General features: G+C 66.8%; 108 protein-coding genes and 2 tRNA genes (1 of these 110 running past the window's edge). 62 read left to right on the top strand and 48 right to left on the bottom strand.

Annotated elements, in window-relative coordinates:
- The 4 genes from AC3WMR_RS27650 to AC3WMR_RS27635 all read left to right on the top strand — a co-directional run.
- A protein-coding gene (locus tag AC3WMR_RS27650) for a TonB-dependent siderophore receptor (protein WP_492266280.1) crosses the window boundary here: on the top strand, positions 1–974 show its 3' portion. It extends 1498 nt beyond the left edge of the window; the window shows 974 of its 2472 coding nt (coding positions 1499–2472); its start codon lies beyond the left edge, outside the window; the stop codon is at positions 972–974.
- Positions 975–1228: 254 nt separating this feature from the next.
- On the top strand, positions 1229–2164 hold the full coding sequence (locus AC3WMR_RS27645) for a 3-hydroxyacyl-CoA dehydrogenase family protein (protein WP_492266279.1): 936 nt from the start codon (positions 1229–1231) through the stop codon (positions 2162–2164).
- A gap of 186 nt (positions 2165–2350) precedes the next feature.
- Positions 2351–3691: a short-chain fatty acid transporter gene (locus tag AC3WMR_RS27640; RefSeq protein ID WP_492266278.1), complete on the top strand. Its 1341-nt coding sequence runs from the start codon at positions 2351–2353 to the stop codon at positions 3689–3691.
- Positions 3692–3746: 55 nt separating this feature from the next.
- A complete protein-coding gene (locus AC3WMR_RS27635; protein ID WP_025138286.1) occupies positions 3747–4475 on the top strand; it encodes an SDR family NAD(P)-dependent oxidoreductase in 729 nt (242 codons plus the stop codon).
- A gap of 50 nt (positions 4476–4525) precedes the next feature.
- On the opposite strand, the gene AC3WMR_RS27630 is transcribed toward AC3WMR_RS27635, so the two are convergent.
- The gene (locus tag AC3WMR_RS27630; RefSeq protein WP_492266277.1) at positions 4526–5308 is read right to left on the bottom strand and encodes an IclR family transcriptional regulator; all 783 of its coding nucleotides are present in this window, start codon (positions 5306–5308) and stop codon (positions 4526–4528) included.
- A 169-nt stretch (positions 5309–5477) separates the two neighbouring features.
- Between AC3WMR_RS27630 and AC3WMR_RS27625 the strand changes: the two genes are divergently transcribed.
- The 6 genes from AC3WMR_RS27625 to AC3WMR_RS27600 are packed head-to-tail and all read left to right on the top strand — an operon-like array spanning position 5478 to position 9282.
- Positions 5478–6167 carry a 3-oxoacid CoA-transferase subunit A gene (locus AC3WMR_RS27625; protein ID WP_025138288.1) on the top strand — a complete coding sequence of 230 codons (690 nt, stop codon included), beginning with the start codon at positions 5478–5480 and terminating at the stop codon, positions 6165–6167.
- Positions 6164–6808, top strand: a complete 645-nt coding sequence (locus AC3WMR_RS27620; RefSeq protein WP_183002311.1) for a 3-oxoacid CoA-transferase subunit B — start codon at positions 6164–6166, stop codon at positions 6806–6808. The genes AC3WMR_RS27625 and AC3WMR_RS27620 overlap by 4 nt, the downstream gene beginning before the upstream one ends.
- An 11-nt stretch (positions 6809–6819) precedes the next feature.
- Positions 6820–7095 carry a muconolactone Delta-isomerase gene (gene catC / locus AC3WMR_RS27615; RefSeq protein WP_175191666.1) on the top strand — a complete coding sequence of 92 codons (276 nt, stop codon included), beginning with the start codon at positions 6820–6822 and terminating at the stop codon, positions 7093–7095.
- A 12-nt stretch (positions 7096–7107) separates the two neighbouring features.
- A complete protein-coding gene (locus AC3WMR_RS27610) occupies positions 7108–7404 on the top strand; it encodes a YciI family protein (protein ID WP_492266276.1) in 297 nt (98 codons plus the stop codon).
- Between the two features lie 52 nt (positions 7405–7456).
- Complete coding sequence (gene pcaD / locus AC3WMR_RS27605; RefSeq protein ID WP_492266275.1) at positions 7457–8236, top strand: 3-oxoadipate enol-lactonase; 780 nt, start codon at positions 7457–7459, stop codon at positions 8234–8236.
- A gap of 5 nt (positions 8237–8241) precedes the next feature.
- Positions 8242–9282, top strand: a complete 1041-nt coding sequence (locus tag AC3WMR_RS27600; RefSeq protein ID WP_492266274.1) for a cyclase family protein — start codon at positions 8242–8244, stop codon at positions 9280–9282.
- Between the two features lie 70 nt (positions 9283–9352).
- Here the strand turns inward: AC3WMR_RS27600 and AC3WMR_RS27595 are convergent, their stop codons facing one another.
- Positions 9353–9694, bottom strand: coding sequence for a PsiF family protein (locus AC3WMR_RS27595; RefSeq protein ID WP_492266273.1), 342 nt, complete (start codon positions 9692–9694; stop codon positions 9353–9355).
- A gap of 492 nt (positions 9695–10186) precedes the next feature.
- On the opposite strand from AC3WMR_RS27595, the gene AC3WMR_RS27590 reads away from it, so the two are divergent.
- Together AC3WMR_RS27590 and AC3WMR_RS27585 are read left to right on the top strand one after the other, a co-directional pair.
- On the top strand, positions 10187–10525 hold the full coding sequence (locus tag AC3WMR_RS27590; RefSeq protein WP_492266272.1) for an FxLYD domain-containing protein: 339 nt from the start codon (positions 10187–10189) through the stop codon (positions 10523–10525).
- 248 nt (positions 10526–10773) lie between these two features.
- Positions 10774–11424, top strand: a complete 651-nt coding sequence (locus AC3WMR_RS27585) for a carbonic anhydrase (RefSeq protein ID WP_199165706.1) — start codon at positions 10774–10776, stop codon at positions 11422–11424.
- 535 nt (positions 11425–11959) lie between these two features.
- On the opposite strand, the gene AC3WMR_RS27580 is transcribed toward AC3WMR_RS27585, so the two are convergent.
- Positions 11960–12637, bottom strand: coding sequence for a GntR family transcriptional regulator (locus AC3WMR_RS27580; RefSeq protein ID WP_025138481.1), 678 nt, complete (start codon positions 12635–12637; stop codon positions 11960–11962).
- A 204-nt stretch (positions 12638–12841) separates the two neighbouring features.
- On the opposite strand from AC3WMR_RS27580, the gene AC3WMR_RS27575 reads away from it, so the two are divergent.
- The 11 genes from AC3WMR_RS27575 (at position 12842) to AC3WMR_RS27525 (ending at position 23031) form a co-directional block, all read left to right on the top strand.
- Positions 12842–13633: an SDR family NAD(P)-dependent oxidoreductase gene (locus AC3WMR_RS27575; protein ID WP_492266271.1), complete on the top strand. Its 792-nt coding sequence runs from the start codon at positions 12842–12844 to the stop codon at positions 13631–13633.
- A gap of 79 nt (positions 13634–13712) precedes the next feature.
- Positions 13713–14924, top strand: coding sequence for an ABC transporter substrate-binding protein (locus tag AC3WMR_RS27570; RefSeq protein ID WP_025138479.1), 1212 nt, complete (start codon positions 13713–13715; stop codon positions 14922–14924).
- Between the two features lie 72 nt (positions 14925–14996).
- Positions 14997–15899, top strand: a complete 903-nt coding sequence (locus AC3WMR_RS27565; protein ID WP_025138478.1) for a branched-chain amino acid ABC transporter permease — start codon at positions 14997–14999, stop codon at positions 15897–15899.
- The gene (locus AC3WMR_RS27560) at positions 15896–16900 is read left to right on the top strand and encodes a branched-chain amino acid ABC transporter permease (RefSeq protein ID WP_492266270.1); all 1005 of its coding nucleotides are present in this window, start codon (positions 15896–15898) and stop codon (positions 16898–16900) included. Before AC3WMR_RS27565 ends, AC3WMR_RS27560 begins: the two co-directional genes overlap by 4 nt.
- Entirely contained in the window at positions 16897–17661 is a 765-nt protein-coding gene (locus tag AC3WMR_RS27555; RefSeq protein ID WP_492266269.1) for an ABC transporter ATP-binding protein, read from the top strand. The genes AC3WMR_RS27560 and AC3WMR_RS27555 overlap by 4 nt, the downstream gene beginning before the upstream one ends.
- Entirely contained in the window at positions 17654–18373 is a 720-nt protein-coding gene (locus AC3WMR_RS27550) for an ABC transporter ATP-binding protein (protein WP_025138475.1), read from the top strand. The genes AC3WMR_RS27555 and AC3WMR_RS27550 overlap by 8 nt, the downstream gene beginning before the upstream one ends.
- 9 nt (positions 18374–18382) lie before the next feature.
- Positions 18383–19135, top strand: coding sequence for an SDR family NAD(P)-dependent oxidoreductase (locus AC3WMR_RS27545; RefSeq protein WP_492266268.1), 753 nt, complete (start codon positions 18383–18385; stop codon positions 19133–19135).
- 8 nt (positions 19136–19143) lie between these two features.
- Positions 19144–19884 (top strand): SDR family NAD(P)-dependent oxidoreductase, encoded by a 741-nt coding sequence (locus tag AC3WMR_RS27540; protein ID WP_492266267.1) that lies wholly within the window; start codon positions 19144–19146, stop codon positions 19882–19884.
- A 5-nt stretch (positions 19885–19889) separates the two neighbouring features.
- Positions 19890–21596 (top strand): FAD-dependent oxidoreductase, encoded by a 1707-nt coding sequence (locus AC3WMR_RS27535; protein ID WP_492266266.1) that lies wholly within the window; start codon positions 19890–19892, stop codon positions 21594–21596.
- Between the two features lie 27 nt (positions 21597–21623).
- The gene (locus tag AC3WMR_RS27530) at positions 21624–22229 is read left to right on the top strand and encodes a glutathione S-transferase (RefSeq protein WP_492266265.1); all 606 of its coding nucleotides are present in this window, start codon (positions 21624–21626) and stop codon (positions 22227–22229) included.
- 220 nt (positions 22230–22449) lie between these two features.
- Positions 22450–23031: a hypothetical protein gene (locus AC3WMR_RS27525; RefSeq protein WP_492266264.1), complete on the top strand. Its 582-nt coding sequence runs from the start codon at positions 22450–22452 to the stop codon at positions 23029–23031.
- 100 nt (positions 23032–23131) lie between these two features.
- Here AC3WMR_RS27525 and AC3WMR_RS27520 read toward each other — a convergent pair whose 3' ends face one another.
- Positions 23132–24475, bottom strand: coding sequence for a DUF3100 domain-containing protein (locus AC3WMR_RS27520; protein WP_492266263.1), 1344 nt, complete (start codon positions 24473–24475; stop codon positions 23132–23134).
- Positions 24476–24714: 239 nt separating this feature from the next.
- On the opposite strand from AC3WMR_RS27520, the gene AC3WMR_RS27515 reads away from it, so the two are divergent.
- The 4 genes from AC3WMR_RS27515 (at position 24715) to AC3WMR_RS27500 (ending at position 28390) form a co-directional block, all read left to right on the top strand.
- The gene (locus AC3WMR_RS27515; protein ID WP_263915193.1) at positions 24715–25638 is read left to right on the top strand and encodes a LysR family transcriptional regulator; all 924 of its coding nucleotides are present in this window, start codon (positions 24715–24717) and stop codon (positions 25636–25638) included.
- A gap of 115 nt (positions 25639–25753) precedes the next feature.
- On the top strand, positions 25754–25945 hold the full coding sequence (locus AC3WMR_RS27510; RefSeq protein ID WP_492266262.1) for a DUF2970 domain-containing protein: 192 nt from the start codon (positions 25754–25756) through the stop codon (positions 25943–25945).
- A 170-nt stretch (positions 25946–26115) separates the two neighbouring features.
- On the top strand, positions 26116–27852 hold the full coding sequence (locus tag AC3WMR_RS27505) for a nitrite/sulfite reductase (protein WP_025138465.1): 1737 nt from the start codon (positions 26116–26118) through the stop codon (positions 27850–27852).
- Positions 27845–28390: a DUF934 domain-containing protein gene (locus tag AC3WMR_RS27500; protein WP_025138464.1), complete on the top strand. Its 546-nt coding sequence runs from the start codon at positions 27845–27847 to the stop codon at positions 28388–28390. The genes AC3WMR_RS27505 and AC3WMR_RS27500 overlap by 8 nt, the downstream gene beginning before the upstream one ends.
- Before the next feature lie 63 nt (positions 28391–28453).
- Here the strand turns inward: AC3WMR_RS27500 and AC3WMR_RS27495 are convergent, their stop codons facing one another.
- Entirely contained in the window at positions 28454–29248 is a 795-nt protein-coding gene (locus AC3WMR_RS27495) for an IclR family transcriptional regulator (RefSeq protein WP_492266261.1), read from the bottom strand.
- A 102-nt stretch (positions 29249–29350) separates the two neighbouring features.
- On the opposite strand from AC3WMR_RS27495, the gene AC3WMR_RS27490 reads away from it, so the two are divergent.
- From AC3WMR_RS27490 to AC3WMR_RS27475, 4 genes are read left to right on the top strand one after another with little or no spacing between them, the layout of a single operon-like run.
- On the top strand, positions 29351–30340 hold the full coding sequence (locus AC3WMR_RS27490) for a tripartite tricarboxylate transporter substrate binding protein (RefSeq protein WP_492266260.1): 990 nt from the start codon (positions 29351–29353) through the stop codon (positions 30338–30340).
- 10 nt (positions 30341–30350) lie between these two features.
- Positions 30351–31856, top strand: coding sequence for a class I adenylate-forming enzyme family protein (locus AC3WMR_RS27485; RefSeq protein ID WP_492266259.1), 1506 nt, complete (start codon positions 30351–30353; stop codon positions 31854–31856).
- Complete coding sequence (locus AC3WMR_RS27480; protein WP_492266258.1) at positions 31853–32641, top strand: citryl-CoA lyase; 789 nt, start codon at positions 31853–31855, stop codon at positions 32639–32641. Before AC3WMR_RS27485 ends, AC3WMR_RS27480 begins: the two co-directional genes overlap by 4 nt.
- Positions 32641–33459 carry an SDR family NAD(P)-dependent oxidoreductase gene (locus AC3WMR_RS27475; RefSeq protein ID WP_492266309.1) on the top strand — a complete coding sequence of 273 codons (819 nt, stop codon included), beginning with the start codon at positions 32641–32643 and terminating at the stop codon, positions 33457–33459. Before AC3WMR_RS27480 ends, AC3WMR_RS27475 begins: the two co-directional genes overlap by 1 nt.
- 15 nt (positions 33460–33474) lie before the next feature.
- Here the strand turns inward: AC3WMR_RS27475 and AC3WMR_RS27470 are convergent, their stop codons facing one another.
- Together AC3WMR_RS27470 and AC3WMR_RS27465 are read right to left on the bottom strand one after the other, a co-directional pair.
- A complete protein-coding gene (locus tag AC3WMR_RS27470; protein ID WP_492266257.1) occupies positions 33475–34014 on the bottom strand; it encodes a 1,2-dihydroxy-3-keto-5-methylthiopentene dioxygenase in 540 nt (179 codons plus the stop codon).
- Between the two features lie 11 nt (positions 34015–34025).
- Positions 34026–34823: a MetQ/NlpA family ABC transporter substrate-binding protein gene (locus AC3WMR_RS27465; protein ID WP_492266256.1), complete on the bottom strand. Its 798-nt coding sequence runs from the start codon at positions 34821–34823 to the stop codon at positions 34026–34028.
- 182 nt (positions 34824–35005) lie between these two features.
- Between AC3WMR_RS27465 and AC3WMR_RS27460 the strand changes: the two genes are divergently transcribed.
- Positions 35006–36079 (top strand): DUF6817 domain-containing protein, encoded by a 1074-nt coding sequence (locus tag AC3WMR_RS27460; protein WP_492266255.1) that lies wholly within the window; start codon positions 35006–35008, stop codon positions 36077–36079.
- Positions 36080–36177: 98 nt separating this feature from the next.
- Here AC3WMR_RS27460 and AC3WMR_RS27455 read toward each other — a convergent pair whose 3' ends face one another.
- From AC3WMR_RS27455 to hemA, 5 genes are all read right to left on the bottom strand, one after another.
- Complete coding sequence (locus AC3WMR_RS27455) at positions 36178–36741, bottom strand: UbiX family flavin prenyltransferase (RefSeq protein ID WP_025138455.1); 564 nt, start codon at positions 36739–36741, stop codon at positions 36178–36180.
- 4 nt (positions 36742–36745) lie between these two features.
- Positions 36746–37072 carry a Grx4 family monothiol glutaredoxin gene (grxD, locus tag AC3WMR_RS27450; protein WP_006391696.1) on the bottom strand — a complete coding sequence of 109 codons (327 nt, stop codon included), beginning with the start codon at positions 37070–37072 and terminating at the stop codon, positions 36746–36748.
- A gap of 190 nt (positions 37073–37262) precedes the next feature.
- Complete coding sequence (prmC, locus tag AC3WMR_RS27445) at positions 37263–38090, bottom strand: peptide chain release factor N(5)-glutamine methyltransferase (RefSeq protein WP_492266254.1); 828 nt, start codon at positions 38088–38090, stop codon at positions 37263–37265.
- 14 nt (positions 38091–38104) lie between these two features.
- Complete coding sequence (gene prfA / locus AC3WMR_RS27440; RefSeq protein WP_025138453.1) at positions 38105–39187, bottom strand: peptide chain release factor 1; 1083 nt, start codon at positions 39185–39187, stop codon at positions 38105–38107.
- Between the two features lie 87 nt (positions 39188–39274).
- Positions 39275–40549 (bottom strand): glutamyl-tRNA reductase, encoded by a 1275-nt coding sequence (gene hemA / locus AC3WMR_RS27435; protein ID WP_025138452.1) that lies wholly within the window; start codon positions 40547–40549, stop codon positions 39275–39277.
- Between the two features lie 326 nt (positions 40550–40875).
- On the opposite strand from hemA, the gene AC3WMR_RS27430 reads away from it, so the two are divergent.
- Positions 40876–40951 (top strand) — tRNA-Phe (locus tag AC3WMR_RS27430).
- Positions 40952–41059: 108 nt separating this feature from the next.
- Here AC3WMR_RS27430 and AC3WMR_RS27425 read toward each other — a convergent pair.
- From AC3WMR_RS27425 to gbd, 4 genes are all read right to left on the bottom strand, one after another.
- Complete coding sequence (locus tag AC3WMR_RS27425) at positions 41060–41668, bottom strand: LysE family translocator (protein WP_492266253.1); 609 nt, start codon at positions 41666–41668, stop codon at positions 41060–41062.
- Positions 41669–41827: 159 nt separating this feature from the next.
- Positions 41828–43273, bottom strand: a complete 1446-nt coding sequence (locus AC3WMR_RS27420; protein ID WP_492266308.1) for an aldehyde dehydrogenase family protein — start codon at positions 43271–43273, stop codon at positions 41828–41830.
- A 68-nt stretch (positions 43274–43341) separates the two neighbouring features.
- The gene (locus AC3WMR_RS27415; protein ID WP_492266252.1) at positions 43342–44667 is read right to left on the bottom strand and encodes an MFS transporter; all 1326 of its coding nucleotides are present in this window, start codon (positions 44665–44667) and stop codon (positions 43342–43344) included.
- Positions 44668–44718: 51 nt separating this feature from the next.
- Positions 44719–45855: a 4-hydroxybutyrate dehydrogenase gene (gene gbd / locus AC3WMR_RS27410; RefSeq protein ID WP_492266251.1), complete on the bottom strand. Its 1137-nt coding sequence runs from the start codon at positions 45853–45855 to the stop codon at positions 44719–44721.
- 146 nt (positions 45856–46001) lie between these two features.
- On the opposite strand from gbd, the gene AC3WMR_RS27405 reads away from it, so the two are divergent.
- A complete protein-coding gene (locus tag AC3WMR_RS27405; protein WP_492266250.1) occupies positions 46002–46907 on the top strand; it encodes a LysR family transcriptional regulator in 906 nt (301 codons plus the stop codon).
- Between the two features lie 65 nt (positions 46908–46972).
- Here AC3WMR_RS27405 and AC3WMR_RS27400 read toward each other — a convergent pair whose 3' ends face one another.
- Positions 46973–47446, bottom strand: coding sequence for an Lrp/AsnC family transcriptional regulator (locus tag AC3WMR_RS27400; RefSeq protein ID WP_492266249.1), 474 nt, complete (start codon positions 47444–47446; stop codon positions 46973–46975).
- 193 nt (positions 47447–47639) lie between these two features.
- On the opposite strand from AC3WMR_RS27400, the gene AC3WMR_RS27395 reads away from it, so the two are divergent.
- Positions 47640–48284: a LysE family translocator gene (locus AC3WMR_RS27395; protein WP_492266248.1), complete on the top strand. Its 645-nt coding sequence runs from the start codon at positions 47640–47642 to the stop codon at positions 48282–48284.
- A 42-nt stretch (positions 48285–48326) separates the two neighbouring features.
- Positions 48327–49226, top strand: coding sequence for an EamA family transporter (locus AC3WMR_RS27390; RefSeq protein WP_492266247.1), 900 nt, complete (start codon positions 48327–48329; stop codon positions 49224–49226).
- Between the two features lie 64 nt (positions 49227–49290).
- On the opposite strand, the gene AC3WMR_RS27385 is transcribed toward AC3WMR_RS27390, so the two are convergent.
- The 5 genes from AC3WMR_RS27385 to AC3WMR_RS27365 all read right to left on the bottom strand — a co-directional run bounded on the left by AC3WMR_RS27385 (position 49291) and on the right by AC3WMR_RS27365 (position 55955).
- On the bottom strand, positions 49291–50271 hold the full coding sequence (locus tag AC3WMR_RS27385; RefSeq protein WP_492266246.1) for a Bug family tripartite tricarboxylate transporter substrate binding protein: 981 nt from the start codon (positions 50269–50271) through the stop codon (positions 49291–49293).
- A 106-nt stretch (positions 50272–50377) separates the two neighbouring features.
- Positions 50378–51163 carry a 2-oxo-tetronate isomerase gene (gene otnI / locus AC3WMR_RS27380; RefSeq protein ID WP_492266245.1) on the bottom strand — a complete coding sequence of 262 codons (786 nt, stop codon included), beginning with the start codon at positions 51161–51163 and terminating at the stop codon, positions 50378–50380.
- Positions 51164–51280: 117 nt separating this feature from the next.
- Positions 51281–53311 (bottom strand): TonB-dependent receptor domain-containing protein, encoded by a 2031-nt coding sequence (locus AC3WMR_RS27375; RefSeq protein ID WP_492266244.1) that lies wholly within the window; start codon positions 53309–53311, stop codon positions 51281–51283.
- Between the two features lie 218 nt (positions 53312–53529).
- Positions 53530–54627: a M14 family metallopeptidase gene (locus AC3WMR_RS27370; protein ID WP_492266243.1), complete on the bottom strand. Its 1098-nt coding sequence runs from the start codon at positions 54625–54627 to the stop codon at positions 53530–53532.
- Complete coding sequence (locus AC3WMR_RS27365) at positions 54627–55955, bottom strand: MFS transporter (protein WP_025138432.1); 1329 nt, start codon at positions 55953–55955, stop codon at positions 54627–54629. Before AC3WMR_RS27365 ends, AC3WMR_RS27370 begins: the two co-directional genes overlap by 1 nt.
- A 142-nt stretch (positions 55956–56097) precedes the next feature.
- On the opposite strand from AC3WMR_RS27365, the gene AC3WMR_RS27360 reads away from it, so the two are divergent.
- Both AC3WMR_RS27360 and AC3WMR_RS27355 read left to right on the top strand, forming a co-directional pair.
- The gene (locus AC3WMR_RS27360; protein WP_492266242.1) at positions 56098–57000 is read left to right on the top strand and encodes a LysR substrate-binding domain-containing protein; all 903 of its coding nucleotides are present in this window, start codon (positions 56098–56100) and stop codon (positions 56998–57000) included.
- A 44-nt stretch (positions 57001–57044) separates the two neighbouring features.
- Positions 57045–57752, top strand: a complete 708-nt coding sequence (locus AC3WMR_RS27355) for a FadR/GntR family transcriptional regulator (RefSeq protein WP_492266307.1) — start codon at positions 57045–57047, stop codon at positions 57750–57752.
- 61 nt (positions 57753–57813) lie between these two features.
- On the opposite strand, the gene otnK is transcribed toward AC3WMR_RS27355, so the two are convergent.
- From otnK to AC3WMR_RS27330, 5 genes are all read right to left on the bottom strand, one after another.
- Complete coding sequence (gene otnK, locus AC3WMR_RS27350; protein WP_492266241.1) at positions 57814–59076, bottom strand: 3-oxo-tetronate kinase; 1263 nt, start codon at positions 59074–59076, stop codon at positions 57814–57816.
- Complete coding sequence (gene ltnD, locus AC3WMR_RS27345; protein WP_492266240.1) at positions 59073–59981, bottom strand: L-threonate dehydrogenase; 909 nt, start codon at positions 59979–59981, stop codon at positions 59073–59075. Before ltnD ends, otnK begins: the two co-directional genes overlap by 4 nt.
- Positions 59978–60955, bottom strand: coding sequence for a D-erythronate dehydrogenase (gene denD, locus AC3WMR_RS27340; protein WP_492266239.1), 978 nt, complete (start codon positions 60953–60955; stop codon positions 59978–59980). Before denD ends, ltnD begins: the two co-directional genes overlap by 4 nt.
- 77 nt (positions 60956–61032) lie before the next feature.
- The gene (gene otnC / locus AC3WMR_RS27335; RefSeq protein WP_492266238.1) at positions 61033–61671 is read right to left on the bottom strand and encodes a 3-oxo-tetronate 4-phosphate decarboxylase; all 639 of its coding nucleotides are present in this window, start codon (positions 61669–61671) and stop codon (positions 61033–61035) included.
- An 86-nt stretch (positions 61672–61757) separates the two neighbouring features.
- Positions 61758–62204, bottom strand: coding sequence for a hypothetical protein (locus AC3WMR_RS27330; RefSeq protein ID WP_492266237.1), 447 nt, complete (start codon positions 62202–62204; stop codon positions 61758–61760).
- A 177-nt stretch (positions 62205–62381) separates the two neighbouring features.
- Here AC3WMR_RS27330 and AC3WMR_RS27325 point away from each other — a divergent pair, with 177 nt between their 5' ends.
- Complete coding sequence (locus tag AC3WMR_RS27325; RefSeq protein WP_492266236.1) at positions 62382–62816, top strand: SecDF P1 head subdomain-containing protein; 435 nt, start codon at positions 62382–62384, stop codon at positions 62814–62816.
- Positions 62817–62848: 32 nt separating this feature from the next.
- On the opposite strand, the gene AC3WMR_RS27320 is transcribed toward AC3WMR_RS27325, so the two are convergent.
- Complete coding sequence (locus AC3WMR_RS27320) at positions 62849–63733, bottom strand: SDR family oxidoreductase (protein WP_492266235.1); 885 nt, start codon at positions 63731–63733, stop codon at positions 62849–62851.
- A gap of 97 nt (positions 63734–63830) precedes the next feature.
- Here AC3WMR_RS27320 and AC3WMR_RS27315 point away from each other — a divergent pair, with 97 nt between their 5' ends.
- Positions 63831–64682 (top strand): helix-turn-helix transcriptional regulator, encoded by an 852-nt coding sequence (locus tag AC3WMR_RS27315; RefSeq protein WP_492266234.1) that lies wholly within the window; start codon positions 63831–63833, stop codon positions 64680–64682.
- A gap of 111 nt (positions 64683–64793) precedes the next feature.
- Positions 64794–65291: a MarR family winged helix-turn-helix transcriptional regulator gene (locus AC3WMR_RS27310; protein ID WP_492266233.1), complete on the top strand. Its 498-nt coding sequence runs from the start codon at positions 64794–64796 to the stop codon at positions 65289–65291.
- 4 nt (positions 65292–65295) lie between these two features.
- Here AC3WMR_RS27310 and AC3WMR_RS27305 read toward each other — a convergent pair whose 3' ends face one another.
- From AC3WMR_RS27305 to AC3WMR_RS27290, 4 genes are all read right to left on the bottom strand, one after another.
- Complete coding sequence (locus AC3WMR_RS27305) at positions 65296–66612, bottom strand: MFS transporter (protein WP_492266232.1); 1317 nt, start codon at positions 66610–66612, stop codon at positions 65296–65298.
- A 157-nt stretch (positions 66613–66769) separates the two neighbouring features.
- Complete coding sequence (locus tag AC3WMR_RS27300; protein ID WP_492266231.1) at positions 66770–69832, bottom strand: c-type cytochrome; 3063 nt, start codon at positions 69830–69832, stop codon at positions 66770–66772.
- Positions 69829–70368 carry a (2Fe-2S)-binding protein gene (locus AC3WMR_RS27295; protein WP_492266230.1) on the bottom strand — a complete coding sequence of 180 codons (540 nt, stop codon included), beginning with the start codon at positions 70366–70368 and terminating at the stop codon, positions 69829–69831. The genes AC3WMR_RS27300 and AC3WMR_RS27295 overlap by 4 nt, the downstream gene beginning before the upstream one ends.
- 81 nt (positions 70369–70449) lie before the next feature.
- Positions 70450–71607: an FAD-dependent monooxygenase gene (locus AC3WMR_RS27290; protein ID WP_492266229.1), complete on the bottom strand. Its 1158-nt coding sequence runs from the start codon at positions 71605–71607 to the stop codon at positions 70450–70452.
- 245 nt (positions 71608–71852) lie between these two features.
- On the opposite strand from AC3WMR_RS27290, the gene AC3WMR_RS27285 reads away from it, so the two are divergent.
- The 6 genes from AC3WMR_RS27285 (at position 71853) to AC3WMR_RS27260 (ending at position 78515) form a co-directional block, all read left to right on the top strand.
- On the top strand, positions 71853–72680 hold the full coding sequence (locus tag AC3WMR_RS27285) for an alpha/beta fold hydrolase (protein ID WP_492266228.1): 828 nt from the start codon (positions 71853–71855) through the stop codon (positions 72678–72680).
- Between the two features lie 41 nt (positions 72681–72721).
- The gene (locus AC3WMR_RS27280) at positions 72722–73795 is read left to right on the top strand and encodes a 2,5-dihydroxypyridine 5,6-dioxygenase NicX family protein (protein ID WP_492266227.1); all 1074 of its coding nucleotides are present in this window, start codon (positions 72722–72724) and stop codon (positions 73793–73795) included.
- Positions 73792–74463 carry an isochorismatase family protein gene (locus tag AC3WMR_RS27275; RefSeq protein WP_492266226.1) on the top strand — a complete coding sequence of 224 codons (672 nt, stop codon included), beginning with the start codon at positions 73792–73794 and terminating at the stop codon, positions 74461–74463. Before AC3WMR_RS27280 ends, AC3WMR_RS27275 begins: the two co-directional genes overlap by 4 nt.
- 63 nt (positions 74464–74526) lie before the next feature.
- Positions 74527–76800 carry a xanthine dehydrogenase family protein molybdopterin-binding subunit gene (locus AC3WMR_RS27270; RefSeq protein ID WP_492266225.1) on the top strand — a complete coding sequence of 758 codons (2274 nt, stop codon included), beginning with the start codon at positions 74527–74529 and terminating at the stop codon, positions 76798–76800.
- Between the two features lie 7 nt (positions 76801–76807).
- The gene (locus tag AC3WMR_RS27265) at positions 76808–77860 is read left to right on the top strand and encodes an XdhC family protein (RefSeq protein WP_492266224.1); all 1053 of its coding nucleotides are present in this window, start codon (positions 76808–76810) and stop codon (positions 77858–77860) included.
- Between the two features lie 7 nt (positions 77861–77867).
- Positions 77868–78515 carry a nucleotidyltransferase family protein gene (locus tag AC3WMR_RS27260; RefSeq protein WP_492266223.1) on the top strand — a complete coding sequence of 216 codons (648 nt, stop codon included), beginning with the start codon at positions 77868–77870 and terminating at the stop codon, positions 78513–78515.
- A gap of 48 nt (positions 78516–78563) precedes the next feature.
- Here AC3WMR_RS27260 and AC3WMR_RS27255 read toward each other — a convergent pair whose 3' ends face one another.
- Positions 78564–79415 carry an alpha/beta fold hydrolase gene (locus AC3WMR_RS27255; RefSeq protein WP_492266222.1) on the bottom strand — a complete coding sequence of 284 codons (852 nt, stop codon included), beginning with the start codon at positions 79413–79415 and terminating at the stop codon, positions 78564–78566.
- Positions 79416–79705: 290 nt separating this feature from the next.
- On the opposite strand from AC3WMR_RS27255, the gene AC3WMR_RS27250 reads away from it, so the two are divergent.
- Positions 79706–80065: a MerR family transcriptional regulator gene (locus tag AC3WMR_RS27250; RefSeq protein ID WP_492266221.1), complete on the top strand. Its 360-nt coding sequence runs from the start codon at positions 79706–79708 to the stop codon at positions 80063–80065.
- A 57-nt stretch (positions 80066–80122) separates the two neighbouring features.
- Here the strand turns inward: AC3WMR_RS27250 and AC3WMR_RS27245 are convergent, their stop codons facing one another.
- Positions 80123–80986 carry a LysR family transcriptional regulator gene (locus tag AC3WMR_RS27245; RefSeq protein WP_492266220.1) on the bottom strand — a complete coding sequence of 288 codons (864 nt, stop codon included), beginning with the start codon at positions 80984–80986 and terminating at the stop codon, positions 80123–80125.
- Between the two features lie 154 nt (positions 80987–81140).
- On the opposite strand from AC3WMR_RS27245, the gene AC3WMR_RS27240 reads away from it, so the two are divergent.
- Both AC3WMR_RS27240 and AC3WMR_RS27235 read left to right on the top strand, forming a co-directional pair.
- Positions 81141–82139: a quinone oxidoreductase family protein gene (locus AC3WMR_RS27240; protein ID WP_492266219.1), complete on the top strand. Its 999-nt coding sequence runs from the start codon at positions 81141–81143 to the stop codon at positions 82137–82139.
- A 123-nt stretch (positions 82140–82262) separates the two neighbouring features.
- A complete protein-coding gene (locus AC3WMR_RS27235) occupies positions 82263–82625 on the top strand; it encodes a hypothetical protein (RefSeq protein WP_492266218.1) in 363 nt (120 codons plus the stop codon).
- 58 nt (positions 82626–82683) lie between these two features.
- On the opposite strand, the gene lhpI is transcribed toward AC3WMR_RS27235, so the two are convergent.
- Genes lhpI through AC3WMR_RS27220 form a run of 3 tightly spaced genes read right to left on the bottom strand, consistent with a single transcriptional unit; the run spans position 82684 to position 88634 of the window.
- Positions 82684–83634 carry a bifunctional Delta(1)-pyrroline-2-carboxylate/Delta(1)-piperideine-2-carboxylate reductase gene (gene lhpI, locus AC3WMR_RS27230; protein WP_492266217.1) on the bottom strand — a complete coding sequence of 317 codons (951 nt, stop codon included), beginning with the start codon at positions 83632–83634 and terminating at the stop codon, positions 82684–82686.
- A gap of 40 nt (positions 83635–83674) precedes the next feature.
- Positions 83675–87118, bottom strand: a complete 3444-nt coding sequence (locus AC3WMR_RS27225; protein WP_492266306.1) for a molybdopterin-dependent oxidoreductase — start codon at positions 87116–87118, stop codon at positions 83675–83677.
- Between the two features lie 25 nt (positions 87119–87143).
- Complete coding sequence (locus AC3WMR_RS27220) at positions 87144–88634, bottom strand: short-chain fatty acid transporter (RefSeq protein WP_492266216.1); 1491 nt, start codon at positions 88632–88634, stop codon at positions 87144–87146.
- 129 nt (positions 88635–88763) lie between these two features.
- Here AC3WMR_RS27220 and AC3WMR_RS27215 point away from each other — a divergent pair, with 129 nt between their 5' ends.
- On the top strand, positions 88764–89717 hold the full coding sequence (locus AC3WMR_RS27215; RefSeq protein WP_492266215.1) for a LysR family transcriptional regulator: 954 nt from the start codon (positions 88764–88766) through the stop codon (positions 89715–89717).
- 177 nt (positions 89718–89894) lie between these two features.
- On the opposite strand, the gene AC3WMR_RS27210 is transcribed toward AC3WMR_RS27215, so the two are convergent.
- Both AC3WMR_RS27210 and ispB read right to left on the bottom strand, forming a co-directional pair.
- A tRNA-Pro gene (locus AC3WMR_RS27210) sits at positions 89895–89971 on the bottom strand.
- A gap of 130 nt (positions 89972–90101) precedes the next feature.
- A complete protein-coding gene (ispB, locus tag AC3WMR_RS27205) occupies positions 90102–91067 on the bottom strand; it encodes an octaprenyl diphosphate synthase (protein ID WP_492266214.1) in 966 nt (321 codons plus the stop codon).
- Positions 91068–91580: 513 nt separating this feature from the next.
- On the opposite strand from ispB, the gene rplU reads away from it, so the two are divergent.
- From rplU to proB, 4 genes are all read left to right on the top strand, one after another.
- The gene (gene rplU / locus AC3WMR_RS27200; protein WP_025138401.1) at positions 91581–91892 is read left to right on the top strand and encodes a 50S ribosomal protein L21; all 312 of its coding nucleotides are present in this window, start codon (positions 91581–91583) and stop codon (positions 91890–91892) included.
- Between the two features lie 35 nt (positions 91893–91927).
- Complete coding sequence (gene rpmA / locus AC3WMR_RS27195; protein ID WP_006216229.1) at positions 91928–92188, top strand: 50S ribosomal protein L27; 261 nt, start codon at positions 91928–91930, stop codon at positions 92186–92188.
- A 182-nt stretch (positions 92189–92370) separates the two neighbouring features.
- Entirely contained in the window at positions 92371–93507 is a 1137-nt protein-coding gene (gene obgE, locus AC3WMR_RS27190; RefSeq protein WP_492266213.1) for a GTPase ObgE, read from the top strand.
- A 55-nt stretch (positions 93508–93562) separates the two neighbouring features.
- Positions 93563–94699 carry a glutamate 5-kinase gene (gene proB / locus AC3WMR_RS27185; protein WP_025138399.1) on the top strand — a complete coding sequence of 379 codons (1137 nt, stop codon included), beginning with the start codon at positions 93563–93565 and terminating at the stop codon, positions 94697–94699.
- A 120-nt stretch (positions 94700–94819) separates the two neighbouring features.
- Here the strand turns inward: proB and AC3WMR_RS27180 are convergent, their stop codons facing one another.
- Positions 94820–95446 (bottom strand): winged helix-turn-helix domain-containing protein, encoded by a 627-nt coding sequence (locus AC3WMR_RS27180; RefSeq protein ID WP_492266212.1) that lies wholly within the window; start codon positions 95444–95446, stop codon positions 94820–94822.
- A gap of 139 nt (positions 95447–95585) precedes the next feature.
- Between AC3WMR_RS27180 and AC3WMR_RS27175 the strand changes: the two genes are divergently transcribed.
- Complete coding sequence (locus AC3WMR_RS27175; protein WP_492266211.1) at positions 95586–96041, top strand: helix-turn-helix domain-containing protein; 456 nt, start codon at positions 95586–95588, stop codon at positions 96039–96041.
- Positions 96042–96113: 72 nt separating this feature from the next.
- On the opposite strand, the gene AC3WMR_RS27170 is transcribed toward AC3WMR_RS27175, so the two are convergent.
- Entirely contained in the window at positions 96114–96680 is a 567-nt protein-coding gene (locus tag AC3WMR_RS27170) for a SecDF P1 head subdomain-containing protein (RefSeq protein WP_492266210.1), read from the bottom strand.
- A gap of 409 nt (positions 96681–97089) precedes the next feature.
- Between AC3WMR_RS27170 and thiC the strand changes: the two genes are divergently transcribed.
- Positions 97090–99003: a phosphomethylpyrimidine synthase ThiC gene (gene thiC / locus AC3WMR_RS27165; protein WP_025138395.1), complete on the top strand. Its 1914-nt coding sequence runs from the start codon at positions 97090–97092 to the stop codon at positions 99001–99003.
- Between the two features lie 1064 nt (positions 99004–100067).
- Here thiC and AC3WMR_RS27160 read toward each other — a convergent pair.
- The 7 genes from AC3WMR_RS27160 to gpmA all read right to left on the bottom strand — a co-directional run bounded on the left by AC3WMR_RS27160 (position 100068) and on the right by gpmA (position 108318).
- Entirely contained in the window at positions 100068–101480 is a 1413-nt protein-coding gene (locus AC3WMR_RS27160) for an FAD-binding oxidoreductase (RefSeq protein ID WP_492266209.1), read from the bottom strand.
- 5 nt (positions 101481–101485) lie between these two features.
- The gene (locus AC3WMR_RS27155) at positions 101486–102196 is read right to left on the bottom strand and encodes a FadR/GntR family transcriptional regulator (RefSeq protein ID WP_492266208.1); all 711 of its coding nucleotides are present in this window, start codon (positions 102194–102196) and stop codon (positions 101486–101488) included.
- A 160-nt stretch (positions 102197–102356) separates the two neighbouring features.
- The gene (locus AC3WMR_RS27150) at positions 102357–103532 is read right to left on the bottom strand and encodes a diguanylate cyclase (RefSeq protein ID WP_492266207.1); all 1176 of its coding nucleotides are present in this window, start codon (positions 103530–103532) and stop codon (positions 102357–102359) included.
- A 153-nt stretch (positions 103533–103685) separates the two neighbouring features.
- A complete protein-coding gene (locus tag AC3WMR_RS27145; protein ID WP_492266206.1) occupies positions 103686–104441 on the bottom strand; it encodes a HesA/MoeB/ThiF family protein in 756 nt (251 codons plus the stop codon).
- Entirely contained in the window at positions 104438–105883 is a 1446-nt protein-coding gene (locus AC3WMR_RS27140; RefSeq protein ID WP_492266205.1) for a S41 family peptidase, read from the bottom strand. The genes AC3WMR_RS27145 and AC3WMR_RS27140 overlap by 4 nt, the downstream gene beginning before the upstream one ends.
- 72 nt (positions 105884–105955) lie before the next feature.
- Positions 105956–107560 (bottom strand): murein hydrolase activator EnvC family protein, encoded by a 1605-nt coding sequence (locus AC3WMR_RS27135; RefSeq protein WP_492266204.1) that lies wholly within the window; start codon positions 107558–107560, stop codon positions 105956–105958.
- 5 nt (positions 107561–107565) lie between these two features.
- A complete protein-coding gene (gpmA, locus tag AC3WMR_RS27130) occupies positions 107566–108318 on the bottom strand; it encodes a 2,3-diphosphoglycerate-dependent phosphoglycerate mutase (RefSeq protein WP_025138388.1) in 753 nt (250 codons plus the stop codon).
- A 161-nt stretch (positions 108319–108479) separates the two neighbouring features.
- Between gpmA and AC3WMR_RS27125 the strand changes: the two genes are divergently transcribed.
- The 5 genes from AC3WMR_RS27125 (at position 108480) to AC3WMR_RS27105 (ending at position 111934) form a co-directional block, all read left to right on the top strand.
- On the top strand, positions 108480–108902 hold the full coding sequence (locus AC3WMR_RS27125) for a rhodanese-like domain-containing protein (protein WP_175191588.1): 423 nt from the start codon (positions 108480–108482) through the stop codon (positions 108900–108902).
- 50 nt (positions 108903–108952) lie between these two features.
- Positions 108953–109210: a glutaredoxin 3 gene (grxC, locus tag AC3WMR_RS27120; RefSeq protein WP_025138386.1), complete on the top strand. Its 258-nt coding sequence runs from the start codon at positions 108953–108955 to the stop codon at positions 109208–109210.
- A gap of 51 nt (positions 109211–109261) precedes the next feature.
- Positions 109262–109795, top strand: coding sequence for a protein-export chaperone SecB (secB, locus tag AC3WMR_RS27115; RefSeq protein WP_049076759.1), 534 nt, complete (start codon positions 109262–109264; stop codon positions 109793–109795).
- Between the two features lie 18 nt (positions 109796–109813).
- A complete protein-coding gene (locus AC3WMR_RS27110) occupies positions 109814–110866 on the top strand; it encodes an NAD(P)H-dependent glycerol-3-phosphate dehydrogenase (RefSeq protein ID WP_492266203.1) in 1053 nt (350 codons plus the stop codon).
- 72 nt (positions 110867–110938) lie between these two features.
- Positions 110939–111934 carry a Bug family tripartite tricarboxylate transporter substrate binding protein gene (locus AC3WMR_RS27105; RefSeq protein ID WP_492266202.1) on the top strand — a complete coding sequence of 332 codons (996 nt, stop codon included), beginning with the start codon at positions 110939–110941 and terminating at the stop codon, positions 111932–111934.
- Positions 111935–112391: the final 457 nt, after the last annotated feature.

Here is a 112391-nt window from a genome sequence, read left to right as displayed (position 1 = left end):
AGACCGAGCGCTATGTGCGCGCCAACAACAACATCGATCTCTACGACCCGGTCTACGGCGTGCCCCTGGGGCCCGCGCAACCGTTCCCGGGATCGTCCTCGAAAAGCGACATGAAACGTCTGGGGGTCTATCTCCAGGATCAGATCAAGATCGCCGACAAATGGGTCGTGCTGCTGGGGGGGCGGCACGACTGGGTCACGGTCAACGAGCGCAATTTCTTCACGGGTGAAAAGCTCGCGGACAATGAAAAGAGCCAGGCCTTCACCGGCCGCGCCGGCGTGGTCTACCTGGCCGACAATGGCCTCGCGCCGTTCCTGAGCTACAGCGAATCGTTCGAGCCGACCAGCGGCCAGGATCGCCAGGGCAACCGCTTCAAGCCCACCACCGGGCAACAATACGAGGCCGGCCTGCGCTACCAGCCGGCGGGGTCGGATACCATGCTGTCCGCGGCGATCTATCAGCTGACGCGCAAGAACGTGACCGTGGCCGACCCGCTCGACACGAACTATCAAATCCAGGCCGGACAGGCCCGTGCACGCGGCCTGGAACTGGAAGCCCGCACCCGCGTCGGCCGCCACGCCAACCTGATCGCCGCCTACGCCTATACCGATGCGCGCACGCTCAAGGCCAGCCCGCTGCAGCCCGACGAGGTCGGCAAGCGCCTGAACTCGGTGCCCTTCAATCAATTCTCGGTGTGGGGCGACTATGGCTTCGGCGCCTTCGGCCTGCCGGGGCTGCGGGTCGGCGCGGGCGTGCGCTATGTCGGCAGCACGCGTGGCATGGCGCACGGCACGGCGGTCGAGGTGCCGTCGTTCACGTTGCTCGATGCCATGGTCAGCTACACCACCGGACCATGGCGGTTCGCGCTCAACGCCACCAACCTGGCCGACAAGACCTACATCGGCAGCTGCACCTACGGCTGCTTCTATGGCGAGCCGCGCCGGGTGATCGGCACGGCAAGCTATCGCTGGTAACGCCGCGACCGGCGGGGGCGAATCGCCCCCGCCGTCCACCTGGCGTACACCCCAAAAACCCCATTTGTCCACCCCCGGCAACTTTTAGTACTATCTTCCTCAGAAATTCTATATACGCACAAATGTTCGTATATAGAACACAACGATTTTTCTGGCCCGCGCACAGGAAGACACCGACGGAAGAGACAGATCGCATTTCCCTGGTTCCGCCTGTGCTGCCTGCCGCGCGCCATGTAAGGCCCAAGCGAACCCTCATGGATACTCCCCTCAAGCATCTCGCCGTCATCGGCGCCGGCGCCATGGGCAGCGGCATCGCCGCCCTCTTCGCCTCGAAGGGACTGAACATCGTCCTGATTGATCCGATGGCCGGCGCCCTCGAACGCGCCCGCGGCACCATCGAACGCCAGCTCAACGTCTACGCCCCCGGCCAGGTGCAAGAGACCCTGCAGCGCATCCGCATGGAATCCGACCTGTCCGCCGCCGTCGGCAGCGACCTCATCATCGAGGCCGTCCCGGAAAACCTGGAACTCAAGCGCAGCCTGTTCGCCAAGCTCGACGCCCTGTGTCCGCCCCAGGCCATCTTCGCCACCAACACCTCGGGCCTGTCCATCAACGCCATCGCCAGCGCCGTGGCGCGCCGCGACCGCTTCGTGGGCACCCACTTCTTCACGCCTGCCGACGTCATCCCGCTGGTCGAGGTCGTGCGCAACGACGACACGTCCGAAGACACCGTCGCCCGCGTCATGGCCACCCTGCGCTTTGGCGGCAAGCGGCCCGTGCTGGTGCGCCAGGACATCCCCGGCTTCATCGCCAACCGCATCCAGCACGCCCTGGCCCGCGAAGCCATCTCGCTGCTGGAAAAGGGCGTGGCCAGCGCCGAAGACATCGACGAAGTCGTGAAATGGAGCCTCGGCATCCGCCTGGCCCTGTCCGGCCCGCTCGAACAGCGCGACATGAACGGCATCGACGTGCATCACGCCATTGCCAGCTATCTCTACCAAGACCTCGAAAACCGCACCACGCCGTCCCACCTGCTCACGAGCAAGGTCGAACAGGGCCAGTTGGGCGCCAAGAGCGGCCAGGGCTTCTACACCTGGAGCCCCGAGCGCCGCGAACAGGTGCTGCGCGAGAAAAGCGCTGCCCTGGGCGAACTGGCCGCGTGGCTGAACCAGAAAGCCGGCGATTCCTGACGCCGGCCCGCAGGCACCCCGAATACCCATTACATAAGGCGCGCGGCAACCCGCCAGACGCGCCAGCGGGCCACGAGCCCACCACACAAAGAAACCGATCGTCCCACCCGCTGCGCGCCCCTACCCGGCGCGTCGCGGCGCAAGACACCAGAGCAATACGCCTTACCGGAGTTCGTTGGAGGCATCATGAATAAATTGGCATCTTTTTTTACTGAGCTGATGCGCAAGTATCTGCCCGATCCTTTCGTTTTCGCGATCGCGCTGACCTTGCTCACCGTGCTGCTGGCCATGGGCATCGAAGGCCAGGGCATCGGCGACGTCACCCGCGCCTGGGGCAAGGGCTTCTGGAGCCTCCTGGCATTCACCACCCAGATGGCCGTGATCCTGGCCATGGGCTACGTGCTGGCCACCGCGCCGCTGACCGACCGCCTGCTCAACCGCATCGTCAGCCACGTGCACAAGCCGCACACCGCCATCATCGTCGCCACCCTGGTAGGCGGCGTGGGCAGCTACCTGAACTGGGGCTTCGGCCTGGTCATCGGCGGCATCGTCGCCAAGAAGCTGGCACTGAAGGTCAAGGGCGTGCACTACCCCCTGATCATCGCCTCGGCCTACAGCGGCTTCACCATGTACGGCCTGGGCCTGTCCGCCAGTATCCCCGTGCTGGTCGCCACCCCCGGCCACCCCACGGCCAAGCAGATGGGCATCATCCCGCTGACCGAAACCATCTTCTCGGTGCCCATGCTGATCACCAGCCTGGTCATCATCGTGACGCTGCCGCTGCTCAACGCCTGGCTGCACCCGAAGAAGGGCGAGAAGATCGTCGAAGTGGACCCGGCCATCGACCGTGACGCCAACGCGTCCAACGCGGCCGAAGACATGCTGGAAAAAGGCACCATTGCCTCCAAGCTCAACAACAGCCGCATCCTCAGCCTGCTGATCGGCGCGCTGGGCGTGGCCTACGTGGCGTTCCACTTCGTCGACGGCGGTTCGCTCGACCTGAACCTGATCAACTTCATCATCCTGTTCCTGGGCATCATCCTGCTGGGCACGCCGGCCGCTTACGTGGCCAAGCTGACCGAAGGCATCAAGACGATCTCGGGCATCATCCTGCAGTACCCGTTCTACGCCGGCATCATGGCCATCATGGCCGCCTCGGGCCTGGTCACCACCATCTCCAAGGTCTTCGTCGACGTCGCCACGCCGGCCACGCTGCCGTTCTGGGGCCTGATCAGTTCGTTCGTCATCAACTTCTTCGCGCCATCGGCCGGCGGCCACTGGGTCATCCAGGGTCCGTTCATGATCGATGCCGCCCGCGAAATCGGCAGCGCGCTGAACCAGACCACCATGGCCGTGATGCTGGGCAACGCCTGGAACGACCTGGTGCAGCCCTTCTGGATCCTGCCGGCCCTGGCGCTGTCCAAGCTGAAGCTGCGCGACGTGATGGGCTACACGGTCATCATGATGCTGTGGGTGGGCGTGATCCACATCACCGCCGTGCTGGCCTGGGGATATCTCACCCACTGATAGCCGCGGCGCCCCGCGGGGCGCCGCGCAACAAAGACTGGAACGGGAAACCGATATGAGCAAACCTACCGCATATCTCGTGACCGGCGGCAGCGCCGGGATCGGCGCCGCCATCATCCGCATGCTGCTGGACGCGGGGCACAAGGTGGTCAATATCGACTACAAGCTGCCCGAGAATCCGCCGGCCGGGCTGGTGTCGTACCAGGCCGACCTGACCGATGAAGCGCGTACCAAGGCGGTCGCCGCCGAAGTCACCGCCGCCTACAACATCGTCGGGCTGGTGAACAATGCCGGCGCCACGCGCCCGGGCACCGCCGACACGGCCACGCTGGCCGATCTGGACTATGTGGTGAACCTGCATCTGCGCACCGCGCTGATCCTGGTGCAGGCCGCGCTGCCCGCCATGCGCGAAGCCGGCTTCGGCCGCATCGTCAACATGTCGTCGCGCGCCGCACTGGGCAAGCCGGACCGCGTGGTCTATTCGGCCACCAAGGCGGGTCTGGTCGGGCTGACGCGCACGCTGGCCATGGAACTGGGCGGCGACGGCATCACCGTCAACGCCATCGGCCCCGGGCCGATTGCCACCGACTTGTTCACCAAGAGCAATCCGGCCGGCGCGCCCCAGACCGAACGCATCATCAACAGCATCGTGGTCAAGCGCCTGGGCACGCCCGAAGACGTGGCGCGCGCCGCGATGTTCTTCCTGTCGCCCGACAACGGCTTCGTCACCGGCCAGATGCTGTATGTCTGCGGCGGCACGACGCTGGGCGTCGCCCCGATCTGAGGCCCGCCGCCATGCGCGCCCGCCACCTATTCACCGCGCGTTCGCGCCGCCTAGCGGCGCAGCAGCGCGTGGTTGATCTGATCGGCGGCGCGGCGCAGCGGCGGCAGGAAGGCGGCCAGCATTTCCTCGCGCGAAAAGCGATTGGCATGGCCGCTGACGTTCATGGCCGCGATCACGCGGCCGCTGCGGTCCACGATGGGCACGGCCACCGATTGCAGGCCGGGTTCCAGTTCCTGCGCGACGCAGGCGTAGCCGTCGGCGCGCACGCCGGCCAGCAGCCGCTTCAGTTCGGCGACGTCGGTCACGGTGTGCGGCGTATAGGCCTGGATCTGGCTGATGGCCAGCACCCGGTCCAGCTCGGTGGCGGACAAGCCCGCCAGCAGCACCCGGCCCATCGACGTGGCCCATGCCGGCAGCCGGCTGCCCACCGCCAGGTTGATGGTCATGACCTTGTGCGTCGACAGCCGCAGGATGTAGACGATGTCCGCGCCTTCCAGCACCGACACGGAACACGACTCGCGCGTCAGTTCGGCCACTTCTTCCATGTAGGGCAGCGCCAGGTTCCACAGCGGCGTGCCCGACAGATAGGCGTAGCCCAGTTCCAGGATGCGCGGGGTCAGGGCGAATTTGCGGTCTTCGACCGTGACGTAGCCCAGATGTTCGAGCGTCAACAGGATGCGGCGCGCGCCCGCGCGGGTCAGGCCGGTGACGGCGGCGACCTCGGACAAGGTCATCTGCGAACGCTCGGGGCCGAAGGCCCGGATCACGGACAGGCCGCGCGCAAAGGATTGAACGTAGCTGTCGCTGGGTTGCTGGGTTTCTTGCTCGGCCATCCGTCTACCGCGAAAAAAAGCGTTGCCGTTGCCGGCAACCCTGAACGGGGGGGATCGCACCGCGCCGGCTTGCCTTGACGGTCGACACTCCCCATGAAACGATGTTCTTCAGAAGAACGAAAGTTCTAATTAAGAACAAATTATGACACGCCACCTATGAGCGAACACCATGATTTCTAAGCTTGTTGCAAGCGCGGCGGCCGCCCTCGCCGACGTCCCCGACGGCGCCACCGTCATGATCGGCGGCTTCGGCACCGCCGGCCAGCCCATGGAACTGATCGACGCCCTGCTCGAACAAGGCGCGAAAGACCTGGTCATCATCAACAACAACGCCGGCAACGGCACCACCGGCCTGGCCGCCCTGCTCGGCGCCAACCGCGTGCGCAAGATCATCTGCTCGTTCCCGCGCCAGGTGGATTCGCAGATCTTCGACGGCCTGTACCGCAGCGGCAAGATCGAACTTGAACTGGTGCCCCAAGGCAACCTGGCCGAGCGCATCCGCGCCGCCGGCGCCGGCATCGGCGCGTTCTTCTCGCCCACCGGCTACGGCACCCCGCTGGCCGACGGCAAGGAAACCCGCGAAATCAACGGCCGCCAGTACGTGCTGGAATATCCGCTGCATGCCGACTATGCGCTCATCAAGGCCGAGCGCGGCGACCGCTGGGGCAACCTGGTGTACCGCAAGACGGCCCGCAACTTCGGCCCCATCATGGCCAGCGCCGCGCGCGTGGCCGTGGCCCAAGTGCGTGAAGTCGTCGAACTGGGCACGCTGGACCCGGAAACCGTCGTCACCCCCGGCATCTTCGTGCAGCGCGTCGTGCAGATCGACGCCACCCCGGCCGCCAAGGAGCAGCAATGAGCACCAAACTGACCCGCGACCAGATCGCCGCCCGCGTCGCCCAGGACATCCCTGAAGGCGCCTACGTCAACCTCGGTATCGGCCTGCCCACCTTGGTGGCCAATCATCTGCCGGCCGACCGCGAAGTCATCCTGCATACCGAAAATGGCATGCTGGGCATGGGCCCGGCTCCGGCCAAGGGCGAAGAAGACTACGACCTGATCAATGCCGGCAAGCAGCCCGTCACCGAGCTGCCTGGCTGCTCGTTCTTCCACCATGCCGACTCGTTCGCCATGATGCGCGGCGGCCACCTGGACATCTGCGTGCTGGGCGCCTTCCAAGTGTCGCAGCACGGCGACCTGGCCAACTGGCACACCGGCGCGCCCGACGCCATCCCCGCCGTGGGCGGCGCGATGGACCTGGCCATCGGCGCCAAGGACGTATTCGTCATGATGGAACTGACCACCCGCGAAGGCCAGAGCAAGCTGGTCGAGGCCTGCACCTATCCGCTGACCGGCGTGCGCTGCGTGTCGCGCGTGTACACCGACGTGGCCGTGTTCGACATCCGCGCCGACGGCGTGACCGTCATCGACATGTTCGGCGACATCACCGCCGATGAGCTGCTGCGCCTGACCGGCCTGCCGCTGAAGTTTTCCCAATAAGGAGATAAGCAATGCTGTTCATGGTTCAAATGCAAGTCAACCTGCCCGTCGACATGCCGGCTGAACGCGCCGACAAACTCAAGGCCGACGAAAAGGCCCTGGCGCAGCAACTGCAACGCGATGGCAAATGGAAGAGCCTGTGGCGCGTGGTCGGCCGCTACGCCAACGTCAGCATCTTCGACGTCGAAAGCAACGACGAACTGCACACGCTGCTGTCGTCGCTGCCGCTGTTCCCGTACATGGACATCAACGTCACGGCGCTGGCGCGCCACCCGTCCGCGATCTGACCGGAGCCGCCCATGCCCTACATCATCGAAACCTTCGACAAGCCCGGCCACCAGGCCGTGCGCCAGCAGCACCGCGCCGCGCACCTGGAATACCTGGATGCCAACAAGCACCTGCTGCTGGCCTGCGGCGCCAAGCTGCAGGACGACGGCACGGATGCGGGCGGCGGCCTGTACATCGTCGACCTGGACACGCGCGAAGCCGCGCAGCAGTTCATCGATGCCGACCCGTTCGCCCATGCCCAGCTGTTTGACCACGTGACCATCACCCGCTGGCGCAAAGCCTACGTCAACGGCACCTGCCATCTGTAATCAAGACACGGCCGCCCCCGGGCGGCCGTTGCCCATTCCCGAGGATTTCCCCATGTCTTACGCCGATCTCAGCCAGGCAAGGCTGTTCTACGTCATCGACGGCCCCGCCGACGCGCCGGTGCTGGTGCTGTCCAATTCGCTCGGCACCTGCGCCGACATGTGGGCGCGCCAGGTGCCCGAATTGAGCAAGCACTTTCGCGTGCTGCGCTACGACACCCGCGGGCATGGCAAATCCTCGGTGCCGGATGGCGAATACACCTTCGCGCAGCTGGGCAACGACGTCGCCGAACTGCTGGCCCACCTGAACATCAAGCAGGCGCACTTCTGCGGCCTGTCGATGGGCGGCCCCACCGGCCTGTGGCTGGCGCTGAACCGCCCCGAACTGATCAGCAAGCTGATCCTGTGCAACACCGCCGCGCGCATTGGCTCGGCCGAAGGCTGGAGCACCCGCATCGCCGCCGTGGCCGAGCAGACGCTGGAAAAGATGGCGCCCACGCTGGTCCAGCGCTGGCTGACCGACGACTACCGCGCCGCCGAACCGGGCCTGACCCAAGTGCTGATCGACATGCTGCGCCGCACGCCCGACGCCGGCTATTCGGGCAACTGCGCCGCGCTGCGCGACGCCGATTTCCGCGAACAGGTGTCGGCCATCAAGGCCCCCACGCTGGTCATCGCCAGCACCCACGACCTGGCCGCCACACCCGCCCAGGGCCGCGAACTGACCGATGCCATCGCCGGCGCGCAGTACCTGGAATTGAATACCTCCCATATTTCCAACTGGGAGCAACCGGAAGCCTTCACCCGCGCGGTCGTCGACTTCCTGACGGAGTAAACCGCATGCAGCGCTGGACCCACCGGCCCGAAGGCTCCAACTGGGGCGACTTCGGACCCGACGACCAACTCGGCCGCCTGAATCTCATCACCGAAGAACAAGTCTTGAAGGGCGCACGCGAAATCCGCGCCGGCCAGACGTTCTGCCTGTCCCTGCCCCTGGACCTGCCTGGCGGCAACGTGCTCAACCCGCGCCGACATCCGCCGCAGCTGAGCCCGACGAAGCTGCAGGACACGCCCTACCTGAACTTCCCCCTGCGCAACGTCAACCCCGATGCGGTGGACGTGCTGAGCGACGATCAGGTGCTGCTGTCCATGCAGTATTCCACCCAGTGGGACGCCCTGGCGCACGTGGGCGCGCTGTTCGACGCCGACGGCGACGGCAAGCCTGAACTGCGCTACTACAACGGCTTTCAGGCCGGCGTGGACGTGCTGGGCCCGGCCGATGGCGACCACACCGGCTGCGGCTGCAACAGCGGCGGCCCGTCGGCCGCACTGAAGCTGGGCGTGGAAAACCTGGCCCAGAAAGGCATGCAGGGCCGCGGCGTACTGGTCGACCTGTTGCGCCACTATGGCCCCGGCCGCACGCTGATCGGCCACGCCGAACTCATGCACGTGCTGACCACCGACCACATCGAGGTCGAACCCGGCGACATGCTGGTGCTGCGCACCGGCTACGCCGAGGCGGTCGTCGCCATGAACGGCACACCGGACGCCCAGGTGCTGCACACCTACGGCGCCGCGCTGGACGGCACCGATGCCGCGCTGCTGCAATGGATCACCGACAGCGGCATCGCCGCCATCTGCGCCGACAACTACGCGGTCGAGGCCTACCCCGCCCGCGAAAAGACCGGCCCGCGCGCCATGCTGCCGCTGCACCACCACTGCCTGTTCAAGCTGGGCCTGCCCCTGGCCGAACTCTGGTATCTCAAAGACCTGGCCGACTGGCTGCACGCCAACGGCCGCCACCGCTTCATGCTGACCGCCCCGCCGCTGCGCCTGCCGCACGCGATCGGGTCCCCGGTCACGCCGATCGCGACGGTGTAAACCACGGTATCCCCCAAAAAAAAGCGCCGACCCTTTCAACGGTCGGCGCTTTTTTTGCATCAAGCGGCGTTCAGCCCTTCAGGCAGGTGCTCATGAACGTCTTGCGCTTGTCGCCGGTCAGCTTCTGTTCGCCGGCCTTGGCGTTGCAGTCCTTCATCTTCTGCTGCTGCGGCGTCAGCTGCTTGGCGGGCGCCGGGGCCTCGCCCTTCAGGCACGCGCTCATGTAGGTCTTGCGATCGTCGCCCTTCTTGCCTTCCGCCGACTTGTTGCAATCGGCCATGCGCTGCTGCTGCGCGGTAGGCGTCTTGGCGGGAGCGGGCGTGGTGGCGGCGGGCGTCTGGGCATAGGCGGCGCCCAGGCAGCAGGCGGACAACACAATGGCCGAAGCCAACTGGCTAGTACGGGAAAGCATGGGTTCCTCCCTTGAGCGCCCGCCGACGCCATCCACGCGCACAACCGGGCCGCACGTTCCGCCGGCCAAGGTGCCGGCCCGGTCATCATCGGACAAACCAGACCGCTTCGCAAGCGCCCAAAAGACAACAAATGCTAACGCCCGCGCCGCCGTTCAGCTTGCGGAAAGGCGCAGCAAAAACGCCTGGGCACACACCGCGAATCCGGCCGAGAGAGCGCGGCAACTTCGCCACAACTCACCGTAACGCCCGCGCACCAACGGCCCCGAAAATGCGCCCAACAACCCTCAACTTGGAGACATTCCGATGCACTTGTGGCATCCGCAGAGAAATCTGCGGTAATCCCGCGCAACCTGTTACCCATTCATCCTTTCAGGCCGTTGTGCCCGCGCGCTGAAAGGTGTGAGATAGGCGCATACCCGCGGCAACACCAGGCAAAAGACCGCGTCCCAGGCAGCCCGGCTCGCGCCGCGTCGGCCTCACAGGAGACCCGCATGAAAACCGCCCTCGCCTTCGTCGCCCTGCTGGCCGGCCTGACCGGCGCTGCCAGCGCGCAAAGCTTCTTCTACGGCGTCACCCTGGGCAACATCCAGGCCATCCGCGACACCAACGAAAACGTCTCCACCATCACCGGCTCGCTCGCCAACCAATCCACCCGCGCCGTCAACAACGTCATGCTCACCTTCGTCCTCTACGACGACCAGGGCCGCGAGGTCGGCCGCGTCCGCGACGACGACATCGGCCCCCTCGCGCCCGGCCAGATCAAGATGATCCGCGCCATCACGCCCCTCCAATTCGCCAAGGTCACAGCGTTAGACGTCAGGGCTAGATAGTGCCCCCACGCCGCGCGCTCCGCACGCTTGCTGCCCCTCGGGGGCGCCCCGGCCTTCGGGCGGCCGGGGGGCTATCCTTGCAAGGCATTAAAAACCCTGGCGATATCAGGGTTTAGTCAAACAAGTCCGGGTCCAAGTATGGGAAAATTCCGTATGCCGACTCGACAAAAGGGGCTTCCACACGAAGCCCCTTGTTGCGTCCGCGGCGCGCCAGCACGCCTGGCATCGTTACCAAGGAAGTGAAGATCATGTTTCCCAAAAGACTCACCGAAGGCTATCAATCGTTTCTCGAAGGCCGTTTCCATTCCGAACGCAGCCGCTACGAAAAACTAGCCGAAACTGGGCAAAGCCCGGAAATCCTGATCATCGGCTGCTGCGACTCCCGCGTCTCGCCCGAAGCGATCTTCGATGCCGGCCCCGGCGAAATGTTCGTCGTGCGCAACGTCGCCAACCTCGTCCCACCCTGTGACCCCGACTCCGAATCCTCGTACCACGGCACCAGCGCCGCCATCGAATTCGCCGTCAACGGCCTGAACGTCAAACACATCGTCGTTCTCGGCCACGCCTCCTGCGGCGGCATCCGCGCCTTCTTCGACGACGCCAAGCCCCTCACCAAGGGCGACTTCATCGGCAAGTGGATGTCCCAGATCGCCCCCGTCGCCGACGCCATCGGCCCCGGCACCGACGACCGCGCCGCCAACCTCAAACGCCTGGAACTCGCCGTCATCGGCCACAGCCTGAACAACCTGATGACCTTCCCCTCCATCCGCCGCCGCGTGGAAAAGGGCGAACTCGAACTGCACGGCACCTACTTCGGCGTCGCCACCGGCGTCCTCTTCCTGCGCGACCCCGCCACCGGCGAATTCCACCCCTGCCTGGAAACCGGCCTGCCCGCCTAAGCCACACCCCCAGCGCGGCGGCCAAGCCGCCGTGCTGAGCGCAAGCACTGACATCGCCACGCCCAAAGGCGTACGCACTTTTCAAACCCTGGCAACAACACGGGCACGAGCCACACGGCGCAAACCGCGCCAGGTCGCCTGGCTTCCCCCACTCTCCGCAAGCGCGCAGCGTCATCCGCCGACGCAAGACACCACGTAAGCCGAGCAAGGCCGCCCGCGCGGCCGGCACGAGGCGGGCCCCGCAAACCCCTCCACCCCCAAACCGACCTTGGCCAACACGCCAAGCACACCGCCCGCCCCAGCGCCCGCCAGTAAGGCACATCAAGAGCGCGTGACGGGGCAGGCGGGTGAGGGCGGGGCGTGTAGATGCGCCCGGCGGAATCCGAAGGAACCGCCGACGGCGGTGACGAGGATGAGCACGGGGCAGTCCGGAGCGAAGGCTCCGGACCGCAATCGTAGCCCCGCCCTCACCCGCCTGCCCCGTCACGCGCGGCTCAAGAACCCACAACCGCCGCAAAAAAAAGCCAAGCCCCCCCTACACCCGATAAGCCTGCGCCAACCTCTCATAATTATTCTTAAGAATAATCCCCGCGTAGTAGACATGCTCCCGCATGAGATCCTCGGCCCGCGCCCCATCCCGCCCGATGATCGCGTTCACGATCCGATGATGATCATCATGCGACCGCAAAATAATCCCATGGTCCTCCCACAGGATGATCCGATCCGACGCATAAGGAATCGCCTGCGCCTGCGTCGCAAACCGCTTCACCCACGGATTGCCCGCCGCCTCCAGAATCCCGTTGTGCAAGGTAATGTTGACCTGCTGATAAGGCAGATGGTCTTCCGCCAGCAGCACGCCCTTGCCCAGAATCCGATCCCCCTCATCCAGGCAATTCTTCAGCACCGCCACCGCATCGTTCGACAGTCCGCGTAGCGCCGCCTGCCGACAGGCCAGCCCTTCCAGCGCCGCGCGCACCTCGTACGCCGCCACGATCTCGGCAATGTCGTAAGCCCGCACCGTATAACCGCGCTTGGGCAGATGTTCCAGCAACCCCTCATTGCCCAGCGTCGCCAGGGCCGCCCGCACCGGTGTGCGCGACACCCCCAGCTTCTCGGCCAGCGGGATTTCCTCCAGGCGGGCGCCAGGGCTGAACTTGCCGTGCAGCACCCAGTCCCGCAGCGTATCGGTAACGTGTTGAGAGAGCGTATCCATGGTCTCATTGTATACATGAAGAATACATACGACGGCCTCAAGCGAAACGCTGATAGGGATCTCCCCTATGGGCCAGCCTGAATTCTCATGAAACCCAGGGAAACCCCCTATACCTCCCCACCCATCATGTATACATAATCGCAAAAAATTCAGACAGGCGGGCGCACTCCCCAAGGCGAGGCGACCCGTGCAACAGGAGACAGCATGTCCAATGTATCCACGCCGGCCGCGGGCACGGCCCCGCGTCTTGCGCTCGTCACCGGCGGCGGCGGCGGCATCGGCGCCACCATCTGCCAGGAACTGGCGCGCGCCGGCTACCGCGTCATCGTGTCCGACGTCGATGCCCAGCGGGCCCGCCGCGTCGCCGACGAACTGGGCGCCCCGCACGCTGCCCACGCCTTCGACGTCAGCGACGAAACCGCCGTCGAGACCGCCTTCGACCAGATCGAACAGACCCACGGCCCCATCGCCGTGCTCGTCAGCGCCGCCGGCCTGCTGCTGTTCCAGGCCAACGGCGAACGGCCGCTCATCAAAGACACCACCCTGGACATCTGGGAACGCAGCTTCGCCGTCAACGCGCGCGGCGTCTTCCTGTGCGGCCGCGCCTACCTGCGTCGGCGCGAAGCCGCGCCGCTGGCGCATGGCCGCATCGTCACCTTCACCTCGGTCGCCGCGCAATTGGGCGGCTACCGATCCAGCGCCTCGTACATCGCCGCCAAGTCTGCCGTGCTGGGCCTGACCAAGGCCATGGCGCGCGAATCCGCGCACCTGGGCGTCACCGTCAACGGCATTGCGCCCGGCCTGATCGACACCGACATGCTGCGCAGCACCGTCACCAGTAGCGGCGCCCTGGCCGCTGCCGCGCAAGCCATTCCGCTGGGCCGCATCGGCACCGTCGACGACGTGGCCGCCGCCGTGCGCTTCCTGGCCTCGGAAGAAGCCGGCTACATCACCGGCAGCGTCATCGACGTGAACGGCGGCTACCGCATGCAGTGAACCCTATCCGGCGGCCTGGCCGCCTACGCAGCAACGCGCCATTCATAAAGGCGCGCACACATAAAACGGGAGACAAACCATGATTCACCCTCGCCGCTACGCGGCCGCCGCGCTCTGCGCCCTGGCCGTCGGCGCCACCGCCCAGGCCCAGCAGGAACCGGGCATCACCGACAAGACCATCAAGATCGGCCTGTTCGCGCCCCTGTCGGGCAGCGGCATGGCCTATGGCTTTGACGTCTTGAATGCTGCCAAGATGTGGTACGCCAAGGTCAACAAGGAAGGCGGCGTGAATGGCCGCCAGATCGAACTGGTGATCGAAGACGACCGCTGCAACGCCAACGACCTGGTCGCCGCGGTGAAGAAGCTGACCGAACAAGACAAGGTCTTCCTGCTGAACGGCGGCTCGTGCTCGGCTGCGGTGGTGGCCGCCCGCGAATACGTCGAACGCGAAAAAATGCCGCTGGTCATGCTGAACGCCTCCGGCGACGGCGCGCTGTATCCGCCGTCCAAGTACATCTATGGCGCGTTCTCGATCTCGCAGCACGCCGTGGGCGGATCAATGGTGCAGTTTGCCGCCGAACACCTGAAGGCCAAAAAGATCGGCTACATCAACCACGATGACGCCTACGGCGGCTGGAACCTGGAAGCCGCGCAGGCCCAGGCCAAGCAGCTGGACAACCTGGGCTTGCAGGTGCAGTCGGTCAATCCGAACATCACCGACGTCACCGCGCCGATGCTCAAGATCCGCGCCGCCAATCCGGACGTGCTGCTCCTGACCACCTACGCCCGCCCCGCCGCGCTGATCATCAAGAAGGCGCAGGAACTGGGCTGGAACAAGCCCATCGTGCTGGCCGTGAACGGCACCGCCGATCTCAAGCAGCTGGTCGAGAACGTGGGCAACAAGGATGCCTTCAAGAACGTCTACATCCAGGACGTGCTGGCCGACATGCCCGGCGGCCCCAAGCTGACCTGGGTCTACGACATGTACAAGCAGGCCTACCCCGACCTGGCCGCCAAGCCGGGCCATCCGCAGACCTACATGCCTTATGGCCTGCCGCCCGCCATGGCGGTCGTCAATGCGCTGAAGGCCGCCGGCCCGCAACCCACCCGCGAGAAGGTGCTGGCGGCGCTGGAAACGATGAAGTTCGATTCCGGCGTCATGGCCGGCCCGATCGAATTCGGTCCCAACGACCGCGCCGCGCAGGAATCGGCCATCTACATCAAGTTCGACGGCACCAACATGTCGCTGGTGCCCGGCGCCTTCAAGAGCGTCTGGAAGTACCAGCCGTAAACCTGCCGCTACCACGGCCACAGGCCAGGTCCGCGCCGCGGCGCAGCGCCGCGCGGACCGCCGGAGACCATCATGAGCTTTGCCGATTTCTGGTTGTTCCTGCAGCAAGGGGTGCTGTCAGGGCTGGTGACGGGCAGCGTGTACGCGCTGCTGGCCGTTGCCGTCGTCATCATCTTCAAGACCACCGACGTGCCCAATTTCGCGCAAGGCGAAATTTTCATGGTCGGCGGCTACATCGCCCTGTTCCTGACCCTGGTCATGGGCTGGCCCTATCTGGTGGTCATCCCCGTGACGCTGGCCGTCGTGGCGGGGGTGTCCGGCCTGTTCCAGCGGGTGGTGATGGAACGCGTCATCGCCTCCAAGGGCGTGGGCGTGCAGATGGTCATCGCGACCCTGGGCCTGGCCTATGCCCTGAAGGGCCTGGTGCGCCAGACCGGGCTGGGCGACACGCCGCGCTCGCTGCCGCCGCTGGCGCCCACCGACGCCGTCATCATCGGCGACGCCGTGCTGACCCAGCTGGACCTGGTGATCTTCGCGGTGGCCGTCGGCGTGATGCTGTTGCTGTACGTGATGTTCACCTACACCCGCGTGGGCAAGGCCATGCGCGCCGTCGGCATGAACCCCAAGGCCGCGCGCCTGGTGGGCGTGAACCTGACGCGCATCCGCATGATGGTGTGGGCGCTGTCCGGCCTGATCTCGGCAGTGGCGGCCCTGCTCATCACGCCCAAGATCCTGATCACGCCCGACATCGGCCACATCGCCATCCTGGCCTACGCGGCCGCCATCGTTGGCGGCATCACCAGCCTGCCAGGCGCCGTGGTCGGCGGCTTCGTGATCGGCGTGGCCGAGAACCTGGTGGGGCTGTTCATTTCGACCAATGCCATCGTCGTGGCGCCCTTTGTCGCCATCATGGTGGTGCTGCTGCTGCGTCCGCAAGGCCTCCTGGGCGGCAAACTGCAGGTGAAGAAAGTATGAAATCCAAGCTCGATCCCGCCCTGCTGGCGCTGATGGCCGTGGCGCTCGTCGCCCTGCCGTTCGTGGCCAGCGGCTATGTCATCTATGTCGTCAACCTCTTGATGGTGTTCGTGGTGCTGGCCTTGGGCCTGCACCTGGTCATCGGTGAAACCGGGCAGTTCGCGCTGTCGCACGCCGCGTTCTACGGCGTGGGCATCTACACCGCCGGCCTCATCAACAATCTGTGGCACCCGCCCTTCTTCGTGTCCATCGTGGCCGGCGGCCTGCTGGCCGCCGCGCTGGGCTACCTCATCGGCGCGCTGGCGCTGCGCATGCGCGACATCTACCTGGCGCTGTCCACCTTTGCCTTTGGCGAGGCGATGCAGTGGGTGTTCCTGAACTGGCAGTCGGTCACCAACGGCTCGAACGGCTTTCGGATTTCGCCCGCCACGCTGTTCGGCTACGAGCTGGTGTCCGACATCAAGGCCTATCCGTTTGTCGTGGCAATAGCCGCGCTGCTGCTGTGGGCCACCATTGCGCTGTCGCGCTCGCAGCTGGGGTCAGCCTTCCGGGCCGTGCGTGAAAGCGATGTGGCCGCCCAAGCCATGGGCGTGAACGTCAACGCCATCAAGCGCACCGCCTTCACGCTATCGGCGGCGTACGCCGGCATCGCGGGCGGCATGTATACCACCTTTGCCTCGTTCATCCACCCCGAAAGCCTGGGCTTCCAGACCACCATCCTGATTCTCACCATGGTGGTCGTGGGCGGCATCGGCTCGGTGCGCGGCGCCATCGCCGGCGCGCTGGGCTTCGGCCTGATCTCGGAACTGCTGCGCCAGGCGCTGTCGTTCCAGGAAATCATCTACGGCGTGATCCTGATGGGCTTCATGATGTTCGCGCCCAAAGGCCTGTTCGCCAGCCGCGACGCGCGCCGCCGCGCGCCCCCGCCGGCCGCCCCGCTGCCCACGCGCACGGGCAGTGCCGCCGCGACGGCCAAACCCACGCAAAGGAGCGCCGCATGAGCGCCCAGCCTTATCTCGACGTCCAGGGCCTGACGGTGAAGTTCGGCGGCCTGACGGCCATCAACGGCCTGTCCATGCAGGTGGAACGCGGCCGCATCCATGCGCTGATCGGTCCCAACGGCGCCGGCAAGTCCACCACCTTCAATTGCGTCTCGCGCTACTACCGCCCCACCCAGGGCCGCATCGTGTTCGACGGCGTCGACATCACGACGAAAAAGCCGCACGAAATGGCTGCACTGGGCGTGGCGCGTACCTTCCAGAACCTGGAGCTGTTCAGCGCGCTGACGGTGCGCGAGAACGCCTTGCTCGGCACCTACGCGCAGGGCGCGTCCACGGCGTCGCGTCTGCTGCGCCCCGCCCGCGCCGAAGCGCGCGAACGCGTCGAGCACCTGCTTGAACGCGTGGGGCTGGCCGACTTCCTGGATACGCCCGCCTGCAGCCTGGACTTCGGCCGCCAGAAGATGCTGGAACTGGCGCGCGCGCTGGCCATCTCGCCCAAGCTGCTCTTGCTGGACGAGCCGGCTGCCGGCCTGCGCAACCGCGAAATCGAAACGCTGGACCGCATCCTGACCGAGCTGTGCGAACGCGACGGCATCACGGTGCTGCTGGTCGAGCACGTGATGCAGCTGGTGATGTCGATCTCGGATCGCATCACCGTCATGTCGTTCGGCGAGAAGATCGCCGAAGGCACGCCCGCGGAGGTGCGCAGCAACCCCCGCGTCATCGAAGCCTATCTGGGCAAGGGAGCCGCCGGTGGCTGAGTATCTGCTTGAAGTCGAGTCGGTCAGCGCCGCCTACGGCAACATCCGCGCCTTGCAGGACGTGTCGCTGAAAGTGCCGCAAGGCGCCATCGTGGCGCTGCTGGGCGCCAACGGCGCGGGCAAGTCCACCACGCTCAACGTGATCTCCCGGCTGGTGTCGCCCACCGCGGGCAGCGTGCGCTTTGACGGCGAGGCCATCCACCGCCAGCCGGCCGACGCCATCGTCGGCCGCGGCATCGTGCAGGTGCCCGAAGGCCGCGAGATCTTCCGCGACATGAGCGTGCGCGAAAACCTGGAAATGGGCGCCTACCTGCGGCATGACCGCCAGGCGGTCAAGCAGGACCTGGACATGGTGTGCGACACCTTTCCGCGGCTGCGCGAACGCTTCGAGCAAAAGGCGGCCACGCTGTCGGGCGGCGAGCAGCAGATGCTGGCCACCGGCCGCGCCATGATGGCGCGCCCGCGCATGATCCTGCTGGACGAACCGTCCATGGGCCTGTCGCCGCTGGTGGTCGAGCAGATCTTCGACATCGTGCTGCGCCTGAACCGTGAACAGGGCATCACCATCCTGTTGGTCGAACAGAACGTGAAGCTGGCGCTGTCGGTGTCCAGCTATGCCTACATCCTGGAAAACGGCGAGATCGCGCTGGAAGGCGAATCATCCGCCTTGGCCAGCGACGAAGCCGTGCAACGCGCCTACCTGGGCGCCTAGGAAATTGTCATGAGCATGATGCAAGACAAGCGAGTCCTCGTCACCGGCGCCGGCCGCGGCCTGGGCGCCACCATCGCCCAGGGCTTTGCCCGCCAGGGCGCTACGGTGATCGTGGCCGACCTGGACCCCGCATTGGCACGCGCCAGCGCGCAAGCCATCGCGGCCGAGGGCGGCCGCGCGTTCGACGTTGCGCTGGACGTGACCGATGCCGAAGCGGTGCGCGCCTTCGCCGCCGAATCCGCCAGCCGCCACGGCAATATCGACGTGCTGGTCAACAACGCCGGCATCTCGGCGCGCGCCCCGTTCGACGACCCGCAGACGCCGCAGATCTGGGACCGCGTCATGAGCGTGAACCTGCAAGGCACGTTCAACGTCACCCATGCCTTCGTCGAACAGCTCAAGGCGACGCGCGGCGCCGTCGTCAACCTGTGCTCCATCGTGGCGTATGGCTGCGGCATCTCGACGGCGGGCTACGTGGTGTCCAAGGGCGGCGTGCGCTCATTCACCGAGGTGCTGGCACGCGACCTGGCGCCGCACGGCGTGCGCGTGAACGCCGTGGCGCCCGGGCTGATGGAAACGGAAATGACGGCCGGCCAACGCTCGCAAGCGCACGGCACCGATTGGTACATGCAGCGCGCCCCGATGGCACGCGCCGGCCGCGCCGACGAAATCGTCGGCCCCGTGCTGTTCCTGGCTTCCGACATGGCCAGCTACGTGAACGGCGTGGTGCTGCCCGTGGACGGCGGCTACCTGGCCGTATAGGAATCGACATGCAAGCAGACAACACTTCAGGCACCGCGCTGGTCACGGGCGGCGCCAGCGGCATGGGCCTGGCCATCGTGGAGCGCCTGGCACGCGACGGCTTTCGCGCAGTCATGGCCGACCGCAACGCCGAGCTGGCCGCCCGCGAAACCCACGCACTGCAAGCACAAGGCCTTGCCGTCGACTACCGCGTAGTGGACCTGACCGACGAACACGCCACCCGCCAGCTGGTGCGCGAACTGGCGCCGCTGGCCGCGCTGGTCAACAACGCCGGCCTGTTCGACGAGCGCAAGTTCTTTGACGTCACCAGCGACGACTACCGCCGCATGTTCAACGTCAACCTGCTGGCCGTGGCTACGCTCACGCAGGAAGCCGCGCGCGACATGGCCACCGGCGGCAAGATCGTCAACATCGCCTCGCGCGCTTATCTAGGCGCGAGGAACCATCCGCACTACGTGGCCTCGAAAGCCGCGCTGGTGGGCTACACGCGGGCCTCGGCCATGGAGCTGGCGCCGCGCGGCATCCTGGTCAATGCCATCGCACCCGGCCTGATCGACACGCCGCTGCTGCGCAACCTGAGCGCCGAGCGCCTGGCCGCGCAACTGGCCTTGCAGCCCACGGGGCGTGCCGGCCAACCGCAAGACATCGCCAATGCCGTGTCCTTCCTGGCCGCGCCGCACATGGACTTCATTACCGGCCAGGTCATTTTCGTGGACGGCGGCAAATCGCTGGGCGGGTCGGGAGCATAAGCGGCATGGACAGCATCAAATGGGACAAGGAAGTCGACGCGCTGGTCGTCGGCTCGGGCGCGGGCGGCATGAGCGCCGCGCTCACCGCCAGCGTCGAAGGCCTGGACGTACTGTTGGTGGAAAAGACCGGCCACATCGGCGGTTCGACCGCGATTTCGGGCGGTGCGCTGTGGATACCGCTGAACGCGCAGACCGACGCCGCCGGCCATCCCGACAGTTTCGACAAGGTCTGGACCTATCTGCAGGAAACCGTCGGCGCCGCGGCGTCCGACGACATGAAGCGCGCCTACCTGGAAGCCGGGCCGCGCATGATGGACGATCTGGTCGAGCGCGGTTTCCTGCAAGTCGCCGCACGCACCGCGTCGCCCGACTACTACCCCGACCGGCCCGGCGCTGCCCTGGGCGGCCGGTCGCTGGACCCGGTGGAATTCGACGGCCGCAAGCTTGGCCGCCACTTCAAGACGCTGCGCGACCCGCTCAAGGAATTCACGGTGCTGGGCGGCATGATGGTCAACATCACCGACGTGCGGCATCTGCTGCGCGCCACGCGCGCCTTCACCTCCTGGCGGCACGCCATGAAGCTGGTGCTGCGCTATTACGCCGACCGCCTGCGCGGCTATCACCGCGGCACCCGCCTGCTGCTGGGCAACGCGCTGGCCGCGCAGCTGTTCCATGCCATGCTGTCCCGCAACATCCCGTACTGGCTCGATACGCCAGCATTGGGGCTGGTGCGCGGCGACGACGGCGCGGTGCTGGGCGCCACGGTCGAGCACCAAGGCCGGCAGATGAACATCCGCGCCCGCCGCGGCGTGGTGCTGGCCACGGGCGGCTTTCCCTGGGATTCGGCGCGCCGCCAGCAGGCCTACCCGCATCCCACTGGCGACTGGTCGATGTCGCCGCGCGACAATACCGGCGACGGCATCCGCCTGGCCGAAGGCGCGGGTGCCGCGCTGGGCCAGGGCCATAGCAGCCCTGCGTTCTGGGCGCCGGTGTCCATCCTGGAACAGCCGGGCCGCGCACCGCTGCACTATCCCCACCTGGTGTGGGACCGCGCCAAGCCGGGCCTGATCGCGGTCAACAGCGCCGGTCGCCGCTTCGTCAACGAATCGACCTCGTACCACGCGTTCGTCGAAGCCATGTACCGTAGCCACGCCGACACGCCCACGGTGCCCGCCCACCTGCTGTGCGACCAGCGCTTCATCGATACCTGGGGCCTGGGCCTGGCATTGCCCGGCGGCCGGCCGCGGCAGCATTTGATCGACGCCGGCTACCTGGTGCAAGCGCCCACGCTGCAAGCCCTGGCGCAAAAACTGGGCGTGCCCGCCGACGCGCTGGCCGCTACGGTGCAACGCTACAACCAGCATGCCGCAGAAGGACACGACCCCGACTTCGGCAAGGGCGGCACCGCCTACAACCGCTACCTGGGCGACCCCGAGCACGCCCCCAATCCCTGCCTGGCGCCGCTGGGTGCCGGCCCTTACTACGCGGTCAAGGTGGTCCCCGGCGACATCGGCACGGCATGCGGCATTGCGGCAAACCGCAACGCCCAGGCCGTGGACGAAGCCGGCCAGCCGATAGCCGGCCTGTACGTGGTGGGCAATGATATGCACTCGGTCATGGGCGGCGCCTATCCCGCGCCCGGCATCACGCTGGGCCCCGCGCTGACCTTCGGCTGGGTCGCTGGACAACACCTGGCCCACGGCCAACACTGACGCTACGCCAACCCTCAAGGACCCCACATGAAGATCTACTTCTCGCCCGCCTCGCCCTTTGTGCGCAAATGCATGGTCATCGCGCACGAGCTGGGGCTGGTCGACCGCATCGAAAAGCTGCCCAGCGCCGCCGGCCCCGTGGTCCGCGATCAGACCATCATCCCCAGCAATCCGCTGGGCCAGGTGCCCACCCTGCTCACCGATGACGGCCAGGCGCTGTTCGACAGCCGCGTCATCTGCGAATACCTCAACGAGCTGGGCGGCGGCGCACTGTTCCCGGCCGGCGCTACCCGCTGGCGCGCCCTGGCCGAGCAATCGCTGGGCGACGGCATGCTGGGCGCGGCCCTGCTGGCCCGCTACGAAACCGTGCTGCGCCCCGAAGCCCTGCGCTGGGACGGCTGGTACGAAGGCCAGCTGGGCAAGGTGCGCGACGGCCTGGCCCAACTGGAAAAGACCGCCACCAGCCTGGAAGGCCGGCTGGACATCGGCACCATCACCGTGGGCTGCGCCCTGGGCTACCTGGATTTCCGCTACCCCGACTTCGACTGGCGCGCCGGCCACCCCGCCGTTGCCGCCTGGTTCAAGACCTTCAACCAACGTCCGTCGATGCAGGCCACGCTGCCGCACGCCTGAACACGGTTTGGGCAGCCGCGACGCCTGGAGAACCCGCCGGGCTTCAGGTAGGGCGGCTGCCTGGTACGGCGCGTTCGCTTGAACCCGCCGCTGGCCCCTGGCGCTTGCCAGGGGCTTTTTTTTCTTACAGATGGAAATGACGGTGCCGGGGCCGACGTCTATATTGAACTTTCGCAGGGCCTGCCAGCCCAACCCATAGACCCCCCCCAGGGAGCCACGCATGAACGTGACCGCCGTCTCCCCCATCAGCCGAGTCGCCGCGCCCTATGCCGCGCGCATTCCCTTGCTGGATGACACCCGCCCGGTCTGGGAAGCCGAATGGGCCGCGCGCAACGCCGCCACCCGTCAGGCCCAGCGCAGCGCCCAGGCCCAGGCCGCCTGGCAAGCCCAGCGCATTGCCCGCACGGCCACGGACTCGGCCCAGGCCGAACGCGACGTGCGCGCCGCCCAACCCGCCACGACGCAAACGCCGCAAGCGCTGGCCGCCGCCCCCGCCACCGTCAATGTCGACCAACTGCGCGACCTGTACGCCGACGCCCGCCTGCGCCGCGCGGTGGACGATTTCTCGGCGCGCCCCGATCCCGTCGCGCTGCGTGGCGACACCGCCAACGACCTGGGCACCATCGAAGGCCTGACGCCGTTGCAGCCGTATCGCGTGGCGATGGGCAATCCGCAAGTGCAGGAATTGCAGACCGCCGTTGCCATGAAAGCCGCCGGCCTGAATATCCCCAAGGTCGAGAACATCGGCGCCACGGAAAACGTCACCGACAACGCGCGCTACCGTCCCGGCGCACGCACCTGATGCGCGAGAAAAAAGCCGCCCCAGGGCGGCTTTCTGTTGGGCGGACGGTAAGGCTCACCGCCCCTGCCGTCCCGGCCATCGGCCGAACAGCCCGTCACAATCAGTGGAAGAACTCGGCAATCACGGTGGCGCCCATGAAGGTGCCGGCGTTGGCGGCCAGCGACACCACCACGATCTTCCAGCCCAGCTTGCGGAAGGCAGGCAGGTCTTTCAGGATCGACAGGCCGGCCATCGCCAGGATCACCGTCGTGAACGGCAGGAAGTTCACCTTGCCGACGGCGGCGATGATCTGGTCCGAGTACGGCAGCACGCCTGGGCAGCCCACGGTCATCGCGATCAGCGACAGCACGGCCACGGCCGGCAGCTTGGGCACGACACGCAGCAGCAGGTCGGCAATCACGACCAGCAGGATGATGATGGCCATGCCGGGCAGCGCGTCCAGGAACGGCACGTTGTAGCCCAGGCGATTGCCCACCAGCGCGAACAGGCCGCAGATGGCGTAGGCGGTCAGGCGATCGCCAAAGCCCATCTTCACCGAGTGCGAGGGCACTTCGCCGTCAGCCGTATCCGCAGCGGCGGCAGCGGCGGGTTCGGCCTTGGCGCGCGAGAAGCGGCCCAGCACGGGTTCCAGCTTGCCGTACAGGAAGATGGTCGTCGGCAGCGAGATGAACAGCGTGAAGTACACGCCCACCACGGTGGTCAGCAGGTTGGCGGCGGCAGCGAGCGCGGCTACCTGGTGCGCCACTTCCGGCGTCTGCTGCGAGGCAATCGCGCCCACGCCCGCGGCCATCATGCTGCCCGAGCCCACGCCGGCGCCCATGGCGAGCGAACGCGGATCGAAGATGTTCAGGCTGGTGATGAAGCCGGCCATCAGCGCCACGAACAGCGCGCCGATCACGGTGCCGGTGATGTACTCGGCCATCACGCCGCGGCCTTCGGGGGAATTCATGCCGTAGCGCTCGCCGATGATCGCCAGGCTGGGCTCGCGGCCCACCGAGAACGTGGCGCCAATGGCTTCGCGCTTGATGCCCAGCAGCAGGGCCAGCGGCAGGCCGATGGCCATGGTGCCGAAGAAGTGGCCGAATTCCTGGAACACCAGCGCCCAGCCGGCCTCGCGCACCTGCGGCAGCGAGCCGCCCACCATCAGGCCCAGCTTGGCCAGGAACGGCAGCAGTGCGTATTGCAGGTAGCCGCTGATGCGGGTCTGCATGGCGGTGTCGATGCCGGCGCCCGCGGGCAGGCGTTGGCCGAAAGCGGCCACGATCGCGCCGATGAAGATGGCCCAGAGCATGGGCTGCAGAACGATCTTGCCCGGGCCCACCGCGAAGGTGACGCTGCCGATCGCTTCGGACACGATCACCACCAGCAAGATGGCGGCGAGCATGCGGACGCGGCTGGACAGCGACATGGTGGGCGCGGCCAGGCTGGCGCTGGCATGAGACATCGAATTCCCCTGATGAACGTGAGTAGGTTTTAGGGCCGCCCACGGCGCGGCGGACGGCAGCGGCGATTTTCGCCGGGGGGCTGCAAGCCAACCATGACACCACCTGGGCTATTACGTTGCGTAAAATGCAACGGATGGGCTTTTCCTGGGAATTTTTTGCAAGATCACGCAATAACTCAGGGTAAACCCTCGGTATTGTTGCAAATTTTCCGATGCCTTGCCGCCACGGAGCCGCTCCCATGGACGAAAAACTCGACGCCCGCCGCACCCACTACTTCATGCAGGTCATGAGCCGGGGTTCGGTGCGCGGCGCCGCCGAAGTGCTGAACATGGACCCGTCCGCCGTCAGCCGCGCCATCGCCGCGCTGGAACGCGACTGCGGCATGGCGCTGTTCGAGCGCCGGGGCCGCGGCGTCGTGCCCACCGATGCCGGCCACATCCTGGCGCGCTACGTGAAGCGCCAGCAGAACATCCAGGAAAGCTTCTTCTCGGAAATCGACAGCCTGCGCAAGGCCGAACGGGGCCACATCGACCTGGTGCTGGGCGAAGGCTTTGTCGAACTGATGTTCGACCGCGTGCTGCCCGGCTACTGGCGCAGCCACCCGGAGGTGACGCTGGACATCGACGTCGCCCGCACCTCTGAAATCGTGCAGCGCATCGTGGATGACCAGGCCTACATCGGCCTGGTGTTCCAGCCGCCCAACGATGCCCGCCTGCGTACCCACTACTCGCGGCCCGAACCCATCCGCGCCATCGTGCGGCAGGACCATCCGCTGACGCGGCTGCAACGCCCGCTGCTGCTGACCGACCTGGTCGACTACCCCGGCGCATCGATGCAGGAAGGCTTCGGCGTGCGCCAGCACATCCAGGCCGCCGAGATCAGCGAACAGGTGCGCCTGCGCAACGTGCTGACGACGTCTTCCTTCAAGGCGCTGTGGCAGTTCGCCGCCACCGGCATCGGCTACGCCCTGACCCCGCCGATTGCCGTCACCGCCGACATGGCCGCCCAGCGCCTGGCCAGCCTGCCGCTGGCCAACCCGATCCTGAACCAGGGCAGCCTGCACGTGCTCAGCCGCGCCGGACGGCATATCTCGCCCGCCGCCCGCGAACTGCTGGACCATATCGTGCGCGGCATCGGCGCCCCGTCGTCTTCCGCGCTTTGACAAGGCGCATCGCTGCGACGCATCTGATACGGTCTCTTTGCGCGGATCTGCCCCTGTCGCGGCCGGGATGCAACGCCTACAGTGGTTGCATCCCCTTCCTTGCCTGGAGACCCTCATGCTCAGCTTCCTGCGCACGGTCAAATCCGTCCTGTGGGGCTTTTTCGGCGTGCGCCGCGGCCGCGGCTACGACGCCGACATCGCCCACAACAAGCCCGCCCCCCTGATCCTCACCGGCCTGCTGATGGCCGCGTGCCTCGTCGCCATCCTGGTCTTCGTCGCCCGCTGGGCCGTCAACGCGGCGTTGTAACGCCCAATGAAAAATGCCCCGGTGCCTGCGGCACGGGGCATACCGTTATTACTAGAATGACTTAGACGGTCATCAAGCCTGCCTGTTACGGTTATGAATCCCCCCATTGCCCGCCTGCGGCGAGCCTTGCCTTGGGGACTCAGACCGAGAAGACTTCAAGGGCAGTAGACATGTACGTGTATGACCCCGTCGACCAGCAGCTCGTCGAGCAGCGTGTGGCGCAGTTCGCCGACCAGACGCGCCGCTTCCTCGACGGCCAGCTCACCGAAGATGATTTCCGCGTTCTGCGCCTGCAGAACGGCCTGTACATCCAGCGCCATGCGCCGATGCTGCGCGTCGCGATTCCGTACGGCATCCTGGCCTCGCGCCAGCTGCGCACCCTGGCGCACATCGCACGCAAATGGGACCGCGGCTACGGCCACTTCAGCACGCGCCAGAACATCCAGTTCAACTGGCCCAAGCTGGAAGACGTGCCCGACATCCTGGCCGAACTGGCCACGGTGCAGATGCATGCCATCCAGACCAGCGGCAACTGTATCCGCAACACCACCACCGACCATTTCGCGGGCGTCGCGCCCGACGAGCTGATCGATCCGCTGGTGTGGTGCGAGATCATCCGGCAGTGGTCCACGCTGCATCCCGAATTCGCCTTCCTGCCGCGCAAGTTCAAGATCGCCGTCAGCGGCGCCGTCCAGGACCGCGCCGCCGTCGGCGTGCACGACATCGGCCTGCAGGCCGTCGAGCGCGACGGCAAGCTGGGCTTTCGCGTGTGGGTGGGCGGCGGCATGGGCCGCACGCCCATCGTCGGCAAGCTGATCAACCCCTTCGTCGAGTGGCAGGACCTGCTGACCTACATGCAGGCCGCGCTGCGGGTCTACAACCTGCACGGCCGCCGCGACAACAAGTACAAGGCGCGCATCAAGATCCTGGTCAAGGACCTGACGCCCGAGGTCTACGCGCAACAGGTGGATGAACAGTGGCAGCTCATCAAGGGCGGCCCGGACACCATCACGCAGGAATTCGTCGACACCATCGCCGCGCGCTTCGTGTGGCCGCAATACGACGCCAGCGCAGCGGACGAACCCGACAACACGGCCGCCCTGGCCGCCGCCGACCCGCGTTTCGCACGCTGGGTCCGCACCAACGTGCATGCCCACAAGGCCGCCGGCTACGCCGCCGTGACCGTGTCGCTGAAAGCCACCGGCGTGCCGCCGGGCGACATCACCGCCGACCAGATGGACGCGGTGGCTGCACTGGCCGACGAATACGGCTTTGGCGAACTGCGCGTGTCGCATGAACAGAACCTGATCCTGGCCGACGTACGCCGCGCGCGCCTGCACGAACTCTGGGGCAAGCTGGACGCGCTGAACCTGGCCACGGCCAATGTCGGCCTGCTCACCAACATCATCGCCTGTCCGGGCGGGGATTTCTGCGCGCTGGCCAATGCCGTGTCGATCCCCGTCGCCGAGGCCATCCAGCGCCAGTTCGACAACCTGGACTACCTGTTCGAGATCGGCGAGCTGGACCTGAACATCTCCGGCTGCATCAACTCTTGCGGCCACCACCACGTGGGCCACATCGGCATCCTGGGTGTCGATAAGGCCGGCGAAGAGTGGTATCAGGTCACCATCGGCGGACGCCAGAACGGCGCCGCCAAGCCGCTGCCCGACATTGAATCCACCAAGGGCGGCGGCGCCGCCATCGGCCGCATCATCGGCCCGTCGTTCGCCCGCGACCAGGTGCCCGGCGTGGTCGACCGCCTGATCCAGACCTACCTGGGCCTGCGCGACAGCGAAGAAGAACGCTTCATCGACGTGGTGGACCGCGTCGGCATCGACCCTTTCAAACAGGACGTCTACGCCGACCCCGCCTTCGCCAAGCCCGCCCAGGAGGCCGCCCATGTCTGAGGTCTACGCCCATGACGCGCCCGGCCCGCACCTGATCCGCAACGGCCAGCTGCAAGCCGACACCGCGCGCACCTTCGTGCCCGAACCTGAAGTGGCCGCCGAAGGCCAGGTGCCCAGCGACGAGCCGGGCTGGATCGTGCCGCTGGCCACCTGGAAGGCTTCGCACGCCACGCTGCGCCGCCACCAGCATCCGGTGGCCGTGCTGCTGGCGCCGGACGCCGACCTGCGCGACCTGCTCGATGCCGACGGCACGCTCAACCCCGCCGGCATCGCCTTCATCGCGGTGGACTTTCCCGTCTACACCGATGGCCGCGGCTACTCGCTGGCGCAACTGCTGCGCACGCGCTACCAGTGGACGGGCGAATTGCGCGCCGTCGGCGACGTGATGATCGACACCATTCACTACCAGGCGCGCGTCGGCTTCGACAGCTTCCTGGTCAAGCCGGGCCACGATCCGCGCAAGGCGCTGGATGCGTTCAAGACGTTCACGGTGCACTACCAGAAGACCTACCGCGCCCCGGCGCCGGCCCAGGTCTGATCCACACGCTGTCGACCGGGGATGCACCCGGATCGACAGCGTCCCCCGCTTTCCTGACGACCCTCAGGCCTGTTCCCCCGGCATGGTCCAGCGCTGGCGCTTGATCTCGTCTTGCGCCAGCTGCGCGCGGATCAGGTCGGCGATGCTGCGCTGGCGCGGCGCCTGCATGCGGCTGATCAGGCTGGACACGCTGACCGCCAGCCGCGGATAGCCGCTGGCATCGCACAACGCCACCCCCACGCCCAGCACGCCCGGCACCGCCGCATTGCCCACCACCGCCCAACCGCGGTCGCGGGTGTTTTCCGCCAGGCGCCGCATCTGCGCCACCGTCATGCCGCCATAGGCCCGCAAGGCCTGTTCGTTCTGCAGGATGACTTCGTCGGCTTCGGCCGCCGGCAGCGCCCCCAGCAGCGCCAACCCGGCCGCGCCCACACCCAGCGGCTGGCGATGGCCCACCGTCACGGCCAGCACCTGCACGGGATAGTTGCCCACCTCGCGATGCAGGCACAGTGAATCGCCGCCAGCCCGGCAGATCAGAAAGGCCGAATCGCCGCTGACATCGCTGATCTGCCGCAGCACCGGCCGCAGGCTGCGCACGGCCTGGGCATGCGGATCGCCGGCCATCATCACGCCCAGCTCCGCCATGCGCCAGCGCGGCGCGTCGGCCTCGCGCAGCGCATAGCCTTCTTCGGCCAGCACGTCCAGATAGCGGTACACCGTAGACCGCTGCATGCCTGCCGCCCGCGCGATGTCCGTCACGTGCATGCCGACCGCGCCGGCCTGGCGCAACACGGCCAGCACCCGCAGACCGCGCCGCAGCACGCGCGGCCCATCGCCCTCTGTCTCCGTCTTGTTCATTTTCTGGACACCTTGCGTTGATGACGCGCCTATCAAAGCCCACTATGAAGGCGGGCAGGCAAAGATCTGTCCAAATATTAGACAAACAGGACGGAGACAACCATGAAGACATTGAGCAAGCGGCTCACCGCCGCGGCGGCAGCCCTCGCGGGGGCCCTGACCCTGGCCGCGCCCGCCACCGCCACCAAGCCCTACCCCGAACGCCCGGTGACGCTGGTGGTGGGCTATGCCGCGGGCGGCGCCACCGACATCGTGGCCCGGCTGGTAGCCAAGGCACTGACCGAAGAACTGGGCCAGACCATCGTGGTGGAAAACAAGACGGGCGCCAATAGCAACATCGGCGCCGAAATCGTCTCGCGCGCCGCGCCCGACGGCTACACGCTGTATGTCGGTTCCATCGCCAACACCATCAACCGCACGCTCTACAGCCAGCTGAACTACGACTTCGTCAAAGACTTCAAGCCCATCGGCCTGTTGGCGACCATTCCGAACATCCTGGTCGTCAACCCCAAGGTGCCGATCAAGAGCGTGCAGGAATACATCGCCTACGCCAAGAAAAACCCCGGCAAGCTGACCTGCGCCTCGTCGGGCAGCGGCTCGTCCATCCACCTGTCGTGCGAGCTGTTCAAGATGCGCACCGGCACCGACATCCTGCACGTGCCCTACCGCGGCAGCGGCCCGGCCGTGGCCGACCTGCTGGGCGGCCAGGTGGATTCCATGTTCGACAACCTGCCGTCGTCGCTGCCGCACGTGCAGGCCGGCAAGCTGCGCGCCATCGGCGTCACCTCGCCAGAGCGCCTGCCCGCCGTACCCGACGTGCCGACGCTGGCCGAATCGGGCCTGCCCGGCTTCGACGTTGAATCCTGGTTCGGCCTGATGGCGCCGGCCGGCACGCCCCAAGCCGTCGTCGACCGCCTGAACGAGGCCATGAACAAGGCACTGGCCAACCCCGCGCTGCAAGCGTCCTACAAGCAATCCGGCTTCTACGCGCCGCAACCGCCCAACACGCAAGAGACATTCGCCAAGATGATCGCCAGCGAAATCGACAAATGGGGCGCCGTGGTCAAGAGCGCCGACATCAAAGCCAACTGAGGAGCACAGGGTGTACCCGATTGATTTCTTTTTCCGCGCCGCCGAGCAATACCCGGACCGCGTGGCGCTGGACGCGCCCGAAGGCCAGGTGACGTATGCGCGGCTGGCCGCGGACGTGCGGGCGCTGGCGGCCGCCCTGCAAGACCTGGACCCGGCGCCGCAGACCCGCGTGGCCCTGTGCGCCGGCAATTCCAGTCGCCATATCCTGGCGCTGTTGGCAGTGCTGGCCAGCGGCAAAATCTGGGTGCCGCTGAACTACCGCAGCACCGCGCGTGAAATCGGGCGCATCCTGGACGCCACCGAGCCGTCGATCGTCATCGTCGATGCGGCCGGCGACGCGCTGGTGCCCACCGGCGTGGGCCAGCGCATCAGCCTGGGGGTCGACGCGGCCGGCCTGGCCGTGGACGCCCTGCTGGCGGGCGCCGCCGGCCGCGAGCCGCTGCGCCATGCCTTGCCGCGCGAGGCCACCCAGGCCATCAAGTTCACCGGCGGCACCACCGGCCTGCCCAAGGGCGTGATGCAGCCTTATCACGCCTGGAACGCCGGCATCATCAACCAGATCACCAACTGGGGGCTGACGCCCGACGACCGCTATGTGGTCGCCGCCCCCGTCACGCACGGCACGGGCACCTACCTGTTGCCGGTGCTGGCCAGCGGCGGCGCGCACGTGCTGCTGGATGCCGCCACGCCCGCTGCCATCACCGCCGCCTTTCGCGAGCGTGGCGGCACGCTCAGCTTCATGCCGCCCACCCTGATCTACATGATCATGGCGCAGCCCGGCGTGTCGCGCGCCGACTTTCCCCGGCTGCGCAACCTGATCTACGGCGGCGCGCCCATGCCACCCGAAAAGATCGAGCGCGCCCGCGCGTTCTTCGGCCCCGTGCTGGGTACCACCTACGGCCAGACCGAAGCGCCGCAGATCGTCACGGTGCTGCGCCCCGCCGACCTGGAAGCCTCCGAGAACCGCGCCTCGGTCGGACGCGTCACCTGGCTGTCGGACGTGGCCATCATGGCGCCCGATGGCGCACTGTTGCCACGCGGCGAAATCGGCGAAGTGGTGGTGCGCGGCGACCTGGTCATGTCCGGCTACTGGCGCCTGCCCGAGAAAACCGCCGAGACCATCATCGACGGCTGGCTGCACACCGGCGATACCGGCCTGATCGACGCCCGCGGCTACCTGTTCCTGAAAGACCGCCTGCGCGACGTCATCATCACCGGCGGCTTCAACGTGTACCCGGTGGACGTCGAGAATGCCCTGTCCGCCCACCCGGCCGTGTACGAATGCTCGGTCTTCGGCCTGCCCGACGACAAATGGGGCGAAGCCGTCCACGCCGCCGTGCAGTTCCACCCCGGCGCCACGGCCGATGCCGATGCACTCAAGGCCCACGTGCGCGGCCTGCTAGGCCCCGTCGCCACGCCCAAGCAGTTCCATATCCACGACAGCCTGCCGCGTTCGCCCGTCGGCAAGGTGCTGAAAAACGCCGTGCGCGACGCGGCCCTGAAGGAGACCCCATGAACACGCCCGAAACCCGCTTGTGCGCCCATCACCTGACCGGCATGTCCTACCGCGACGTCGACCTGGTCGAAGACCTGATCGGCAAGAAGAGCTTCACCGAAGTGATGATCATGCAGATCCTGGGGCGCGAGGCGCGGCCGGTGGACATGCGCATCGTCGACGCGGTGCTGGTCACGCTGATGGAACACGGCATGACGCCCAGCGCCATCGCCACGCGCCTGATCTACATGAGCGCGCCCGAAAACCTGCAAGGCGCCGTGGCCTCCGGCCTGATGGCGGTGGGCAGCCAGTTCGTCGGCACCATGGAAAACTGCTCGCGCCTGCTGGACCGCATCCGCCAGGCCGCCGACGGCGCGGCCGAGGCCCAGGCGATTGCGCGTGAATTCCGGCAAAGCCGCCAGGCCCTGCCCGGCTTCGGCCACCACCTGCACAAGCCCGACGATCCCCGCTCGATCAAGCTGCTGGCGCTGGCCGAAGCCGAGCCCGACCTGCCCGGCGATTCGCTCAAGGCCCTGCGCCTGTTGGCGGCGGCGGTGGACGAGGTCTACGGCAAGCACATCACCATCAACGCCACTGGCGCGGTGGCCGCGCTGCTGAGTGAAATCGGCGTGCCGACGGCCCTGATGCGCGGCTTTGCCGTCATCTCGCGCGCGGCCGGCTTGGTGTCGCACGTGGCCGAAGAACAGCAAAGTCCCTCCGGCCGCTACATCTGGGAAACCATCGACCACGCGATTCCCTACGTCGGCCAGGGCAAGTCGCACCAGAACAGCGGGGACGCGTCGTGATGCCCCCGCCCGCCGCGCCCGGCGCCCGCCTGGCCGGCAAGGTCGTGCTGGTGGCCGGCGCCGGCGCGTCGGCCGCCGGCTGGAGCATCGGCAAGGCCAGCTGCGTGACGCTGGCGCGCCAGGGCGCCGCGATCATCGCGCTGGACGCCAGCCTGGTGGCGGCCGAAGAGGCGGCGCACGAAGTCGAACAGGCCGGCGGCAGCGCCCTGCCCGTGCAGGCCGACGTGGCCGACCCGGACGCCATGCAAGTCGCCGTGGGCGCCGCAATGCGCCGCTACGGCCGCATCGACGCCTTGCAGGCCAACGCCGGCATCGGCCAGGTGGGCGGCCCGGAAGACATCTCGCTGCCCGACTGGGACCGCATCCAGCAGGTCAACGTCACCAGCCTGCTCATCGCCCTGCGCCTGCTGGCGCCGCTGATGCGGCAGCAGGGCGGCGGGTCCGTCGTGACGGTCTCTTCCGTGGCCGGCATCCGCTACACCGGCTATCCGCACCTGGCCTACAGCGTCAGCAAGGCCGCAGTGATTCATTTCGCGCGCATGACGGCGCAGCAGTATGCCGCCGACGGCATCCGCGTGAACACGGTGATTCCGGGCTTGATCGACACCCCGCGCGTAGCCAGGAACGTGGCGCGCATGTTCGACGCCGACGACCTGCAAGCCGCCCGCGCGGCGCGCGACCGGCAGGTGCCAATGGGCCGCATGGGCACGCCCTGGGAAGTGGCGAACGCGGTGGCGTTCCTGATGTCGGACGAAGCGTCCTACATCACTGGAACGGAACTGCTGGTGGATGGCGGGCTGACGGGCAAGTACGCGTAAGGCCACACCGCCGCGCTACGGCAGCGCAGGGAAACGGGCCGCGATGGCGTCGCCCGTGAACTGCGCCACCCAGCCGGCCGGATCGTTGAACAGCCGGATACAGGTGAAGGCCGGCGCAGAGCCCATGTCGAACCAATGTGGCACGCCGGCGGGCACCGAGATCAGATCGTCCTTTTCGCACAGCACCGCATAGACGCGGCCGTCGGCATGCAGCGTGAACAGCCCGCTGCCTGCCACGAAAAAGCGCACCTCGTCATCCGCATGCGTGTGCTCGGCCAGGAACTTGCGGCGCAAGGCGTCGCGGTCGGGATGCAAAGGGTCCAGGCTGACCACGTCGACGCTGCGGTAGCCGCGCTCGGCCACCAATCGGTCGATCTCGGGCCGATACGCCGCCAGCACGTCGGCCTGCGGCGCCCCCGGCGCAACGGGCGCCTGCGCCTGCCAACGCTCGAAGGTCACGCCGATGGCGGCCAGCTCGCGTCGGATCTCGCCGGCATCGTCGATGCGGCGACCGTCGGCGGGGTCATCCTGCGGATAGATCGTCAGCGAGGACATGGGCGCAGCGCTTACCAGGACGTGGTGTACGCGCCGGGGAACTGCTTGGCCACGAATGCCTTCACTTCATCGGACTGATACGCCTTGATGAAGCGCGCAATGCGCGGGTCGTTCTTGTTGTCTTCGCGGGCGGCGATCACCACGGCGGCAAACGGCGCATCCTTGCTTTCCAGCGCCAGCGCGTCCTTGGCGGGCGACAGGCCGGCCGGAATCGCGTAGGCCGAATTCACGGCGGCGGCGTCCACGTCGGCCAGCGAATGCGGCAGCTGCGCCGCTTCGATCTCGACGAACTTCAGGTTCTTGGGGTTCTCGACCACGTCGAACAGCGACGCCGTCACCGTCACGCCGTCTTTCAGCTTGATCAGCTTGGCGGCCTGCAGTACCAGCAGCGCCCGGGCGCCGTTGGTCGGGTCATTGGGAATCGCCACCTTGGCGCCCGGCTTCAGGTCGTCCAGCGACTTCACGCGCTTGGAATAGATGCCCATCTGCTGCACCACCGCGGTCGCCACCGGCACCAGCTTGTAGCCGCGCGCCTTGTTCTGCGATTCCAGGAAAGGCTTGTGCTGGTAGATATTCAGGTCCAGCTCCTTGGCGTCCAGCGCGGCGTTGGGCTGGATGAAATCGCTGAACTCCACCAGCTTGACCTTCAGGCCCTGCCTGGCGGCCACCTGCTGCACCACTTCGCCGATCTGGGCGTGCGGGCCGACGGTCACGCCGACCTTCAGTTCGGCGTCCTGCGCCAGGGCCGGCGCGGCGGCGGCGAATCCGATAAGGGTGGCAAAGGCGGCCAGGGTGTGGCGTAGGCGCATGGCGGGTCTCGACGAATCAAACGGGTAGAGGAAGCCCCGGATTCTAGTGACCGCGCTTCAAAACCGGAAGCGATGAATTTTCATATTGATATGTGCAAACCCATATAAGACGCCTCGCCATGACAAGCTCGCGCGGGCGCGACACAATAGCGGCTGACCTTCATCACCCACCCGCTACGTCCATGTCCACCCCTACCGAACTGCACCCGCACGCGCGCGCCCTGCTGGCCGATCACTACGCCGCGGTGGATGCCGACCTGCCCGCCCTGCTCGACCTGCTGTTCGCCCGCAGCGCCGGCGAAGACTGGCACAAGGCCGGCACGTTCAAACATCACCTGTTGGGCGTGTACCGCACGCTCACGCTCTGGAACCAGCCTCGCGAAGTCCGGCTGCTTGGCCTGTTCCACAGCGTCTATGGCAACGAATACGTCGACCTGACCCTGTTCGACCGTGAACGAGAACGCAACACCCTGCGCGACGTGCTGGGCGCCGAAGCCGAAGAGTGGGTCAACCTGTTCTGCGCCATGCCGCGCACCCGTTTCGTCCAGGCCATCCTGCAAGGCCAGGGCGCAGGCCCGGATGGCCTCACGCTCGAAGGCGCCGACGGCCAGGTGTTCACCTTCACGCCGCGCCAGGTGGCCGCCTTCATCGTGGTGTCCGCCGCCGACATCGGCGAGCAATGGCACAGTTGGCAAGACGAGATCTTCGCCGGCTATCCGCAACAGCAGCGCCGCGACCTGAAAACGAATTGGGCCGCGTCGCTCTGGCCCGGGCCGCTCAAGCCGCCGTCAAACATCCTGTCGATGCTGTCGCACCTGCTGGCGCCGCTGGCCACCCTGCCGGCCGATACCGGCATACCCGTGCCGCCGGCCTTCGACCACTGCCGCGCCACGCTCACGCCGCGCGACGAAGCCGCGGCCAGCGCCCTGTACTGGCAGGTCGTCACGCGCATGCAGCCCCTGACCGAAATGGACAGCGCCCGCCACATGCTGGAGGCCGCGGTCGAACACAATCCGTGGGTGGGCGAGCCGCGCCTGTTGCTGGCCCAGCTGGCGCTGACCGCCGGCGATTTCGACGCTGCCGAACGCCATGCGGCGGCGGGTCTGGCCGCCCTGCAAGCCTGGGGCACCGCCTGGGACAAGCGCATCGAATGGGCCGGCTGGATGGCCTGGGCCCGCATCGAGCTGCAAAACGCGCGCGCGCGCCGCTGGCCGGAAAACCTGGCCGCGCTGAACGGGTTGGGGCTGGTCGAGTAAACCGCGCGGCCGCTCGCCGCCCCCGCCAGGAAAAACGCCCCAGGGATCGAATGGATCCCCGGGGTGTCTTGCCGCGGTGGCGCTGGCCGCCGCGGTGTTTACTTCGTGCCTTCCCAGTGCGGGCCGGGCACGTGGATATCGAACAGTTCCAGCACGCGGGCCACGGTGTGGTCCACCATTTCCTCGATGCTGGCAGGCCGGTGGTAGAACGCCGGCAACGGCGGAAACACGATGCCGCCCATTTCGGTCACGGCCGTCATGTTGCGCAGGTGCGCCAGGTTGAAGGGCGTTTCGCGCACCATCATCACCAGGCGCCGGCGTTCTTTCAACGTCACGTCGGCCGCGCGGGTGATGAGGTTGTCCGACAGGCCATGCGCCACCGCCGCCAGCGTGCGCATCGAACACGGCACGATCACCATGCCCGCCGTCTGGAAGGCACCGCTGGCCAGCGTGGCGCCCACATCGCGCACGCTGTGCACGTGGTCGGCCAGCGCGTAGACATCATGGCGGCTGACATCGAGCTCGTGCTTGATGTTCAGCACGCCCGAGGCCGATACCACCAGGTGCGTCTCGACATCGTCCACGCCGCGCAGCGCCTGCAGCATGCGCACCGCGTAAAGGGACCCCGTGGCCCCCGTGATGCCGATAACCAGACGCCGCACGGGATCAGGCCGTGGCGCCGGATTGCTCCAGCAGGGTCTTCAGTTCGCCGGACTCGTTCATCTCGTTCATGATGTCCGAGCCGCCGATGAATTCGCCCGCCACGTACAGCTGCGGAATCGTGGGCCAGTTGGAGAATTCCTTGATGCCCTGGCGGACTTCGTCGTCCTCCAGCACATTCACGGTCACCAGCTTCTTCACGCCACAGCCCTTGAGGATCTGGATGGCCTTGCCGGAAAAGCCGCATTGCGGGAACTGGGCGGTGCCCTTCATGAACAGCACGACGGGGTGCTGGGTCACGGTTTCGCGGATGAATTCTTGAACGTCGCTCATGGTGGTCTCTTGGACAGGCATAACGGAATACGCCAATTATAGGTACAGGCGGGAAAACCACCCGGATTCCCCGGGACGGGGCCGGGAAATGGGACGGTCGGCAGTTACAAATCGGCCTGGCGACGCCCGGATAAGCGGTCTTGCAAGACTCGGCTGCAACGGCCGGCCCCCGTTGGCGCTGGAACCCGCGTCAGCGGCGCCCCGGCCAGCGGCCGCCGGATATGCGTTCGATGCCCGCCAGGTCCTGGCGGCTGTGCACGTCGGCAAAGCCCGCGTCGGCCAGCAGCGTCCGCACGGCCTCGGCCTGGTCCCAGCCATGCTCCATCCACAGCGCCCCGCCTGCCTTCAGGTGTCGGTGGGCGCCGGCCACGATGCGGCGCAGGTCTTCCAGGCCGTCGGCGCCGTCCGTCAGCGCGCCGCGCGGCTCGAAGCGCACGTCGCCCTGCCCCAGGTGCGGATCGTCGCTGGCTACATAGGGCGGATTGGACACGATCAGGTCGAAGCCTTCGCCCGCCGGCACCGCCTCGTACCAGCTGCCTTCCACGAAGCGCAGCGACGCCGTCAGGTCCCAGGCATTGCCCGCCGCCACCGCCAGCGCCTTGGCGCTGACGTCGCTGGCCATCACGCGGGCATCGCGCCGGGCCAGCGCGATCGAGATCGCGATGGCGCCGCTGCCCGTGCCCAGGTCCAGCACCGCGGGCGCGGCCTGCCCGGCCACGCATTCCAGCGCGGTTTCCACCAGCACCTCGGTATCCGGACGCGGGATCAGCACGTCGGGCGTCACCCGGAACGTATGCCCCATGAACTCGCGCTGGCCCACCAGGTACGCCATGGGTTCACCGGCCAGGCGGCGCTGCACCAGCGCCTCATAAGCGGCGGCCGTGGCCGGTTCGAGCGGATCGGTGTCATGCGCCAGCAGCCAGGCGCGCGGCTTGGCCAGCACGTGCTCGAGCAGCATGCGCACCTCCAGGCGCGGCAGGCGCGCATCCAGCAGCAGGCTCTTGATCTGGGCGGTCATGTCAACGCGATGCGTCAGATGTCGTCGCCCAGCGCCGCCAGCTGCTCGGCCTGGTGCTCGGCGATCAGTGCGCCGGTCAGCTCTTCAAGGTCGCCTTCCATGATCTGCTGCAGCTTGTACAGCGTCAGGTTGATGCGGTGGTCGGTCACACGGCCCTGCGGGAAGTTGTAGGTGCGAATACGCTCGGACCGGTCGCCCGAGCCGATCAGGCTCTTGCGCTCGGCCGCTTCCTTGCTCTGGCGCTCGCGGGTTTCCTTGTCTTTCAGGCGCGCGGCCAGCACCTGCATGGCCTTGTCCTTGTTGCGGTGCTGGGAACGGTCGTCCTGGCATTCCACCACCAGGCCGGTCGGCAAGTGCGTGATGCGCACGGCCGAATCGGTCTTGTTGATGTGCTGCCCGCCCGCGCCGCTGGCGCGGAACGTGTCGATGCGCAGATCGCTGGCATTGATGACGATTTCCGACGCCTCGTCGGCTTCCGCCATGATCGCCACCGTGCAGGCCGATGTGTGGATGCGGCCCTGCGCCTCGGTCGCGGGCACACGCTGCACCCGGTGCGCGCCCGATTCGAACTTCAGGCGGCCATAGGCGCCGTCGCCATTGATGCGCGCGATCACTTCCTTGTAGCCACCCAGTTCCGACGGGCTTTCGGACATCAGCTCGACGCGCCAGCCGCGCTGTTCGGCGTAGCGCGTGTACATGCGCAGCAGGTCCCCCGAGAACAGCGCGCTTTCGTCGCCGCCCGTGCCCGCGCGGATTTCCAGGAACACGCTGCGGCCGTCGTTGGGGTCGCGCGGCAGCAGCAACAGCTGCAACGCCGCTTCCAGCGATTCCAGCTTGACCCGGCCGGTCTTGATCTCGTCTTCGGCCATCGACTTCAGTTCGGGGTCCGACAGCATTTCCTGGGCGGCCGCCAGGTCTTCCTCGCCACGCACGAAGGCCGTGAAGGCCTCGACCACGGGCTCAAGCTCGGCGCGCTCGCGCGACAGCTTGCGAAAGCGATCCATGTCGGACGCGGTTTCCGGTTCGGCGAGCAACGCGTCCACCTCGATGAGGCGGTGGCACAGATGCTCCAGCCGGCTGCGCATGGAAGATTTCATGATGGGGAATTCTGCAAAGGAAAAACGACGATAGCGGGCGCCCACAAAACGAACGCCCGCCGAAAGGCGGGGCGTGGGACAGCGCCGCTAACGGCGCGAGTCGCGGCCGGGGAAAAGGCGCGGCATCCAGGCAAGCAGTTGCTTGCGGTCGTCGCCTTCGCTGCGGTTCAGCGCCGCCAGCGGACCATGCAGGTACTTCTGGGTCAGGCCGTGGGCCAGCTGTTCGAGCACGGCCTCGGGCGATTCGCCGCGCGCCAGGAGGCGCCGGGCACGCTCGAGTTCGGCGGCCTGCACGTCTTCGGCGGCCTGGTGCAGGTCGCGAATGACGGGCACCACTTCACGCGATTGCATCCAGTGCATGAAGCCCTGGACGCGGGTTTCGATGATGGCCTCGGCCTGCACCACCGCGGCGCGGCGCGCATCGGTGCCGGTCTGCACCAGGCGGCCCAGGTCATCGACGGAATAGAGGTAGACGTCGTCCAGGCGGCCGACTTCGGGTTCGATATCGCGCGGCACGGCCAGGTCGATCATGACCATCGGGCGGTGGCGGCGCAGGCGCGTAGCCCGCTCCACCATCCCCAGCCCGAGGATGGGCAGGGAGCTTGCCGTACAGGAGACGATCACGTCGAATTCGGACAGCCGGTCGGTCAGGTCCGACAGCTTCATGGTGCTGGCCGAAAAGCGGTTGGCCAGCAGTTCGGCACGCTCGGCCGTACGGTTGGCCACCACCATGCTGCGCGGACGTTGCGCGGCAAAGTGCGTGGCGCACAGTTCGATCATTTCGCCCGCGCCGATGAACAGCGTGCGGGCCTGGTCCAGATTGCCGAACACGCGCTCGGCCAGGCGCACCGCGGCGGCGGCCATGGACACCGACTGCGCGCCGATCGCGGTCTGCGACCGCACTTCCTTGGCCACCGAGAAGGTGCGCTGGAACATCTGGTGCAGCAACGTGCCCAGCGAACCGGCTTCGCCGGCCGCGCGCACGGCGTCTTTCATCTGGCCGACGATCTGGGTTTCGCCCAGCACCATGGAATCGAGCCCGCTGGCCACGCGGAAAGCGTGACGCACGGCGTCGTCTTGATGGTGGCGATACAGATGAGGGCGCAGCGTGCCGGCGTCCAGGCGATTGTGCTCGGCCAGCCAGGCGGGCAGCTGGTCGGCCACGTGGCCGTCGGCAGCGCAATAGATTTCGGTGCGGTTGCAGGTCGACAGGATGGCCGCTTCGCGCACCGATCCGCCAAACGCAGAACGCAGGCCTTCGAGCGCCGGCTTGACCAGATCAACGGGCATGGACACGCGTTCGCGAACCGAAACCGGCGCGGACGTGTGATTCAGACCGAAGGCTAGAACAGCTACCGACATGTAAAGGACGAGGCCGTAAGTAATAAGAGCGGTGGTCCCTGCGGGTCATGCGGTACAGCACGCATGTAACAGCAGACCGCTAATGATTATACCCCTGCGGGTTATCCCCAGACCAACCAGAGCCCCGGCCGCGACCCTGGGTCGCACCCAAGCGTGCCTTTCGCCCAACAGTGGTACGGGATACCTATCGCGGCGTCGACCCGCGACGCCCACCCCACGCCTCGATCTCAAGCCAGGCCACTTTCACGGGCAGGCAAAAATATTTGAAGTTTTTTCGCTTCGACTGGCACAAGTCCAAAAAATTGTGTATAGTTGCGGACTTCGTTGGCCTGGTAGCTCAGTCGGTAGAGCAGAGGATTGAAAATCCTTGTGTCGGTGGTTCGATTCCGCCCCAGGCCACCAGAATTAAAAAAGCCCGGCTCCTTGGAGTCGGGCTTTTGCATTTCCGGGCATGCTGCTTTCTGGGTTCAGCATGCCGCCCTCTGGGCAACGAGCGTCAGGCTCCGCCGCTCAAGACCCCGGCAGCGCCACGCCCATCGCCGCGAACAATCCGCCACATACCTTGTTGAACCGCCGACCGCAGCGTTCAAGCCACGGGCGCACGCGGTGCGCCAGGCGGGCCAGCACGTATTCGACTATGAATTCGATCACCGCGAAGGTCGCGGCCATGATCACGAATTGCGCAAACAGGCTGCGCGCCGGGTCGATGAACTGCGGCAGGAAGGCGCCGTAGAACAGCAATGCCTTGGGGTTGGAGATGGCCGACAGGAAACCCTGGCTGAACATGCGCGTGCCGCGCAGGCGCGGCATGTCGGGTGCTGGGCGCAACTGCACGGCTGGCGCGCGCCACAATTGAATGCCCAGCCAGATCAGGTAGGCGCCGCCGGCCCACTTGAGCACCGTGAGCGCCGGCCCCCACGCCTTGAGCAGCGCGCTGATGCCCAGCATCGACAAGGCGATGAGCAGGATGAAGCCGACCGCGCCGCCGGCAATGGTGCACAGGGCCTTGCGGTGGCCGTGCAGGGCGCCGTGGGTCAGCGCGAGCAGCGTGTTCGGGCCGGGCGTGACGGACAGGCCGGTGACGGCAACCAGGTAGATGAGCCAGCTATGCAGAGCCATGGCGCGAGAGACGAGAGAAAGGGAAGCGGCCAGTCTAGCGCCGCCTCGGCGGGCGAGCAATGCGCTTCTCCCCACCACGTCGGGCCAGTTGCCAACCGCAGATACGCCACTCCATTGCCCACCCCCCGCCGACCGGGATTTCCCGCACCAAGCTACCCCCTACCCCGCGTACGTATAAGCCGTCTTCACCGTGGTGTAGAACTCCGCCGCGTACCGACCTTGCTCTCGCGCCCCGTATGACGAATCCTTACGGCCTCCGAAAGGCGCGTGATAGTCGACCCCCGCCGTCGCCAGATTCACCATGACCATGCCGGCTTCGGCGTTGCGCTTGAAATGCGTCACGTGCTTGAGGCTGGTGCTGCAGATGCCCGCCGACAGGCCGAAAGGCGTGTCGTTGCTGAGAGCCAGCGCCTCGTCGTAGTCACGCACGCGCGTGACAGTGGCGACCGGCCCGAAGATTTCCTCGCGTGCGATGCGCATGTCAGCCGTCACGCCGGTGAACAGCGCCGGACTCAGGAAGTGGCCCCGGGTATCGCGCGTCAGCACCTCGCCGCCCGCCACCAGTTCGGCCCCTTCGCAGCGGCCGATGGCGATGTAGTCCAGGTCTTGCGCCAGTTGCCGTTCGTCCACCACCGGGCCGATGTCGGTGCCGGCCTTGAGCGCATGATCGACCTTGAGTTGCGCCAGGCGCGCCTTGACCGCTGCAACGAACGCATCATGGATGCCATCGGTAACGATCAGGCGCGACGACGCGGTGCAGCGCTGGCCGGTCGAAAAGAACGCGCCGTTGACGGCGCATTCGACGGCGGTGGCCAGGTCGGCGTCGTCCAGCACCACCAGCGGGTTCTTGCCGCCCATTTCCAGCTGGAACTTCTTCATGTGCGGGCCGGCCACGCAGCCGGCGGCCACCTTGCGGCCGGTGTCGACCGAGCCGGTAAAGGAGATGGCGCGCAGCTTGGGGCTGTCGATCAGCGCCTGGCCGATGCGCGAGCCGCGCCCCATCACCAGGTTGAACACGCCGGCCGGCACGCCCGCCTGGGCAATGATCTCGGCCAAGGCATACGCCGATCCCGGCACCAGGTCGGCAGGCTTGAAGACCACGGTGTTGCCGTAAGCCAGTGCGGGCGCGATCTTCCACGCGGGAATCGCCAGCGGAAAATTCCAGGGCGCGATGATGCCGATCGGGCCCAGCGCCTCACGCGTCACCTCAACGTCTACGCCTGGACGCGTCTGCGGCAATTTCTCGCCGGCCAGGCGCAATGCTTCGCCGGCAAAGAACAGGAATATCTGGCCCGCGCGGCCGGCCTCGCCGATGGCCTCGGGCAGGGTCTTGCCCTCTTCACGCGCCAGCAGGCGGCCCAGTTCTTCCTTGCGCGCCAGGATCTGGTCGCCGATGCGCTTGAGCAGGTCGTGGCGCTGCTGGCCAGTCGTGCGAGACCACGCGGCGAACGCCGTGTCGGCGGCGTCGATGGCCTGCGCCGCCTGGGCCTCGGATGCCCGGGCGTATTCGCCGATGACGTCATCCAGATCGGACGGGTTGCGGTTCACGGCGTATTCGTCGGCGGCGGTCCACTCGCCGGCGATGTAGTTGAAGTAGCGGTCCATCATCATGGCTCCAGGAAAGGGGCGCCGATCATGGCGCCCCGGGGTTCATGCATCGGAAGAAAAGCAGGTCAGTCGTCCAGTTCCTGCCCGCTGCGGTCACGCGTCAAGCCCACGGCGATCAAGGACACGACGCCGCAGCCGATCAGGAACACGCCCACCGGCACATAACTGCCGCCGTAATGCGCCACCAGCGCGGTGGCAATCAGTGGCATCGGTCCGCCCACCAGCGCGGCGCCGATCTGGTAACCCAGCGACATGCCGGTGTAGCGCACCGCGGCGGGAAAGGCCTCGGCCAGCAGCGTGCCGATCATGGCGCCGTACGACGACCAGATCAGCGTGAAGCCCACGCCGATGGCCAGGATGGCGGCAGCAACCGAGTGCTGGTTCAGCAGCCAGAAGTACGGCATGACCCACACGATGAAAGCAGCCGTGCCGAACATGAACACCTTGCGCCGCCCGATGCGGTCGGACAGCCGGCCGAAGAACAGCATCACCGGAAACGCCAGCAAGGCACAGACCAGCACGATGTTGAGTACCTGCGCCTGCGGATAGCCCAGGCCGATCATGTAGGCGACCGAGAAGGTGGCGTACAGGAAGAACGTGGAGGTTTCGATGACCTTGGCACCCACCGCGATCAGCACTTCGCGCCAGTGATAGCGCAGCGTCTGCGCCAGCGGCACCTTGGCGGCGGCATGCGTGGCCAGGATCTTCTTGAACGACGGGGTTTCGTCCACCCGGTTGCGCAACCACATGCCCAGCACCACCAGCACGATCGAGGCCACGAACGGAATGCGCCAGCCGTAGGCCAGGAAGGCCTCTTGCGGCATCGACGACGCCAACGCCGATGTGATGATGTTGCCCAGCGCCAGGCCAAGCACCGCCCCCGTCTGCGGCACGGCGCCATACAGGCCGCGTTTCTCGCGCGGCGAATACTCCACCGCCAGCAACACACCGCCGCCCCACTCGCCGCCCAGCGCCAGGCCCTGCATCAGGCGCAGTACGGTCAGCAGCACCGGCGCCCATACGCCGATCTGGTCGTAGGTGGGCAACAGCCCCATGAACACGGTGGACAGGCCCATCATCGACAGCGTGACCGCCAGCGTCTTCTTGCGGCCAATGCGGTCACCGATGTGCGAAAAGATGATGCCGCCCAGGGGCCGCACCAGGAAGGCCAGTGCGAATGACGCCAACGCCAGCAGCTGGCTGGTCAACGCATCGGTGGTGGGAAAGAACAGCCTGGCGAACACGATGGACGACATCGTGCCGTACAGGAAATAGTCATACCACTCGATGGTGCTGCCCACCGCGCTGCCGAACAGCGCGCGGCGCCGGTCCTGGTCGGTGATCTGCCTTTCCTTGGGCAGATAGCCTGCCACTGCGTCGAAATTGCTCATGTCTCCTCCATTGGGATTCTGTTTTTATGGGCCCGCTGCGCGGGCCAGGCCCTACATCGATGCGGCCAGCATGCGCAGGTAGTCATCGGCGCTGGCGTCGCGCGGATTGGTGCGGTGGCTGTGGTCGGCCAGCGCACCGGCCACGATGCGGGGAAACAGGTCTTCGGTCACGCCCAGCGCCGCCAGGCCCAGGGGCAGGCCCAGTGCGCGCGACTTGTCCTTCAGCGCCTGCTCCAGCTGATCGCCGCCCGCCAGGTCCATGGCCTGCGCCAAGCGCGCCATCTTGTCGTCGGCGATCACGCTGGCGGCTGCACGGTTGAAACGCAGCACGGCGGGCAGGAAGATGGCGTTCAGCGTGCCGTGATGCAGCCGCGGATTGATGCCGCCCAGCGAGTGGCTCAGGCTGTGCACGCAGCCCAGCCCTTTCTGGAAGGCCAGTGCGCCTTGCAGCGACGCACTCATCATGTTGATGCGCGCCTCGACGTTGCCAGGCTCGCGCGTGGCGATTTCGATATGGCGCCAGGCGCGGCGCAGGCCATCCAGTGCGATACCCTCGGCCGGCGGATTGAAGGCGGGCGACAGGAAGGTTTCGATGCAATGCGCGATGGCGTCCATGCCGGTTGCGGCGGTCAGCCCGGCCGGCAGGCCGAATGTCAGTTCCGGATCGCAGATCGCGGCGCGCGGCACGACAAAGGGCGACAGGATGCCGACCTTGCGGCCGTCGTCCAGGATCAGGATCGCGCCGCGGCCGACTTCGCTGCCGGTGCCGGCCGTGGTCGGCACGGCGATCACCGGGGCAGTCGCGGCGGTGATGTTCTGCAGGCCGCCTTCGATCAGCGCGAAGCTGCGCAGCGGTCCCGGATGGCGCGCACAGACCGCCGTGCCCTTGGCCAGGTCAATGGGCGAGCCGCCGCCCACGGCGATGATGCCGTCGCAATCACCCGCCGTGAACGCGGCCACGCTGTCACGCACCGCCGCCTCGTTGGGGTTCGGCGGCGTGCCGTCGTACACCGACGCATCCGGCTGGCCCAGCGCGGCCAATACCTTATCGACGATGCCGCTGGCACGCACGCCGCGGTCGGTCACGATCAACGGCCGACGGATGCGTACCCGGGCGCATTCTTCCCGCAACGTGGACAACACCCCCGGCCCGAACTGTATCTGCGTGACATAAGCGATGAGCGACATACCTTCCCCCTCGTGATTCATAACAACGCCTCATATCAAGGCACCGAGGAAAATTTTACGTAGCGCAATGAACGCGAGATACTGAGAACATTCGATAGCGCTATAACTTTTATTCAAGTCAAATGGTCCCTACACTGAACTCCGTCATGTCCCGCCTGCATGCCAAGCAGCTGCGTTTGCTGGTCGCGCTGGAAGAACAGGGCTCGCTCCTGGGCGCCGCCGAAAAGGTTGGCCTGACCCAGCCCGGGGCCAGCAAGGCGCTGAAGGAACTGGAGACCACGTTCGGCGCCGAACTGTTCACCCGCACCAATCGCGGGCTGCTGCCGACCGCGGCCGGACGCAGCGCGGCGCGTTGCGCGCGCCTCATCCAGGCCGATCTGGAACACCTGCGGTTCGAACTCAACGCCATCGCCCGCGGCGTCGGCGGGCGCCTGCTGGTGGGCAGCATCATGGGCGCCGTGCCGCTGCTGATGGACGCGGTGTCGGCGCTGCTGGCCGCGCAGCCGGACATGTCGGTGGAAGTCGTGGAAGACACCAGCGAAACCCTGCTGGCCATGATCGACAGCGGCCGCCTGGATGCCGCCCTGTGCCGCACCACCGTCAGCGGCACGCCCCAGCTTTATCAGTCGCTGCACGTGAAGGAAGAGTCGCTGGCCGTGATCGCCAACGTGGCGCATCCGCGGCTGGGCGCGGCGCCGCTATCGTTGGCCGACCTGGCGGACAGCCGCTGGGTGGTGTATCGCGCCAACATGCCCATGCGGCGCCTGCTGGAACGCGAATTCCACGAAGCCGGCCTGCCGTTTCCGCTGCATCTGGTCGAAACCACATCGGTGCTGGCCACGTTGTCGCTCCTGCACCGCAACGCCACGTTCGTGGCCCTGGTGTCGGTGGATGTGGCCACCTATTGCGCCAGCCATGGCATGGTCGGCGTGCTGCCGCTGGCCTTGCGCTCGCGCAGCGAACCTTACGAGCTGGTATTTCGCAAGGGCGCGCCGCGCACGCCCGCCATGCAAGCGCTGGCGCAGGAGCTGGGGGCCCGTGAACCGGCGTAGCCGTCAGCGACCGGCAGCGATGGGCGGCGGCATTCTGCGGCCAGCGAACGCCGCCCGATGACGCGTCACTCGTCCGCCTGCCCCACGGGCACCGTCAGGCCGTATTTCACCCGGTTCATCACCACCAGCGTCGAAAACCGCTTCACGTTGGGATTGCCCCAGAAGTGCCGCTGGGCGAAGGCGTCGTATTCGGCCATGTCGCGCACGGTGATGTTGACCACGAAATCGACTTCGCCGGTCACGGCCAGGCACTGCATGATCTCGGGCGCGTTCTGCATGGCCCGCTTGAAGTGGTCGAGCTTGTCGGCGCGCTCGCTTTCCAGGGACACCAGCACCACCATCATGATGCCCCGGCCCACCGCGGCCGGATCCACCACCGAAACGTCGCCCAGCACCGCGCCAGATTCGCGCAGCCGCTTCATGCGGCGCAGGCACGACACGGGCGACAGGTTCACCCGTTCGGCCACTTCCTGGCTGGTGCGTTGGTTGTCTTCCTGCAGGCTTTGCAGGATCTGAAGGTCGAAATCGTCTAGTTCCATGGGCGTCTCGGACGGCGGCGGAGCAGGCGGGGCGGGCCTGCCCAAGGATTCTAAACGGGTGCGCCCAATGACCTGCCCCCAAATTCGACGGGAAACTTCATTTCCGGCCCGCCGGCTGCAGGAAATAATCAGCCGGCTTGCTTACACTGGGAACCCTCTGGCCGACCTCGCGGCCAGGCTCCGCCCGATTCCCATGCCGTCACTTCAGCTTTTCCTGCTTTTTCTGGCCGCCGACGCGGCGCTCAAACTCACCCCCGGGCCGGACATGGCGCTGACGCTGTCGCGGGGCATGACGCAGGGATTCCGGCCGGCGTTCCATAGCGTGCTGGGCAATGTGGCCGCCGGGTTCATCCAGGTGCCGGCCGTGGTGCTGGGGCTGGCCTCGGTGCTGCAGGCGTTTCCCACGCTGTTTTTGGCCATCAAGGCAGCCGGTGGGCTGTACCTGGGTTACCTGGGCATCAAGGCCATGCTGCGCTGCGCCCGCGACGCCGACGTGTCGCTCGCCGCGCGCCCCGGCGACGCCCGCGATGCGTTCTGGCAAGGCTTCATGACCAATTTGCTGAACCCGAAGGTGCTGTTGTTCATGATCGCCTTCCTGCCGCAGTTCACCACCCCGGACAATGGGCCGGTCTGGGTGCAGATGCTGGTGCTGGGCGTGACGATGAAGGCGCTGAGCCTGCCGTACGGCAGCTGCTTTGCCTACGGCGCCTCGCGCATCCGCGGCTGGGTAGGACGCAACCCGTGGTTCCTGCGGATGCAGCAGGGCTTGCTGGGCGCGATCATGCTGGGCCTGGCGCTGTATGTGATCTACTCCACCGCCGCGACATTGAGTCCCTGAGTTCTCCCCTTTGATTTTCAGCCATTTTCCTGAAGCAGCACCATGACCGCCGCCACGATCACTACCGGACACAACGCGTCCGCCTCCCCCCTGATGCCGACGCTGTCATTGATCGCGGCGATGGCATCCCTTTGCGTGGGCACTTCGTTCGCCAAGTCGCTCTTTCCCGAAGTGGGCGCGCAAGGCACCACCGCGTACCGCATCGTCATCGGCGCGATCATCCTGCTGGCGTTCTGGCGCCCCTGGCGCTTTCCGCTGACACGCGTCAATGCCGCCAAGATCGCGCTGTACGGTGTGACGCTGGCGTGCATGAATCTGCTGTTCTACATGGCGCTGCGGACCCTGCCGCTGGGCGTGGCCATCGCCATCGAATTCACCGGGCCGCTGACGCTGGCGGTGGTGCTGTCGCGCCGCGCCATCGACTTCGTCTGGATCGCCTGCGCGCTGGCCGGGCTGGTGCTGCTGATTCCCACCGGGCAGTCGGTGCACGACCTGGACCCGGCCGGCATCGGCTTCGCGCTGGCCGCCGCCGTTTGCTGGGCGCTGTACATCATCTTCGGCAAGATGGCGGGCAATGTGCACGGCGGCCAGGCCACGTCGCTGGGCCTGCTGGCCGCCACCATGGTGGCGCTGCCGGTGGGCGCCGCGCACGCCGGCATGGCGCTGCTGGACCCCAAGCTGATCCTGGCCGGCATCGGCGTGGGCATCCTGTCGAGCGCCCTGCCCTATTCGCTGGAAATGGTGGCGCTGCGCCGCCTGCCGCAAAAGACGTTCGGCGTGCTGCTCAGCATGGAACCCGCGATGGGCGCGCTGGCCGGTGTGATCGTGCTGAACGAACACCTGTCCAGCACGCAATGGCTGGCGATCTGCGGCATCATCATCGCCTCGGCCGGCTGCGCGGCCACCGCCCGCCGCCAGAACCGCGCCGCCGCCGCAGGCTGAACCCACGGCCGCAATTCCGCAGCAACCCAGGCAGGCCCGGGCAATCGCCCGGGCTCGACCCGCATCAATCCACCGAAATATTCTTCTGCCGGATCACCACGCCCCAGTTGGTGTATTCGCGGTGGGCATAGTCGAAAAACTCGCCAGGCGTGCTGCCCATGGGCTCCATGCCTTGCAGCTTCAACTGCTTGACGACGTCCGGTGACCGCAACGCCGCCACGATGGCCTGGCTGAGCTTGTCCACCACGGCCTTGGGCGTGCGCGGCGGCGCCACCACGCCTTGCCAGGCGGTGGCTTCCAGCGGCGGACCGCCGGCCTCGCCGAAAGTCGGCACGTCCGGCAGCTGGTCCGACCGCTGGTTCGCGGGTACCGCGATGGCGCGCAGCTTGCCCGCCTGGATCAGCGGGCGCGCCGCGGCCAGGTCGGCCATCATCAGCGGCACCACGCCCGAGGCCACGTCCTGCAAGGCCGGCGGCGTGCCCTTGTACGGAATGGCGGTGGCCTGCGCGCCGAACAGCGACAGGAACAATTCCATCGCCAGATGGTGCGGGCTGCCTACGCCCAGCGACGCATAGCTGGCCTGCTTGCCGCTTTTCAGGAACGCCATGACTTCGGGCAGGTTGTCCAGGTCGGACGCGGGCGAGGCCACCAGCACGATGGGCAGCGCCACCAGCGTCGACACGGGCTTCAGGTCCTTCCAGGGGTCGTACGGCAACTGCTTGTACAGCCAGGGGTTCAGCGCCAGCGTGCTCATGCCCGCGGTCATCAGTGTGTAGCCGTCGGGCGCCGCGCGGGCAGTTTCCTGGGCGGCCACGATGGTGGCGGCGCCGGGGCGGTTTTCCACCACCACGGGCTGGCCCAGCGTCTGGCTGACGTGGCGGGCCACGATGCGGGTGGCCAGATCGCTGCCGCCCCCGGCGCTGAAGGGCACCAGCCAGCGAATGGGATGATCGGGATATTCCGCGGCCGCGGGGCCGGCGCCCGTGGCCAGCGCCAAGGCGGCCGCGATTCCCAGCGTGCGGCGGATGAAGCCTCTTCTGGACATGGGTTGTCTCCTGATGTTCTTTATTTAGTTAACACATTAATTATATGTCGACGGGGCAAGCGCCTGACATCCGCCAAGACCATTACACGTGGGACATCAGCGGAACTCAGGCGCGCGCCGCGGCCAGCCAGCGCAGGCCGGCAGACGTGCCTGCCGCGGGACGGTATTCGCAACCGATCCAGCCGCTGTACTCCAGCTCGCGCAGCACCGAGAAGATCCAGCCGTAATCCAGCTCACCGCGGTCCGGCTCCTGGCGCAGCGGCACCCCGGCGATCTGCACGTGGCCGACCCGCCCGGTGGGCAGGTACTGGCGCAGCTTGGCGGTGACGTCGCCTTCGACGATCTGGCAGTGGTAGAGGTCCATCTGCACTTTCAGGTTGGGCGCGTTGACGGCCTGTACCACCTGGTGCGCCTCATCCTGCCGGTTCAGGAAGTAGCCGGGAATGTCGCGGGTATTGATGGGTTCGATCAGCACGGTGACGCCCGCCGAGCGCGCCTGGCGGGCAGCCCAATCCAGGTTTTCCCGGTAGCAGTCCAGCAAGGCGCCGCGTTCGGCGCCCTCGGGCGCCAGGCCCGCCATGACATGGACTTGCGCGCAGGCCAGCGCGGTGGCATAGCTCAGCGCCTGTTCGATGCCGGCGCGGAATTCGTCCTGCCGGCCCGGCAGCGCGGCCAGCCCGCGTTCACCACGCGAAGCCACGCCGGGCGGCGCGTTGAACAGCACTTGCGACACGCCGGCGGCGTCCATGCGCTCGCGCACGAAGGCGGCTGGCGCCTCGTAGGGGAACATACATTCCACGCCCGCGTACCCATCGGCAGCGGCGGCCGCGTAGCGGTCCAGGAAGGCGTGTTCCGTGTACATCATCGACAGGTTGGCGGCGAATTTCAGCATGGCGTTTTCCGTGACGGGCAGCATGCCTGGAAATTAGCACACCTGCCCGCCGCGGCGGCCCTGCCGCGCGCCTGTCAGCCCTGCGCACCCGATGGGCAACGCAGGGTATCGTCAGGCTCAGTACGTCAGGCGCACGCCCAACATCACGCTGCGGCCCGGCAGCGGCGCCACCGACGAGATGAACGACGCGTGGTTGTAGGCCAGCTTGTTCAGCAGGTTGGTGCCGCGCAGGTAGACCTCGTAGCCCGTGGCGGCGTAGCGGCCGCGGTAGGCGACCACGGCGTTGACCAGGTTGTAGCCCGGCGTGCTGTTCTCGTAGGACGCGATGTCCTTTTGCGAGAACACGCGTGCGTACTCCAGGCCGCCCGACCACGCTTGCCACTTCACGTTGCCCCGCAGCCCGGCGCGCGCCGCCGGAATGCGCGGCAGGTTGCCGTCGCCGCCAGTCAGCTTGCCGCGCACGTAGTCACCGAACACCGCGGCCGAGAACACCGGCGTGAACTGGTGCCGGATCTCGCCTTCGACGCCGGTGAATTCCGCATCGCGCTGGGTGTATTCGATCAGGCGGAAATCCTCGTAGCGGTCCAGCGTGTCGGCGTAGATGTAGTTCTTGACGCGATTGTGGAACACGCTGGCCGAGAACGTCGTGTCGCCCGAATGCTTGCGCAGGGTCAGATCGATGTTGTGCGACGTTTCGCGGCCCAGGCCGGCATTGCCCAGTTCGTAGGTATTGGTGGCCAGGTGCACGCCGTCCGCATACAGCTCCTGCGCGGTCGGCAGGCGCTGCGAGCGCGACAGGGACAGGGCCACCGAGTACTGCGGCGCGAAGTCCCAGATGGCAGCGGCCGACAGCGACGTACCCGACAGGCTGCTGCGCGAGGCGCCGCCCGATGGGGAAATGCGCTGCCAGTCCTGGCGCGCGCCGACCTCGAAGCGCCAGTCGTTCAACTGGTATTCCTCGAGCACGAACAGGCCGTTCGAACGCGTGCGGCTGCGCGGCAGGAAGGCTTCTTCGCCATCGGCGCGGAAGTCGCTGTAGGCGTTCTGCAGGCCGATCACGCCGCGCCAGCCGGCGATCGGCTTGTGCTGCAGTTCCACGCGCAGGTCATAGCCCTTGTTCTTGAAGCGGGTGCCGACCTGGCCGCCTTCGATTTCCTCGTGCTGGTAGTCGGTCAGGCCGCCACGAAAGCGGATCTTCTCGAAACCGGCGAAGGGGTCCTGGTATTCGGCGCGCAGGTCGACGCGGTCGCTGCGCAGCTTCACATAGGGCACGCCGCCATGCTCGTGGTCATGGTCGTGGTCGTGGCCCGCTTCTTTGTCGCCGTGATCGTGGTCATGGCCGCCGCAGTGCAGATGCGTGCCGTGCGGGTGGCAGCCTTCGTATTCGTGGTTGTGGCCGGGCAGGCCGTACTTGCTTTCCAGGTGGGTGAACGCCAGGCCGACGTAGCCGCGCGGCGTGATCCACGACAGGCCGACCGAGCCCTGGGTGGATTCGCTGTACGAGCCGGCCAGCTTGCCGCCGGGCCAATCCGGCACGTCATAGTCGCTGGTGCGGCGCTTCATGCCTTCCACCCGCACCGCGAACTGGCCTTCGCCGGCCGTGATGCCGATGGCGCCCGCGCGTTCCCTGGTGCCGGTGGCCCCGCGCAGTTCGCCTTCCATTTCAACGCCCTTTTCCGGCACGGCCGTGGGAATCTTCTTGTCGACCACGTTGACCACGCCGCCGATCGCGCCGCCGCCGTACAGCAAGGTGGCCGGGCCACGCAGCACTTCGATGCGCTCGGCCAAGAGCGGTTCGACGGTCACCGCGTGGTCCGGCGAAATACCCGACGCATCCATCACGTCGGACCCATCGGACAACACCTTCACGCGCGGCGCCGTCTGGCCGCGGATCACCGGACGGCTGGCGCCGCCGCCGAAGGTGTCGCTATTGACGCCCGGCAGGCTGTTGAGCGATTCGCCCAGGGTGCCGGCGCGACGCTCGATCAATTCATCGCCTTCCAGCACGGAAGCCGGCAAGGTGGTGCTGTTCAGGTCCAGGCCCAGCGGATTGGCCGACACCGTGATGGGCGCCAGGGTCTTGGCGCGGGTGGGATCCGCTTCGGTTTCGGCCTGCGCCATGGGCGCGGCCAGCATCAGCGAACACATCAAGGGCTTGAGCGCGCTTTTGCGACCTGCCCGCCGTCCCGGGGCCTTGCCGCCTCCTCGTTTGCCGTCTGCCCGTGCAATCCCCAGCGTTGTGCCTTTCATCGTTACTCTCTTGGATGTTATATCATTACAAATAGCTGAAGGATGATATAACATTCTGAAAGTAAATCAAGCCGATCCGCAAGGATCGGCCGATGCCGCGTCAGGCCATCACGCGCTCAGGTGCCCGCGCCTTCCAGCCCGGACAGCGCTTGCAGCACCGCCACGCGGCTTTGCCCCAGCACCGCACCATGCCAGTCCGGCGCATCGCAATAGAAGGCTTCCAACGTCGCCTGCAGAATCGCATCGCGCTGCGCGGCATCCGCATCCGGGTGCGCACGCAGCCAGTTGCGCCCGCGCAGCGCATCCACCACGTCTTCGGACGGCAGCGTACCGAATTCCAGCGCCATCAAGGTTGGCACCGACGCCGGGCAGGCGTCGTAGACCAGGCCGGCCAGATGGCCGGTGATGTCCACCGACGCGGACGTGCCCTGGTACGGCACCGCGATGTCGGCGCCCCACCAGCGGCGGGCGCGCGCCACTTCGGCCTCGTCGCGCCGGCCCGCGTAGATCTTCTCGCCATGCCCGCGCGGCCCCAGCCCCGTATGCACGTCGATCCAGCCGATCTGCGCGTAGCGTGCGGCATGCTCGGCCAGGATGCGGCGCAGGTTCAGCAGCGACGCGGCGGGACGATCGCCGCCGTAGAACAGGCCATCCGCATGGGTGTATTGGCCGCGCGTGACCGCCTGCTTGAACGCCGGCAGGCCGTGTTCGGCGATATAGCTGCCGATCTGCACGCGGTTGGCCTCGTTCGCCGGCCACTGCGCGGGCAGCAGCAGATCATGGATCTGCGCATAGCCGGGGTTGGCGGGCAAGGGCTGGGCGCCGAACGGCTGCGCGTTGCGGTTCAGGTCGACGTTGCCTTCGTCGGTGCGGGCGATCCACGAGAAGCCATGCGGATTCACGGCGTGCACCAGCAGCAGCGCCACACCGGCTGCGCGCGCGCGCGCCAGCATGTCGGCGTCGTCCAGCAGCGCCAGTTGGCAGCCCGAGCCACAGAAGCCTTCGACGCCATGGGTGGCCGACGTCATGATCAGCAGCCGTTCGGCCCGCGGGTCGCCGATCAGCGCCACGTCGGTAGCCAAGGCCTCGCCCTCGCGGCCCTGGGGCTCGATCGCATATGACGCGAAGTGCGCGGCCAGCGGCCGGGCCGCGGCGGCGAAGCGGTCGCGCGCCTGGGCATAGCTGCGGGAAAAATAAGGGGTTGCGGATTGCATCAGGTCTCCTGGTTGTCGATATCGTCGCCGGTGCGGTCGCGTATCCAGAACAGCACCACCGTGGAAATCGCCACCGCCACCATCAGGTACCAGGCGGGGGCCATGGGGTTGCCCGTCACGTGCAGCAGCCAGGTCACGAAGAACTGGGCGAAGCCGCCGAAAACGGAAATACCCAATCCGTACACGACCGACATGCCGGTCGTGCGCACGGACTTAGGAAACAGCTCGGGCAGCATGGTGATGCCCGGCGCCGATTGCAGCGCCAGCAGCACCGATAGCAGCGCAACCACGGTCATCAGGCGCGCGCTGCTGGGTTCGGCCACCAGCCACTGAAAGCACGGCAGCAATACCGCCACCGTCACCACGCGCGACCAGAAGATCACCCGCTTGCGCCCGACGCGATCGGCCAGCATACCGACCAGCGGCGCGCAGAAAAAGCCCACCGCCCCCACCACCACGCTGGCCGACAATGTGGAAGTCGCGGGCAATCCCAATTCGCGGTGCGCGTAGGCCGGCATGTAAAAGCCGATGATCTGCGCACACACCATGCCCCCGATCATCAGCAGGATGCCCTTGGCCACCTCGGCCTTGTGCTCGGCGAAGATACGGCGCAGCGGCTGGTGGCCGGAGGCGCGGGGCCGGTCCGGTTCATCCTGGGGAGTCAGCGTCTCTTCCAGGTTGCGGCGAATGTATGCGCCCACCGGCACGGTCAGGATGCCGATCACGAAGGGCAGGCGCCAGCCCCAGGCCTGCATCTGCTCGGCGGTCAGCGCCGCCGTCAGGCCGCCCACCACCAGCGCGCCCAGCGCCACCCCCAACGACTGGCTGCCGAACTGCCAGCTGGAATAGAAGCCTCGACGCGAGGCCGGCGCATGCTCGACCAGCAACGTGGTCGACGCGCCGACTTCCCCGCCCGCGGCGAAGCCCTGGATCAGCCGCGCCAGCACCATCATGACCGGGCCCGCCAGGCCCATCTGCGCATAGGTCGGCGCGGCGGCGATCAGCGCACAGCCCAGCCCCATCAGCCACAGCGTCAGCGTCATGGCGGCGCGGCGGCCGTGGCGGTCGGCATAGGAACCGATCAGCATGCCGCCCACCGGCCGCATCAGGAAGCCGACACCGAACGTGGCGGTGGTCAGCAGCAGCTGGCCATAGCTGGAGGCCGCCGGAAAGAACAGCGGCCCGATCACCAGCATCAGGAACGTGAAGACGGTGAAGTCGAAGAACTCGAGCGCATTGCCGATGGTGGTGCCGGCAATGACGCGCCGGCGCATGGACGGCGTATGCAGGCTGGGCGCACGGGCGCCGGCTGCGATGGCGATAGACATATTTTCCCCTTGATGTCCGATCCTTTGGCCGCCTGGCCCTATCCCGGGCGCCGTGCGGTGCTAGTGAATATACGGATGGCCCTTGAAACGCGAAAGACAGTATTTTTGCTGCAGCGATGACTTTTGCTTATATCCCTGCCCCGTGCCTGCCCCGATGAACCTGCGCCAGTTACGCGCCTTCGTGCTGATCGCCGAACACCGCAGCATCCGCGCCGCCGCGCGCGCCCTGTGCGTCACCCAGCCGGCCGCCACGCGCAGCCTGCGCGAACTGGAGCAAAGCCTGGGCGCCGAGCTGGTGCGGCGCAGCGCCAAGGGGGTGGAACTCACCCCTTATGGGGAGGCCCTGCACAAGCGCGCCGTGCTGATCCTGCAGGAAGCCCGGCGGGCGCAGGAAGACATCGACCAGATGCGCGACGGCGAAGGCGGCACGCTGAACCTGGCCATCAGTTCGTCGGCCCTGACCGTGCTGCCCGCCGCGCTGGCGGCGTTTCGCGCCCGCATGCCGCGGGTGGCGGTGGCGTTCCACGAAGTGGCGGCGCCCTACAGCCATGAACAGCTGGACGCCGGCCGCTACGACCTGGTGGTGCAGACGGAATACGACGGCGACATCTACGACGGTTTCGCGCGCACCACGCTGTTCACCTTGCCGCTGGTGGTGGGCGCCCGGGCAGACCATCCGCTGCGCCACGCCACCGACCTGGCCGAGCTGCGCGACCTGCTGTGGCTGATGCCGGGCAATACGCAGGCGCCCACCAACCTGCTGCACCTGGCCTACGCGTCGCGCGGGCTGCCGACACCGACGGACGTGATTCCGTGCCAGTCGATCGCCATCGCGCTGGCGATCCTGGCACAAAGCGATGCGGTGGGGTTCTTCGTGCGCAACGGTTTTCATCGCGAGCTGGTGCCGCACCCCTTGTGCGTGATGCCGCTGGCGCATCCGCTGCCGGCCGCGCGGGTATCTATCCTGACGCGGGCCGAATCGCCGCCGACGCCGGCGGCGCAGTATTTCATCGATTGCCTGAACGCGGCGCGCGCGGCCGCCTGACGCTGCGGGGTATCATGCAAAGTCCTTCCCTGCCGCCCCCTTCCATGGCGTTTCCCCGACTGCACACGCCCCCCACGCTGACCGATACCGTCGCCAAGCAACTGCGCGCCGAAATCGACGAAGGCCGCGTGCTGCCTGGTGAAAAACTGCCCACCGAGACCCGCCTGGCCGAACAGTTCGGCGTCAGCCGCACCGTGATCCGCGAGGCCGTGTCGCGCCTGCGCCAGGATGGCATCGTCGAGGCGCGCCAGGGCAGCGGCGTGTTCGTCACGGCGCAGGGCGGCAACCGGGCGCTGCGCATCGATGCCACCGAGCTGTCGTCACTGGACGCGGTACTGCATATCGTGGACCTGCGCCGCGCGCTGGAAACCGAGATCGCGGCCCAGGCTGCCGCGCAGCGCAGCAAACGCGACCTGACCGCCATCGACAACGCGCTGGCGGCCATTTCGCAGGCGGTCGAGAACGGCGGCGACGGCGTCAAGGAAGACGTGGCCTTTCATCGCAGCATTGCGCGCGCCACCGGCAACCCGTATTTCCTGACGACGCTGGCGTTCGTCAGCCAGTTCCTGGAAGCCGCCACCCGCGTTACGCGCGGCAACGAAGCCCGCCATGCGGACCTGATGCGCGCCGTGCTGCAGGAACATCAGGCCATCGCCGACGCCATCCGGCGGCAAGACGTGGAAGGCGCGCGCGAGGCGGCGCGCGTCCATATGGTCAACGCGGCCAAGCGGCTGCGGCAGGCGCACCGCTAGCTGTTCAGGGTTCATCTCGCGGGCTGCGGTCGTGCAGCGGGCGCACTCCCTTTCGCATTCCCTATTGAAAGGCCCGCGTAAAGAAGTCCGCACCGCCGAAATTGCCGGATTTCAAGACGACGCTCATGCGCGCCCGTACCGCCTGGGCATGCCCGGCGCACCACGGCACGCCCGGATCGATCTGCTCGCCGATGGCCAACTGCGTCAGCCCCAATGCCTGCACCACCGCCCCCGAGGTCTCGCCGCCCGCGACGATCAACTGGCGCACGCCCTGCGCCGCCAGGCCTTTCGCGATCTGTGCCAGCGCCGCTTCGATCAGCGCCCCGGCATGCGCGGCGCCCAGTGCCGCTTGCGTCGCTTGCACGGCGTCGGGCCGGGCGGTGGAATAGATCAGCACCGGTCCGTCCGCCAGCCGCGGCGAGGCCCAGGCCAGGGCCTCGGCCACGACAGCCGCGACGCCGCCATCGGCCGCGATCCGCAACGGATCCAGCGCCAAGGCCGGCCGCCCCGTTTCGATAAAGGCCACGACCTGCCCCTGGGTGGCGGTGGAGCAACTTCCCGCCACCACGGCCTGCAGCCCGGGTTCGCGCGCCAGGCCGGCCGCCGCGCCCGCGGCCAGGCCCCAGTTGGCCGGCAGGCCGATGGCCACGCCCGACCCGGCCGTCACCAATGGCATGCCCCGCAACGCCGGGCCCAAGGCCAACAGGTCGTCGTTGGAAATCGCGTCCACGATGGCGATCTGCACACCCTCGGCTTGCAGTGCGCCGATGCGCGCGCGGATGGCATCGCTGCCCCGCGCCACCACCGTGTAGTCGATCAACCCGACGCGGCGCCGTGTCTGTGCGGACAGCACGCGCACCAGGCTCGGGTCGGTCATCGGCGTCAGCGGGTGGTTCTGCATGCCCGATTCGTTCAGCAGCACGTCGCCCGCGTACAGATAGCCCTTGAACACCGTGCGCTTGTTGTCCGGAAAGGCGGGCGTGGCGATGGTGAAACGAGTATCCAGCGCCGTCATCAAGGCGTCGGTGACAGGCCCGATGTTGCCTTGCGGCGTGCTGTCGAACGTGGAGCAGTACTTGAAATAGATCTGCTCGGCGCCCTGCTCCCGCAGCCACGCCAATGCCGCCAGTGACTGCGTCACGGCCTCGGCGGGGTCGATGGTGCGGGTCTTCAGCGCCACCACCACGGCATCCGCGGAATCGTCCAGCGGCGCGGACGGCACACCTATGACCTGGACTGTGCGCATGCCGGCGCGCACCAGGTTGTTGGCCAGGTCGGTGGCGCCGGTGAAGTCATCGGCGATGCAGCCCAGCTTGATCGTCATGGCGACTCCGGCAAGGTGATGCCCGGAAAGATCTTGATGACCGCGCTGTCGTCTTCGCCGCCATGCCCCGCGGTCGAGGCCTGCATGAACATCTGGTGCGCGGTGGACGCCAGCGGCAGCGGAAACTTGCTGTGGCGCGCGGTATCGAGCACCAGGCCCAGGTCCTTGACGAAGATGTCCACGGCCGACAGCGGCGTGTAGTCGCCCGCCAGCACGTGCGGCATGCGGTTCTCGAACATCCAGCTGTTGCCCGCGCTGTGCGTGATGACGTCATACAGCGCCTCGGCGTCCACGCCCGCGCGCAGGCCCAGCGCCATGGCTTCGGCCGCGGCCGCAATGTGCACGCCGGCCAGCAGCTGGTTGATGATCTTGACCTTGCTGCCGGCGCCGGCGCGGTCGCCCAGCCGATAGACCTTGCCCGCCATGGATTCCAGCACGTCGCCGCAGGCGGCGTAGGCGGCGGCAGTGCCCGCGGTCATCATCGTCATCTGGCCGGCGGCAGCCTTGGCGGCGCCGCCGGAGATGGGCGCATCGAGGTAATGGATGCCCAGCGCCTCCAGACGGGTTTCCAGCGCGGCCGACCAGGTCGGGTCCACGGTGGAACACATCACGAACACGCTGCCCGGCCGCAGCGTCGACGCAATGCCGCCTTCGCCGAACAGCACGGCTTCGGTCTGCGAGGCATTCACGACCACGCTGACCACGATGTCGCAATCGGCCGCCATGTCCGCCAACGTCGCGCAGGCCACACCGCCCTGTTCGACGAATGCCGCGGCCACGCCGGGGCGGATGTCGTAGGCATGCACGCGGCATCCGGCGCGCCGCAGGCTGGCCGCGATGCCCGCGCCCATGGCGCCCAGGCCGATCACGCCGACCGGGCGCGAGGATTGCCTGTCTATGGTCATAGCGATCCCCGCAGGTCGTCGCCGATATAGGCGCGAATGATGTCGCCAAAGCTGGCGTCGCCCGTCAGCCCCAGCCGGGTCGCGCGCGTGGTGTCCCAGCGGCCGGGCCAGCTGCCGACGATGGCCTCGATGCGCCGGTCCGCCTGCCCGCTGATGCGGCCGGCCACGGCATCGCCCGCGATGTCGCGCAACGCCTGCACCATCTCGGCCACCGTCACCGATACGCCCGGCAAGTTGATCGGCCGGCGGTCTGCCACGGATGCCGCGTCGAGTTCGCAGCCCGCGATCAGCGCCTGCACTGCACGGCGCGGCGACAGCAGCCACAGCCGGGTGTCGGCGCCTACCGGGCACACGGCCGGCTCGCCATTCAAGGGCTCGCGGATGATGCCGCTGGCAAACGACGAAGCCGCCGCATTGGGCCGCCCTGGCCGCACGCTGATGGTCGGCAGGCGCAACGTCCGGCCATCGACGAAGCCGCGGCGCGTGTAGTCGGCCAAAAGCAATTCGGCAATGGCCTTCTGCGTGCCGTAGGAAGACTGCGGATTCAGCGCGGTATCGTCGCGCACCGTCTCGGGCAACGCGCCGCCGTAGACGGCGACCGAGCTGGTGAAGACCACGCGCGGCCGGTGCCCGCGCAGGCGGCAGGTGTCCAGCAGCGCGCGCGAAGCGTCCAGGTTGATGCGCATGCCCAGGTCGAAATCGGCTTCGGCCTGTCCGCTGACGATCGCGGCCAGGTGGAATATCGCGGCCGTGTCGGGGTCGATGAGCGATTCCAGCACCGCGGGGTCGGCCACATCACCTTTCACCGAGCGCACCCGGGTGTCGTTGATGGCGTCGGTCTGCACCACGTCAAGCAGGTCGATCTGTGTGATCGGTTCGCGTGCGCCACCCAGCGCCAGTCGCCCCTGCTCCAACAGTTTGCGCGCCAGACGCTGGCCTAGAAAGCCCGCGCCGCCCGTAATCAGTATTCTCATCGCTCGCCTCCCGCGAGATTGGGACAGGCATGGCGCACATCCGGCGACGTGACGCACCCGCGCAGCCCCTTGGTCCTTCAGTAGCGCGCGCCGAACACGGTGCGCAATTCCTCGATGGCCGCCTCGGGCAAGGGGTCGGGCCGGGGGTCGGACATCAGCCACAGGCGCGCCGTTTCTTCCAGCTCTTCCAGCGCGAACGAGGCGTGCGACACCGAGCGTTCCCACACCACCGGCCCCAGCCGTTCGAACAGCACGCCGCGCACTTGCGCCGCCAGCGCCGCCACCTGTGCCGCCGCAACGGGATCGCCCGGCCGGCGATAGGGAATGAGTGGAATGCGGCCCACCTTCATGACCTGATACGGCGTGATGGGCGGCAGCACCTCGTCCGGGCGCCACACGCCGGCCAGCGTCAGCGCCACCAGATGGGTCGAATGGGTGTGCACCACGCCACGCGCGGCGGGGTCGGCCTGGTAGATGCCCTGGTGCAACGCCAATGTCTTGGACGGCTTGCCCCCCGACACGTGTTGCCCGGCAAGATCGACCTTGGCCAGGTCGGCCGGATCGAGCCGGCCCAGGCACGCATCGGTAGGCGTGATCAGCCAGCCATCGTCGAGCCGGGCGCTGATGTTGCCGGCGGCCCCCACCGTGTAGCCGCGCTGGTACAGGCTGGCGCCGACGGTGCAGATTTCTTCACGGACCTGCGATTCTGATGTCATATGGTCATCATACAAATCTTGCCGAAAATCCCGATAGCGGGATTACCCGGAAAGCTTGGCCGCGGGCGACCGTCCTGAAGACGGTCTTACAACGAGTATTTGTATTTGCAGTTCAACGTGGCCTTGAGCGGATTGGCGGCGCCTGGCGCGACGGTTGCGCCCGGGCGCGGCCCCGACAGCTTGGCCTGGAAAGTGCCCGCCACGTCGCCGTTTTCCTGCTTTTTCACCGTGACGCTGGCCGGCAACGCGTACAGCGTCAGCGGCCAATCCTCATACGGCGCGACCAGCGTGAAGATGCCCTGCGGAAAATCGGCCACCACATAGCCTGGCTGCCTGTCGATGTCGAAAGTCATCTTGGCCCCGACGTAGGTCAGGACCACGTTGAGCTCGTCGGACGAAGGCGATGGCACGACGCCGCGCAGCGCCACCTTGCCGCTTTCCGAGACGCAGGACAGTTCGGCCGGCGCCGAGCCGGCATGGGCGACGCCCGCCAGCAACAGGCCAGACAGGAAGAAGGACGCACGCAGTTTCATGGACCAGGATTCCTTGTGGCAGCCGGGGTCTATGCTGGCCACCTTCGATGATCGAGCCGCCATAGTAGCGGGCGAACGACGATGAAACCAACGGCTGAATACAACTCGTAATGCCCTGCCCCGCCCGGCCCGGCTAGGATGCCGGCATTGCTCGTACGCTTCCTGGAGAACTCCCCAATGACCGGTTTCCGATCCTTCGCCTGCGCCGCGCTGCTGATGCTGGCGCCCGCCGCCGTCCTGGCCGAGACCGTGACACTGCAAGCCGAAAGCGCCACCCCCGGCACGGATCAGGTCACGTCGATGCGCTTCGTCGACGTGGTGCTCAAACCCGGCAGCCGCCAGGCCCTGGCCGACTTCACCCGCAACCGCGTGGGCAAGCGCGTGCAGTTGCGCTCGAACGGCGTGCTGCTGTCATCGGCCACGCTACAAAGCCCGCTGGAAGGCGACAGCTTTCGCATCGTGGCGGGTGAACACGGCTTTGCAGGCAAGTCGGCCGAAGAGATCGCCAAGGGCATCATGGCCAGCGACGGGCTGACCGTGGATGACGACGGCACGGCATCGAGCGACTGGGGAGCGCGGCCGACCAAGCGCTCTGCCACCCCGGAAAGCTGAACGCGCGCACCCGCCGACGACAGCCTGCCTCGCTAGTCCCTGATCGCGGCCACGCTGGCCAGCAGGCCCGGCCCCGTAGGCTGCCAGTGCAGCCACTCGCGCGTCTTGACGCTCGACGCGGACATGTCATGCCCCACGAACCGGGCCATCCAGCCGAAATGTCCGGCGACGTCGGCGTCCTGCAAAGAAATGACCGGCAGGCCGAAACGCTGGCCGATGGCCTGGGCAATGTCGCGAAACGGAATGCACGATTCGGCCGTCGCGTGGTAGCGAGCGCCGGCCACGCCGCGCTCCAGCGCCGCCCGATAAAGGCGCGTGGTATCCGACACGTGCGCGGCGGACCAGTTATTCGCGCCCTCCCCCACGTAGGCCGACACACCCGTTTCGCGCGCCCGCGCGACCAGTTCAGTGACCAGGCCCTGCTTTTGCGCGTCGTGGATCTGCGACAGACGCACCACCGCCACATTGACCCCACGCGACAGCAAGGCTTCTGCCGCCAGTTCCGAGGCCTTGCGCGGATTGGGGTGGTCGGCATTGAAATGGTCTTCGGTGGCGGGCTGGCCCGGCACCGCAATGCCCATCGGCGTGCCCGACGTCACGATCAACGGCCGGGCCGAGCCTTGCAACGCATCGCCCAGCGCAAGAATGACGCGATGGTCTTTTTCGCAGTTGGCGACGAAATGGTCGAAATCATGATCAAACGCCGTGTGGATCACGCCGTCGCAGTCGGCGGCGCCGCGGCGCAAACCGTCCGGATCCTCGATCGTGCCCTGATAGACCTCGGCGCCCGCCGCGCGCAACTGTTGCGCGCCCGCTGCCGAACGGCACAGACCCAGCACCTGATGCCCCGCCGCGATAAGTTCCGGCACGATTTTCGAGCCGATGAAACCGGTTGCCCCGGTCAGAAAGATGCGCATGACCGCTCTCCTGGATAGTGAAGGCGCCATCTTGCAGCCAGGCAATATCCAGTTAAAGTAGTGAGCTTATAGGGGTATAAATCTTCACTGGCTCACCATGGCACCTTCTGTCGACAGCCCCCTCGGGGCCTATCTGAAAGACCGCCGAAGCCGGCTCGATCCGGCCACCTTCGGCTTTTCCACCCGCCGCCGCCGCACGCCGGGCCTGCGGCGCGAAGAAGTCGCGCACTTATCGAACATCAGCGCCACCTGGTACACCTGGCTTGAACAGGGCCGGGGCGGCGCCCCGTCGGTCGACGTCTTGAACCGCATCGCCACCGGCTTGATGCTGACCGAACCCGAACGGCAGCATCTGTTCATGCTGGGCCGCGGGCACCCGGCAGACGTCAAATACCAATCCGCCAAAAGCGTCACCCCGCGCTTGCAGCGCTTGCTGGACGCCCTGGAGGTCAGCCCCGCCATCATCCGCACCCCGACCTGGGACGTGGTTGCCTGGAACCGCGCGGCCTGCGCCGTGCTGACCGACTACGGCGCCCTGCCGCCCGAGCAGCGCAACATCCTGCGGCTGGTGTTCTGCAACCCGCGCGTGCGCGGCGCGCAAGACAACTGGGAAGGCATTGCGCGCTTTGTGGTGGGCGCGTTTCGCGCGGACGTGATCCGCGCCGGGGCGGCCTCCGACGCGGCCCAGCTGGTCGAGGAACTCAGCCAGGCCAGCCCCGAATTCGCGGCGCTGTGGCGCGACAACGACGTGAGCGCCTACGGTGAAGGCACCAAGCGCCTGCACCATGCGAGCGCCGGCCAGATCGAACTGGAATACTCCGGCTTCTCTGTGGACGGCCGGCCGGACCTGGCGATGGTGGTCTACCACCCCGCCACCGACGCCGATGCCGACCGCGTCCGCGCACTGCTGGCGTCCCTGCCGCCCCGCCGCGCTGAAGCACCCCGCTAGTTCCGCAATAAAACGCCCGATGACGTCGCACCGTGCCCGTACACTCGCACAAGATTCATTGAGCAAGATCATGGTGCTTGCTGCACCGCTTCGAATAGGCTTGAGCGCAACATGAAAGGCAAGTCCGCGTCCACCAGGGATGACTATTTGTTTTCCGATCAGATCGGCCACCTGCTGCGCCGTGTCTATCAACGGCATACCGCACTGTTTCAGCAGTTCATCCCGGACTCGCAGCTGACCGCCGCGCAGTTCGTGGTGCTGTGTTCGGTGCGCGACCACGGCGCCAGCTCGCTGGTCGACCTGGTCAAGTCCACCGTCATCGACCAGGCCACGGTGCGTGGCGTGGTCGACCGGCTCAAGCAACGCGAACTGGTGCAGGTGGACCACGACCAGCAAGACCGCCGCAAGGTCGTCATCAACCTGACGCCCGCCGGCCACGAACTGGTGCGGCAGATGGAGCCCTTTGCCAAGCAGATCACTGAAGGCACCTTCGGCAAGCTCAATCCCGCCGAACGCCTGGCGCTCGTGTTTCTGCTCAAGAAGATGCTGGAGAACGACACAGGGCCCACGGACGCCGGGCAGGGCGTCGCGCGGGCCCCGGCCCCGTAGTCCCTTAGTCCAGCGCGCGGTTGCGCGACTCCACGTCCACCGCCCAGATCGACACCGCGCCCGCCAGCAGCATGCTGGACAGCACCACCAGCGACAGCGTGAAATGGTTGGCCATCAGCGGCGCAATGATGGCCGGCGCGAACAGGCCGCCAAAACGCGCCACGGCGCCCGCCATGCCCATGCCGCTGGCGCGCAGATCGGTCGGATAGACCTCTGGCGTGAAGGCGTACAACGCACCCCACGTGCCCAGCAGCGAAAAGCTCATGAGCAGGGTCGACCCCACTACCACCGACGGCGCCGTGCCCAGGCTGTACAGCATGCAGCCCACCGCGCTCAAGAGCAGGAAGCCGACCAACGTGGGCTTGCGGCCCCAGCGTTCGACCCCATAGGCCGACAGCGCAAACCCGGGCAACTGCACCAGCGCCAGCAGCACCAGGAATTCCTGGCCGCGCATGAAAGCAAAGCCTTCGCTGCTGAGCTTGACCGGCAGGTACACGAACACACCGTAGTAGGCGATGGAAATCAATGCCCAGGCCAGAAACAACGCCAGACTGCGGCGGCGGTAATCGGCCGAGAACAGGGCCGACAGCGGCTTGCGGGCCTGCAGCTCAGGCTGCAGCGCGGGAATCTCGGCATCGCGGCCGTTGACCCGGGCCACCCGTTCGAGCACCTTGCGCGCCTGGTCCGACTTGCCATTGCGGTTCAGGTACATGGGCGATTCAGGAATGTAGAAACGCAGCGCCACGCCGATCAAGGCCGGCAGGCCGGTCACGAAGAAGATCACGCGCCAGGCGTCGTCGCCCCACGACACGGCGGCCAGCGCCAGCAACGCCAGGCAGATCGTGCCCACGGCCCAGAACGATTCCAGCAGCACCAGCCAGCGGCCGCGGCGGTCGCTGGGCAGGAACTCGGCCATCATGGTGTAGTCCACCGGCAGCGTGCCGCCCACGCCGATGCCCGTCACGAAGCGCAACAACAGCAGCCAGCTCAATTCCGGCGCAAAGGCCGACGCCACGCCCGCGCAGGCGTCAATGATGACCGCCATCATCAGCACCGGGCGGCGGCCGATGCGGTCGGCCAGGCGGCCAAACACGAAGGCGCCGATCAGCATGCCGACGAAGAACGCGGTGCCGGTCTGCAAGGCCTGCGGCACGGTCACGCCAAACGTCTTGGCGATCGACGGCGCCGAAAAGCCGATCGACAGCACCTGCATCGCATCCGCCAGCCAGACCAGGCCGAAGATCACGAACAAGCGGTACTGGAACTTCCCGACACCCGCTAGCTGGATGCCTTTTTCCACGGAAACAAATGAACCTGTCATGAGAGGACTCCCCTTGTATTGAGCGAATTCAACGGCGCAAGCGTTCCCCTCGGCGCCAGATCCGGGCCGATACGAGCCGCATGTTCATGGCTGTGCAGCATGGCCGGCGGCATGTGCACAGTGGCGGGCAGAGATGCCCTGGTGCTTCCCCTTGCTGCTACGGCGCGTGCTCGCGCAGCGTGCTAATCATCTTCATATCCACTGGCCAGTGCTTTTCCTCCGGCGCAAACCGCTCGCGCAAATATTCGATCAAGTCCGCCACCTGCCGATCGTCCAGGCTGTCCTTGAAGCCGGGCATGTAGCCAAGCTCATCGTTGGCGGGCGCCTGGATGCCGTGCAGGATCACCTGGATCAGGTTGTCCGGCGTGGCGGCATGCAGATTCGTGTTCAGGCCCAGCAGCGGCTTGGCGCCGAACAACGTGGGGCCGCTGCCTGCCTCGTGACAGGCGGCGCAGGCATTCTGGTAGAGGCGTTCGCCCTTGGCGTTGCGCACCTGGCCGGACAGGTCGGCAAAGGGGGCCGGCGGCGAAAGAGGGGCAGGCGCGGCGGCAACGGGCGCGGGTTGCGCTGCGGCCTGCGTGCCGACGACCTGCGCCGCCGCATCCGCCTGCACCGCGCCCGCGGGCTTGGGCAGCTCCATCAAGTACGTCGCAATCGCCCGCACATCGCTCTCGGGCAGTTCCGACAACCCGTGGATCACGGGCGCCATCGGCCCCGCGGCCACGCCATGGCGGGGCGAATAGCCCGTGCGCAGGTATTGGGTCAGGCCTTCGCGGGTCCAGGGCAGCTTGCCGTCGGCCAGCCGGTTCAGCGGCGGCGCGGTCCAGCCTTCGGCCTCGCCGCCGGCCAGGTAATCCAGACCGCCCTTTTCCGCACCCAGCGCATTGCGCGGCGAATGGCAGGCGGCGCAATGGCCGGCCCCCTGCACCAGGTAGGCGCCGCGGTTCCATTCAAGGCTGTGGTCGGGATCGGGCGTATACGGCGCGGCGTCGTGGAACAGCAGGTTCCAGCCGGCGATCATCGGGCGCAAGTTGTACGGAAATGCCAGCTGCGTCTCCGGCGGCGTGGATGCCACGGCCGGCTGCGACATCAGGTAGCCATACAACGCCTGCATATCGGCGTCGGTGAGCTTGGCGAAAGCCGTGTACGGAAACGCGGGGTACAACTGGCGGCCGTCCTGGTGGATGCCTTGCCGCATGGCGCGATCAAAGGCCGCAAATGACCAGCGGCCGATGCCGGTGTCATGGTCCGGCGTGATGTTGGTGGAATACACCGTGCCGAAGGGCGTTTCCAGCGCAAAACCGCCGGCATTGGGCGCGCCGCCCGGCGCCGTATGGCAGACCACGCAATCGCCAGCCGCCGCCACCAGCCGGCCACGCGCGATGGCCTGCGGGGAATACAGCGACACATCCGGCCCCGCCGTCAGCGGCAACGCCGGCTTGGCAGGCCACGCCATGACGGCCAGGCCCGCCAGCCCGGCCGCCGCGGCCGTGGCCCAGCCCCAGCTGCGGCGCCACAGCTTGCCCGCCGGCGCGCTCTCGCGTGCGGCCAGCGCCAGGCGCAGATGTTCGGACCGGAACGGCGCCTGGCGCAGGCGCACACCGGTGGCGTCCTGGATGGCATTGGCGATGGCGGCCGCGGCGGGCAGCGTCATCACGCCGTCCAGCGCCAGGCGCCCCTGCGTCAACGGGCCCACAGTATTGGCGTCAAGGCCGGTCACGTCGTTGCGCGCCTCGCGGGCGGTCAGCGCGTGGGTGGCCGACGCGGCCGGGTCTGGCGCCGACGCTGCCGTAGCCCCCCAATCGTCAAAGGCCGCAGGTGCGGCCAGCAGCCGCCGCGCGTCTTCCAGGCATTGCGGCGCTTGATGCGTGATCTCTCGTTGCATCGGCACACCCTGCGCCGCATGCAGATGCCGGCTGTCGTGGCCGGCCACCACGCGGGTCACTTCGATATGGCCGGTCTGCGGCTGCACAGCCACTTCGGCCACCCAGGCGCTCCAGACCATCTGGTCGGCGCCCGAATCATCCACGCCCTGCGCCGCGGCGGTGGCGAAGCCGCGGCCCCACAAGCGGCCGTCGGCCCCCTGGGCCATGCCGCCGCCGATGACCGACGCCTGTTCGGCCACCTGCATGGCCAGATCGCGGCCCGGGCCTTCCGGCAGTTGCCGCAGCCGCCACGCCAGCGGGTCCACGCCCTGCGCCAGCGCCTGCTCGTGCCACAGGCTTTCCTGTGCGAACACCTGCGCGGCATTCAGGTCCTGCACCCCGGCGTGCAGGGGCGCCGAGGCCGACCGGGGCGACTGCACGGCGAAATCGGTGCGTACCGTGGCCTGCGCGCTGGCCGAGGCGATGCCCGGCTGGCTCAGCAGGCGGGCCAGGCTGGGGCGCACCGCCCAGGGCGCGTTCGCCACGAAACCCTGGCGTGCCGGTTGCCCACGCGGCAGGTCCGGCGCGGCGACGGCGGCGTGCACCGCATCGGTTGGCATTGACGGGGTAACGTCTGCGGCGTCACTGTCCGTGGGACAGATGACGGTCGCAGGCGCAGCCGCCTGCGCCACCCGCAACGCGAGTTCCCCGCCCGCGACGGCCACACACGCGACGCTCACCGGCCGGCCAATGGCCTGCGACAGCAGCGCCGCGTCCGCGGCGGCGTCCAGCACGCTCAACGGATGGGGAGGCTGGCTATCGCTGGCAGCCGCATCGTCATGCCACAAAGTCAAACGAATGGCGGCTTCGGGGCATTGCAGCAATTGGGCCAGTTCGCGCCGAACCTGGCGCTGTACGTCCGGCCCGCAGGCCGGCAGCCATGCGCCCACGTGGCCGTTCAGGCACCAGACGGCGACGCGCGCAGCGGGATGGTTGTCATCGGCCGGCATACGCCAGCGATACGCATCCTCGTCGACGTCCCCCGCCGACGCATGAACGGCCGGATTTCTGTCGGCGGCAAGCCAGACCGGATTCAAACCGGCCACCGCCTGGCGCGCCTGCAATGGCGACGCCGCGACCACGCCCGCAAAGTGCCCCTGGTGCACCACGGCCACCACGCCCGCCATCTTCCTGGCACCCGCCAGATCGATGCTGGCCAGGCCGCGCCCGCGATAACGCGCACCGTCCCAGGCCGCTTCGGGGGCACGCAGGGCCAGGCCATGCAGCGTGTCGGACGGCAGCGCGGCGGGCAGGTCGCTCACCGACGTCACCGAGGCGTGCAAGGGCTGATTCATGCCGCCCCGCCCGATGTGCCGGCCAGCGCGGCCTTGGCCGCTTCCGCCTTCAATTGCACGGCCCGCCATGCGGCCTGCATGATTTCCACATGCGTGCCGCAGCGGCACAGGTTGTGATGCAGTTCGCTGCGCAGGTCCGCTTCGGACGGCTGCGGGTTGCGGCGCAGCAGCGCCTCGACCGTCATGATCATGCCGTTCAGGCAATAGCCGCACTGCGCTGCCTGGCAGTCGATGAACGCCTGCTGCGTGGGCCCGGGCTGCTCGCGCGTGCCCAGGCCTTCCAGCGTGGTCACTTGCCGCCCCTGTGCCGCCCGCACCGGAATCACGCACGAACGCGCCGCCATGCCGTCGATCAATACCGTGCAGGCGCCGCATTCGCCCAGTCCGCAGCCGTACTTGGGGCCATTCAGTTCCAGATCGTTGCGCAGCACGTGCAGCAGCGCCGTGTCGGGCGCGGCCGGCACCTCGCAAGCGCGGCCATTGACCCGCAGGCGGATGGGCGAAACGGCACAGTCGGAATTGGCGGGGGTTCCCATAGCTTGGCAGGTCTTCAGGGTGGCGGCGGGCGGCGGCGGCACGGTTGGGGGAAAACGGTTTTCCCCCAACCCGTAAAAATATCAGGCCACGGCCTTGGCCGCCGGGTCAATCAGCGGCACCGAGAACACGTCGTAGCCAAAGCACCACGACGGATCTTCGTTGGTGCGCAGCCACGTATTGTCGTGCGAGATGCGCTGCACCTTGCTGGCGCGCTCGGCGCGGTTGGCCTCGTACAGCGCGAAGGCCAATTCGTGGTTGTGCACGCCCACCTCTTTGAAACAGCGCACCAGCATGGCGCCATCTTCGATGGCCATGGCCGCGCCTTGCGCCATGTGCGGCTTCATCGGGTGGCAGGCATCGCCCAGCAGCACCAGGCGGCCGCGGCTCCAGAGAGGCAGCGGGTCGCGTTCCAGCAGCGACCACTTGGTCACCTCCACGGTGGCATCGATCAGCGCCTGCACCGTAGGATGCCAGCCCTGGAAGGCCTCGCGCATTTCTTCCTGGCTGCTGGCCAGCCAGCGGTCGTTCAGGTCCCAATGCTCGACCGGCACGCCCGTCACGTAATAGAGCTCGTCGCGCTTGCTGGTGACGAAGTAGACCATCATGTGGCGATCGTCGCTCCACCACTTCACGCAGTCGTCGAACGGCATCATGCCGGCCTTGACCTGGGGGGTGGGGAACACGGCGCGATGCGCCAGGTAGCCGGCGTACTTGGGCAATTCGGGGCCCAGCAGTTCCTCGCGAATGCACGAATTCACGCCATCGGCGCCGATCACGATATCGGCCTCTTCCGAGGTGCCATCGGTGAAATGCATCACGACGACGTTCCCGCGGTCCTCGACCCGAGTCAGCTGCTTGCCATAGGCCATCACGCTGGACGGCAGCGCATCGATCAACAGGGCATGGAAGTCGCCGCGATGCACCGTGAGGTACGACGCGCCATAGTGCTTGACCGCGTAGTCGCCCAGCGGAATCTGCGCCAGCACGTCGCCCGTTTCCCAATGGCGGCTGTACCAGTAATCCGGATGCGAACCCTGCGCGTTCAGCGCGTCTTCGACGCCGATGCGGCGCAGGATCTTCATGACGTTGGGACCCACGTGGATGCCGGCCCCCAGGCGCGAAAAACCCGGCGCCTGCTCATAGACGCGCACGTTCAGGCCTTCCTTGAGCAACAGCGCAGCGGTGGCCGCGCCGCCAAGGCCGGCGCCGACGACGGCGATTCGAGGGGATTTGGACACGGATATCTCCTTGTAGCGTTTTGAAAATTAGCCCGTACACGCTTTAATTTTCGGGTCAGGCAGAGAGCCAGGTTAATCGTGCCCACATAGCGTTTACCCTTCCAAATTTGCACCAATAAAGGGCAAATTAGGTGAAAACCATGATGAAACTCATGTTGGCGATTCGATTCGATGCCTGCAAGAATAGAGCGTATACGCTGTTTTTCAATTAATCGAAAACCCTAGCCTGCTTACCGGACCCATCCATGAATCCGCCCACCAGCACCTATCTCTACGGCGCCCACGCCCACGCCAACGGCATCCGCCAGCACTATCTGCGCTACGGCGGCGAACGCGCGGGCCGCGACGCGGTCATCGTCATTCCCGGCATCACCAGCCCCGCCGCCACCTGGGGCTTTGTCGCCGAACGCCTGGGCCGCCAGTTCGACACCTACGTGCTGGACGTGCGCGGCCGCGGCCTGTCCTCATCCGGCCCCGACCTGGACTACGGCCTGGACGCGCAAGCCGCCGACGTCGTCGCGCTGGCGCAGGCCCTGGGCCTGCCGCGCTACGCGCTGGTCGGCCATTCCATGGGCGGGCGCATCGCCGTGCGCGCCGCCAGCCGGGCGCCGCAGGGGTTGACCCGCCTGGTCATCGTCGACCCGCCGGTGTCCGGCCCGGGCCGCCGCGCCTACCCCGCCAACCTGGCCTGGTATGTGGACTCCATCCGCCAGGCCACCCACGGCATGAGCGCAGAAGACATGCGCGCGTTCTGCCCCACCTGGACCGACGAACAGCGCGCCCTGCGGGCCCAATGGCTGCACACCTGCTTCGAACCGGCCATCGTCCAGAGCTTCGAAGACTTCGGCCGCGACGACATCCACGCCAACCTGCCCGGCGTCACGGTGCCGCTGTTGCTCATGACCGCCGAGCGCGGCGGCGTGGTCAGCGACGATGACGTCGCCGAATGGCAGACCTTGGCGCCGCAGACGCAGCACGTCCGGGTGCCCGATGCCGGCCACATGATTCCCTGGGACAACGAAGCCGGTTTCCATGTCGCCCTGGGCGACTTCCTGGGCGCCAGGGTGGCCTGAGGCCGCACCGCCCCCTTCTTTCGCGACCCTAGGAGCACGCCATGTCCGTGAGCGATACCGACCTGATCCACGCCTGGAAGCAGGTGCTGTCCCTTTCCCGGCTCGAACCCGGCCAGATCGTCACCGTCCTGACCGGCGCGGACACGCACCCGCAAACCCTGCGCTGCGCCATCGCCGCCGCCAGCGACATGCAGGCGCGCGTCAACCGGCTGGACCTGCCCCCCGTCAATGCCGAGAAATCGCTCAGCCGCGACTCGCTGGCCTACCTGGGCACCACGCCGCTGACCGGCAACCCGGCCGCCATCGCCGCGCTCAAGGCCAGCGACCTGGTGCTGGACCTGATGACGCTGCTGTTCTCGCCCGAACAGCATGAAATCCTGCAGACCGGCACCAAGATCCTGCTGGCCATCGAGCCGCCGGAAGTGCTGTGCCGGCTGGTGCCCACCGAGACCGACCGCGCCCGCGTGCAGGCCGCCGCCAAGGAAATCGAAGCGGCCAGGCAGATGCGCATCACGTCCCGCGCCGGCACCGACCTGGTGTGCCGCCTGGGCGATTTTCCTGCGATCAGCGAATACGGCTTTGTCGACCAGCCCGGCCGCTGGGACCACTGGCCCAGCGGCTTCGTGCTGACCTGGCCCGACGAAGGCGCAAGCCAGGGCCGCGTCGTGCTCGACCGTGGCGACATCCTGCTGCCCATGAAGGACTACGTCACCGACCCCATCACGCTCACCGTCGAAAACGGCTATGTGATCCGCATCGAAGGCGGCCTGCAGGCCGACCTGCTCAAGGAATACATGGCGTCCTACGAGGACCCCGAGGCCTACGCGGTCTCGCACATCGGCTGGGGCCTGCAACCCCGCGCGCACTGGTCGATGCTGGCCCACTACAACAAGGAAACCCACATCGGCATGGATGCGCGTGCGTTCGAAGGCAACTTCCTGTGGTCGATGGGGCCCAACAACGAGGCCGGCGGCCACCGCACCACCGCCTGCCATATCGACATCCCGATGCGCCATTGCAGCGTTGCGCTCGACGGCCGCCCCGTTGTCATCGACGGTGTGGTCCAGGACGAAGCCGGCCTCTCGCGCGCCGCCCGCCGCAAGGAAACCCTATGACATCCACTTCCTCGACCCAGACCATTCCCGCCGATGGCGTCGCCGGCGACATCTCGGCCTATGCCCGCCAAGGCTTCGGCACGCCGCTGCCGCTGAAGGCGCCCTTCGGCCTGCTGATCATCGACTTCGTCAACGGTTTCGCTGACCCGGCCGTGTTCGGCGGCGGCAATATCCCCCCCGCCATCGCCCAGACCCGCCACCTGCTGGCTCATGCGCGCGAACAAGGCTGGCCGGTGGCGCACAGCCGTATCGTGTTCTCGGACGACGACGCTGACAGCAACATCTTCTGCCTGAAAGTGCCGGGCATGCTCACCCTGAAAGAAGACAGCCCGCACAGCGCAATCGTGCCCGAGCTGACGCCTGCCGCCGGCGAATACGTGGTGCGCAAGAGCACGCCATCTGCTTTCTTCGGCACCATGTTGGCGCCGTGGCTGGCGCAGCGCGGCGTGCAGACGCTGCTGGTGGCCGGCTGCGTCACCAGCGGCTGCGTCCGTGCCAGCGTGGTCGACGCCATGCAGTCAGGTTTCAGGCCGCTGGTCGTGTCCGACTGCTGCGGCGACCGCGCGCTGGGCCCGCACGAAAGCAACCTGTTCGACATGGCGCAGAAATACGCCGCGGTCCTGCCGCTGGCCCAGGCGCTGGCCGACACGCGCGCCGTGGCGGGTTGACCCCGATTCTGGCGCCCGCAATTGTCGGCATAATCAGCCCCTGGCCCGGAACGTCGCCGCTTCATGAACCTGCCCCAGCCCCACGCGCTGCACACCGCCCTGCTCGAGCATCCCGATGCCTTGCTAGTGGTGCGCAAGCCGTCGGCCCCGCCCAAGCCCGCCCCCGGACAACCGGGGACGGCCTCCGATTACGTCCAGGACACGCCCGAGATCTTCGTGGCCGTGATCGCCCAGGACGCCCCGCCGGGCTGGCGCGCCGCCGCCTTCAATGGCCATGTGGACCTGGGCACGGGCATTCGCACCTCGCTGGCCCAGATCGTGGCCGAAGAACTCGAGGTGCCGTTGCCCCAGCTGGACATGGTGCTGGGGCACACCAGCGCCGTCCCCAACCAGGGGCCGACCATCGCCAGCGCCAGCATCCAGATATCCGCCGTGCCGCTGCGCCGCGCCGCGGCCCAGGCGCGTGAACACCTGCTGACGCAGGCAGCCGGGCGCTGGGACGTCCGCGCCGATGCGCTGTGCGTGCGCGACGGCGTGGTGCGCTTCGCGGACGGCAACGATACGCGCACGCTGCACTACGGCGAATTGCTGCGCGGCCAGCACGTGCGGCTGGAACTGGCCCCACCCGACCAGCCCGTCAAGCTCAAGCCCTCCGCCGAATACCGCATCGTCGGCCAAGGCGCCGCCCGCGTGGACATCCCCGCCAAGGCCACGGGCGAGCTCAGCTTCGTGCACGACGTGCGCGTGCCGGGCATGCGCCACGGCCGTGTCATCCGCCCGCCGCACCCCGGCCGCGACGCGGGCGACTTCGTCGGCCATTGCCTGATCGACGCGGATCGCGCATCAGTCGCCGACCTGCCCGGCAACGTCCAGGTGGTCGTGCAAGGCGATTTCATCGGCGTGGTCGCCGATCGCGAAGAACAGGCCATCGCCGCGATGCGGACGCTGAAGGTGCGCTGGCACCCCGTGCCGCCCGCCCCCGACCTGAGCGACCTGGCCCGGGCCATCGGCGCCAACCCGGCTCGCGCCCGCGTGCTGATCGACGACCCGGGCCTGAACGACGCCTGTACCACCGCGGCGCACCGCCTTGAACGCCACTATGTCTGGCCGTACCAGATGCATGCGTCCATCGGCCCGTCGTGCGCCGTGGCCGACTGCCGCGATGGCCGGCTGACGGTCTGGGCCGGCACCCAGAACCCGCACATGCTGCGCACCGACCTGGACCGTCTGGTGAAACTGGGCGAAGGCAACATCGACATCGTCCGCCTGGAAGCCGCCGGCTGCTATGGCCGCAACTGCGCCGACGATGTCTGCGCGGACGCCGCGCTGCTGGCCATCGCAACGGGCACGCCGGTGCGCGTGCAACTGACCCGCGAGCAGGAACACCAGTGGGAACCCAAGGGCACGGGCCAGCTCATGGACGTGGCCGCCGCCATCGATGCCGACGGCAACCTCCTGGCCTATGATTTCGGCGTGCGCTACCCGTCCAACGACGCGCCCCTGCTCGCGCTGTTGCTGACGGGCGGCGTGTCCGGCGAGCCGCGCACCCTGGAAATGGGCGACCGTACCGCCGCGCCGCCCTACCGCTACGCGCATCGGCGCATCGTCTGCCACGACATGGCGCCGATCATGCGCGCATCCTGGTTGCGCGGCGTGTCGGCCCTGCCCAACTCATTTGCGCACGACTGCATGATCGACGAGCTGGCCCACGCGGCCGGCGAAGACCCCGTCGACTACCGCACCCGCCACCTGGACGACCGCCGCGCCGTTGAACTCATCGAGGCCACCGCTGCCCGCGCCGGCTGGCGCCGCCTGGCGTCCGGCAGCCGCGGCCAGCCGGGCGCCGATGGCCTGCTGCACGGCCGCGGCATGGCCTACGCCCGCTATGTGCACAGCAAATTCCCCGGCTTCGGCGCCGCCTGGGCCGCCTGGGTCATCGACCTGCGCGTGCACCCCGACAGCGGCCGCATCCGCATCGACCGTATCGTGGTCGGCCAGGACACCGGCATGGTGGTCAACCCCGACGGCGTGCGCCACCAGATCCATGGCAACATCAACCAGACGCTCAGCCGCTGCCTGCTCGAGAAGGTGGACTTCAACGAAGCCGGCGTGGCGAGCCGCGAATGGGGCGGCTACCCCATCATCGGCTTCAAGGACCTGCCGCCCATCGACGTGCTGCTGATGCCGCGCCAGGACGAACCGCCGATGGGCGCGGGCGAATCCGCGTCGGTGCCGGGGCCTGCCGCCATCGCCAACGCCTTGTTCGATGCCACCGGCCGGCGCTTCTATGCCGCCCCCTTCACGCCCGACGCCGTGCGCGCCGTGCTCAACGCGTGAGACGACGATGATCGACATCAACTTGCTGGTTCTTGAAAAAGCCGTTGCCTGGCACGACGCCGGCCTGCCCGTCTGGCTGGTCACCGTGGCGCGAACGTGGGGCTCGTCGCCGCGCCCGCCCGGCTCCATCATGGCGATCAACGGGCTGGGCCAGGTGGCCGGCTCGGTGTCCGGCGGCTGCATCGAAGACGACCTGCTGGACCGCATCCGCGAAGGCCGCTTGCAGGCCCGCCCCGGCGGTGCGCCCACCGAGGTCGTGCGCTACGGCGTGCTGGCCGACGATGCGCATCGCTTCGGCCTGCCCTGCGGCGGCACGATAGAACTGGTGCTCGAATGCGTCGGGCCGCAAAGCCAGCTGCCCGCGCTGCTTGAAGGCTGCCGCCAACGGCGCTGCCTGGAACGCCACCTGGACCTGGAAACCGGCCACGCCATGCTGCAGGACGGCCCGCCCGACGGCATGCCGCAACTGACCCGGTCCGCGCTGGTTTCCCACTTCGGCCCCACCGCCCGCCTCATCGTGATCGGCGCGGGCGACACGTCCCGCTTCCTGTGCCAGATTGCCCTGACGCTGGGTTTCGAGATCATCGTCTGCGACCCCCGCGACGCGCACGATGACACCTGGCGGCACGAAGGCATTGCCTACACCCGAGAAATGCCCGACGACCTGATCCTGCGGCTGCAACCCGACCGGCGCACCGCGGTAGTCGCCCTGACGCACGACCCCAAGCTCGACGATCTGGCGCTGATCGACGCCGTGCAGTCCGAGGCGTTCTACATCGGCGCCATCGGCTCGCGCAGAAACAGCCAGCAGCGCCGCGAGCGCCTGCGCGAACACTTCGGCATGACGGACGCCGACCTCGCCCGATTGCGTGGCCCGGCCGGCATTTACATCGGCAGCAAGACCCCCGCCGAAATTGCCCTGTCCATCATGGCCGAAGTGGTGGCCGCGAAGAATGGCGCCGAGCGTTCCGGCCTGGAAAACGTGGCGGACGGCAAGGCACGTGTGCACCCGGCCGTTCACGCCGACGCCCTGACGCAGGGCAGCGTCTGCGGCCTGTAGGCGCGCCTTGACGACGCCCATCGCCGCCACCATCCTGGCCGCGGGCCAGGGCTCCCGCCTGGGCGGCCGACCCAAGACGGCGCTGCTTGTAGACGGCGCCAGCCTGCTCGAACGGCTGGCCGTGGCCTTGCGCGCCAACGGCATCGCGTCCGTCAGCGTCGTCATCGGCCCGTATGCCGACATCTTGTTGCCCCTGGCGGCAAGAGGCGCCATCCATCCGTTGCCGCACCCACAGCACAACAGCAGCCTCATCGACTCGCAACGGCTGGCCCTGGCTGCGCACGCCCAGGCCCGCCCCGACCATGACCTGATGCTGCTGGTGGGCGACCTGCCGCTGCTGGATGCCCACGCCGTGCAGGCCTTGGTGCGCCACTGGCACACCCGGGCTGCCGGCATCGACATCCTGCAGCCCGTGGTGGCCGGCGTACGCGGCCACCCGGTCATCCTCGCGGCGCACAGTGCCGCGGCCGCCAACGGCTTGCCGCCCGAGCTGGGGATACGCGACTGGATGCAGCAACAGCGCGGCCGGGTGGCGCCTTTCCCAAGCGACCACCGCGCGTATGTGACGGACCTGGATACGCCCGAGGACGTCGAGGCCTTGCGTCGCAGGCTGCACCCGTTGACGGTGGCGTGGCCGGCGTCGATACAGGCATAGATCGACCCATCGCCCGGGCACACCCGCCGCAACCCGGCCTTGCCCGCCTCAGCGCGAGACCGTCGTGTCGATGAACCCAGCCAGTTCGCGATTGAAGCGTCGCGTTTCCTCCAGGAACGGCGCGTGGCCCGCCTTGTCATAGACCGTGCTGCGAAGGCCTGGATTCAAGCCTCTGGCGCGCTCGATCGACGGCAACGCCTGCACCAGCGCATCGCGCGCGCCATAGATCAGCAGCAGGGGCTTGCGCATGCCGCCCAGGCCGGCCTGCGCCGCGACAGACATCGACGGCACCGCGGCCACCATTTCGGGCGATGCCAAGGCCGCGTTGGCGAGCAGGCGCTGGAACGTGACCGGATCGGGCTGCGTCTGGAAGCACAACGCCAGAAAGGCCCGCTCGGCATCCAGGTGCGTCTTCAGGTCTGGCGACACCAGGTCGCGATACACGTCGGGATGGGGCGCTATCTGCGCCGGGTCCAGCTCGATCACGCCCCCGACATACACGGCACCAGCGATGTGGCCGTCACCATAGGCCGCCAGGTAGTTCGTCACCACGGCCGCGCCCAGCGACCAGCCCACCAGCACGGGGTTGCGCACCCCCGATGCAACCATCACCGCGGCCAGATCGTCCGCCCAGCGGCGGCCATCGGTATAGGCCGTTGCCGCCACCGGCTTGCCGGACAAGCCATGGCCACGCAGGTCATAGGTGATCAAGCGGTAGCGTTGCAGCTGCGGGCTGGCCACCTGGGCGTCCCAGCTGAGGCGGCTGCCCAGCAAGCCGTGTACGAACACGACGGGCGGGCCTTCGGGGTTGCCGGATTCCTGCACGGCCAGCGTGACGCCGTCGGGCGCCGTCACGGTGTAGTGCCTGCTCAGGGCAGGCGATGTCGCGGCGACAGGCATGGCGGTGGCCTGTGTCGGCGCGGCCGGTATCGCAGCGGCCTGCCCAATGGCTGGCGCCAACCCGACGCCAACCGTCACGACAAACGCCGCCAACGTCGGGCGCAAGCGATGAAAAAGCGAGTGATGCAGCATCAAGGCTGACTCCTGGATTCCATAAGGGGATTCCAGTCTCAACCCTCACACTGGTGTTAGAGTCAAGCGGTGTATTTCCGCGCCGGACGCCGTCCCCCCCGCCAGCCATGAAGCCCAAGCCCTCCGCCGCCGCCCAGCCAGACACCGCGGCCCCCCTTATGTCGATCGGGGCCCTTGCCCGAGCGACCGGCGCCAGCCTGCGCTCGATCCGCCACTACGACGACCACGGCCTGCTGGCGTCGGCCCGCGCCGACAATGGCTATCGCACCTTCTCTGCCGTGGCAGTGACACAGGTGCGCCAGATCCAGCGCCTGATCGCCACCGGCTTCAGCCTGGCCGAGATCCGGAGCTTTCCCGACTGCATGCGCATGATCGAAGGCGCGGCGGCCTGCTCCCAAACGTCAGAGACCCAACGCCAACGCCTCGCGTCGGTGGAAAAGCAGATCGCCGAACTTGAACGCCGCCGTGTGCGGCTGCGGCAAATGCTGGCGCAAGGCGCGTCGACGGCGCCAAAGTAACGTCATCCGCTGCCGGGTCCCGGGCAGTGCCCCAGGGTCACGCCCCCAAGCGGTCGCTCACGCCTGCAAACGCGGTTCCGCTTGCACGCACGCCACCAGGAATTCCATCACCGCCTTGACCGACGGCGACCGGCGCAGATCGGGATACACCGTCAGCCAGATGTCGCGCACCGGCGCCGCGCTATCGACCGGCAAGCGTCGCAAAGCGGCATCTTCATCGCCCACGATCGTCGGCAACACCACCGCCCCCACGCCGGCCCGGGCCGCCATCTGCTGCGCCGTCAGGTCGCTGGCCGAGAACACCACCGGCCGGTGCCGCCGGACCTGATGCAGCCAAACCTGCTGCGGCAGATGATCGGCGCTGTCGTCGTAGGCAACGAAGCGCCATTGCTCGGGCGGCAGCTCGCTCATGGCCGCACTGGCGTACAGGCCGAAGCGCACCACGCCGATACGCCGGCGCATCAACGCGTCTTCTTCCGGCCGCACCGTGCGCAGGGCGATATCGGCCTCGCCCCGATCCAGCGCCACCAGAGACAGCGACGGCAGCAGCACGACATTGAGCTTCGGATACTGCTCGCGCAGCGCAGCCATGCGCGGCGCGAGGCAGTGGCTGGCCAGCGACGGCGGCGCACTCACCTTGACCGTGCCGGCCACCTCGATGGAGGCCACGCGCGCCAACTGCGCGATGCCATTGCCGATGTCCTGCATGCCGCTGGCCAACCGGGCCAACGCCAGACCGTCCTCGGTCAATGGGCGGCTGCGAGGCAGACGGTCCACCAGGCGCAGGCCCAGCGACTTTTCCAGCGCATCGATGCGCCGCCCCACCGTCGCATGTTCGACCTGCAATTCGCGGGCCGCGGCCGACAGCGAACCGGTGCGCGCCAGAACCGTGAAGCAATACAGGTCTTGCCAATCGAACATCGGGTTATTTCCGCACAGATAAGGTTAACTATTGGGGAATTTTCTAACCTTTTCGGCACTTTTACCATGGGGTCGGTCCAGATTCTTTCCCAGATTTCTCACCGCCGGTGCTTCCTAACCTGAACCGGCATGCCCCATCAGGATCTTCCCAGCCATGAAAGCCATCCTCATAGAAAGCTACGGCGGCCCCGACGTCGTGCAACGGCGCACCGACCTGCTCAGGCCCGTCGCCGCCCCCGGCCACGTCCTGGTCAAGGTCGCCTACGCCGGCATCAACTTCATGGACGTGCACACCCGCCAGGGCAAATACGCCACGTCCGTCACCTACCCCGTGCGTCTGCCCTGCACCCTGGGCATGGAAGGCGCAGGCGAGGTCGTCGAGGTCGCTGCGGACGTCACGCACCTGGCGCCGGGCGATCGCGTGGCCTGGTGCATCGCCTGGGGCAGCTACGCGGAATACGCCAGCGTGCCGGTGTCCAAAGTCGCCAGGATTCCCGATGCCATCCCCTTCGACCTGGCCGCCGCGGCGATCTTCCAGGGCGCCACCGCCCACTACCTGGTCGAAGACATCGCCCGGCTGCAACCCGGCAGCAGCTGCCTCATCCACGCCGCCTCGGGCAGCATCGGCCAACTGCTGGTGCAGATGGCCAAGCGCCGCGGCGCCACGGTCTTCGTCACGGGCAGCACCGCACAAAAGTGCGCCATCGCCCTGCAACGCGGCGCCGACCACGCCTTGCCTTATGACGACGGCGGCTTTGCCGACCGCATCCGCGAGGCCACCGGCGGCCAAGGCGTCGACGTCGTATTCGACTCGGTGGGCAAGGCCACCTTGCGCCACAGCCTGCGGGCCTGCCGCACCCGCGGCGTGGTCATCAATTACGGCAACGTGTCCGGCTCGGTCACCGACCTGGACCCCATCGAACTCGGCGAAGCCGGCTCGCTCTTCCTGACCCGCCCTCGCCTGGCCGACCACATGCAGGACGGCGCCACCGTGCAGCGCCGCGCCGACGCCGTGTTCGGCGCCATCCTGGAAGGCTCGTTGCGTATCGACATCGAAGGCCGCTACACCATGGAGGACGTGCAACAGATCCATGCGCGGATCGAAGCGCGCCAGCAGATCGGCAAGTCCGTCATGCGGATCGGCGAGGATTAGGCTACAACTGGGCGGACCAGGCGCCAGGATCCCGTTCCGGCGCCGTATTCCTGTTCACGGCGGATCATGCAGTTTTCACGTCCCTTTATTGCGGCAGCCCTCGGCGTCATGGCGTCTTCAGCCATGGCAGAAACGCCGTCGCCGGCTGCCTATGCGCAAGCGCCTATCCGGCTCCTTGCCCCTTCCGCGCCCTGCGACGTCACAACGGCCAGGCGCAGCGGCAAGGTCGAGGAAATCTACTGGACCAATGGCCCCTACCACGCACGCGTCACCACCGACGAGGTCGACCACTACGTCGATTTGGACGTGGTCATCAAGACGGCCGGCTATCGGTCCGGGGACTGCATCGAAGCCACCATCCAGGCCAGCGATGGCCAGGACGTCGCCACGCAAGCCAGGGACATCGTGCTGCGCGGCCGGGTGAACGAAATCGGCTACGTCTTTTTCAAGGCGCCGATGCGCCGCTATACAGTGATCTTGAGGTAACGGCCACCGTCAACCTTCTGCGCCCGCGCCGCGAGCGCACGAACCCTCGACCTGCGATTCAGGATTCTGACTGCGCTGCGCTTTCGTAGACCAGGATCGCCGCGGCCAGATCCTCCAGCGCGGTGCCGACGGCCTTGAAGACCGTGCGCCCCCCTGAATCCCCGCGGCCCGGAATGCTTCCGTTCGCCAGACCCGCCAAATCTCCGGCGATATCGTCCGGAGAAAAAACGCCACGCGACATCGGGCCAAGCAGCTCACCACTTTTTTGCAACGCCTCCTGCGTATCGACAAACAGGCGCGCATTGCTGAAGCACGCGTCGTCCGCTTCCCGCATCTGTGGCGTGAAACTGCCGATGAGATCAAGGTGGCTGCATGCACGCAGCGCCGCGCCTTGGATGAGCGGTTCGGTGGCGAGCGTCGCGCAACTGACAATATCGGCCTCACGAACCGCACCGGCCAGATCAGGCGCAACACTGGCGTCAATGCCCTGGGTTCGCAGCGTTTCGGCAAGGGCTCTCGCCGCCTGGACATTCCGGTCCCACACCTGAACCCTCTCGATAGGCCGGACCGCTCGATACGCATCGGGAATGAGGCTACCCACGCGCCCGCAGCCGACCACCAGCAAATGGCTGGCCGTCGCCGGAGCCAGGTAGGATGCGGCGAGCGCGGACGCTGCGGCGGTGCGACGCGATGTGATTTCGTTGCCGTCAATCAGGGCCAGCGGCTCCCCCGTCCTGGCGTCATAGAGAACATAGGTTGAGTACAGGCCAGGCAGGCCGCGGGCGGCATAGGCGGGATAGATGTTGACGGTCTTGATTCCCAAATACCGGTCACGCTGCCACGCCGGCATGATCAGCACCGTCATGGGCGACTCCTCGGGCGTCTCGTGCAGGGCGTGTACATGCCGCAAGGGCACCTCGCATCCAGAGATGAACATGGCTTCGATCGCCGGAATGAGACGCTCGAAAGGCAGCGCGCGCTGCGTATCCGCAGCATTGATGATTTTCATGACTAGTCCTTTTCAGCCTCGAATGGAAACTTGCATCGGGTCATGCATCCAGCACGACGTCCTCGACAGGGATGGCCTGACAGGCCAGACAAATGCCCGGATCATCGGGCTCGCTGCCATGCAGATGGCGTACCTTGCCGGACACCAACCGCACCGCGCAGCTTTCGCATTGCCCGACGCGGCAGCCGCTCGCCATCTGCACGCCCAGGGATTCCGCAAACGTCAGCAACGTGCCTTGCCTGGGAGTCCATTTCACTGAATCCCGCCTCGAACGGGAAAAGCTCACGTTGAAGGCTTCGTTGCCCGAGGGCGGCGTGGACGGAGAGCGGAACAGCTCGCTGAAGATGTCGAAACGCGGAACGCCGCGCGCCACGAGTCCGTTGGTCACGGCCTCCATCATCGCGGGCGGTCCACACAGGTAAATGCGGGCCCGTCGTTCGATCAGTGCATCGTCAACGACGCTTGCATCGACGTAACGCCTGGCCGTGAAGTCCACGCCTTCGCGATCGCCTGGAAGCGGCGCTGCGTAGTAGTCGTAGACGTGCAGCCGAGGCAATCGAGCACGGTGATGGGCAATACGTTCGCGGAACGCGTGCGTGCCGCTGTTCTGGTTCGCGTAGTAGAGCCAGATTTCCGGCCCGTCCGCGCCATCCGGCAACGACTCGAGCAGGCTCAAGAACGGCGTAATGCCTATACCGCCGGCAAACAGCAAAAGCGGCTGCGGCGATTGACGCGGAACGACCCAGCCCCCTGCGGGAGAACGCAGCGACACGACATCGCCCACGCGGAGCCTGCGGTGCAAGACGCCAGACATGCGCCCTTCAAATGGCGTGCCATCGGATGACAGCCCTTTTTGATGGCGTACGGCGATGCTGTAGCGGCGCCGATGCGGCACGGCGGCCGGCCCAGTCAGTGAGTACGCACGCGATATCGGGGTGCCGTCGCCTCCGTCCAGTTTGATCTCGATATGCTGTCCCGGACGGTAGTCTGGCAATTCAACGTCGTCCAAGGGCTCAAAGTGGATACCCAGCACCCCGTCGGCTTCCCGACGCAGTTCGCTGACGCGAAAGTCGCGATAGCCCGCCCACTTTCGCTGGCGCACCTCGATGAGCGGGTCCGACTCGACGTCGCATAGAAACGAGCGTAACGGCGAGGATCCACTGACCGGGTCGTGGTGATCTGCGGAGATCAAGCTATTGAAATTGCTGTTGGCCAAGCCCTCTGTGGACAGGCCATCGCGATCGAGTTCCGGGCAGCCTTGCCACCATCCGAACTCCGCCACGACGACGCCATCGGCCAGTTGGGGGGTAATGCGGGCGACGAACCGGGCCTGCCCAACACGCGTGCGGATGCGTATCCAATCCCCATCCAGAATGCCTTTTGCATTGGCAAGCACGGGACTGAGTTCAGCGATGGGATCCGGCGCCCTTTTGCGCAGCGATGTCAGGCTGCGATGCTGGCTGTGGCAATAGAAGCCGTTCTTGGCCGAGCTCAAGACATAAGGAAAGCGCCCTTGCGTCGCGTTCAGATCCCGTGGCGTATCGGCGGGCTCTACAAATGCGGCCAATGGCGGCTGGCGGTGCCGAAGCAGGTTTTCCGAATAAAGCTCGACTCGCCGCGTGGGCGTTGCGAACCCACGCACGCCAGTGGCTGTCGGACGCGCATACTTCCTTTCTCCCGCGTCGACCGGGCAGGCGATGCCCTCCGGGCGTTGACGCAACTGTTCCACCGAGATTCCCGTGGGTGCCAGGATGTGGTCCCACCCCGCTTGCACACTGCCGCCGAAGAATTCGTCGCCCAAGCCGAGCCGACATGCGAGATCGAACACGATGTCGTTGTCCGAGCGAGATTCCCCGCGCGGCGGCACCATTTGCTGGCGCAACTGGACCCATCCCGCGGCCCGGTCGCTGATCTCGAAGCCGACTCGCAGTCCCTCGCGCTCCCAGGGCGTGTTGACGGGCAGAAAAATGTCCGCGTACCTGGCCGCCGGGGTCTCGAACAGGTCGCAATGCACATGAAATTCGAGCTCGGAAAACGCCTGGCGCGCCTGCGAGGTATCCGCCTGTGAAACCGGCAGGTTCGTGCCGAACGCCACCATGGCCCGCACCTTGTACGGTCGTCCTTCCAGAATCGCCCGGTAGGTGTCGCGAGCCGTCACCCAGCCATGGGCCGGCGGGCCGATAGGCCGCTCATCAATGCCAAGCGCCTTCTTCCTCTGCGCTTCACCCAGCAGGGAAAGCGCGTTTACCGCGTTGATGGGCGGCCCGATGCGCACACGGTTGCCGCCAATACGGTCAAAACTGCCGGTCAGCGCGTACAGCGTGGCCACCGCGCGCTCTGATTGCGTGGCATTGGCGTGTTGACCGATGCCTGTCCAGGCGTGGTACGCAATGCGGCCGAGCGAACCGAAAAGCGCCGCTGCCGCGTGCAGCGAAGCCGCCGGCACGCCGGTAATGCTCTCGACTTCCCTCGGCCCATAATGGGCGCTGGCCTGGGCAAGCAATTCAAACGCAGGATGGCAGACCAGCCCGGCGGCGCCGCACACATCGACAGTAACCGCGCCGCGCAAGCGAAAATCCGCGCTCTGCTGTGGCTGCGCAGCCTGCTCGGTGTCGTATGGACAGACGCAATGGCGTGCGTCGTTCCATACCAGGAAGCGGTTGCGCACCGCAACAGGCCAGACATCCTGCTCGCGCAGGAACTGCCCGTTGTCGCTGCGCACCAGCAGCGGGCCGTTCGTCCAATCGCGCACAAACGCGTCGTCGTACCGGCCTTGCGCAATCAGCAGGTGGATCAGGCCCAACGCCACTGCCGCATCCGTGCCCGGACGTACCGGTAGCCAAACGTCGGCCTGGCGGGCGAGCGCCGTGGGCCGGGGATCGACCACGACCATCTTTGCGCCACGCATGCGGCCCTTGCCTATGGCCGATGCCTGCGCAAGCCACGTGTTCGCGGGGTTATGCCCCCACAGGACGATGAGGTCGGCCTCGGCGTAATCGGCCGGCGGCATGCCACAGCCGAAGGTGAACGCATGCGCGTAGTCCTTGTGCCAATTGCAGACCTCCGTCGCGTAACAGATATTGGGGCTGCCAAACAGGCGAACGAAGCGCTCGATCCAGTCGATGCTGTCGCTCAGCGGCGTGCCGCTGGGCGTCGTGACGGAGAACACGACCGACTCCGCGCCGCTTTCGGCGCGAATGGTGCCAAGCCGCCGCGCCGTTTCCGCCAGCGCCTCTTCCCAGCTGATGCGCACCCAGCCCGGATCGGGACTTCCTTTCGGATTGGTGCGACGCAAAGGGGTTTGCAGGCGGTGGGGGCTGTGCACCAGCTCAGGCGCTGATTTACCCTTCATGCACATCGCTTCGCCCGTCGGATGTGACGGATCCGGGCGAACGGAAATCAACATGTCTCCGCGCACCTCGTTGACCGTACCGCATCGCGAACGGCAAAGCGTGCAATACCCCTGCTTGGATTCTGTCGGCATCACGATCAAGCGTGCTCGTCGAGGGTCAGGGCATGACCGGAGGAACGTAGTCGAGCGTACGCCCCAGGAACCAGAGCATGAAGAGCACAAGCGGCGCGTGGACCAGCAATTGCAGGAACGTAAAGCCCACGATGTCGCGTGCTTTCAGCGCCAGGACGCCAAGCAGCGGCAGCATCCAGAAGGGATTGATCAGGTTCGGAAGCGCTTCCGCGGCGTTATAGACCTGCACCGCCCAACCCAGGTGCACCTTGAGCTCGTTGGCGGCCTGCATGACGTAAGGCGCCTCGATGATCCACTTGCCGCCGCCCGACGGAATGAAGAAGCCCAGGACGGCGGAATACGCACCCATCATCACCGCGAAGGTGTCGGTGTTGGAGATGCTGACGAACAGGTGCGCGATGCGGTCTGACAACGCAATGCCATCATGCCCCTTGGCGGTCGTCAGCATTGCCGCGATGGCGCCGTACAAGGGGAATTGAATGATGACGCCCGCGGTGGAAGGCACCGCGCGCGTCACGGCATCCAGAAAATTCCGGGGACGCCAATGCAGCAGCAAGCCGAGCAGCAGGAACAGCAGGTTGTACGTATTGAGCCCTGAGATGGCCACGAGCGGACTTTTTGCCATGAATTCCTGTGCCAACCAGCCAAATCCCAGCGCACACAGAAGAATCGTCAGCAAGGGGCTACGCTCGAACCATTCACCGGGGCGGCGCCTGGCCGGATCCTGGGCAGCCGGCTTGAACTCGGCAAGGTCCACGCCCAGATCCTGGGCCGTGACGGCATTGGCACCGGTAGGCGCCGAAAAAAAACAGATCGCCACCGACACGACGATCAGCACGGCGGCCATGACCATGGACTGCCAAAGAAAGATGGTCTGGCTGAACGGGATCACCCCGGTGATATCCAGGATGCTCTTTGGCAGGCTGCCCGGGTTGGCCTGCAACTGCGCGGCAGACGAACTCAAGCCCAACGCCCAGGTTGCGCCCAGGCCAAGGTACGCCGCGGCGCCGGCGGCCCGGTAGTCCACGCGCAGGTCCGCCCGGCGAGCCAGGGCTCGCGCATAGAGCGCGCTGAAGATCAGCGAGACGCCCCAGTTAAAGAGCGACAGGATCATGCTGATCAGCGCTACATACGCGATCCCCTGCCTGCCGGACCGTGGCACCGCGGCCAACCGTTGGATAAGGCGAGCGGCGGGCGGAGAAGTCGCCACCACGTAGCCGCCAATGGCGACGACCGCCATCTGCATCGTAAAGACGATCAAACTCCAGAATCCATCGCCAAACGCCTTGGCCACGGCTTGGGGGCTCGACCCGTTGGCCATTGCCGCGCCCGCGACGACGATCACGGCGATGGCAGCAAAGACAAAGGCATCGGGAAACCAGCGTTCCGCCCACGCGGTGAAACGCAGCCCAAGGCGGCTGAGCAGACCCGTGCTGCGTTCGATGTCAGGCGGCGTGTCGGGAGGGGCGTTGCCTGGCGCCGCAGGATGGGCAGGAATGCTCGATGACGATTGCATGGGAGTCTCCATTTCTTGGAATGTTGGCGTTCCTCGAGACACATCCGACGACGCGCGAATGTGCATGCTATTGATCGTCACGCAGTATTCATAATTCTTTTATTGAATGCAGCAATATATAATTTATCTATGAAAGTCACGATCAAACAGCTGGAACACTTTGTGGCGGCCGCCATGACCGGCCAGGTGTCCCGTGCTGCCCAACGCTGCTACGTCAGCCAACCGTCGCTCACGACGTCGTTGAAGAATCTTGAGGCGCTCCTGGGCGTTCAGCTCTTCACTCGGCACGCCGCAGGCTTGAGACTGACATTGCAGGGAGAAGGATTTCTGCGCCACGCGGAACACGTGCTGGCATCGTTGGAAACGGCCGTTGCAGAGACCAAGGATTCGATCTCCTCGCTCGAAGGCCGCGTGAAACTGGCCATCACGGATACGGTGTCGGAGTACGTGCTGCCCAAGATCATCGGGGCAATGCGCCGGCAGCTTCCGCTTGTCTCGTTTGAACCCGTTGAACGCAACCGCCTGCAAATTGAAAACGGCATTCGCAGCGGGTCGTTCGACCTGGCTGTCGTTCTCGTTTCCAACTTGACTCCCACGGCTGATTTTCACCAGGAGAAGTTGCTGAAATCCGAGCGCCGGCTATGGACGTCGCTGGATCATCCCCTTGCCGGCCGCCCGTCGGTAGCGTTGTCCGAACTGGCAGACCAGCCGTTCATCCTGCTGGACATGGACGAGCATGTGGCAACCGTCAATCGCTACTGGGGCGCCAGCAAACTCAAGCCCAACGTCATATTCCGTACCAAGTCGATCGAAGCGGTGCGCAGCCTGGTCGCGCAGAACGTCGGCGTCACGATTCTTTCCGACCTCGTTTTCAGACCGTGGTCCCACGACGGGGGAAGAATACGCAGGACGGTGATGGCAGGGTCCGTGCCATCCATGGACCTGGGGCTCGTCCATCGACGCGATGCCGACCTGTCCAAGGCCGCCAGCGCCTGTGCACGCGTCTTGCGGTTGCTGGCCAAAAGCCTGTTGCGAGAGTCGCATCTGCAAGTCGACGGCTCGTCCGACGCAGCGGCCGATTGATCCTGGCTATTGGCTACCCTTTTTCCGCTCGCTGTTCTGCCCGCTGTTCTGCCCGCTTTTCTGCCCGCCTTTCTGCCCTGTGGGCCGCGCAAACGCAAAAAAGCCGGCCCGCTTTCGCGATACCGGCTTTCAGCTAAAAGTGTCGGGAAACACTTTCAAGAATTCGACCACATCAAGTGGTCGGGGCGAGAGGATTCGAACCTCCGACTCCTGCGTCCCGAACGCAGTACTCTACCAGGCTGAGCTACGCCCCGAGTCTTACTACTTACTACTTCGACTTCGTTGCGCTCAGTGCAACCAAATCATTTTTCGCTTTGAATCAACCGCTGCCTTTTTAGAACCCAACCACAGCCTTTTTAAGGACCGGGTCACAGCCCAATTCGGTTAGCGATCTCTATTCACCGCGAAAGCGCAGAATTCTAACAGAGAATTTAGAAAAGGGGAAACGGGGTAGTTCGACAGGGCTTCGCGGGCCCGATTCGCCTCGGCCACGGCGGCCTGGCGAGCGTGGTCCAGCGCGTCGGTGGCCTGGATGGCGGCGGCCACGGCGGCGAAGTCGGCGTCGCCCGTCTTGATGGCGTCGCGGATCAATTGCTGTTGCTCGGGCGTACCCACTTCCATCACGCGGATCAGCGGTAGCGTCGGCTTGCCCTCGCGCAGGTCGTCGCCCACGTTCTTGCCCAAGGCAGTTGCATCGCCGCTGTAGTCCAGCACGTCGTCCACCAACTGGAACGCAGTGCCCACATGGCGGCCATAGGCGGCCGCGGCGGCTTCCTGCTCGGGCGTGGCGCCCGCCAGCACGGCGCCAACCTGGGCGGCGGCCTCGAACAGCTTGGCGGTCTTGTAGCGCACCACCTGCAGGTAGCGTTCCTGCGACACGTCCGGGTCGTGCACGTTCAAGAGCTGCAGCACCTCGCCCTCGGCGATCACCGTAGTGGCCTCGGACAGGATGCTCATGATGCGCATCGAGTCGGCCTCGACCATCATCTCGAACGAGCGGGAATAGAGATAGTCGCCCACCAGCACGCTGGCGGCGTTGCCGAACACTGCGTTGGCGGTGTCGCGGCCACGACGCAGGTCGGATTCGTCGACCACGTCGTCGTGCAGCAGCGTCGCGGTATGGATGAATTCCACCACGGCGGCCAGCAGCTGGTGATGCGTCCCTTCATAGCCCAGGGCGCGCGCCACCATCAGTACCATCGCCGGGCGCATGCGCTTGCCGCCCGCCCCGATGATGTAGTCGCCGATCGTACGGATCAGCACCACCTCGGAATTCAGCCGCTCGCGGATAACCGCATCGACGGCTTTCATATCGTCAGCTATGGGGGCAATGAGCGCGGGGAGATTCAAGACGTATCCGGAGTGTGAAACGAGCCGTGCGTAACAGCTCTTACCGCTGGGCCCGCCGGGATGGCGGGGGGGATTCGACCAGCGATTATACGGGGTGTCACGAACCGAAGACGGACCCCATCGCCCCGGCGCCCAGGGGCCGGACGGCGCCCCGCTCCGCGCTTGGGCATCATGATCGGACCCCGTTATTTGACGCCACAACGGCCAGTGCGCAGCGCCCACGCGACACCTAAGCCCTTACCCTGCAAGCGCTTTTTGACTTTTCCCCAGCCTCACGCTAATATCCCGGATTCGGTCAGTGATGGCCGAATTACGTCGGTGAATTACGCACTACGCGCTTAGCGAAATGCCTGGCTGGCTCAAGCAAGTTCTGCATCGCAGAATCTGCGCGAGGCCCCCGCCCGGCATCAGCCAGCCAGAACATCCTGGCCCGGCAATCTCTCTATAGCAAGTACCGCCAGCCCAGCAGGGCCGGCTGCGAATAAGCCCATTTACCTATTTAAGGAATACCCCATGTACGCGGTCGTAAAAACCGGTGGCAAGCAGTACCGTGTTGCCATTGGCGAAAAACTCAAGATAGAACAGATACCGGCAGACATTGGGCAAGAAATCACCCTGGATCAAGTGCTGTCCGTGGGCGAAGGCGACCAACTGAAAGTTGGCACGCCCCTCGTCTCGGGCGCCGTGATCAAGGCAACGGTTCTTGCGCAAGGCCGCCACGACAAGGTCAAGATCTTCAAGATGCGCCGTCGCAAGCACTACCAGAAGCGTCAGGGCCACCGTCAGAACTACACCGAAATCCGCATCGAAGCCATCACGGCTTAAGAAGCGACTCGGTACCACATTAGCAGGAGCTAAAAATGGCACAGAAAAAGGGCGGCGGCTCTACGCGAAACGGACGCGACTCAGAATCGAAGCGTCTGGGCGTCAAGGCTTTCGGCGGTGAACTGATTCCCGCTGGTTCGATCATCGTGCGTCAGCGCGGTACCCGTTTCCACGCTGGCGTGAACGTCGGCATGGGCAAGGACCACACCCTGTTCGCGCTGATCGACGGCAAGGTTCAATTCGGCTTCAAGGGCGCGTTGAACAAGCAAACCGTTTCGATCGTCGCCGCCGAGTAATCGGCATTCGCGTCCGCGGCCCTCGTGGCGGACGCAGCACGATCCGGCAAACGGCACGGTCGCTTCCTAGCGATCTGCCGCCAGCCAGAACGGCAAAAGCCCTGTCGCACGCGGCAGGGCTTTTTTCCTTCCGGGCCACCGCCACGCGGCGCAGCCTCTACATTCATACACGCGCAGACATCATGAAATTCGTAGACGAAGCCACCATTGAAGTCGTCGCCGGCAAAGGCGGCAATGGCGTGGCGAGCTTTCGCCGCGAAAAATTCATCCCCAAAGGCGGCCCGGACGGCGGCGACGGCGGACGCGGCGGCACGATCTACGCGGTCGCCGACCGCAACATCAATACGCTGATCGACTTCCGCTACGCGCGCCTGCATCGCGCCAAGGGCGGTGAAAACGGCCGCGGCTCGGACCAATACGGCGCCGCCGCTCCCGACATCACGCTGCGCGTGCCCGTGGGCACCATCATCCACGACGCCGAAACCGGCGAAGTCCTGTTCGACCTGAACACGCACGACCAGAAGGTCGTGCTGGCTGCGGGCGGCCAGGGCGGCATGGGCAACATCCACTTCAAGTCCAGCCTGAACCGCGCGCCCCGCCAATGGACGCCTGGCAAGGAAGGCGAACACCGCTACCTGCGCATGGAACTGAAGGTGCTGGCGGACGTGGGCCTGCTGGGCCTGCCCAACGCCGGCAAGTCCACGCTGATCACGCGCATCTCGAATGCCAAGCCGAAGATCGCGGACTACCCCTTCACCACCCTGCATCCCAACCTGGGCGTCGTGCGCACCTCGCCGTCGCGCAGCTTCGTCGTGGCCGACATTCCCGGCCTGATCGAAGGCGCTTCCGAAGGCGCGGGCCTGGGCCACCTGTTCCTGCGCCACCTGGCGCGCACCCGCGTGCTGCTGCACCTGGTGGACGTGTCCACCCCCGATCCGGACGCCGATCCCGTCGAGCAAGCCGTCAATGACGCGCGCGCCATCGTCGAAGAACTGCGCCGCTACGATCCGGAACTGGCTGACAAGCCGCGCTGGCTGATCCTGAACAAGCTGGACATGGTGCCCGATCCCGAAGACACCAAGCGCCGCTTCCTCGAGCTCTACAAATGGACGGGCCCCGTGTTCGCCATTTCCGGGCTGACGGGCGAAGGCACGCAGGACATGCTGTACGCGCTGCAAGACTACCTGGACGCCGAGCGCGAAAAGGAACACGTGTCGCAAGACCAGGCCGACGGCACCTACGTGGCGCCGGACCCCCGCTTCGACGACAAGCGTTCCGACGCCGACAAGCCTGCCGCGCCGCGTGGCGGTGACGAATAAGCCATAATCGCAGTCCTTCCGATTACGTCTTTTCTCGCCGCAGCCGGGCCCCAACATGTCTGCTGAATCACCCGCCGTTTCCGTCGTCACCCACGCCCAGCGCCTGGTCGCCAAAGTCGGCTCGTCGCTGGTCACCAACGAAGGCCGCGGCCTGGACCGCGCCGCCGTCGCCCACTGGGCCGCACAGATCGCTTCCCTGCACAAGCAGGGCAAGCAGATCGTGCTGGTTTCCAGCGGCGCCATCGCCGAGGGCATGGCGCGGCTGGGCTGGCGCAAGCGCCCGTCGGTCATGCACGAGCTGCAGGCCGCCGCCGCGGTAGGCCAGATGGGCCTGTGCCAGGCCTATGAAGCCGCCTTCGCCGAATACGGCCTGCGCACCGCGCAGATTCTGCTGACCCACGAAGACCTGGCCGATCGCCACCGCTACCTGAACGCGCGCAGCACCATCTTCGCGCTGCTGCGCCTGGGCGTGGTGCCCATCGTCAACGAGAACGACACGGTCGTCACCGACGAAATCCGCCTGGGCGACAACGACACGCTGGGCGCCCTGGTCACCAACCTGATCGAAGCCGACACGCTGATCATCCTGACGGACCAGCGCGGCCTGTACGACTCGGACCCCCGCAAGAATCCCGACGCCAAGTTCATGGCGCACGCCCAGGCCGGCGATGCGTCGCTCGAAGCCATGGCGGGCGGTGCCGGCAGCGGCATCGGCACCGGCGGCATGCTGACCAAGGTGCTGGCCGCCAAGCGCGCCGCGCACAGCGGCGCTCACACCATCATCGCCTCGGGCCGCGAACCCAATGTGCTGACCCGCCTGGCGCAAGGCGAATGCATCGGCAGCGAATTGCGCGCCGTGCTGCCGGTGTGGTCTGCCCGCAAGCAATGGCTGGCCGACCACCTGCGGCTGCGCGGCCGCGTCGTGCTGGACGACGGCGCCGTGCAGGCGCTGCTGCGCGAAGGCAAGAGCCTCTTGCCCATCGGCGTGGTCGAGGTCGAGGGCGAATTCGGTCGCGGCGACGTCGTCGCCTGCGTCGACAGCCAGGGCCGCGAATGCGCCCGCGGCCTGATCAATTATTCGTCTGCGGACACCCGCCGCATCCTGCGCCAGCCCTCGTCGCAGATCGCCCGCATCCTGGGCAGCATGACCGACCCCGAGCTCATGCACCGCGACAACCTGGTGGTGCTCTAGCAAGCCACTGCGCAGGCTGGCATGCGCCAGCCTGCCGCCCTATTCCAGCCGCCCTCTTCCTGCTCGCCCTGAACGCGTTCCCTTGCTGGCTTTGGGCTGCCCCCGCCTGACGGCTTGTGTCTAGCCCGGCTCTGCCCCGCCCTGCGGCAGCAGCATGTAGCCCCAGCCCCGCACCGCCAGCACCGGCAATTCGAAGTTGCGCCGCCGCGCCTTGGTGCGCAAGCGCGATACCAGGACATCCACGCGCCGCGCGCCGTCCTGGGGATCGCGCGCCGCGTCGGGAAAGAATCCTTCGCGGTGCAGGCATTGGCCCGGGGCGCCCAGCAAGCTGACAAAAAAAGCACGCTCGGTGTGCGTCAATGGCAGGCGCTCACCGTCCGGCCCGGCCAGCATGCGGCCCAATGCATCGACGCGCCACTGCGCCTGTCCGACGGGTGCAGGACGCGCGCCCCGGATCAGGTTGCGCAGCACGGCGTCCCATTCTTCATCCGTGGCGTTGGCGGGCACGCACGCATGCGCACCGGCATCCAGTGCGGCGATACGCGCTTGCGGGCAATCAGAAGGCGGCTGCCAGACCACCACAGTCGCAGGCGCGGCAACGCGCAGCGCCAGGATCAATGCTGGCAGATCTTGCCCGACACCGAACAGCACCACGGCATCCGCGGACTGGCGACGCAGGCGTGCCAGCAAATCGTCGGGCGACCCGTACAGGCTGACCCGCCAATGGAATTGGCGTAAGGTATGCACGAAGTTATTGCACGCTATTCCATCACGTTGCACGACGAGGACGTGACCTATTTCCTGCATGCGATCGTCTCCCCGAACTTATCACGTAAGTAATATTTATAGCTACCAAAGTGCCTACGGCGCAAGCTTCAATCGACGCGTGAAAACATTTTCAGACCGACTGAAGCATGCTCGTCTCTTGCGTGGCCACACGCAGAAGACCGTCGCACGCCTGGCGCGCCTCTCGCAAAGCGCGATCGGCAGCTATGAAAGCGGGTTGCGGCATTCCAGCCGCTCGCTGCGCAAACTGGCGCAAGTCCTGAAGGTCGAGCTCGAATGGCTCGAAACCGGCAAAGGCCCCATGGAGCTTCCCATGGAAGGCTACGATCTCACCGATACGCTGCCGCCTGTCAGTGGCATATCCGAATCGCTGCCACGCCCTGCTGGCCGCCGTCCGCGTCCGCAGGCGCCATGGCCGTTTCCCAACATTGCCCCCGCGCAGTTCGACACGCTGACCCCGGACGACCGGGCCATGCTCGAAGCCCTGACGCAGACCTTCATTGAAATGGCGCAAGCGCGCCGCGGCGTGAAACCCCGCGGCCGCAAGGCCGGCTGACCACGGCCCGCCCCCACCGCAGCAAGACAAAAAAAACCCGGCCAAGGCCGGGTTTCTTGCGCGTGGGCCCGATCAGGGCTTGGCGGGCGCCGGGGCCGGCGCGGCGCCTGCAGCCGGTGCGCTTTCGCCACGGATCTTGGCAGCGATGTCGGACGCGGCCTGGGCCGACGGCACGCCGAAGGCCAGCACGCCACGGTTCAGGGGCTCGCCGATTTTCGGGGCGGCGATCAACTCGCGGTCGATGACCAAGGCCAGCATGTTGCCAACGTTCTGGCTGCTGATCTCGTTGAGCTTGCGAGCGCCGGCTTCCGAGAAGCGCAGGCCAACGAAGTTGGCGCCTTGACGGTCGACCAGGGCGGCGGCTTCGGTCAGGTCTGCACGGGTCAGCGCCGGTTGCTGCTGCAGGTAGATCTTGCCATCCGGCAGGCTCAGTTCGACCAGGCCGGCGCCCGGCTGGGCCTGTGCCACATAGAACTCGACGATCGAAGCGGTAGCCGGTTGTTGGCCGGAAGGCTGCTGCTGGCCCGCCGTGTCGGGCGTGGCGGCGGCACCAGGTTTGGTCGGGGCGGTCTTGCAACCTGCAAGCGCAAGGGTCATGACGACCAGTGCAGGCGCCAATTTGCGTAGGGTCAGTTGCATGCTCGATTCCTTCTTAAGTGGACTGGAGCCGAAGGACTGACCCCCGGCTGACGGGAAAAAGTGTACAGAACATGTATGGCAGTGTCTCCGCAGTCTGATTCCAAATGTAAACCGGTACTACCGCCAGCGCCCTGACACGGAGCCGCCCCACATGCGCCTGCTGCTGTCCGCCGCGAGCCGCCCGTCTTACCGCGATGCAGCATCACCCCGCATTCGCCTGCCGCCCTGGCAGGCTCTATACTTCGCTTTCGCGCAGGGGTACTCGTCGCGCCATTACGGCCTGACGTGTTGAGAGAGTCCCTTCGTACCAGTACGGATAATGCCGATGCTGGGAGCCGTATTCCCGCCATGCCACGCATGGCGGGAGTCCATTCCCGATCGGCTCCAAACCATTCGCTTGGAGCTTTCCATGAACGCCAATCCCAAATTCCTGGCCGCCACCGCCGAAGTCGACGCGGCCGCGGTCGCCCCCTTGCCCAAATCCCGCCGGGTCTACGAAGTCGGTTCCCGCCCCGACATCCGCGTGCCCTTCCGCGAGATCGAGCAAGACGACACCCCCACCATGTTCGGCGGCGAAAAGAACCCGCCGCTGACCGTCTACGATTGCAGCGGTCCCTACACCGACCCGGACGCCAAGATCGACATCCGCCGCGGCCTGCCCGAACTGCGCCGCGCCTGGATCGAAGAGCGCGGCGACACGGAGGTGCTGTCGGGCCCCACCAGCGACTACGGCAAGGAACGCCTGACCGACCCCAAGCTGACGGCCATGCGCTTTGACCTGCAACGCCCGCCCCGCCGCGCGGTGGCCGGCGCCAACGTCTCGCAGATGCACTACGCCCGCCGCGGCATCATCACGCCGGAAATGGAATACGTGGCGATCCGCGAAAGCCTGCGCCGCGAGCACTACCTGCAAACGCTGCGCGACAGCGGCCCGGATGGCGAAAAGATGGTCAAGCGCCTCTTGCGCCAGCACCCCGGCCAATCGTTCGGCGCCGCCATCCCCGCCGCGATCACCCCGGAATTCGTGCGCGACGAAATCGCCCGCGGCCGCGCGATCATCCCCGCGAACATCAACCACCCCGAAGTCGAACCGATGGCCATCGGCCGCAACTTCCTGGTGAAGATCAACGCCAACATCGGCAACTCGGCCGTCAGCTCCGGCATCGGCGAAGAAGTCGAGAAGATGACCTGGGCGATCCGCTGGGGCGGCGACACCGTGATGGACCTGTCCACCGGCAAGCACATCCACGAAACCCGCGAATGGATCATCCGCAACTCGCCGGTGCCGATCGGCACGGTGCCGATCTACCAGGCGCTGGAAAAGGTCGACGGCAAGGCCGAAGAACTGACCTGGGAAATCTTCCGCGACACGCTGATCGAGCAGGCCGAACAAGGCGTGGACTACTTCACGATCCACGCAGGCGTGCGCCTGCCGTTCATCCCGATGACGGCCGACCGCATGACCGGCATCGTTTCGCGCGGCGGCTCGATCATGGCCAAGTGGTGTCTGGCGCACCACAAGGAAAGCTTCCTCTACGAGCGCTTCGAGGAAATCTGCGAAATCATGAAGGCCTACGACGTCAGCTTCTCGCTGGGCGACGGCCTGCGCCCGGGGTCGGGCTACGACGCGAACGACGAAGCCCAATTCGCTGAACTCAAGACGCTGGGCGAACTGACGCAAGTGGCCTGGAAGCACGACGTGCAGGTGATGATCGAAGGCCCCGGCCACGTGCCGATGCAGATGATCAAAGAAAACATGGAGCTGCAGCTGGAACACTGCCACGAGGCGCCGTTCTACACGCTGGGCCCCCTGACGACCGACATCGCCCCCGGCTACGACCACATCACGTCGGGCATCGGCGCGGCCCTCATCGGCTGGTACGGCACGGCCATGCTCTGTTATGTGACGCCCAAGGAACACCTGGGCCTGCCGAACAAGAAGGACGTGAAGGACGGCATCATCACGTACAAGATCGCCGCCCACGCCGCCGACCTGGCCAAGGGCCACCCCGGTGCCGCGATCCGAGACAACGCCCTGTCCAAGGCCCGTTTCGAATTCCGCTGGGACGACCAGTTCAACCTGGGCCTGGACCCGGACACGGCCAAGGAATTCCACGACGAGACGCTGCCCAAGGACTCGATGAAGGTGGCCCACTTCTGCTCGATGTGCGGCCCGCATTTCTGCAGCATGAAGATCACGCAGGACGTACGTGACTATGCGGCTGCCCAAGGCGTGAGCGAAAAGGACGCTTTGCAGAAAGGCATGCAGGAGAAGTCAGTTGAGTTCGTGAAGAAGGGGGCTGAGGTTTATCATCGGCAGTGATCTTTCGATCTTCGTTTGAAGCGCGTCTGGTGGAGTTCTTAAGTCGCGCTTGGCGGGGTCGGTGTGCGGTGGGCGGGGCTACGATTGCGGTCCGGAGCCTTCGCTCCGGACTTGCCTCGGCGGCCCCCCCCTTCCTCATCTTCGTTGTCGCCTCCGGCGACTGCCTTCAGATTCCGTCGGGCGCATCTAACGCCCCGCCCACCGAACACCGACCCCGCCAAGCGCTCACAATGGTGATTAGCCTCGGGCGCTGGGGCGGGTGGTGTGCTTGGCGTTTTAGCCACCATCACGGGGGGTGGCGGGGTGGGACGGTGCCCGCTTCGTGCCGGCCGCGCGGGCGGCCTTACGAGGCTTACGCGTCGTCTTGCGGGCGCCGATGCCGCTCTCGCGTGTTGGTGATGCTGCTGTTTTCTAGTGTGCGACGGCAACAGATCAGAAGACCGCCCAAGGCAATAGGTCAGCAGCTTGCCGCAACGGCCCCCCGATGAAAATCCAGCCAATCCACGCCGGCCTGCTACCGGCGCGGATGCCGTGGCGTTCCACGTCAGTGAGTAGCGCCTGATGGGCGGCGCGCGAGACGGTCAGCATGCGCAAGTCGGTACCTGCCGCGCCGCCCATCACCGCCCCACCCCCACGACGTGCGGACCAATAGCAAACCACTCTCCACCCGCGCGAAGCGCTCCCGCAACACTTTCTAGAAACGCAATGCCAAACGTGGCCGCCCGCGCGGCCGCGGCTTGGCGACCCTGTAGATCTCCTACCCTGACCACAGGTCCAGCTGCGTCACAAACCCAGACGCTCGTAGCCCCTTGCGGCGGCGGCATGCGGAGTGGGCAACCTCGATGCGCCCGAGGGAATCGGAAGGGAGCCGAAGGCGGACGACGATGACGAAGGGGGAGTCCGGCGCCGGCGCGCCGGACCGCAATCGTGGGCGCCCACTCCGCATGCCGCCGCCGCAAGGGGCGACCTACGAAGAACTGACCAACCCAAGCCACAACAACGAGACCCAACCCAAGAAGCAACAAACGACCGGCGAAGCAACAACCAACCCACAACGCCAAGCGTTAAAGCAACTTCCCAGGATTCATGATCCCCTTAGGATCCAACACCCGCTTGATCTCCCGCATCACCCGCAACTCCAACGCATCCTTGCTATGCAAGAAATGATCCCGCTTCAACTGCCCGATCCCGTGTTCAGCACTGATGCTTCCCCCGTACCGATTCACTTCATCCAGCACCGCATCTGTAATCGCCGCCCCGTGCTCTGCCACCCAGCCCTTGTCTGCACCCGCCGGCCTGGACAGGTTGTAGTGCAGGTTGCCGTCGCCGAAGTGGCCGAAGATGAACGGGCGCAGGTCCGGGTAGAGCGCGCGGATGCGAGCTTCGGCCGATGCCATGAAGTCCGGGATGCTTTCGATCGGCAGCGACACATCGTGCTTCAGGTGGGGGCCGTCCGCGCGTTGGGCTTCCGAGATCTCCTCGCGAAGTTTCCATAGCGCTTGCAGCTGCGCCAGCGATGCCGACACCGCCGCGTCCAGGCACAGGCCGCGTTCCAGCGCCGTGCCGATCACGTTTTCAAGCAGCGCCGTCAGCGCAGCCTCGTCTGCCGTGTCCGCCAGTTCCACCAGCACATAGGCCGGGTAGCGCTGGTCGAACGGTTCCTGGACGCCTGCCGCATGTGTCAGCACCAGGTCCAGGCAGTCGCCCGAGAAATACTCAAAGGCTTGCAGGCGCGCGCCGCATTGCTCGAACAGGATCTCGAACAGTTGCAGCGCCTGCGCGGGAGACTCGACCGCGGCCAGCACCACCGAGCGCACATCCGTGCGCGGGAACAGACGCAGCGCCACTGCCGTGATGACGCCCAACGAGCCTTCGGAGCCAATCAGCAATTGCTTCAGGTCGTAGCCCGTGTTGTCCTTGCGCAGCGTGCGCAGGCCGTTGAAGATCTCGCCGTTCGGCAGCACCGCTTCCAGGCCCAGCACCAGTTCGCGCGCCATCCCGTAACGCACCACGTTCACGCCGCCGGCATTGGTGGCGACATTCCCGCCGATCTGGCTGGAGTCTTCGGCGGCCAGGCTCAGCGGCAGCAGGCGGCTCGCGTCCTGCGCGGCGCGGCGCAGGTTGCCCAGGATGCAGCCGGCTTCGGCCACCATCGTGTTGGCCACCGTATCGATCGACCGAACCGCATTCATGCGGTCCAGGCTGAGCACCACGTTCACGGGTGCAGCGTCCGGCGTGGCGCCGCCGCACAGGCCCGTATTGCCGCCGCGCGGCACCACCGGTACGCCCGCCTCGTTGCAGATCGCCAGGCAGGTCGAGACCTCGGCCGTCGTGCGCGGGCGGACCACCGCCTGCGCGTGGCCGTTGTACAGGCCACGCCAGTCGGACAGCCACGGGGCGATGTCGGCCTGGGCGGTGTAGACGGTATCGGAACCCAGGGCCTGGACCAGGCGCTGTGCAATATCGGTTGAGCTCATGATGTCTATGGGGAAACGGGGAAAAGGGAATCGAGTTGCAGGCGGCCGGCGGCCTGGCGCAGGTGGCGCACCGCCATGGCGCGGGCGCCGTCGGCGTCGCGCGCTTGAATCGCGTCGAACACGGCCACGTGTTCCTGGTGCACCGCGTGGGTCATGCCTGCCTGGCGCCGGCTGTTCGAACGCGCGGTGCTGACGGCCAGGCGCAGTTGCAGGTTCAGGTATTGCAGCAAGTCTTGGTAGAACGGATTGTGCGTGGCGGTCGCGATGGCCAGGTGGAATGCAATGTCGTGTTCCACGCTGTGATCGGGATGATCCAGATCGCGTTCCAGGTCGGCCAGCGCGCGGGCCATGGCGTTCAGGTCGGCGGGGGTGCGACGCTGCGCGGCCAGGGCTGCGGCGCCGCCTTCCAGTTCCATGCGCAATTCGTAGACGTTGGCCAGTTGCTCACGGCTGACCGCGATATCGGCCGGCACCAGGAAGCCTTGCGTGCCCGTGCGCGACAGCACGACGCTGCCGGAACCCTGGCGGCTCTGGATCAGGCCTTGAGCGCGCAGGCGCTCGGTGACTTCGCGAATGACCGCGGCACTGACACCGTATTGCCCGGCCAGCAACCGGCCCGGCGGCAGCTTGGCGCCCACGGGGTAGGCACCCTGGGCAATGTCGTCGGCAATCTGGCGGGCGACCTGTTCGGTCAGGGTAAGGGTCTTGGTCAGCATGGCGCCGCCAGTATATCGCAGACTTTTCAGGTTATCTGATAACTTTGAAGAACATGGGCCATCCGAGGAATGGGCTACCCAGTTAGTCGACGCAAGGCGATGGATATGGCACGCCGCATGCCGCTGCCAGAGGCGGGCCCGTGGGGCACCGCCGCTGCCCTCACGCGGCGGCGGCAGCCCCGCCGGCCTCGGCCTCTTCCAGCTCCGGCGCCCCCGCCACGGCGCAGCGGCGGCCGCCCCGGGCCTTGGCGCGATACAACGCCGCATCCGCCGAGTCCAGCACCGATTGGGCTTTGCGGTTGGCACCGGAAATGAGGGAGATGCCGATGGACAGCCCCACGCTGACGCGCGTGCCGTCGGCCAGGGTGATGGGCTGCGTGGCGTCGCGAAGCAGATGGTTGCCCAGGCGCAGCGCCGCCGTGGCGTCGATGCCGGTGGCCAGCACGATGAATTCGTCGCCGCCAATGCGGGCGGCCACGTCGTCCACCCGCAGCATGGCGCGCATGCGCTGCGCGATGATTTTCAGCACATGGTCGCCGGCCGCGTGGCCGTGCGTGTCATTGATGATCTTGAAATCATCCATGTCCATGTAGAACAGCGCGGCCGCGCTGTCGTGCTCGCGCGCGCTGGTGCAGATGCGTTCCAGCGCGGCTTCCAGCCCGGCGCGGTTGGCCAGGCCGGTCAAGGCGTCCTGGCTGGCGCGGCGCTCGTTCTCACGCTCGGCCAGCATGGTCGACACCAGGATGCGCCGCAGCCGCTGCGACGCGATGCTCATGCTGACCAGGTAGAACGGAATCTGGATGAAGACGATCGCCGTGACGATTTCACCGGCGAACAGCGCCCCCAGGCACATCGGGCCGAGGCTCAGGAAGATCATCGCGGCGACCAGCCGCGGCGCGCCGTAATTGCGAAAGCAGATGCCGCCGGCCATGGCGCCGCAGGAGACCCCGGCCAGCGTGGCCGCCAGCCAGTCGTGGTTCAGGAACGTGATGAACACCCCATAGCCCACACTGAACGCCCATAGCAGGGCCAGCAGGATGTAGATGTCGGTGTGGGTATTGCCGCCGCGCGCGGCGTTGCGCAAGGCCGACCGCAGGATCGTGACGCGCACGAGGGCCAGCACGATTTCCAGGACCAGCCACGAGATATAGAGCGGCTCGGGGCGTCGCCAGGTCACGACGCCGGAGATCATCAGGGTATTGATGACACCACCGGCAAAGATGGGCAAGGTGCCGAACAGGCTGGCGATCAAGGCGACGCGGATATCCGCGGGAGTATCCTGCCCGGAATGCGTCAACCAACGGGTCAGCCGCCACTTGGGCAGGCTGAAGCTCAATCCTGCAGTTTCCACACCGTCACGTCCAAAGCTGCCTGTCCTTATGCGATAGGCTGGCTGGCGTTATAGCAGGTATTTCAAACCTTTAATATTGTCCGCAAGGGCAATGCCTTCCGGATTTTAGGGGGACGGAATGTCCGCGCTCCCCCCGGCTCAGTGGCCGCGATGGCCGCAGACCGTGCATTCCGGATCGCGCTGCACATTGACGCTGCGCCACTGCATCGTGCGCACGTCCAGCCACAGCAGGCGCCCGGACAGGCTTTCGCCCACGCCCGAAAGCAGCTTCAGGGCCTCGGCGGCCTGCATGCTGCCGATGATGCCCACCACGGGCGCAAACACGCCCATGGTGGCGCAATTGGCTTCTTCGACGTCGTCGGCTTCGGGGAACAGGCAGTGATAGCACGGCGCGTTGTCGTCGCGCAGGTCGTACACGCTGACCTGGCCGTCGAAACGGATGGCCGCGCCCGACACCAGCGGCTTGCGATGCTGCACGCAGGCGCGGTTGATGGCGTGGCGGGTGGTGAAGTTGTCGGTGCAATCCAGCACCAGGTCGGCCTGCGCCACCGCGTCGGACAGGGCCTGGCCCTGCAGGCGCTCGATGCGGGCATGCACGCGGGCCTGGGGATTGAACGCGCCCAGCATGTCGCGGCCCGATTCGGCCTTGGGCCGGCCGACGCTGGCCGTGGTGTGGAGGATCTGGCGTTGCAGGTTGCTCAGTTCGACGACATCGTCATCGGCCAGCGTGATGTCGCCGACACCGGCCGTGGCCAGGTAGAGCGCGGCAGGCGAACCCAGTCCGCCCGCCCCTATGATAAGCACACGCGCCGCCAGCAGCTTTTCCTGCCCTTCGATACCCAGCTCGTCGAGCAGGATGTGACGGGCGTAGCGCAGCAGTTGCTCGTCGTTCATTTGTCCTTGCTGGGCTCGACTCCGGTCGGCGTGATCTTCATGCGCTGGGTGTTGCCCGTACCAGGCTTGGCATCCGCCTTGGCCTGGGCGCGGGCCGTGCCCTTCTGCACCGGCTTGCCGGCCAGCACGTTCAGCGCCTGTTGCAGCTGGAAGTCGTCTTTGCCGCCGAATTCGAACACCTTGGTCGGAACGTCGACGTTGTCCTGGTCGGAGTTGGACTTCACTTCGTTGGACGTGCCCGGGTTGGACAGGTGGCGTTGCAGGTCGGCTTCGCGCGGCAGGCGGAACAGGTCGCCATCGGCGGTATCGGCCACGACGTAGTCGGGCTCGATGCCGGTCGCCTGGATCGAACGGCCGCTGGGCGTGAAGTAACGCGACGTGGTGAGTTTGACCGCGGTGGTTTCGGACAGCGGCAGGATCACCTGCACCGAGCCCTTGCCGAAGGTACGATTGCCCAGCACCTTGGCGCGCTTGTGATCTTGCAGCGCACCCGCCACGATTTCCGAGGCCGAGGCAGAACCGACGTTGACCAGCACCACCATCGGCACCGTCTTGGTCCAGGCCGGCAGGCCCGACAGGTAGTTGCTTTCGCCACGCGCGTATTCCGACGGCGTCGCCAGGTACTTGTGGCGAGCATCCGGCGTACGGCCGTCGGTCGAGACCACCAGGGCATCGGACGGCAGGAACGCGCCGGACACACCGATGGCGCTGGTCAAGAGGCCGCCCGGGTCATTGCGCAGGTCCAGCACCAGGCCCTTGGGGGCTTCCTTGGCGCCCAGGTCCTTGAGCTGCTTGGCCAAGTCGACGCCCGTCTTTTCCTGGAACTGGGCGATGCGCACGTAGGCCACGTTGTTGTCCAGCATCTTGCTGCGCACGCTGCGCACCTTGATGATGTCGCGAACGATCTTGAGCACGATCGGCTGGGGCCGATCGGCGCGCATGATGGTCAGCGTGATGGGCGACTTGGGCGCGCCGCGCATGAGCTTGACGGCGTCGTTCAGCGACATGCCCTTGGTGGGCGTGTCGTCGATCTTGATGATCAGGTCGCCGGCCATGACGCCTGCGCGCGCGGCGGGCGTGTCTTCGATGGGCGAGATGACCTTGACGAAGCCGTCTTCGGCGCCGACCTCGATGCCCAGGCCGCCAAATTCGCCTTGCGTGGCCGTCTGCATTTCACGGAATGCGTCGGCGTCCAGGTAGGCGGAGTGCGGGTCCAGGTTCGACACCATGCCCGAGATGGCATTGTCGATCAGGGTCTTGTCGTCGACGGATTCGACGTAGTTGTTCTTGATCGCGGCAAAGACGTTGCTCAGTTGCCTGAGTTCGTCCAGGGGCAGGGGGCTACCGCGCTGGGCGACAGCCGTCACGCCCACGCTGAGCAAGACACCTGCCACCGCACCGATGGCAATCAGACCGAAACCGCGAAACTTGCGAGTGCTCATGCACACTTCCCGAATTTGTTTTCGCCGATGAGGGTTTGGCGAGGGTTTGGCTGTACCAGCCCCTTTACTGCTTTACTGCGCCAGCCACTGGGCCGGATCCACAGGAGCGCCACGATGGCGAATTTCAAAGTATAGGCCGGATTCCACTTGGCCGCCGGTCGCGCCGACCGTAGCAATAGTATCCCCTGCCGCGACGGAATCGCCCACCCGTTTGAGCAGGCTTTGGTTGTAAGCATAGACGGTCAGGTATTGCTGCCCATGATCCACAATGATGAGGTTGCCGAAACCCCGCAGCCAATCGGCGTAGACCACCGTGCCGGGGGCCACCACCTTGACGGGCGTGCCTTCGGCCGCGCGCAGCACCACGCCCCGCCAAACGCCGCCGTCCGGGCGATCGACCCCGAAACGACCCTGCACCTGCCCCCGCACCGGCGCGGCCAGGCCATGGCGCAAGCCGTTGCCACCGCCCACGGGCGGCGCCGCGCGCTGAGCCGGCTGGGCGGATGCACTACGGGTTGGAGGGGCTTCCTCCTCAACTGGTTCCGCCTTTTTGGGGGGTTCCGCGGGTTTTACCGGAGGCGGCGTCTCGGCCGGGCCGGTCAGGCGCGTCTGGCGCTGTTCAGCTGGGCGCAAGCCGGCGGCATCGGGGTCGGCCACGGCGACGGGACCGCGGGATTGCCGCGATGCGGCTTCGACCTGCTCGCGCGCCTCGGCGGCTTCGCGGGCCTCGCGGGCGGTACGGTCGCGGCGGGCGTTGTCGGCCGCGGCCTTGTCGGCGGCCAGCTTGCGGTCAGCCTCGGCTTTCTTGCGGGCTTCGTCCGCGCGGCGGTCGGCTTCGGCCTTTTTGCGGGCCTCTTCGGTGCGGCGGGCTTCCTCTGCGCGGCGCACTTCTTCGGCGCGGCGCCGCGCTTCTTCTGCTTTACGGGCCTCTTCGGCCTGTTTGACGATGGCCGCGTCCAGATCGGTGATCAGGCGCGACAGGCGCTGGTCGTCGCGCCCCAGCTTGTTGGCTTCGGCGCGCTGGGCGGCGATCTGCCCTTCCAGTTGTGCCAGCAAGGTGGCGCGGGCCTTTTGCTGGCCCACCAGCGCGGTCTTTTGTTCGGAGGTCTCGGCCACGCCCTTTTCGATCTCGGCGCGGCGGGCATCCGCCCGGCCTTGCAAGGCGGCCAGCCGGTCGATATCGGCCCGCAGCGCGTCGACGGCGCGGGCGCGGGCCTGCGACACATAGTCGAGATAGCCGAGGTTGCGGCCCAGCACCTGGGGATCGTCGCCCGACAGCAGCGCCGTCCAGGGCGACAGGCCGCTGGTGTACTGGGTGCGCAACTGGCCGGCCAGTTCCACGCGGCGTTTGGCCAGCACGGTCTGTTGCGCGGAGATCTGCTTTTCCAGGCTGGACAGGTCCGCCGTGGCCTGGCGGTTGGCGTCAGCCAGTTCCTTCAGACGCAGATTGATCTTGGAAATTGCAGATTCAGACTGTTTCAGCGCGTCGGCGGCCTCTTTGCGGGCCGCCTCGCGCGTGTCGATATCCTTTTGCAGGTTATCGATGCGGTCGCGCAGCTGGGCCTGCTGTTTTTCAGCCTCGGACTGGCGACCGGCGAGGTCGTTGGGCGCGGCGCGCGCCGACAGCGCTCCGCCGGCCAGCATGACCGCCAACAACAACCCCGCCATGCGCACCATGGATATCAGTCCTTCTTAGCCTTGCCTTGGGCCGCGACCGCGGCCATGGCCGCCTCGATCTCGGCGGCGTCGCCCAGATAATAGTGGCGGATGGGACGCAGGTCATCATCCAATTCATACACCAGCGGTTGCCCGGTGGGGATGTTCAGGTTGACGATGTCGTCGTCCGAGACGTTGTCCAGGTGCTTGATCAGGGCGCGCAGGCTGTTGCCGTGGGCGGCGATCAGGACCTTGCGGCCGGCCCGGATGGCGGGAGCGATGGAATCGTTCCAGAATGGCAGCACGCGTTCCACGGTGTCTTTCAGGCACTCGGTGGCCGGCAGTTGGTCGGCCGGAATCTTGGCGTAACGGCTGTCGAAACGGGGGTGGCGTTCGTCGTCCAGCGACAGCGGGTTGGGCGCAATGGCGTAGGCACGGCGCCAGATCAGCACCTGCTCGTCGCCGTACTTGGCGGCGGTCTCGGCCTTGTTCAGGCCTTGCAGGGCGCCGTAGTGGCGCTCGTTCAGGCGCCAGTTCACGCCCACCGGGGTGTACATGGCGTCCATGGCGTCCAGGGCAATCCACAGGGTGCGGATGGCGCGCTTGAGCACCGACGAGTAGGCCAGGTCGAAGGTGTAGCCTTCTTTCTTGAGCAATTCGCCCGCCTTGCGGGCCTGTTCACGGCCCGTGTCGGTCAGGTCGACGTCGGTCCAGCCGGTGAAACGATTTTCAAGATTCCACTGGCTTTCGCCGTGGCGCATGAGGACAAGTTTATGCATGGTTTGGCACGCTTGTAACGCGGGTTAAAGTGAGGGAATGCGCTCATTTTATAATTGAGCGATTTTGCCCTTGATTTTGCCCCGGCGCACCCGTCGATTTCCCGGCGCGGCGCTTCAGGGTTCGCCTTTACCAGGCTAGACGCCGCACTTCAGGATGCCCCGTGGACCTTCTGCAATTCTTGCTCGATAAAAACAACATCTTCATTGTCGCCGTAACCCTCGTTTCGGGCGTCATGCTGGCCATCCCGGCCCTGCGCAAGGGCCGTACCGGCTCGGCCGTGAGCACCACGGAAGCCATCCAGATGGTCAACCAGCGCCAGGCCGTCTGGGTCGACGTGCGCCCCGCCGAACAATTCCAGGCCGGCCACATCGCCCAGGCTCGCAGCCTGCCGGCCGCCGACCTGGAACAAAAGATCGCTTCACTGCCCAAGAACAAGCCGCTGGTCGTGGTTTGCGACAATGGCCGCGATTCGGCCCGCGCCGCCACCAAGCTGCGCGCCCAGGGCTTCGCCGACGTCGTGCCGCTGGAAGGCGGCATGCGCGCCTGGCTGGCCGCCAGCCTGCCGGTCACCCAGAAGGGTTGAACCGGCGCGGCGCGCCCCCACCTTACCGATAGAATCCGCCTGGAGCGCCTATGAATAAAGTTGTCATGTACAGCAAGGACTATTGTCCCTATTGCGCCCGCGCCAAGGCGCTGCTGGAGCAGCGCGGCGTGACTGACCTGGAAATCATCCAGATCGACCGGGAACCCGGCCAGCGCGATCTCATGATCGAACGCACCGGCCGGCGCACCGTGCCGCAGATCTTCATCGGCGATACCCATGTCGGCGGTTGCGACGACCTGATGGCCCTGGACCGCTCGGGCGGCCTGGCCCCCTTGCTCAACGGCTGAGCGCCCCGGCCCATCGCCCCTTTTTGCCCCCTCCCACCAACGGAAACACTCATGGCTGATCAAGACCAAAACACCCAGCAAGAAGGCGGCAACGACGCGCCCTCGTTCAATCTGCAACGCGTCTACCTGAAAGACCTTTCGCTGGAAATGCCGAATGCGCCGCACGTCTTCCTGGAGCAAGAAGCGCCCCAGGTTGAAGTGAGCATCACCGTGGGCGGCCAGCGCCTGGCCGAAACCGTGTTCGAAACCACGGTCACCGTCACCGTCACCACCCGCGTCAACGACAAGGTCGTGTACCTGGTCGAAGGCACGCAGGCCGGCATCTTCGAAGCCGCCAACATCCCCGAAGAGCAGCTCGACCCGCTGCTGGGCATCGTTTGCCCGACCATGCTGTACCCGTACCTGCGCGCCAACATCGCCGATGCGATCACCCGCACCTCGATGCCGCCGCTGCACCTGACCGAAGTCAACTTCCAGGCCCTGTACGAACAACGCCTGGCCGAACTGCAGCAGCAGCAAAGCAATGCCAACGGCAATGGCAGCGACTCGGGCATCATCCTGCCCGCCAGCGCCACCCGCCAGTAAGGCACGCCGCGGCACCCCATGAAACTACCCAATCCGCCCAGCCTGCGCGTCGCCGTCCTGGGCGCGGGTAGCTGGGGCACCGCGCTGGCGGCGGCCGCAAGCCGCCGCCACCCCACCGTACTGTGGGCCCGCAATCCCGCACAAGCCGCCGACATGGCTGCTCGTCGCGAAAACGCGCGCTACCTGCCCGGCATCGCCCTGCCCCAGTCGCTGGACATTTCTTCCGACCTGGACGCCACGCTGCACAGCCTGCAGCAAGCCGGCGCCACCCCCTTGATCGTGCTGGGCGTACCCGTGGCCGGCCTGGCCGCCACCTGCGCTGAACTCTCGCGCCGCCTGCCCGAATTGGGCCTGCAAGACACCCCCATCGTCTGGACGTGCAAAGGCTTCGAAGCCGACACGGCCAGGCTGCCCCACGAAATCATCCGCGAAGCCCTGCCCGGCGCCATTGGCGGCGCCCTGTCCGGCCCGTCCTTCGCCCGCGAGGTCGCGCAAGGGTTGCCCGTTGCCCTCACCGTCGCCAGCGACAACGCCGCGCTGCGCGCCGCCACCACCCAGGCCTTTCACGGCGCCGCGCTGCGCGTCTACGCCAGCAGCGACCTGGTCGGCGTGGAAGTCGGCGGCGCCCTCAAGAACGTCATTGCCGTGGCCTGTGGCATCGGCGACGGCCTCGCCTTGGGCACCAACGCCCGCGCCGCCCTCATCACCCGCGGCCTGGCCGAAATGACCCGCTTCGGCGTCGCGCTGGGCGCGCAGGCCGAAACCTTCGCCGGCCTCACCGGCCTGGGCGACCTGGTGCTGACCGCCACGGGCGAACTCTCGCGCAACCGCCGCGTGGGCCTGGAAATCGGCGCCGGCCGCAAACTGGCCGACATTCTCGCCAGCGGCATCACCGCCGAGGGCGTGCGCTGCGCCCGCGCCGCCCTGGAACGTGCGCGCGCCATCAACGTCGAGCTACCGATCACCGAGGCCGTCTGCGCCGTGCTGTTCGACGGCGTAGCCCCCATGACCGCCGTGTCCGCCCTGCTGGCGCGCAACGCCCGCGACGAACAAAGCGACGGCGGCGGCTGATTCCCGCCCGCCGCCAGGCCCCCTTCCCGTCCAAGAACAACACGACGCACGACACCCCAGGAGACATCCTTCATGACGCAAACCCGCAAATTCCGGGTCGGCCCTCTGCTGCGCGGCCTTTGCCTGAGCCTCGCGGCGATCCTGCCCGCCGCCGCCCACGCCGATTGGCCCGAACGCCCCATCCACATGGTGGTGCCGTTCCCGCCCGGCTCGTCGCCCGACATCCTCGCGCGCACGATCTCGGAACCGCTGGCCCAGGCACTGGGACAACCCATCGTCATCGACAACAAGCCCGGCGCCGGCGGCAACATCGGCACCCGCATCGTCACCCAGGCCAAGCCCGACGGCTACACCCTGCTCTACACCATCAACGGCCCCCTGGTCACCGCCCCCACGCTCTACAAAAAGACCCTGGGCTACGACCCCCTCAATGACCTGGCTCCCGTGACCCTGGTCGGCACCAGCCCCAACGTGCTGGCCGTACCCGGCAACCTGAAGAACGTCAACAACGTCCAGGACTTCGTCAAGATGGTCAAGGAACACGGCAGCTCGCTGAACTACGGCTCCGTCGGCCCCGGCAGCTCGGCCCACCTGGCCATGGAAATGTTCAAGGAACGCGCCGGCATCGACATGGCGCACATCCCCTACGCCGGCTTCCCGCAGGTCATCAGCGCCATCATCGGCGGCGACATCCAGGCCGGCTTCATGGTCCCCGCCATCGCCATGCCTCAGACCCGCGACGGCAAAGTCGAAGTCCTGGCCGTCACCAGCCTGCAGCCCAGCGACACCCTGCCCGGCATCCCCACCATGGCCGCCCAGGGCTACCCCGACTTCGAAGCCATCTCCTGGAACGCCATCCTGGCCCCCGCCGAAACCCCGATGCCCATCATCGACCGCCTGAACAGCGAACTGACCCGCATCATCAACAGCGACACGGTCCGCAAGCAGATGGCCCTGCAATACTTCACCCCCGTCCCCTCCACCCCAGAAGCCCTGACTGTCCGCATCCAGGACGAAAAGGCCCGCTGGGACCAGGTGATCCAAAAGCTGAACCTCTCCCTAGACTAGGCCTGGCGGCCGACCCGCACGGGCCGGCCCACTCCCCCCACCAGCGCGCAGCGCACCCCCGCCGACGCAAGACACCGCGTAAGCCGAGCAAGGCCGCCCGCGCGGCCGGCACGAGGCGGGCCCCGCAAACCGCTCCAACCCCAAACGATCTAGGCCATCACGCCAAGCACACCGCCCGCCCCAACAACCGGCAGTAAGGCACATCAAGAGCGCGTGACGGGGCAGGCGGGTGAGGGCGGGGCGTGTAGATTGCGTCCGACGGAATCGGAAGGGAAGGCCGAAGGCCTGGACGACGATGAGGACGGGGCAGTCCGGAGCGAAGGCTCCGGACCGCAATCGTAGCCCCGCCCTCACCCGCCTGCCCCGTCACGCGCGGCTCAGAGCCTGTCCGTATTTTCGTGGGCGAGGCGTTTTAAAAGTTGTTATCCATGCGCCGCAGTAAACCGTTCACCGAACA

The organism is Achromobacter sp. FW305-C-28 (assembly GCF_058783235.1).
Note: the sequence above shows the minus strand (reverse complement) of the source record. Positions and strands in the feature narration are given on the sequence as shown.

Bases quoted from the DNA above. Each gene is read 5' to 3' on its own strand.
- AC3WMR_RS27585 (WP_199165706.1), top strand. From the start codon at position 10,774: ATGTTTCCCAAAAGACTCACCGAAGGCTATCAATCGTTTCTCGAAGGC.
- AC3WMR_RS27645 (WP_492266279.1), top strand. From the start codon at position 1,229: ATGGATACTCCCCTCAAGCATCTCGCCGTCATCGGCGCCGGCGCCATG.
- AC3WMR_RS27215 (WP_492266215.1), top strand. From the start codon at position 88,764: ATGAAAGTCACGATCAAACAGCTGGAACACTTTGTGGCGGCCGCCATG.
- AC3WMR_RS27245 (WP_492266220.1), bottom strand. From the start codon at position 80,986: ATGTTCGATTGGCAAGACCTGTATTGCTTCACGGTTCTGGCGCGCACC.
- AC3WMR_RS27565 (WP_025138478.1), top strand. From the start codon at position 14,997: ATGAGCTTTGCCGATTTCTGGTTGTTCCTGCAGCAAGGGGTGCTGTCA.
- AC3WMR_RS27555 (WP_492266269.1), top strand. From the start codon at position 16,897: ATGAGCGCCCAGCCTTATCTCGACGTCCAGGGCCTGACGGTGAAGTTC.
- AC3WMR_RS27295 (WP_492266230.1), bottom strand. From the start codon at position 70,368: ATGGGAACCCCCGCCAATTCCGACTGTGCCGTTTCGCCCATCCGCCTG.
- gpmA (WP_025138388.1), bottom strand. From the start codon at position 108,318: ATGCATAAACTTGTCCTCATGCGCCACGGCGAAAGCCAGTGGAATCTT.
- AC3WMR_RS27400 (WP_492266249.1), bottom strand. From the start codon at position 47,446: ATGGAACTAGACGATTTCGACCTTCAGATCCTGCAAAGCCTGCAGGAA.
- grxD (WP_006391696.1), bottom strand. From the start codon at position 37,072: ATGAGCGACGTTCAAGAATTCATCCGCGAAACCGTGACCCAGCACCCC.
- AC3WMR_RS27640 (WP_492266278.1), top strand. From the start codon at position 2,351: ATGAATAAATTGGCATCTTTTTTTACTGAGCTGATGCGCAAGTATCTG.
- AC3WMR_RS27315 (WP_492266234.1), top strand. From the start codon at position 63,831: ATGGCACCTTCTGTCGACAGCCCCCTCGGGGCCTATCTGAAAGACCGC.
- AC3WMR_RS27370 (WP_492266243.1), bottom strand. From the start codon at position 54,627: ATGCAATCCGCAACCCCTTATTTTTCCCGCAGCTATGCCCAGGCGCGC.
- hemA (WP_025138452.1), bottom strand. From the start codon at position 40,549: ATGTCGGTAGCTGTTCTAGCCTTCGGTCTGAATCACACGTCCGCGCCG.
- AC3WMR_RS27620 (WP_183002311.1), top strand. From the start codon at position 6,164: ATGAGCACCAAACTGACCCGCGACCAGATCGCCGCCCGCGTCGCCCAG.
- AC3WMR_RS27595 (WP_492266273.1), bottom strand. From the start codon at position 9,694: ATGCTTTCCCGTACTAGCCAGTTGGCTTCGGCCATTGTGTTGTCCGCC.
- AC3WMR_RS27110 (WP_492266203.1), top strand. From the start codon at position 109,814: ATGAAACTACCCAATCCGCCCAGCCTGCGCGTCGCCGTCCTGGGCGCG.
- AC3WMR_RS27470 (WP_492266257.1), bottom strand. From the start codon at position 34,014: ATGTCCTCGCTGACGATCTATCCGCAGGATGACCCCGCCGACGGTCGC.
- AC3WMR_RS27280 (WP_492266227.1), top strand. From the start codon at position 72,722: ATGTCCGTGAGCGATACCGACCTGATCCACGCCTGGAAGCAGGTGCTG.
- otnC (WP_492266238.1), bottom strand. From the start codon at position 61,671: ATGACATCAGAATCGCAGGTCCGTGAAGAAATCTGCACCGTCGGCGCC.
- gbd (WP_492266251.1), bottom strand. From the start codon at position 45,855: ATGTCGCTCATCGCTTATGTCACGCAGATACAGTTCGGGCCGGGGGTG.
- AC3WMR_RS27330 (WP_492266237.1), bottom strand. From the start codon at position 62,204: ATGAAACTGCGTGCGTCCTTCTTCCTGTCTGGCCTGTTGCTGGCGGGC.
- AC3WMR_RS27325 (WP_492266236.1), top strand. From the start codon at position 62,382: ATGACCGGTTTCCGATCCTTCGCCTGCGCCGCGCTGCTGATGCTGGCG.
- AC3WMR_RS27250 (WP_492266221.1), top strand. From the start codon at position 79,706: ATGTCGATCGGGGCCCTTGCCCGAGCGACCGGCGCCAGCCTGCGCTCG.
- AC3WMR_RS27540 (WP_492266267.1), top strand. From the start codon at position 19,144: ATGCAAGCAGACAACACTTCAGGCACCGCGCTGGTCACGGGCGGCGCC.
- AC3WMR_RS27570 (WP_025138479.1), top strand. From the start codon at position 13,713: ATGATTCACCCTCGCCGCTACGCGGCCGCCGCGCTCTGCGCCCTGGCC.
- AC3WMR_RS27395 (WP_492266248.1), top strand. From the start codon at position 47,640: ATGCCGTCACTTCAGCTTTTCCTGCTTTTTCTGGCCGCCGACGCGGCG.
- ltnD (WP_492266240.1), bottom strand. From the start codon at position 59,981: ATGACCATAGACAGGCAATCCTCGCGCCCGGTCGGCGTGATCGGCCTG.
- AC3WMR_RS27590 (WP_492266272.1), top strand. From the start codon at position 10,187: ATGAAAACCGCCCTCGCCTTCGTCGCCCTGCTGGCCGGCCTGACCGGC.
- AC3WMR_RS27405 (WP_492266250.1), top strand. From the start codon at position 46,002: ATGTCCCGCCTGCATGCCAAGCAGCTGCGTTTGCTGGTCGCGCTGGAA.
- AC3WMR_RS27635 (WP_025138286.1), top strand. From the start codon at position 3,747: ATGAGCAAACCTACCGCATATCTCGTGACCGGCGGCAGCGCCGGGATC.
- AC3WMR_RS27500 (WP_025138464.1), top strand. From the start codon at position 27,845: ATGTCTGAGGTCTACGCCCATGACGCGCCCGGCCCGCACCTGATCCGC.
- lhpI (WP_492266217.1), bottom strand. From the start codon at position 83,634: ATGAAAATCATCAATGCTGCGGATACGCAGCGCGCGCTGCCTTTCGAG.
- AC3WMR_RS27520 (WP_492266263.1), bottom strand. From the start codon at position 24,475: ATGTCTCATGCCAGCGCCAGCCTGGCCGCGCCCACCATGTCGCTGTCC.
- rplU (WP_025138401.1), top strand. From the start codon at position 91,581: ATGTACGCGGTCGTAAAAACCGGTGGCAAGCAGTACCGTGTTGCCATT.
- AC3WMR_RS27300 (WP_492266231.1), bottom strand. From the start codon at position 69,832: ATGAATCAGCCCTTGCACGCCTCGGTGACGTCGGTGAGCGACCTGCCC.
- prmC (WP_492266254.1), bottom strand. From the start codon at position 38,090: ATGACCGCCCAGATCAAGAGCCTGCTGCTGGATGCGCGCCTGCCGCGC.
- AC3WMR_RS27365 (WP_025138432.1), bottom strand. From the start codon at position 55,955: ATGTCTATCGCCATCGCAGCCGGCGCCCGTGCGCCCAGCCTGCATACG.
- AC3WMR_RS27355 (WP_492266307.1), top strand. From the start codon at position 57,045: ATGGCGTTTCCCCGACTGCACACGCCCCCCACGCTGACCGATACCGTC.
- AC3WMR_RS27375 (WP_492266244.1), bottom strand. From the start codon at position 53,311: ATGTGTTCGCTGATGCTGGCCGCGCCCATGGCGCAGGCCGAAACCGAA.
- AC3WMR_RS27630 (WP_492266277.1), bottom strand. From the start codon at position 5,308: ATGGCCGAGCAAGAAACCCAGCAACCCAGCGACAGCTACGTTCAATCC.
- AC3WMR_RS27575 (WP_492266271.1), top strand. From the start codon at position 12,842: ATGTCCAATGTATCCACGCCGGCCGCGGGCACGGCCCCGCGTCTTGCG.
- AC3WMR_RS27515 (WP_263915193.1), top strand. From the start codon at position 24,715: ATGGACGAAAAACTCGACGCCCGCCGCACCCACTACTTCATGCAGGTC.
- denD (WP_492266239.1), bottom strand. From the start codon at position 60,955: ATGAGAATACTGATTACGGGCGGCGCGGGCTTTCTAGGCCAGCGTCTG.
- secB (WP_049076759.1), top strand. From the start codon at position 109,262: ATGGCTGATCAAGACCAAAACACCCAGCAAGAAGGCGGCAACGACGCG.
- AC3WMR_RS27465 (WP_492266256.1), bottom strand. From the start codon at position 34,823: ATGCGCCTACGCCACACCCTGGCCGCCTTTGCCACCCTTATCGGATTC.
- proB (WP_025138399.1), top strand. From the start codon at position 93,563: ATGTCTGCTGAATCACCCGCCGTTTCCGTCGTCACCCACGCCCAGCGC.
- AC3WMR_RS27610 (WP_492266276.1), top strand. From the start codon at position 7,108: ATGCCCTACATCATCGAAACCTTCGACAAGCCCGGCCACCAGGCCGTG.
- AC3WMR_RS27490 (WP_492266260.1), top strand. From the start codon at position 29,351: ATGAAGACATTGAGCAAGCGGCTCACCGCCGCGGCGGCAGCCCTCGCG.
- AC3WMR_RS27505 (WP_025138465.1), top strand. From the start codon at position 26,116: ATGTACGTGTATGACCCCGTCGACCAGCAGCTCGTCGAGCAGCGTGTG.
- grxC (WP_025138386.1), top strand. From the start codon at position 108,953: ATGAATAAAGTTGTCATGTACAGCAAGGACTATTGTCCCTATTGCGCC.
- AC3WMR_RS27625 (WP_025138288.1), top strand. From the start codon at position 5,478: ATGATTTCTAAGCTTGTTGCAAGCGCGGCGGCCGCCCTCGCCGACGTC.
- otnI (WP_492266245.1), bottom strand. From the start codon at position 51,163: ATGCTGAAATTCGCCGCCAACCTGTCGATGATGTACACGGAACACGCC.
- AC3WMR_RS27530 (WP_492266265.1), top strand. From the start codon at position 21,624: ATGAAGATCTACTTCTCGCCCGCCTCGCCCTTTGTGCGCAAATGCATG.
- AC3WMR_RS27135 (WP_492266204.1), bottom strand. From the start codon at position 107,560: ATGGTGCGCATGGCGGGGTTGTTGTTGGCGGTCATGCTGGCCGGCGGA.
- AC3WMR_RS27240 (WP_492266219.1), top strand. From the start codon at position 81,141: ATGAAAGCCATCCTCATAGAAAGCTACGGCGGCCCCGACGTCGTGCAA.
- AC3WMR_RS27285 (WP_492266228.1), top strand. From the start codon at position 71,853: ATGAATCCGCCCACCAGCACCTATCTCTACGGCGCCCACGCCCACGCC.
- AC3WMR_RS27525 (WP_492266264.1), top strand. From the start codon at position 22,450: ATGAACGTGACCGCCGTCTCCCCCATCAGCCGAGTCGCCGCGCCCTAT.
- otnK (WP_492266241.1), bottom strand. From the start codon at position 59,076: ATGACGATCAAGCTGGGCTGCATCGCCGATGACTTCACCGGCGCCACC.
- AC3WMR_RS27225 (WP_492266306.1), bottom strand. From the start codon at position 87,118: ATGCCGACAGAATCCAAGCAGGGGTATTGCACGCTTTGCCGTTCGCGA.
- AC3WMR_RS27535 (WP_492266266.1), top strand. From the start codon at position 19,890: ATGGACAGCATCAAATGGGACAAGGAAGTCGACGCGCTGGTCGTCGGC.
- pcaD (WP_492266275.1), top strand. From the start codon at position 7,457: ATGTCTTACGCCGATCTCAGCCAGGCAAGGCTGTTCTACGTCATCGAC.
- AC3WMR_RS27270 (WP_492266225.1), top strand. From the start codon at position 74,527: ATGAACCTGCCCCAGCCCCACGCGCTGCACACCGCCCTGCTCGAGCAT.
- AC3WMR_RS27425 (WP_492266253.1), bottom strand. From the start codon at position 41,668: ATGGCTCTGCATAGCTGGCTCATCTACCTGGTTGCCGTCACCGGCCTG.
- AC3WMR_RS27140 (WP_492266205.1), bottom strand. From the start codon at position 105,883: ATGAGCACTCGCAAGTTTCGCGGTTTCGGTCTGATTGCCATCGGTGCG.
- AC3WMR_RS27420 (WP_492266308.1), bottom strand. From the start codon at position 43,273: ATGGACCGCTACTTCAACTACATCGCCGGCGAGTGGACCGCCGCCGAC.
- AC3WMR_RS27415 (WP_492266252.1), bottom strand. From the start codon at position 44,667: ATGAGCAATTTCGACGCAGTGGCAGGCTATCTGCCCAAGGAAAGGCAG.
- AC3WMR_RS27220 (WP_492266216.1), bottom strand. From the start codon at position 88,634: ATGCAATCGTCATCGAGCATTCCTGCCCATCCTGCGGCGCCAGGCAAC.
- AC3WMR_RS27320 (WP_492266235.1), bottom strand. From the start codon at position 63,733: ATGCGCATCTTTCTGACCGGGGCAACCGGTTTCATCGGCTCGAAAATC.
- AC3WMR_RS27145 (WP_492266206.1), bottom strand. From the start codon at position 104,441: ATGAACGACGAGCAACTGCTGCGCTACGCCCGTCACATCCTGCTCGAC.
- AC3WMR_RS27155 (WP_492266208.1), bottom strand. From the start codon at position 102,196: ATGCTGACCAAGACCCTTACCCTGACCGAACAGGTCGCCCGCCAGATT.
- AC3WMR_RS27105 (WP_492266202.1), top strand. From the start codon at position 110,939: ATGACGCAAACCCGCAAATTCCGGGTCGGCCCTCTGCTGCGCGGCCTT.
- AC3WMR_RS27160 (WP_492266209.1), bottom strand. From the start codon at position 101,480: ATGAGCTCAACCGATATTGCACAGCGCCTGGTCCAGGCCCTGGGTTCC.
- AC3WMR_RS27580 (WP_025138481.1), bottom strand. From the start codon at position 12,637: ATGGATACGCTCTCTCAACACGTTACCGATACGCTGCGGGACTGGGTG.
- AC3WMR_RS27275 (WP_492266226.1), top strand. From the start codon at position 73,792: ATGACATCCACTTCCTCGACCCAGACCATTCCCGCCGATGGCGTCGCC.
- AC3WMR_RS27460 (WP_492266255.1), top strand. From the start codon at position 35,006: ATGTCCACCCCTACCGAACTGCACCCGCACGCGCGCGCCCTGCTGGCC.
- obgE (WP_492266213.1), top strand. From the start codon at position 92,371: ATGAAATTCGTAGACGAAGCCACCATTGAAGTCGTCGCCGGCAAAGGC.
- AC3WMR_RS27510 (WP_492266262.1), top strand. From the start codon at position 25,754: ATGCTCAGCTTCCTGCGCACGGTCAAATCCGTCCTGTGGGGCTTTTTC.
- AC3WMR_RS27475 (WP_492266309.1), top strand. From the start codon at position 32,641: ATGCCCCCGCCCGCCGCGCCCGGCGCCCGCCTGGCCGGCAAGGTCGTG.
- catC (WP_175191666.1), top strand. From the start codon at position 6,820: ATGCTGTTCATGGTTCAAATGCAAGTCAACCTGCCCGTCGACATGCCG.
- AC3WMR_RS27385 (WP_492266246.1), bottom strand. From the start codon at position 50,271: ATGTCCAGAAGAGGCTTCATCCGCCGCACGCTGGGAATCGCGGCCGCC.
- AC3WMR_RS27495 (WP_492266261.1), bottom strand. From the start codon at position 29,248: ATGAACAAGACGGAGACAGAGGGCGATGGGCCGCGCGTGCTGCGGCGC.
- AC3WMR_RS27310 (WP_492266233.1), top strand. From the start codon at position 64,794: ATGAAAGGCAAGTCCGCGTCCACCAGGGATGACTATTTGTTTTCCGAT.
- AC3WMR_RS27265 (WP_492266224.1), top strand. From the start codon at position 76,808: ATGATCGACATCAACTTGCTGGTTCTTGAAAAAGCCGTTGCCTGGCAC.
- AC3WMR_RS27305 (WP_492266232.1), bottom strand. From the start codon at position 66,612: ATGACAGGTTCATTTGTTTCCGTGGAAAAAGGCATCCAGCTAGCGGGT.
- AC3WMR_RS27170 (WP_492266210.1), bottom strand. From the start codon at position 96,680: ATGCAACTGACCCTACGCAAATTGGCGCCTGCACTGGTCGTCATGACC.
- AC3WMR_RS27545 (WP_492266268.1), top strand. From the start codon at position 18,383: ATGAGCATGATGCAAGACAAGCGAGTCCTCGTCACCGGCGCCGGCCGC.
- thiC (WP_025138395.1), top strand. From the start codon at position 97,090: ATGAACGCCAATCCCAAATTCCTGGCCGCCACCGCCGAAGTCGACGCG.
- AC3WMR_RS27255 (WP_492266222.1), bottom strand. From the start codon at position 79,415: ATGCCTGTCGCCGCGACATCGCCTGCCCTGAGCAGGCACTACACCGTG.
- prfA (WP_025138453.1), bottom strand. From the start codon at position 39,187: ATGAAATCTTCCATGCGCAGCCGGCTGGAGCATCTGTGCCACCGCCTC.
- AC3WMR_RS27560 (WP_492266270.1), top strand. From the start codon at position 15,896: ATGAAATCCAAGCTCGATCCCGCCCTGCTGGCGCTGATGGCCGTGGCG.
- AC3WMR_RS27390 (WP_492266247.1), top strand. From the start codon at position 48,327: ATGACCGCCGCCACGATCACTACCGGACACAACGCGTCCGCCTCCCCC.
- AC3WMR_RS27480 (WP_492266258.1), top strand. From the start codon at position 31,853: ATGAACACGCCCGAAACCCGCTTGTGCGCCCATCACCTGACCGGCATG.
- AC3WMR_RS27235 (WP_492266218.1), top strand. From the start codon at position 82,263: ATGGCAGAAACGCCGTCGCCGGCTGCCTATGCGCAAGCGCCTATCCGG.
- AC3WMR_RS27600 (WP_492266274.1), top strand. From the start codon at position 8,242: ATGCAGCGCTGGACCCACCGGCCCGAAGGCTCCAACTGGGGCGACTTC.
- rpmA (WP_006216229.1), top strand. From the start codon at position 91,928: ATGGCACAGAAAAAGGGCGGCGGCTCTACGCGAAACGGACGCGACTCA.